We start from the raw sequence: 114,880 nt of genomic DNA, 5'->3' as shown, positions 1-114,880 counted from the left end.
TGGCCTGCGACACCTCGGTGAGATGGTCGTACATCCGGGTGACGTCGCGGGCGTCGTAACACGGCTGACGGCTGACGTCGTCGGTGTCCGCGGTGGTGAGGGGACCGTCGCCGGTGCGGTTGACGAGGAAGTACTCGATCTCCGCCCCGACGTTGACCGACAGGCCAAGTTCGGCCGCCTTCTTCAGGGTCTCCTTCAGGATCACCCGCGGCGCATACGGCCACGGCGTGCCCTCCACGTGGGGGTCGCAGTGCACGATCGCGAGTCCGGGCTTCACGAACGGGATCGGCGTGAACGACGAGACATCGGGCACAGCAACGAGATCGGAATCCTTGGGTTCCTGCCCCATGTGCCCGGCCGCGTAGCCGGCGAAGCCCACGCCGTCGTCCTGAAGTTGCTCGACGGCCTCGATCGGAACGAGTTTGGCGCACGGCTTCCCGGACAGGGTGACGAACAGGGCGAGAATGAAGGTGGTTCCGGTGGCCCGGGCCACCTCGGACAAGGTCTGCGGTGGGGATGTCACGATGTTCTGCGCGGTGAACGCGTCAGCAGTGTCGACAGCCATGGGGAGCTCCTGAACTGGTGGTCTACGGGTGAGGTGGTCTGTGGGTCAGCGCATCTCGCCGGCACCCTCGTAGGGGTGCAGGCTGAAGAGGAGGTCGCCCTCCTCGAAGCGCGAGTAGCGGAAGTCGGACGGCTCGACGTTCGGGAGGGAGGTCTTGCCGTCGTCGAGCAGCATGTCGGCGACCAGGCGCCCGACCGCGGGTGAGATCTTGAAACCGTGACCGGAGAACCCGGTGGCCAGGAACAGCCCGTCGACGGGCGCGGGCCCGATGATCGGATTGTAGTCGGGGGTGACGTCGTACGCCCCGACGTACGAGGACGTGATACGCGGGTCCGGCATGTCCGGCAGCCGGTTGCCGAGCTTCATGATGTTCTTCTCGATGGTGCTGTCGTCCGCGCGGTTGCTGTACTTGTCGGGGTCGATGTACTCGGGCGCGGCGTGGTCGCTGTTCCCGACGAGAAGTTCGCCGTTGGGTTCGCGGCAGATGTACTGCAGTCCGGCGAGGTCCGACAGCACCGGCACCTCCGGCGTCGGAACTCCCTGGTCGATCAGGACGAGTTGCGCGCGTTGGGCTTTCACCGGGATGTCGACGCCGACTCCGGCACCGAGTTCGGGCGCCCACGGGCCGGTCGCGAGGATCACGTGCTCGGCGTGCACCTCGTCGCCGTTACCCAGGGTCACGCCGTAGACGCGGCCGTCGGCATTCTGCAGCAGTGACGCCACCGGCGTGCTCTGGCGGATCGTGACGCCCAGCTTGCGGGCGGACGCGCCGAACGCCATGCCGGCCATGTACGCCTCGCCGCGGCCGCCGAGCGGCTCGTAGGCGAAGGCGGCGAAGTCGTCGAGGTGCAGCCCCGGCCACAGCTCGGCCATCTTGTCGTGGCCGATGTAGTCGACGTCGATGCCGAGGCCCTGCATCATCGCGACGTTCGCCTTGAGCGGGTCGATGTTGTTCTCGCCGACGCCGACGACGTACCCGCACTGACGGAACGCCATGTCGTCGCCGAAGATCTCGGTGGCCCGGGTGAAGATGTCGACGCCGTACCAGGACATCGCCGCCAGCGACGGCGTCCCGTAGTGGCACCGGACCACACCGGACGACTTGCCGGTCATGCCCGAGCACAAGGTGTCACGCTCGAGGACCAGGACGTCGGTCTCGCCGCGGTCCGCGAGCGACCACGCGATGGCGAGACCCTCGAGTCCTCCACCGACGATCACGAACTTTGCTGTCTCTGTCACGTTGCTTCCTTCATTCGGCCGGACGGTCGGGCTCTGGTGGCTTGAGTAGCGGTTCGTTTCACCTCATGAATCGCTGTTGTTCACTATGAAACAGTTCTACTATGTCCATCGCGTTACGGCAATGTTGTGGCCGAATCACCAAAATCTCCCGCCTAACTGAGGCTTCGGCAGGATAATGCGGTCCTGAACTGCACACTTTCCGGACCGCCGACGAGATTTACGCCGTGGAAATATGCGATGTGGTTTCCTGTTGCTACCCCGAGTTTCACGCAGGGGATTCGCTCTTCATCACCCTCATCGCCTCTCACAGGAGACTCCATGACCACGACCGACAAGCCCACCGCCGTCCCGTTCCGCGTCACCGCCGGATTCCACGAGAACCTGCCGCAGATGCCGGTCGCGGAGTACCCGGGCACCAAGGGATACATCGACGACGTCTTCGCCAACCCGGACGGCTCCGAGATGTCGGCCGGCTACTTCGAACTTCAGCGCACCGACGCCCCGCTCGACTACTACTACGCGTACGACGAGATGAAGGTCGTCCTCGAAGGCGAATTCACCCTGGAGAACCTCGACACCGGCCAGGTCGAGGTGGCGAAGGCGAAGGATGCGATCTTCTTCCCCAAGGGGTCGCGCATCCGCTTCACCACCCCCGACCGCGCGCTGGCCTACTTCGTCGGCCACCGTTCCTTCGCGCCCTGATCTGCGATGGCCGTCTCGATGAGGTCGACGAGCGTCCCACGGTGGCGGTCCGACTACTCGGCCGTCGACGACCTGGCGGCCGGCGCTCTCGTCACCTGCTACGTGCTCGTCTCGGACGGTTCGGTCGGCGATCGAGTGCCGCGCGAACTGTCCGAGCGGGTCGCCCCGGTACCGACTCGCATGCTGGCCGTCGAGAACGTCGACGGATCCGGGCTCGACGACCTGCTGTCCGAAGCGCGCATCGGGTGGCGATTCGTGGTGGCGGGTTCCGAGCGGACGGTGGGGGCGGTGCGCTCCCGCCTGATCTCCGCGGGCGCGTTGCCCGCGGAGATCGCCGCCGTGATCAGCGACGGGGACACCGGGGTGCGCGACGTGTACTGCGCGCACTGCCACACGACGTCGCCGAACGTTCCGGTGGCCGTGGGCGGGCAGACCCCGTGCACGGGGTGTTCCGAAGAGCTGACCGTCTACTACCACTTCTCCCGGCGCCACAGCGCGTACCTGGGTTACCGAGCCGATGCGGAGGAACTGCCATGACCATGGTGCTCGAAACGGCTGCGGGCGAGGGTGTTACCGGCGCGCTCACCCTGATGGTGCGCGAGGCCCGACTACTGTGCCCGGGTGTCCGGCACGTCGTCCTCGCGGACCCGGGCGGCCGCGCCCTGCCGACGTTCACCCCGGGCAGCCATATCGCGGTGAACTGGTCCGAGGGCAGGCACAACTCGTACTCGCTGACGGGGCCGTCGATCGAGCCGGACCACTACGCGATCTCGGTCCGGCTCGACGAGAACGGCCACGGCGGTTCACGCTGGGTCCACGACCTCCGGCCTGGGCAGCCCGTCCGGGTGAGCCGTCCGCGCAGCGCGTTCGCGCCGATCCTCAACGCGCGGCACCACATCCTGGTCGCGGGCGGGATCGGCGTCACCCCCATCCTGTCGCACGTGCGGGCCGCCCTCGAGTGGGGTCGTTCGTTCGAGGTGATCTACTCCTTCCGCGACCGTCAGGGGGCGCATGCCGACGAACTGGCGGCGCTGTGCGGCGACCGGCTCGTCACGGTGTCCACCCCCGGGGAACTCGCGGACCGCCTCGTCCCGACACTGGCCGATCAACCACTCGGCACCCATCTCTACACCTGTGGACCTGCGCCGATGATCGCCGCGGTCGCGGAGTGGGCCCGCGAATGCGGCTGGCCGCCGGGCCGGGTGCACTCGGAGGCGTTCGGCGCGGGCCCGCTGCCCGAAGGAAACCCGTTCGCCGCCAAGCTCGGACGCACCGGGATGATCGTCCCCGTCCCCTCGGGCACCAGCCTTCTCGAAGCCCTGCTGGACAAGGGAATCGCCGTCCCGAACCTGTGCCGCCAGGGGGTGTGCGGCGAATGCCGGCTGTCGGTCCGCGGCGGCGAGGTCGAGCACCGCGACCTGTACCTCACCGACGAGGAGAAGGCGTCCGGAGATTCGATCATGCCGTGCGTGTCACGGGCCGTAGGAGACCGATTGGAGCTGGAACTGTGACCTCGACCGACTCGCGTACCGCGCGTTTTCCCTTCCCCTTTCCCCGCGACCAGTACCGCTACAGCACCAACGTCGAGCCCGCCGGGAACCCCACCGACACCGTCGCCGGCAGCTGGGGTGACACCCGCATCGCCATCGACGACCACTACCACCGCGAACTCGCCGAGCGCGAACGCATCCTCACCGCGGACCCGTCGCGGCACCAGTGCCTGCCGCACATGGTCCCCGCCGCGTGGGACGCCATGCTCACCCTGATGCGTACCCTCGCCGCCGAATACCCCGACACCATGACCCTCGAACGTCGCGCTAACACCTGGTTCTGGCGGAACGACCTCCTCGGGATCGAGCACAGCTTCGTGTTCGGCGACCTCACCACGCTGCCGGCGCCGCCGCTGGTGTACATCTGCGGCCAGATCCAGGAAGACGTCGTGCTGCTCGATCAGCGCGAGGGCGCATTGTGGGGCGACGCCGGACTGGTGACGTTCGCGGCGGACTGGTCCTTCGGATTCGACGTCGGGATGAGCTTCCTCGAGATCCACGGCCCCGTCCCGCGTATCCACACCGAGAAGATCATCACCCGCGCCCACAACTTCCTGATGCGGCTCGAACCCCGCCAGAGCTACCGGCGCACCAACTGGACGCTGACCGTCGACGGCAAACTCGACACGTCCACCGAGACCTATCCGGAGTGGGGGAAGGACCGTCGCACCCTCGCCGACGGACCGCTCGCCGAGGTCGGCGACCGACTGTTCCTGAGAACCGAAGTGCAGCACCTGATCCGGCTCGCCCACTCCGGCGCCGTCATGTTCCTCATCCGCACCTACCTGCTTCCGCTCCGCGACGTCGCGTCCGTCCCGGAGTGGGGTGCACGGCTGTACAAGGTCCTCGAGGACCTGCCGGTGGACATGGCCGAATACAAGGGCATCAGCCGCACCCGCGAGCCCGGAATGAGATGGCTTGCCGCCCACGGGGATGTGGAACTGTGACGCTGGCTGACGGGCGGCGGCGGGCAGTCCCCTGCAGCGATCAGGTGGCTCTCGGCCTCGTCCTCGCGACAGTCGCCGTGATCGCCCGCGACGGTCTGCGCGGTCTGACGGTCCGGGCCGTCGCCGCGGAGGCGGGCATCACGGACGCGGAAGTCCGGCAGAGTTTCGCGTCGACGGATGCCCTCGTCGACGCCGCACTCCGGTACGCGCTGGACAAGAGCGCGAGCGTCTTCGCCGACATCGCCGACGGGTCGTCACTCGACCATTTCGTCGAGCACCTCACGGACCTCGTCGCCCGCGACCCCGACCTACAGGTCTTCCAGTACGAGCTGATGCTCGAATCCCGGCGAACGCCGCGCCTCGACCCACACGTGAAACTGCTGTACGCCACGTACATCGAGGCGACGTCCCAGGCACTGACCCGCCTGGGCATCACCGCCGACGAAGATCTGACCCTGCTGGTGTATTCGGCGATCGAGGGCTTCATCATGCACCAGCTGGTCGCGAAGGACCGCCCCGCCACCGAGCGCGCCATCGAGCGCCTGCGCCGGATTCTCTCGACCGCGAGGTGACCCCCAGGTGAGCGGCAAAGTGTGCCCCGGCACACTTTGCCGCTCACCTGTCGAGGATCTGGGCGAGAGCGACCGACGCCGGTCCGGACAGGTGGACGGACCCGTGTTCGACGAGCAGGCAGTCGCCGGGTTCGAGAGGCCCGAGGTCCGTCGTGAGGCCTCCGCTCAGGACCAGCAGGAGGACGGCCACCCGCCCGTCCGCGGCTGTCTCGTGCGCCGTCCCGATCTCGACGATCTCCACCGAGGCGGCAGTCGTGGACCGGTGGACCATCACGTTGAACGCCTCGGTCGCCCCGGCCGCCACGCAGACGGGGCCGTCCTCACCGGCGAAGGGGGTCGGGCCGAGACGGGCAATCATGGTCGGGCCACCGCCGAAGTCGAGGGACACCGGATGGTCGCCGATCACCGTGAAGATGCGGTCCACCTCGGGGAACGGCGAGAACGTCGAACTCCCGTCGAGCGTCGCGACGCTGAACCGCCACCGGGACGCGGCACCGGCGGCGATCTCCGCGGTGGTTCCTGCACCGTTGGCCCACCGCGTGACGCGACGATCCGCGCGACGGATGAGGCGTGCCTCGCGAGCTGTTGTCACCAATCCTCCTCACTCATCTAGTCCACTAACAAGATACATAGTTTCCTATGTCCATACTTAACGCATTCGTCACGCAACGCACCATACTCGCAATCTCAGCTTTGGTTCACTGACGCTAGACATTGATTCCCATAGGCGGACACTGCGAGTGTCCCGCCATCCTCGATCAAGGTGGACGACTATGAACGAAGCAGTCGCTGCGGCCGACACCGCCTGGATTCTGGCGGCCTTCACGGCGGTGAGCCTGATGGTGCCGGGCCTGGCCATGTTCTACGGCGGGATGGTCAGCGTGCGCAACACGCTCAACATGGCCATGATGACGTTCGGCGCGTTCGCCGTCGTCGGCGTGCTGTGGATCGTGTTCGGCTACTCGGCCGTGCTCGGCAATTCCCTCGGCGGCCTCGGCCTCCTGGGCGACCCCCTCGAGTTCTTCGGCTCCAGTGCGCTGCTGGACGCCCCCGCCGAACCCGGACTGCCACCCGCGCTGGTCTCCGGATTCCAGCTGTTGTTCGCCGGCATCACCGTGGCCCTCATCTCGGGCGCACTGGCCGACCGGATGAAGTTCGGCGCGTGGATGCTGTTCGCCGGACTGTGGGCCACGTTCGTCTACTTCCCCGTCGCCCACTGGGTCTTCGCGTTCGACTCGGCGGACGGATCGGTGATCGGTGGATGGATCGCCAACACCCTCGGCGCCATCGACTTCGCCGGAGGCACGGCGGTGCACATCAATGCCGGCGTTGCCGCCCTCGCCGTCGTCCTGGTTCTCGGGGCCCGCAAGACGTTCCCCGTCTCGCCGCGCCCGCACAGCCTTCCTCTGACGATGCTCGGCGCCGGCATCCTGCTGTTCGGCTGGTTCGGATTCAACGGCGGCTCGGCACTGTCCGCCGGCAACAGCGCGTCCGTCGTCATCCTCAACACCGTCGCCGCGGCATGCGCAGGCATTTGCGCGTGGCTGGCCGTCGAGAAGCTGCGAGAAGGCCGGGCCACGTCGCTCGGCGCGGCATCCGGACTGATCGCTGCCCTGGTCGCCATCACGCCCGCCTGCGGCGCCGTCTCGCCCCTCGGCGCACTGGTCGTCGGAGGCGCGGCCGGCGCGGTCTGCTGCTTCGCGGTCTCCTGGAAGTACCGGCTCGGCTACGACGACGCGCTCGACGTCGTCGGCGTGCACCTGGTCGGCGGCATCCTCGGCACCGTCCTGATCGGGTTCCTCGCGGATCCGGCCGCACCCAACGGCGCAGCGGGACTCCTCTACGGCGGCGGCTTCGACGTGCTGTGGCGCCAATGCGTCGCCGTGGCAGCCGTTCTCGCCTACTGCTTCGTCGTCACCCTGGTGATCGCCGCGGCACTGAAGAAGTTCATGGGCATCCGGGCCGACCAGGACAGCGAATACGACGGCCTCGACGTATCCGTCCACGGCGAGACGGCCTACGTGCTCGACGCCGTCGGCCTCACCGGCGCATCCAAGCACGGCGCAGACGCGGTGCTCGGCGCGGAAGCCATCACCGCGGAAGCGGTGGGAGACCCCGCGAAGGCCTGATCCAGCGCCACACAGACCAGGCCCTGTCCGCAGCATTCCGCGGGCAGGGCCCTGCCTTCGTCGCCGACTACGTCAGGCTCTGAGCCAGACTCCGAAGCCTGTCGCTGTAGTTGTTCGGCTGGGCGGACAGGAACTGGGTGAGCACGATTCGATCGAATTCCTCCATCGCGGCCGAATCGCCCGTGATCGCTGCATGATTCGCGACTTCGTGTTCGAGCAGTTCGACCGCCTCACGCCACCCGCGCACAGCGGGGCTTGCGAGTTCCATCTGCGGCTCGAATCGTAGGGGTTGATCGAGTGGACTCCCGAGAATTTCCTGCAGGTGCTCTTCGAGGGTGCCGCGCGACAGTCGGATGATCAGCTGAGACTGCCCCTCGTGCCACTCCATGCTTGCTGGGCGTCCCGGCGACAGAATCGACGCGACCGACATGCTCGAGTCGAACTCTTCTGCGCCACAGGTAATTCTGGCCGTTCCCGACAGCGGGATCTGAACGACGTAGAAGTCGCCGTGATCATCCGCGTTCATCCGCGCATCGGTGCCGTAATCGAAATAGTAGAGCCCGATCGCGCCCGCGGTGGCCAGGTAGACCGGCTCGGCAGGATCGAAGGGCAGCGCCGCTTTTCCACCGGACGCTATCTGAACTGTCGCCAACATTGCTACCACGACCTTTCGAACCACCCGCCACTCTACGCCCGGCACCCGGCGTGGAGGAAGGACGAAAACGCGGTCGGAGGAGTCACTCCTCGTGATGGTCCGGGTACGCGGTGACGGCGAGGAACCGGATGGGCAACCGCACGAGGTCGTTGGGACCGTGCAGGCCCTCGCCGTCGAGGAGCAGCGAGTCCCCCGGTCGCAGCGTGTACTCGGCCTCGCCGTGCCCGTAGACCATGACGCCCTCGAGCATGTAGAGCAGTTCGGTGCCCGCGTGCTGGAACAGCGGGAACGTCTCGCTGGCATCGGTGAGCGTGACCAGCACCGGTTCGAGTCGCTTGTGCTGCCCGCGCAGGGCGCCGAGGAGTTCGTAGTGGTGCCCCACCCGGGTGCCGCGTCCGACGATGACCGCGCCGTGGCCCGCCTCGACGTATACAGCGTCGCGGGCGGTGTCGGCACCCCGGAACAGGGAGGTCACCGGCACGTCGAGTCCGGCCGCGAGACGCGCCAGTGTCGACAGACTGCACGAGGTCTGCGAGTTCTCGATCTTCGACAGCATCGCCTTGGAGATCCCGACCTTGGCCGCCATGTCCCCGACGGACAGCCCGCTGGCCTTGCGGAGCGCCCGGACCTGCCTGGCGATCACCTTCTCGAGATCGGGCCCGGTCGGCGTGTCGGACGGCACCTCCCGCTCGACGGGCGCGGGGTCTCCCGTGTCGCGGTGAACCTCGGTCTCGGGTCGAGTCGTCACGTCCGCATCGTAACAGCGCTGTTTACTGTCAGGAAACTGCGACTCAGCGGCCCCGGACGCCGAATCGGTGCGCATACGAGCAACAAGCATGCGCGTGCGTGCAAGACGACGCCACCCCCTCGCCCGCATGCTTGTGACAGCCATCACAACACCACCGGGAGAGTTGACGCCATGACCGCAGTACACGAGAACGTCAGTGCCACAGGGCTTCCTGATGGAACCGCCACGCAGCTGTTCATCGGCGGGCAGTGGCGTCCGGCCTCGGACGGCGGAACGTTCACGGACCTGAACCCGGCCACCGGACGCCCCCTCGTCGACGTGTCCGCCGGAACCGGGCAGGACATCGACGACGCCGTCCGGGCCGCCCGCACCCAGCTGAACGGTGAATGGGGATCACTGCCCGGCGCCGCCCGCGGACGGATCCTGAACAAGGTCGCCGATCTCATCGAGCGCGACGGCGAGATCCTCGCCCGGCTCGAGGCCCTCGACGTCGGCAAGCCCGTCGGCCAGCCCACCATGCTCGACATCCCGATGGCCGCGGGCACGTTCCGGCACTTCGCCGGCTGGGCCGACAAGATCACCGGCCAGTCCATCCCGACCGCCGGCTACTTCGGTCAGCCCACCCACTCGTACACCGTCCGTGAACCGGTCGGCGTGATCGGCGCGATCGTCCCGTGGAACACCCCGCTGATGATCTCGGCGTGGAAGATCGCCCCGGCGCTGGCCGCCGGGAACACCCTGGTGGTGAAGCCGCCGGAGGACGCACCGCTGTCGATCCTGCACCTCGCGACGCTGCTCGAGGAGGCCGGACTGCCCGCGGGCACCGTCAACGTCGTGCCCGGCCTCGGCGAGATCGCCGGCGACGCGCTCGCCGCCCACCCCGGCGTCGACAAGATCAGCTTCACCGGCAGCCCCCGCGTCGGCCGGATCATCGCCAAGCGCGCCGCCGACACGTTCAAGCGCACCACCCTCGAACTGGGCGGCAAGTCCCCGCAGATCATCCTCCCGGACGCCGACCTCGAGGCCGCCATCAACGGCACCGCGATGGGACTGTTCTTCAACCAGGGCGAGGTCTGCGCCGCGGGCACCCGCATCCTGGTGCACCGGTCGCTGTACTCGCAGGTCGTCGACGGTCTCGCCGCCGCCGCGTCCGCCCAGGTCCTCGGCGACCCGTTCGACCCGGCCACCACGATGGGCGCCCTGGTCAACGCGAAGCAGCGCGACACCGTCCTCGACTACATCGCGGCCGGACGCAGCGAGGGCGCCCGCGTCGCCGCCGGCGGTGGCCGCCCGGACGGGGACGGGTTCTTCGTCCAGCCGACCATCTTCGCGGACGCGAACAACGACATGAAGATCGCGCGGGAGGAGATCTTCGGACCCGTCGGCACCGTCATCGCGTTCGACACCACCGACGAGGCGATCGCGATCGCCAACGCCACCGACTACGGGCTCGCCGCCTCGATCTGGACGCGCGACGTCTCCCACGCCCACACCCTCGCCGGCAAGGTCCGGGCCGGAGCGGTGGCGGTGAACGGCTGGGCACCCATCGATCCCGCCCTGCCCTGGGGCGGCATGAAGACCAGTGGCACCGGACGCGAACTCGGCTGGGCCGGAATCGAAGCCAACACCGAGGAGAAGGTCGTCACCATCATTCTCTGATCCCGTACACCATCGACGTCGTCGGACAGGAGCAGGAAACATGAAGACCCAGGCCGCTGTGTTGTGGGAGCCCGGTCAGCCGTGGCAGATCGAAGAACTGGAACTCGACCCGCCGAAGCACGGGGAGGTGCTGCTGCAGTTGGCGGCGTCGGGGATGTGCCATTCGGACGAACACGTCCGGGACGGCAGCCTGCCGCTCGAGTACTACCCGTTCATCGGTGGGCACGAGGGCGCCGGTGTCGTGCTCGAGGTCGGGCCGGGGGTCACCAGCGTCGAGAAGGGCGATCACGTCGCACTCGGATTCATCCCCGCGTGCGGGCGGTGCCGGCAGTGCGCGACCGGACAGTCCAGCATCTGCGACCTGGGTGCTCACCTGCTCGAAGGATGGCAGATCTCGGACGGCACGGCGCGGCACCACGTTCGCGGCAAGGACGCTGCCATCCAGTGCCTGATCGGGACGTTCTCGCCGTACACGGTGGTCAACGAGGCCTCGTGCGTCAAGATCACGAAGGACATCCCGCTCGACAAGGCGGCGCTGGTCGGCTGCGGCGTCACGACCGGCTGGGGGTCGTCGGTGTACGCCGCCGGCGTCCAGGCCGGTGAGACCGTCGTGGTGATCGGCATGGGCGGCGTCGGGTGCGGGGCGGTTCAGGGCGCGGCGCTCGCCGGTGCCCGGCACGTCGTGGTCGTCGACCCCTCGGAGTTCAAGCGGGAGCAGGCCAAGATCTTCGGCGCGACCCACACCGCGGCGAGCATCGACGAGGCGCTCCCCCTCCTCCAGGACCTGACGTGGGGCCAGTTGGCCGACAAGGTGCTCATCACCGTCGCGAATGCGAGTGGCCGCATCATCGCTCCGGCGATGAGCCTGGTGGCGAAGGGCGGCACGTGCGTCCACGTGTCGGTCGGCGACGTCACGCAGAACGACGTCGACCTGAACCTGTTCGATCTGACGGCGATGCGCAAGACACTCAAGGGGGCGTGGTTCGGCAACGCGAACATCCGGTTCGACATCCCTCATCTGCTCCGCCTGTACATGGAGGGTCAGCTGAAGCTCGACGAGATGATCACGAGGACATACACACTCGACCAGATCAACGACGGCTACGAGGCCATGCGGAAGGCCGAGAACGTCCGCGGCGTCATCATGTACTCGTAGACGGCACCGTCGGGAGCGGTGGGGCGCTGCACGCCTCACCGCTCCCGGCATGGTTCCCTGTCCCCATGCCGTACGTGTTCCTGCTCGCCGCGATCGCCGCCGAGGTGTTCGGCACGAGCCTGCTGAAGTCCACCGAGGGTTTCACCCGGCTGTGGCCGACGGTCGGGTGCCTGGCCGGGTACGTCGTCGCGTTCCTGTTCCTGTCGCAGGCGGTCAAGACGGTGCCGGTCGGGATCGCCTACGCCATGTGGTCGGGGCTCGGGACGGCGGCGATCGTCGCGATCGGGGCCGCATTCCTCGGTGAACCGCTGACCGCGACGAAGATCTTCGGACTGGGTCTCGTCGTCTCCGGAGTGGTCGTGCTCAATCTCGGCGGAGCTCATTGATACCGTGGTCGCATGATCGCTGGTGGAGCAGGTACACGTCGTGCCTAAGCTCGTGGATCACGACGAGCGTCGGCGAAGCATCACCGCCGCCGCCTGGCGGCTGATCGCCGCCCGCGGTATCGAGGCCGCGAACATGCGCGACATCGCCACCGAGGCCGGGTACACCAACGGCGCCCTGAGCCACTACTTCGCCGGCAAGGACGAGATCCTCCGGACATCGTACGAGCACATCTCCGAGGCCACCGATCGCCGGATCACCGAGGCGCTCGGCGACGCGACCGGCCTCGACGCCCTGCGCATCCTGTGCCGCGAGGTGATGCCGATCAACGAGGAGAAACTCCTCGAGGCCCGGATCGCCGCCTCCCTGTGGCCGCGGGCCATGTACGACGAGCAGATGGCCGCGACCAACCGGCGGACGATGGACCGCTGGCGCGCGCAGATGGCGATCTTCCTCGAGCAGGCCCGCGAGGAGGGCACCGTCGGCGACATCGACGTCACCATCGTGGTGGAGCAACTGCTCAACATGATGATGGGCATGCAGATTCTGGGTGTCCTCACGCCGGGCGAGACGTCGTCGGAGCGTCAGCTGGAGATGCTCGAGCGGTTCGTCACCACGCTCTGAGTTTTCGTACGCTCGTCCAATTCCGTTGCTGCGGAATCCGTTAGCGCACCTTTGACCGGACGCCCAGTATGTCCGGGTCGGAAACTCACTGTTTACACGAGGGCACCTCGGCTGTAACGTACGTCACTAAGCTTTTTATTCAACACCCGTAGAACCAAAGGATCGCGACATGCCCACCCTTTCCCCTGCGCGTATCGACCACCCGCTGTCGCTGCCGACCGTCGAAGAGATCGCATCGCTCCGCGAGATCCTCGAGGCCGCCGACGCGCTGACCGAGCAGACGAGATTCGTCTACGTCGGCCTCGAGGAACCGGACAAGTCGACCCTGTACCCGGCCGAGACCAACGAGACCGATCGCCGATTCCGCGTTCTGCTGCACGACATCTCGTCCCCGAACGCCGTGGACGTCGTGGTGTCCGTGACCCGGCGGTCGGTCATCAGCTCGGTCACCCTCGACGCCACCCGGGACGGTCAGATGCCGGTCCTGGACGAGGAATTCGAACTCGTCGAGCAGGTACTGTCCGCCGACGAACGCTGGCTCGCCGCACTCGCCGCCCGCGGACTCGACGTCGCCGACGTCCGGGTCGCTCCCCTCTCGGCCGGCGTCTTCGACTACCCCGGCGAGACCGGCAAGCGGATCCTCCGCGGGCTCGCGTTCCGCCAGGACCACCCGAAGGACCACGCCTGGGCTCACCCGATCGACGGGCTCGTCGGCTTCGTCGACGTCATGAACCGGACCGTCACCGACGTCCTCGACCTCGGCGCCGTCCCGATCCCCGAGGAGTCGGGCAACTTCGACGACCTCGCCGTCACCGGCCCGCTGCGCACCACCCAGAAGCCGATCGAGATCACCCAGCCCGAGGGCCCCAGCTTCGTCGTCGACGGCAACCGCGTCGACTGGGAGAAGTGGTCGTTCCGCGTCGGCTTCGACGCCCGCGAGGGACTTGTCCTCCATCAGCTCGGATTCGCCGACGGCGACCGGGTTCGCCCGATCATCCACCGCGCGTCCATCGCCGAGATGGTCGTGCCCTACGGCGACCCCTCGCCGGTCCGGTCGTGGCAGAACTACTTCGACACCGGCGAGTACATGGTCGGTCGCTACGCGAACGCCCTCGAACTCGGCTGCGACTGCGTCGGCGACATCACCTACTTCGACGCCGTCATCGCCGACGAGTTCGGCAGCCCCAAGACGCTGAAGAACGCGGTGTGCATGCACGAGGAAGACTTCGGCGTGCTGTGGAAGCACACCGACCTGTGGGCCGGCTCGGCCGAGACGCGCCGCCAGCGCCGCCTGGTCGTCTCCTTCTTCACCACGATCGGCAACTACGACTACGGCTTCTTCTGGTACCTCTACCTCGACGGCACCATCGAGTTCGAGGTCAAGGCCACCGGCGTCGTCTTCACGTCGGGTCACCCGGGCGGCGACTACCCGTACGCCTCGGAGATCGCCCCCGGCCTCGGCGCCCCGTACCACCAGCACCTGTTCAGCGCCCGCCTCGACATGATGATCGACGGCGACCGCAACTCCGTCGAGGAAGTGCAGACCAAGCGGGTGAAGATGGGCCCCGGGAACCTGCACGGCAATGCGTTCACCCTCGAGCGCACACCGCTGACGAAGGAATCCGAGGCTCAGCGCCTCGCGGACAACAGCGTCGGACGCGTGTGGCACATCAGCAACCCGAACAAGCTGAACCGTCTGGGCAAGCCGGTGGCGTATGCACTGCACCCGGAGGGACAGCCGATCCTGCTGGCCGACGACGACTCCTCGATCGCTGCGCGGGCGACGTTCGCCACCAAGCACCTGTGGGTCACCCAGTTCGACGAGAAGGAACGGTACGCGGCAGGCGATTTCGTGAACCAGCACGCCGGCGGCGCCGGACTGCCCAGCTTCGTGGCCGGCGACCGCGATCTGGAGAACGAGGACCTCGTCGTGTGGCACACGTTCGGCCTCACCCACTTCCCGCGCCCGGAGGACTGGCCGATCATGCCCGTCGACTACACCGGATTCACGTTGAAGCCCAACGGCTTCTTCGACCGCAACCCCTCTCTCGATGTGCCCCGCACGACGTCGAAGCACTGCTCGACCGGAGGCAGCAGCTGCCACTCGGACGGAGGCACTCATGTCTGACACCACCACAGGTTCCGGACCCGGCAAGCTGCGCGGATCCATCGGCGTCGTCGGGATCGTCTTCCTCGTCATCGCCGCCGCCGCTCCCCTCACGGCGATCGGCGGCGCCCTGCCCGTCATGATCGCGATCGGCAACGGCGCGGGCGCCCCGACCGCCTACCTCATCGCCGCGCTGGTCCTGCTCGTCTTCAGCGTCGGATACGCGGCGATGAGCAGCCACATGGTCGACACCGGTGCGTTCTACGCCTACGTCGCCAAGGGTCTCGGCGAATCCTGCGGACTCGGGGCCGCCGGTCTCGCGTTGCTGACCTACACCGCCATCCAGGCCGCCGTCTACGGCCTGGCCGCCGCGACCATTCAGGGCCTCGTCGTCCAGTACGGCGGACCCGACCTGCCCTGGTGGATGTGGGCGCTGGTCCTCATCGCTCTCGTGGCCGTGCTGGGGTACCGCAGCATCGATCTGGGCGCCAAGGTGCTCGGCGTTCTCCTCGTCCTCGAAATCGGCATCATCCTCGCGCTGTCGTTCGGCGTCCTGGTGCGGGGCGGGGCCGCGGGTATCGACTTCGCGTCGTTCACCCCGACGTCGTTCTTCAGCGGATCCCCCGGTGTCGCATTGATGTTCGCGATCGCGTCGTTCATCGGCTTCGAGGCGACCGCGATCTACGGCGAGGAAGCCCGCAACCCCCGGCGAACGATCCCGATCGCGACGTACGCCGCCGTCATCGTCATCGGACTGGTGTACGCCCTGGCCAGCTGGGCCGTGGTGCTCGCGTTCGGCAGCGACAACGTGTCCGACGCGGCCGCCGCCGACCCTGCCGGGCTGACGTTCGCCGCCGCCGCGCAGTTCCTGGGCGGACCCGCCGCCGACGTCATGGCGATCATGCTGGTCACGAGTCTGTTCGCCGCGCTGCTGGCGTTCCACAATGCCATCTCCCGGTACGTGTTCGCCCTGGCCCGCAAGGGTGCGGCCCCGCGGGCACTGGCCCGCACCCACCCCAAGCACGGTTCCCCGCACGTCGGCTCGATCGCCCAGACGATCTCCGCGACGGTGGTCGTCGGGGTGTTCGCACTCGCCGGCGCGGACCCGGTGCTGCAACTGTTCACCTGGATGGCGGGTCTGGCCACCGTGAGCATCCTGGTGCTGATGGTGCTCACCAGCGTCGCGATCATCGCGTTCTTCGCCCGCACCCGGCTGGACACCCGGCTCTGGCACACCCGGATCGCCCCCGTGCTCGGATGCGTGGGTCTGGTGGCCGTCACCTGGTTGGTGCTCGACAACTTCACCACCCTGATCGGCGGGTCGGAACTGCTCGCGGACATCCTGCTCGCCGTGATCGCACTGTTCTTCGTCGCCGGACTGGTCGTCGCCCGGGTCACCCGGCAGAGCCGGGCCGATGTCGGACAGAGCCGCGAACTCACTCCCACGATCTGAGTCCGACGATGTTCGAGATCCCTGCCGTGCATGCGGCGATGTTCATCGGAGCGGTCGGGGCCCTCGTCCCGATGTGGCGGGCACACGGAACGGACTGCCGGGTCCGGATTGCGCACGGTGCGATGGCGCTGTCCATGATCGCGATGATGATCCCCGCTGTGCCGGCAGGGATTCACCTGCTGGGGGGTGCCGTCCTCATCGCACTCGCCGTGTTCGTCACCGGCGAGACCATGCACCGCCGGACCGCGGTTCCCTGCGCGGTCGACCTCACGGCGATGGGGGTGCTGCTGCTCCTGGCGCCGATGTCCGCTCCCGCCGCGGCGGCGTCGGCGCCGGCACCCTCCGGCCACCATCACGGTGGCGCAGGAATCTCGACCGGCTGGCTTCCTCTCGTGGTGCTCGTGTGCTGGGCACTGCTGACGCTGTGTCTCTTCCGCTCCACCCCGCGCCGCGAGCGCCGTTCCGGCGTCAAGACCGCGGCGGCGGGTTCCGCACTGATGATCCTGGGCATGGCCCCGATGGCCGTCTGACCGCCCTCCCACCGACAGCACCCTGGAGGAACCGATGAGTTACGCCGATGCCGTCTACACCCGCGGCAAGGTCTTCACCGTCGACGAGGATTTCACGATCGCCACCGCCCTCGCGGTGCGTAACGGACTCGTCCACGCGGTGGGCATCGACGCCGAGATCGAAACCCTGATCGGACCGGACACGGTGGTCACGGATCTCGATGGGAGGACGATCCTCCCAGGAATCAACGATTCGCACCTGCACGCCATCGCCTACGGACTCGACACGCCGCCGCTGTCGCTCGACGTGTCGTTCCCGGCCGTCCGGTCGATCGCCGACGTCCGCGAACTCGTGCGGGAGGCCGCCTCGGCAGCCGAGGACGGCGCCTGGATCATTGGAACGGGCTGGGACGACGGCTATCTCGACGAATGCCTCACCGAGGACGGGCGGACACCGACCCGTTGGGACCTCGACGAGGTGTCCCCGGACAATCCCGTGTTCCTGCAGGACTTCTCCCGGCACACATCGTGGGTGAACAGCGCGGCGCTCGCCCTCGCCGCGGTGGACGAGACGACCCCGTTGCCGCCCGGCAGCCTCATGCCCACCGGCGAGGACGGCCTGCTGACCGGCATCGTCATGGAGGGAGCGCAGGCCCTCGTGCAGCGGGTTCTGCCGGCCCTCACCCGGGAGCGCCGGGAGGAAGCACTCCGCTCGGCGATCTCGATCCTGCAGAGCGAAGGGATCACCAGCTTCACCGACCCCGCGATCGGCCCCGGCGGCGAAGCCCTCGCCGGCGGTGCGATGGGCGCCGAGGGCCTGTCGGTGTACGCCGACCTCGCCCGCCGCGGAGAACTGGGCGCCCGCGTCAACCTGCTCCTCCTGCCCACCGGAATGTCCGGTTCCGCCGAGGATTTCGGGAAGAACCTCGCCGACATCGAGGTCCCGGACACGGTGGACCCGCGGATGTTCCGGGTTCTCGGGGTGAAGGTGTTCGCCGACGGCATCCCGCCGAGCAAGACTGCGTGGATGCACGAGGAGTATGTCGGCGGCGGCTGCGGCTCCCTGTGCGTCGGCGGCGACACCGACGAGCGGCAGGTGTACGAGGTGACCGAAATGGTCCGCATCGGTCACGAAGCCGGCTACCAGATCGGTGTGCACGTCACCGGCGACCGTGCCATCGACACCGTCGCCGAGGCGATCATCGCCGCATAGATCGCGCACCCCCGCGACGATGCCCGGCACTACCTGATCCACGGCGACTTCATCAGCGAAGCCACCCTGAAGCGATTGGCCGAGAACGATATCGGCGTCAACATGAACCCGACGATCAAGTGGACGATCGCCGACCTCGAGGTGGGGGTGGTCGGGACCGAACGCGCCGCCTACGAGTGGCCGTACCGCAGCGCCGTCGAATCCGGGGTGCACCTGATGAGCAGTTCCGACGCACCGGTCACACCACCCGATTGGCGCCAGGGCATCTCGACGATGATCCTGCGGGAAAGCAAGGCCAGTGGCGCGGTGAGCGGACCCGACCAGACCATCGGGCTCGCCGACGCCGTCCGGACCTATACGATCAATGCGGCCTGGCAGGATTTCGCCGAGGACTGGAAGGGATCACTCGAGGTCGGCAAGGTGGCCGACCTGTGCATCCTCGACGGCGACCTCGAGACCATCGATCCGCACGACATACCCGCGATGCAGGTCGTCACGACCGTGCTGGGTGGGAAGGTCGTGTTCGAGCGCGTCACGGAGAGTGTCGCGTAGGCCCGACACCGCTACATCCGAACGGCCGGTTCACCACTGCTGTGGGTGAACCGGCCGTTCAGCGTCCGGGCACGTCACTGCGCCCAGGCCGCCTCCGCGATCCAGTACTCGCTTCCGTCGGCGCTGATTCCGCGTTGCCAATCGGTGGTCCGCCGCAGGTTCGGCTCGACGCGCGCGGTGGCTACGTCGGCGCCGTCCGGTCCGTCCTCCCTCACCTGCCAGTGCACCCAGTTCACTTCGTTGCCGTGCTCGTCGTGCACGAACAGGTCGACGTGATGCCAGCCGTAGCGGTGGGTGTCGGCGTAACAGGTCAGGAATGTGCGGTGGTGATGCGAATAGTCCACGAGGTACCTCCGGGGCCGCGGTGGTTTTCCCATAACGCTAGAACCGGATCGTGCTCAACGGAATCCAAGAAACCTTTACCCTGTGAGTGTTGGTCGCTCAGCGGTTCGGGTCGACCGGCAGCGTGAACGTGAAGACCGCCCCGTGCGGATCGTTCTCGCGTGCGGTGATCGTCCCGCCCTGGCGGGTGATGATGCGGTGGCTCAGCGCAAGTCCGATTCCGTGGCCCGTGGACTTCGACGTGAACGCGCCGTCGAAGATTCGGCCGTCCGGGACGTGCGAGAGACCCTTGCCGTGGTCCTCGACGCTCACGACGCCCTCCGTCTCGGTGACGTCGGTGCGTACCCTCACGATGCGGTCGGCTGCCGGCCATTCCGCCATCTCGTCGATGGCGTTGAAACACAGGTTCAGGATGACCTGCCCGGTGAGCACACGTTCGCACACGACGGCGACCGTGTCGTGCGCGCGGAGGTACTCGACGTGAACTCCCTTCTGCCGCGCGCGGATGTCGACGAAATACGCACATTCGTCCACGATGTCGTTGAGGTCGACGATCTGCTGGGACTCCTCGAGTTGTGTCACGTATTCGCGCAGGCTTCGGACGATCTGATTGGCCCTGTCGATCTGCTTGCGCGCCTCCCCGAGGCCCCAGCTCACCTCGTCGTGACTGGTGTGCCCGTCACCGAGGCGGCTCTGCGTTCCGGCGATGAAGTTGGTGGCGGCCGCGAGCGGCTGGGCCAACTCGTGCGCGATGGCCATGGCCATGTCGCCCATCGCGTTGTAGCGGGCCAGGTAGTTGAGGTACTGCGAGTCCCGTTCGTGCTCCTGTTCGGTGCGGACGTGCTCGGTGACGTCGTGGAAGAGCAGCAGGTGCCCGCTCAGATCATTCTCGATCGCGATGTGCTGGCAGCTTCCCGCGTGCCAGCGGCGCTCCTCGGACGTCAGTTCCACCTCGTAGCGCAGGCTCTGGGAACCCCCGTCGGCGGTGGTCAGGTCCAGGGCCCGGCGCACGCTCTCCCGTGACTGCCCCGCCCGGCAGAACTCCGTGAAGCGTTCGCCGACAAGCGATGCCACCGGGACCTTCAGGAGTTCCGACGCCGCCTCGCTCGCATACGTGATGCGGCTGTCGTCGTCGAGGACCAGGATGCCCTCGGCCATGTTCCGCAGGAACGCGGCCAGGCGGGCCTCGGTGCGGCTGAGATCGGCCTCGGTGCGCGTGAGGTCGCGGCGCATCGACGTTTCCTGCTCGATGTCGCGGAACTGCACCATCACCACGGTCCGGGCGTTCAGCTCGACCCGGATCGCGATCGCCTCCGTCAGGACCTCTCGCCCGCTCTTCGCGCGATACGCCCATTCGGTGACCGCTGCCCCGTTGTCGACGGCCTCCTGCAGCCACCGCCGTCCCACCGACCGGCGGTAGCGCTTCGCCGGGGAACTCATGTCGGGGGCCTTGAGCGGTTTGAGCTCTTCGACCGTGAACTCGAGCAGTTCCGACGCAGCCCTGTTGGCCCAGAGGATGTCCTTGGTCGCCGCATCGTGGACCAGGACGCAGTAGCGGAGCGACTCGACGAGTTGTTCGTAGTCGGACGGCGCGAGTTCGGACAATGCGGCCTCCTTGGGCTCACGTCGAGTCTACTGAGCGTGCAGACCGCGGACACGATAGGGAATTCCTTTAGTCCGGGGCGACATCTCTGCACGTGTGCGGGAGGAAGCACCGATTGAGTGATGCCCGCCACCGCAATAGCGTGAAACTCGACACGAAACACGCCACACCCCTTCTACTTCGCGTCGATCGGAGTATTTGATGACCACCACCGCACCGACCCTCGACACGACGGGCACCGCCGCGAACGGGACGCTGTCGTTCGAGGACGTCCTCGAGCACGTCGCATTGCGGCGGGAAGAGTTCGCCACACAGAAGTTCGTGCCTCGCGACATGATCGACGAGTTCAAGCAGGTCGGCATCTACCGCGCGGCGACCCCCCGCCGGTTCGGCGGCGACGCACTGCCCCCGAGCGAGTTTCTGCGGATGATCGAACGAATCTCCGCGGTGGACGCGTCGGCGGGCTGGGTCGCGAGTTTCGGCTCCGCCCTCGTCTACCTTGCGGCGCTGCCCCTCGCGACGCAGGCCGAGTTGTACAAGGACAGCCCCGACCTCGTCTTCGCCGGCGGCCTGTTTCCGGTGCAGCCCGTCGAACAGGTGCCGGGAGGCCTGAAGATCACCGGGCAGTGGAAGTTCGCCAGCGGATGCAAGGGCGCCGACATCCTCGGTGTGGGCATCCGCGGCGGCGACTCCACCGCGGGGAAGCCGCGCACCGCCCTGCTGTGGCCGAAGGACGTCGAGATCGTCGAGAACTGGGACGTGGTCGGTCTGTCGGGAACCGGCAGCCACGAACTGAAGGTCGACGGCGTCGTCGTGCCCGAGGACTGGACGTTCATCCGGGGCGGAACCCCCACCGTCGACGAACCCCTCTACCGCTATCCCTCCATCGCGTACGCCGCCCAGGTGCTGGCCGTCGTCAATCTCGGAGTGGGCCGCGCGGCGCTCGACTACGCGATCAAGGTCGGCGCGGGACGCACCGGGATCACCGGAGCGCCCAAACTCGCCGACCGCGCCTACTACCGCATCGACCTGGCCAAGGCGGAGGCGACGCTGCGGTCCGCCCGCGCCTTCTTCTACGAGGTCACCGACGAGGCGTACGCCACGGTGGTCGCCGGCGATCCCGTCCCGGAAAAGCTTGCGGCACTTCTTCGCTTGTCCTCGACCCACGTCGCCAAGGCGGGTGCGTCCGCCGTGCACACCGCCTTCCAGTTGTCGGGCACCGGCGCCATCTACGACGGCAACGCCATGCAGCGGTACATGCGCGAGGCCCTGGTCCCGCCGCAGCACGCCTTCCTCGGCGACGGCATCTACGACAGCGCCGGTGCGGTGCTCATGGATATCCCGCCGTTCCCCGGCTTCATCTGAGCATCGTCCGCACCCCGACCACCGACCCTTCAGGAGTACAACCATGACCGCACCACTGAGAGTGCTGTTCTGCATCGGCATCAACCAGAACTTCTTCGACCTCCCGACCGGCCAGGGCGGCCTGGTGTGGAAGGCGTTCTCCGGGATGATGGACGCGCTGGCCGAGACGCCCGGCGTCCGGGTGATCGGGGACATCGACGACGACAGCCACATGGTCGGACCGTCGGACGGCTGGCCGTGGACGTGCTACATCCTCGCCGACGTCGACACCCAGCAGACCGTCAAGGACGTCTGCAACCTCTTCCGCACCACCACGGTCGGGGAGTACACGCTGTGGCGTTACGCGAAGATCGAAGCCCGCATCGGCCGTGCGCTCACCGTCCGCGAAGACGTCGACCTCGGCGTGTGAGCGACATGCACCGTGCGAGCGCGACCGAGCGCATCGAGAGGCGCGAGGCCGTTCACCGGGTGATCTGCCGCTACATGGAACTGTGTGACGTTCCGTCCGTGCAGTTCTCGGCCGAGGAACTCGGCTCCCTCTTCACACCCGAGGCGGTGTGGGAAGGCGTCGGCAGCGACTACGCGCACAAATTCGGCAGGCGGCAGGGCCGCCGGGAGATCGTCGGAATGCTCACCGCGTACCTCCCACCGAGCCCCCATTTCCGGGGAAATGCGCACCTGCTCGGCAACGAGCAGATCGACGTGGACGGACCCACAGCGCGGGGGCGGTGGGTCATGGAACAGCTGTCGCGGTACGAGGACGAATCGGCCGAACTGCTCGTCGCCCGCATCACCGCCGAGTGCGAAGTCCGGGACGGCACCGCCCGGATCAGCCACTTCACGACCGAGAAGCTGTTCGCCACCCGCCTCGACGAGGCACCGCGACTGCTCGAATCGAATGGAAAGAGAATGTGATGACCACTTCGCTGGATCCCACAGACACCGGCTTCACGGAAACCAACTTCGCGGACCTCGCCACCGACGACCGCGTGGACGGATCGCTGTACACCGACCCCGACATGTTCGAGGCCGAACTCGAGCGAATCTTCTACCGCACCTGGGTGTGGGTCGCCCACGAGAGCGAGATCCCCGAGGCCGGAAGCTACAAGATGGCGACCATCGGCAGGCAGCCGGTGATCGTCAACCGCGACCGCAAGGGCAACTTCAATGTCCTGCTCAACCGGTGCCGCCATCGCGGGGCCAGCGTCTGCGAGGTCCCCAAGGGCAAGGCGAACGGGTTCACCTGCCCCTATCACAGCTGGTCGTACGCCCTCGACGGGCGGCTGCGCGGGATCCCCTACCCCGATGGCTACGACGAGGATCTCGACAAGAAGGACCTCCCGCTGCAGAGCCTCCGGGTGGAGTCGTACGCGGGAATGATCTTCGCCAGCTTCAACCCCGACGTCGAGCCCCTCGACGACTTCCTCGGTGACGCGAAGGTGTGGATCGACCTGTTCATGAAGCAGGGCGCCGGCTACCCGATCAAGACCCAGGGCGAGCACTGCTTCCGCTTCCGCGGCAACTGGAAGATCCAGTTGGAGAACACCACCGACGGCTACCACTTCCCCATCGTGCACCGATCCTGGATGTCGTCCGTCGACGCCGAAACCGCCGACATGCTCTCCTTCATGACCGACGACAACGCCGTCACGCACGCGCTCGGCAACGGCCACAGCGTCGCCATCATGGTGCCCGAACACGTCGACCTCGACCACGACGACGGCACCGAGAAGATTCAGGCCCGCTTCGACCACATCGTCGAGGAGCTGTCGAAGACGATGCCCGCCGACCAGGTGCGCCGCATCGTCCGGTCCATGCACGGCGCCGGGTTCAACCTCAACATCTTCCCCAACGTCGCGATGTCGATGTCGTTCTTCCGGGTACTGCGCCCGATCGCGGTCGACGAGACCGAGATCCGGCACATCGCCCTCGGCATGGACGGTGGACCCGAGATCGTCAACCGCGAACGTCTCCGCATCCACGAACATTTCCAGGGCCCGTTCGGGTTCGGCAGCCCCGACGACTCCGAGGCCTGGGACCGGGTTCAGCGCGGCTCCCGCGGTGCACCCGGAATGCCGATCATGGTGAACCGCGGCCTGGGTCGTGAAGCGCTCGACAGCGACGGGCACCGCACCTCGCACGTCACCGACGAAACCGGAATGCGCGAAGCCTACGCAATGTGGAAGAGGATGATGACCGATGAGCACTGACCTCCTGACGATCGCACTGTCCGACGCCCGGGTACTGCAGGCCATCGAACTCGTCTGGCACGAAGCGGCCCTGCTCGACGCCAAGGACTACCAGACCTGGGACGCACTCTGGACCGACGAAGGCCGGTACGTCATACCCATCGACCTCGACACCGACGACTTCGACGGATCGCTGAACATGGTCAACGACGACACCCGGATGCGGCGCATGCGGATCGAACGCCTGACCTCCGGCTACTCGATGTCCGCGCTCGCCGCGGCCCGCACCGTCCGCACCGTCTCCCGCTTCACCGTCGAGGACCGCACCGACGACTCGATCACGCTGAGGTCCGCACAGATCCTCGTGGGCTTCAAACGCGACGACCAGCAGACCCTCGCGGCCGACGTCACGCACCGCATCCGCTACACCGAGGACGGCCCACGGCTGGACCTGAAGGTCATCCGGCTCGTCAACTCGCAGGGCGCGGTCAACGCCTCCGGCTACCTCCTCTGACCTTTCCCTCCAGAAATAGGAGTTCGACATGGATCACGTCGCAGTAGTCACCGGCGCCGGACGCGGACTCGGCGCCGCCATCGCCCGCCTGTTGCACGACCGCGGATATCGCGTACTGGTCGCGGACATCGACGAGGCCGCCGCGAAAGAGACTGCGGTGGCGCTGGATTCCTCCGGGAACACCGCCGTCGCCGCCGTCCTCGACGTTCGGAAGAAGTCCGACTTCGAGTCCCTGTGCGACCGGGTCGTCGACGTCTGGGGTGGGGCGGACGTTCTCGTCAACAATGCCGGCCGTTCCCAGACCGGCTCGTTGATGGACATTGCGCCGGAGGAATTCTCGGACATCGTCGAGATCAACCTCAACGGCGCGTTCCTCGGCTGCCAGGTGTTCGGAAGCCACTTCGCCGAACGCGGCTACGGCCGCATCGTCAACATCGCCTCGCTCGCCGGCCAGAACGGCGGCACGGCAACCGGGGCCCACTACGCGGCCGCGAAGGGCGGCGTCGGAACGCTGACCAAGGTCTTCGCCCGGGAACTCGCACCGTCGGGTGTCACCGTCAACGCGGTGTCGCCGGGACCGCTGGACCTGCCGGTGGTGCGCGAGACGGTGCCCGCGGACAAACTCGCGGCCATTCTCACCACCATTCCCGTGGGCACACTGGGGTCGCCCGAATTCATCGCCGAGACGGTCGCCCTCCTCGCGTCCCCGGCCGCCGCGTCGGTGACCGGAGCCTGCTGGGACGTCAACGGCGGCCTGTACATGCGCTGACCCCCGCTCGAGGGCGACGGGTCGCAGCACCGGAGGAAGAATCACCATGAGCATGTTCACTGTCACTGTCGCGGAAATCGTCGAGGAAACGCCGGACATCAAGTCGTTCCGGCTGGTCCGGACGGACGGTTCACGGTTCGACCCGTACCCTGCGGGCGCCCACATCGACATCCTCGGACCCACCGAGGTCCTCACCCAGTACTCGCTGTGCAGCCCGCCGCACGAGTCCGAATCGTATGTCGTCGCCGTCAAACGCGAGACCGGTCCGCGCGGCGCCTCGGCCGCGCTGCACGATCACGTGACGACTGGCAGCGAGTTGCGGATCAGCGGGCCGCGGACACTGCTCACGCTCGCCGAGGGTGCCGATCGGCACATCCTCGTCGCAGCGGGGATCGGGCTGACGCCGATGCTGAGTCTGGCGTTCGCCTTGCATCGGCAGGGACAGCGATTCGACCTGCACTATTTCGCGCGCACGAGGGCGCAGGCCGCGTTCGTCGACCTGCTGGAGAATGCGGATTTCCGGCAGGACGTGCACCAGCACTTCGGCCTCACGCGGGACGACCAGTTCTCGGCGCTCGAGAAGATCCTGGCGGACGCGTCCGCCGCCACCCACGTCTACACGTGCGGCCCCGAAGGTTTCATGGATCGGGTGCGCCAGTTGGCCGAACCTGCGGTCGGCGAGGACGCGGTCCACTTCGAACACTTCGAGGCGGCGACGCCTGCCGCGACCGAGTCGGATACGGCGTTCGAGGTGGAACTCGACACGGGCGAGGTGTTCGAAGTACCGGCCGGAAAATCCATCGCCGACGTACTCGAAGAGAACGACATCGAGATCGACACCTCGTGCCGGGAAGGGATCTGCGGCACGTGCGTCATGGACGTGCTCGAGGGCGAGCCCGACCACCGGGACAATTGCCTCACCAAGAGTGAGAGAAAGGCGGGAGACAGAATCGCCGCGTGTGTGTCGCGCGCGAGATCCGCGCGACTCGTCGTCGAGCTTCCCTGAACACTTTCAGGTCACGGAAAGTCCGGCCTGCAGAATGTCGCGCACGAGAACCGCAATGCTTTCTGCTCCGGTCTTTTCCTTGATACGCGTGCGATGCACGTCGACCGTCTTCACGCTGATACCCAGCTCTTTGGCGATGTTCTTGCTCGGCAACCCGTCGAGCACGAGTGCGAGAATTTCCCGTTCCCGCACCGTCAGCGCGTCTATCCGACCCTGCAATTCCGTTCGGTTGCGACGCTCGCCGAATCGTTGCCGCGCGACCCGGAGCGCATCCTGGATCACGTCGAGCATGTGCTGCGGATCGTAGGGCTTCTCGATGAACGTCAGCGCACCCCGCTGCAGTGCCCGCACCGACATCTTGATGTCGCCGTGCGCCGACACGAAGATGATCGGAATCGGGGATTCGTCGGCGAGGAGTGTCTCCTGGAGCTGGAATCCCCCGACTTCCGGCATCCGGACGTCCAGGACGAGGCAGGCCGGGATGTCGCGCCGGTACTCCTCGAGGAACGACTGCACCGAGAAGTAGTACTCCGACGTGATGTTGACCGAATCGAGTAGCCACGCAAGCGATGCGCACAACTCTTGATCGTCGTCGACGATGTAAACCCGTGTTTCTTGCTGCTCCATCGAATCCTGCCTCGCACAGATGGCTTGCTTCCCCGTCCAGTCAACACCGACCGTAACGGAAGCGATAGGCAACTGAAGAAATCCCCTACCCGGATACGCGACTTCCTGCGAGAAAGTAGCGTCGCCGCCAATGTTCCAGCGCACGAGCACGTCATATCCTTCTTTGCAGGATCGCCGGCGCCACGTGGTGACACGACTTCCCGTTCCGACTCACGGAGGCTGAAAATGCCCGAACTCACTCCCATGCAACTGAATTTCCGCACCGCCATGGCGAATCTGCCCGCCGCGGTCAACGTCGTGACGACCGACGGCCCCGCCGGGCGCTGCGGAATGACCGTCACCGCGGTCTGCTCGGTGACCGACTCCCCTCCTACGGCGCTCGTGTGCGTGAATCAGAACAGCGCGATGCACAACGTATTCCGGGAAAATGGCCGGGTCGGCATCAACGTGCTCGCCGGCGACGACGAAGAGCTGGCCATGCATTTCGCGGGCGCGACGAAAGTAGCGATGGCGGACCGCTTCCAGTGGGACATCTGGGAGGAGGACACCGGCGACGGTGTCCCGATCCTGCGCGCCGCCCATGTGGTGCTCGCGGGCCGGATCGCCGACATCAAGACAATGGGATCGCATTCGGTGATGTTCATCGAACTCGACCGCGTCCGCACACGCGAACAGGGCGACAGCCTCGTCTACTTCCAGCGCAAGTTCCACCGATTGTCGGTCCCGGTCGAGTCCCCCGACTGGCTGTTCTACGACGAATGGTCCGATCCGATCACCGTGACACCCGCCCTCGTCCCCACCGCAGCCGGAGGTAGATAGACATGGACACCTCGCCACCTCGAGAAGGGCTCCCGCAGGATTCCGACCTGCAGGAGCTCGCAGATACCCGTGCCGCCCTGACGTTTCGTCTCAGCGCCCTGGTCCTCGCACTGTTCCTGCCCCTGCCGATCCTCGGCGGGTTCACCTCACTGCTGGACGGCGTCGTGTTCAGCGGTGTCACCGTGGCGTGGCTCTACGCAGTCGCGCAATTCGCCGTCGCCATCGTCGTGGCCCGGTACTACATGGCGCGTGCCGCCGAACTCGACGCCCGAACCGCATCGCGGACGAAAGGATAACGCGCCGTGAACCTCGTCTCTGCGTCACTCTTCGCGGCGCTCGTCGCCGTCACCCTGATGATCACCGCGTGGGCGTCCAAGCGGAACAAGTCGGCGGCCGATCACTACGTCGCGGGCGGCAGCCTCACCGGTCGCCAGAACGGTGTCGCGATCGCCGGCGACTTCATCTCTGCCGCCTCGTTTCTCGGCGTCACCGGTGCGATCGCCCTGACCGGTTTCAACGGGTTCTATCTCGCGGTCTTCGTGCCCGTCGCGTTCGTTCTCGCGATGCTGCTGATCGCCGAACCGCTGCGCAACCTCGGCCGCTTCACGCTGGCGGATGTCCTCGCCACCCGCTTCCCCGGCAAGGACGTGCGCTCGATGATGGCGCTCAGCACCGTGGTGATCAGCGTGGTCTATCTCGTGTCGCAGTTGGTCGGCGCCGCACTGCTGGTGTCGCTGCTGTTCGACCTCGACTACGCGGTGGCCGTGCTGATCATCGGAACACTCACCACCGCATACACGCTCGTCGGCGGGATGCTCGCCACCAGCTGGATCCAGATCATCAAGACCGGTCTGCTCATGGTGTGCGCCGTCGTGCTGTTCGTTCTCGTGCTCGTGCGCTTCGACTTCAACCCCTTCGGCCCGTTCAGCACCGCGCTCGCCGAATTCGGTCAGTCGTTCGTCGCACCGCAGCGCACGTCGGGCGCGGCGTCGTTCGACCAGTTGTCGCAGACCGTCGGGCTCGTTCTCGGCGTGCTCGGCCTGCCGCACGTCATGATCCGATTCCTCACCGTCCCGGACGCGAGGCAGGCGAGAACGTCCGCCTACACGGCGATCTGGATCTTCTTCGCGTTCTACCTCCTCGTTCCCGTGCTCGGCTACGGCGCCGCCAAGCTGGTCGGGGTCGAGGTGATCAAGTCCGAGAACCGCGGCGGCAACCTCGCGGTCGCGCAGCTCGCGGAAACCGTCGGCGGCGGAGTGCTGCTGGCGTTCGTCGCGGCCGTGGCGTTCGTGACCATTCTGGCCGCGCTGTCCGGCCTGGTGATCGCGACATCGGGTGCGATCGCACACGACCTGTACGGGCAGGTGATCCGGAACGGTTCGGTATCGGCGAAGGCTCAGCACCGCGCGGCCCGGGTCGCGACCGTGGCGACCTGCGTCATCGGTGTCGCCATCGCGTTCGCGGCGCAGAAGCAGAACGTCGCGTTCCTCGCGTCGCTGGGAATGTCCATCGCCGCGTGCGCGAACCTGCCCGCGCTGCTGCTGACCATGTATTGGAAGCGCATGACGGCACGTGCCGTCATCTCCGGCATCGTCGTCGGGCTGGTGCTGTCGATCACCGTCATCCTGCTCAGCCCGGTCGTCCAGGGGCCGGACTCCATCCTCGGATTCTCGAACCCGGCACTCGCCGTGGCGCCCCTCTCGCTGGCGGTGTCCGTCGTCGTCGCACTGCTGTCGGCGCCGTCCGGGGAGACCAAGGCACGGGCCGACCGCCTCTTCTCGGTGATGCGCACCCGGGCGCTCACCGGACAGACCGAGACGAAGAACGACGACACGATGGCGGCGATGCAATGAAGACGGAGCTACGGTCACCACTTCGGGACCTGGTCGAACAGCTGTCGGCGGGTTCGACGACGCCGGTCGACGTGGCGGAGGCGGCACTCGCGCAGATCGCGGACCAGGACCCGGCAATCCGCGCCTGGGCCCACCTCGATCCCGACGCGGTGCGGTCGGCGGCCGCCCGGATCCAATCCAGCGACCCCGGCAGCGTGCTGTGGGGTGTTCCCGTCGGCGTCAAGGATCTGATCGACGTCGCCGGCATGCCGACGCGCTGCGGCAGTGAGCTCCGGAGCGCGGAACCGGCGGCGACGGACGCCGACTGTGTGGCGCGTGCGCGCGCACTCGGCGCGCTCCCGGTCGGCAAGACCGTGACCACCGAGTTCGGGTACTTCAAGCCCGGCCCCACCCGCAATCCGCGCGCCGTGGACCACACCCCCGGCGGGTCGTCGAGCGGCTCGGCGGCAGCGGTGGCCGCGGGCATGGTGCCGCTGGCGTTCGGCACGCAGACCGCGGGATCGCTGACCCGGCCGGCGTCGTTCTGCGGAGTCGCGGGTTTCGTCACCGCCCACGGCGAACTCTCGACCGCCGGCATCACCGGATTGAGTCCCCGTCTCGACACGGTGGGGCTGCTGGCACGCACGGTGTCCGATCTGCACTTCGCGTGGACGGCGCTGCGCGACGGCACCCGGGCGCCCGCTCTCGAGCCTTCCGCGCCGCGCCGGCTCCGCCTGTGGAGTGGGTTCGAACTCGGCGAGGTGTCCCCGGACATGACGGCGGCGCTCAGGACCACCGCGGGTGCCGCGCAGTCCGCGGGTGTTCGATGCCGTGAGGTCGACGCCGCCGCGGCCGTCGTGGCGCTGACGGAACACCACCACACGGTGATGGCGTACGACGCCGCCCGGGAACGCGCCGTCGAGGCGGCGCAGCCCGACAAGATCAGTGCACCCCTCGCCGAATTGTTCACCGCGGGAGCCCAGACCACCGAGGCTCAGTACCGCGCCGCCCTGGCCGGAATCACCGAAATCCGGCAGTTGCTGCTCGCGGCGCTGGACGAGGACGAGGCCGTCCTCGGACCCGCCGCACTCGGCGCCGCTCCCCGCGGCCACGACGCGACGGGGACGCCCGTGCTGAGCCGACCGTGGCAGGCGATGGGCCTGCCCGTGGTCACCATCCCCGGCAAGCGCGACAGCGCAGGCCTGCCCCTCGGATTGCAGCTGATCGGGCGCCCCGGCGCCGAGCAACGCCTGTTCGACACGGCCGCCTGGCTGGAATCCGTTCTCTGACAACGCCCACGGACGAGCGAGTCGCCCTCCGCACGTGAGTGGGAAAGTGTGTTCCGGCACGCTTTCCCACTCACGTGGGGGAGCCGGCGCCGACCTCACACGCTGATCGACAGGAGTTCCTGTTCGCGGAAGGCTCGCGGCGACACGCCGTACGTGTCCTTGAACAGCCGCGAGAAGTGCGAAGAGTTGACGAGACCGTACCGGGCACAGATGGTTCCGATGCTCTCGCCACGGAAGCGGACGTCCTTGAGATCGCGGCGGCACTTCTCGAGCCTGCGGTGACGGATCCACCCGGCCACTGTGTGCCCGTCCGCCTCGAACATCTTCTGCAGGTGCCGCGTCGACACGTGGTGGTGGGACGCCACCGTGGCGGTGTCGAGCGCGGGGTCGTGCAGGTGCGCGTCGACGAACGACTTCACACGGAGCAGCAGTGTCGCGCCGGGAGCGGTGGCGTCGGCCGGTGCCTCCGCCTGCACCGCGGCGCTGAGCAGGTCGACGACCGCGTCCTCGACGAGGGGGGTCGTCGGCATCGTGCCGGTCACGACGGAGTGGTGGAGGTTCGTCAGGAACGGCGAGACGAGCGCGCCCATCCCGGTGCTACCGCGGATGCGGCGCGCTGACACCGTGCCCAGTTCCCGCGAGGCTATGCGCAGCAGTTCGCGGGGAAACATCAGCACGAACATGCTGAAGTCGCCGGCGAAGTGCAGGTCGTACGGCTTGCTGGTGTCGTAGACGGCGAAATCGCCGGGCCCGAGCACGGCCTCACGGTCATCCTGGACGATGACGCCGCGGCCCGACAGTTGCAGGCCCACCTTCACCAGGCCGGGGTCGGACCGCTTGATGGACGTGCGGGTCCGCCGGACGTCCACCGCCCGTCCCCCGACCTCGCTGAGCTGCAGTCCGCCGAGCGCGGTGGTGCGCAGGGTCCCGGTGAACCTGGCCTCGCCGTCCTCGGCGGTGGACACCACGGCGAGTGGGACGAACGCCGTGGAGACGGCCTGCCGCCAGTGTTCGAACTGGCCGTCGTCGTGACGCGCGTGTTCACCACCGAGACGCACCTTCGATCACCTCACAGAGCGGAGCGGTTGTCGATCAGTCGCCGTGCCTTGCCGAGCGACCGCTCCAGTGCGCCGGGGGCGACCACATCCACCTTCACGCTCACTCCGATGCGGTTCTTGACCAGCTTCTGGAGTTCGGCGGCGGAACGGGGGTGATCGGTGGCGGACGCGTCAGGGCGGGCTTCGACTCGTACGGTCAGTTCGTCCATCCTACCGGGGCGGTCGAGGATGCACTGGAACTGCGGGGCCAGCGCGGAGATTGTGAGGATCAGTTCCTCGATCTGGGTGGGGAACAGATTCACCCCGCGCAGGATGATCATGTCGTCGGTGCGCCCGGTGACCTTCTGCATCCGCCGCACCGACCGCGCCGTGCCCGGCAGCAGGCGGGTGAGGTCGCGGGTGCGGTACCGGATGATCGGCATGGCCTCCTTGGTGAGCGAGGTGAAGACGAGTTCGCCCTCCTCGCCGTCGGGGAGGACGTCGCCGGTGACCGGGTCGATGATCTCCGGGTAGAAGTGGTCTTCCCAGATGTGCAGGCCGTCCTTGGTGTCGACGCATTCCATCGCCACACCGGGGCCCATCACCTCGGACAGTCCGTAGATGTCGACGGCGTCCATGTTCAGCTGCTTCTCGAGTTCGGTTCGCATCTCCTCGGTCCACGGCTCCGCGCCGAACACCCCGGTCCGCAGCGACGTCTTCGACGGGTCGATGCCCTTCTTGATCATCGCGTCGACGATCGTGAGCATGTACGACGGGGTCACCATGATCGCGTCGGGTTCGAAGTCCTCGATCAGCTGGATCTGGCGGTCGGTCATGCCCCCGGACATCGGGATCACCGTGCAGCCCAGCCGTTCCGCACCGTAGTGCGCGCCGAGGCCGCCGGTGAACAGTCCGTACCCGTACGCGACGTGCACCTTGTCGGACGGTTTCACGCCACCGGCCCGCAGGCTCCGGGCGATCAGGTCGGCCCAGTTGCTGATGTCGTTCGCGGTGTACCCGACCACCGTCGGCCTGCCCGTGGTGCCGGAGGAGGCGTGGATGCGGGAGACCTTCTCCTGCGGCACCGCGAACATCCCGAACGGGTAGTTCGCCCGCAGGTCCGCCTTCGCGGTGAACGGGAACTTCGCCAGATCGGACAGGTCCTTCAGGTCGCTCGGGTGCACACCGGCGTCGTCGAACGCCTTCCGGTAATGCGGAACGTTGGTGTACGCGTGGAGAAGTGACCACTGCAGACGTTCGAGTTGCAGCGTCGAGATCCGGTCGCGCGTGGCGAACTCGATGTCCTGCGAGGGGGTGGCGATACTGGTCATTCTAGTCTCCGGGGTGGGCGGGCTGGGTAAGGTCAGGCGTCGAAATCGACGGTCACGTTGTCGCTGACCGGGAAGGTCTGGCACGTCAGCACGAAGCCGGAGTCGACCTCGTAGTCCTCGAGCGCGTAGTTGCGGCGCATGTCCACGTCACCGCACGTGATCTTGGCGCGGCACGTTCCGCAGACGCCGCCCTTGCAGGCGAACGGGAGGTCGGAGCGGTATTTCTCGGCGGCGTCGAGGATCGACTCGTCCCGCGGCAACGTCGCGGTGGTCGAGCGGCCGTCCAGGACGAGGGTCACCTCGCTGCTCGGCCCGGTGACACCGGGTTCGCGGTGCTTCTCCATCGGCGGCGGGACGTCGTCGACGAAGAACAGTTCGTGGTGCACGCGGCTCTTGTCGATCTGCAGTTCCCCGAGCACCGTCTCGGCGTCGGTGACCATCCCGAACGGGCCGCAGAGCCAGAAGTGGTCGATGTCGGCGAGCGGCACGATGGACGTGAAGAGGGCACGCAACCGGTCGGCGTCGAGGCGCCCGGTGAACAGTTCCACCTCGCGGGGCTCGCGGGACAGGACGTGGATGATGTCGAAGCGGGACCCGTACGTGTCCTTGAGGTCGGCGATCTCCTCGGCGAACATCACCGAGCGGGTGCGCCGGTTTCCGTACAGGAGAACGACTTCGGCCTCGGGGTTGGCGAGCATCGACGCGGCGATCGACAGCATCGGGGTGATGCCCGATCCGGCGGCGATCAGCACGTGCCTGCCACCGGCCTCGGGGTCGGCGACGAACGATCCGCTCGGGCCCTGCACCTCGATCCGGTCGCCGGGCCGGACGTCGCGGACGAGCCACGTCGAGAACAGGCCGTCGGACACCTCGCGCACACCGACCCGCGGCGCCGAACCGGCAGGCGCGCAGATGGAGTACGAGCGGCGGTGCTCGACGCCGTCGATCGTGCGCCGCAGGGTGAGCGACTGGCCGGGGCCGAACGCGAACTCGTCGGCGAGGTCGGCGGGGACGTCGAACGTGACCGCGACCGCGTCGTCGCAGAGGGATTCGACGTCGGCGACGGTGAGCGTGTGGAACGCCCTGTTGCGCAACGCCGCGCCGGGCTTCGGGGACACCGCTGTGGTCATGATCAGATTTCCTTCACGTGATCGAAGGGTTCGAGGCAGTCGAGGCACCGGTACAGCGCCTTGCACAGCGTCGCCCCGAATTCCGAGTCGAGACGGGTGTTGGCGGAGTGGCAGACCGGGCACGTGACGGCCCGCGGCTTGACGGTGAGGGTCAGCGGGACGGGCCCGGACGTGCGCAGCGGCGCGGGACCCGGTGTCGAGTAGCCGTTCTCGCGCAGCTTGCGCCGGCCGTCGTCGCTGATCCAGTCGGTGCTCCACGGCGGCGACAGGACGGTCCGGACCTCGACGCTGCCGAAGCCGGCGTCCTGCAGGATGTGCTCGATGTCGTCGCGCATCGTGGCCATGGCGGGGCACCCGGAGTAGGTGGGGGTGATCGTGACGACCACCGATCCGTCGGCGTTCTCCTCGACGTCGCGGAGCACTCCCAGATCGGCGAGCGTGAGCATCGGCATCTCCGGGTCCAGGACGGACTCGGCGAGGCGGCGGGCGTCGCTGCGCACTGCGGTGGTCATGTCACCACACTCCTTCCGGATGGGCCCGGGCCACGCTCTGCATCTCGGCGAGCAGCAGTCCGAGGGCCTCGGTGTGCAGGCCCTGACGTCCGGCTCGGCCGCCGACGGTGCCGACGGTCCGGCCCGTGGGGGCGGTGAGTTCCGCGGCCTTGAGCACCTGGGCGAGGACGGTGTCGAATTCCTCGCGGAGGTCCCGCGGGTCGACGCCGACACCCACAGCGGCGAGGGCGAGTTCCTCGGTCGTCGGGGTGAAGAGTTCCTCGACGTACGGCCACACCCGGGCAACGGCGTCCTCCATGCGCGACTTCGACTCCGCCGTACCGCAACCGAGCGTCACCACCCACCGGGCGGCGTAGTCGCGGTGGTAGGTCAGTTCCTTGACGCCCTTCACCGCGACCGCCGCGAGAACGGGGTCGCGGGAGGTGCGCAGGCGGTCGAACAGGGCCAGTCGCCACGTGGCGAAGACCAGCAGTCGTGTAACGGTCTGCGCGAAGTCGCCGTTGTCGAGTTCGGCCAGACGGGTGTTGCGGAACCGGTTCTCGTCGCGGAAGAACGCGAGCGCGTCCTCGGCGGGAATCGGGCTCGTGTCCGAAATGAACGGCACCACCGACGCGTCCGCGGCGGCCGCCCGGGCGAGCAGCAGTCGCGCCTGACCGAGCAGGTCGAGGCCGACGTTCGCGAGCGCCACCTCCTCCTCGAGTTCCGGTGCGCGCGTGCTCCACTCGGCGAGCCGCTGCGAGCTGATCAGCGCGTCGTCGCCGAGCATCAGGCAGTATCCGGCCAGGGCGGCAAGGTCGACGTCACCCGGAACCGTGGTGTCGACGCCGGCCAGGGGGTCGTCGAAGCTGGTGCCGAAAGCCCACTGGCCGTGGCTGTCTTCGTCGACGAGGCCGTCGTAGGCGTTGTCGTGGTCGGTCATCGGTACATCCTCGGAATTCTCGTCGGCCTGCGAAACGGTCTGGGCCGGATCACATGTGGGGAACGTTGTCGGGGATCTCGTAGAACGTGGGGTGCCGGTACACCTTGTCGCCGCTGGGCGCGAAGTACGGGTCCTTCTCCGACGGGCTGGACGCCACGATCGAACTGGACCGCACCACCCAGATGCTCACACCCTCGTTGCGCCGGGTGTACACGTCCCGCGCGTGGCGGACGGCCATCTCGTCGTCGGCGGCGTGCAGGGATCCGACGTGGACGTGGTTGAGTCCGCGCTTGCCCCGCAGGAACACCTCGTACAGGGGCCAGTCCGCGCGCACCGCGGTGTCGTCCGTGCTCATCGTGCGTTCTCCTTGTTGCTCTCGCGGCGGGCGAAGGCCGTTGCGGCCTCCCGCACCCACGCCCCGTTCTCGTGTGCTGCCCGCCGGTTGGCGACGCGCTCGACGCTCGAGGCGCCGTTGCCCTTGATCACCTGCATGAATTCGCTCCAGTCGGGCTCCCCGAAGTCGTGGGCGCCGCGTTCGGCGTTCCACTTCAGGTCCGGATCCGGGAACGTCACGCCGAGGACCTCGGCCTGCGGGATGGACATGTCGACGAACCGCTGACGGAGTTCGTCGTTGGTGTGCCGCTTGATGCGCCACTTCATGGACTGCTCGGAGTTCGGCGACTGGTCGTCCGGCGGTCCGAACATCATCAGCGCCGGCCACCACCACCGGTTCACCGACTCCTGCACCATCTCCCGCTGGGCGTCGCTGCCGCGCATCATCGTCATCAGCAGTTCGAAGCCCTGCCGCTGGTGGAACGACTCCTCCTTGCAGACCCGGATCATCGCGCGGGCGTACGGCCCGAAGGAGCTGCGGCACAACGGCACCTGGTTGCAGATCGCGGCGCCGTCGACCAGCCAGCCGATGACTCCCACGTCGGCGTAGGTGAGCGTCGGGTAGTTGAAGATCGAGGAGTACTTCTGCTTGCCCTCGATCAGCTTCTGGGTGAGGTCGGCGCGGTCGGCTCCGAGCGTCTCGGCGGCCGAGTACAGGTACAGGCCGTGCCCGGCCTCGTCCTGGACCTTCGCCATGAGGATCGCCTTGCGACGCAGCGACGGCGCCCGGGTGAGCCAGTTGCCCTCCGGCTGCATGCCGATGATCTCCGAGTGCGCGTGCTGCGCGATCTGCCGGATCAGCGTCTTGCGGTAGCCGTCGGGCATCCAGTCCCGGGGCTCGACCCTCTGGTCGGCGGCGATGGTGTCATCGAAGAGCGTTTGCAGCTCGTCGGAAGCGTGTGACGTGGTCATATGTCCTACCTCTATTACCGAATGATCGGTTGGTATCAAGTATGCATGTCCGCTCCCGCCCACACAAGGGCGGGAGCCGAATTACGTCAGTGTCCTTCGAAGATCGGCGTGCGTTTCGCGAGGAACGCGTCGACCGCACTGCGGTGGTCCTTCGACTGCCCGAGCGCCTCCGCGGCCTCACGCTCCCGCTCGAGCGCCTCCGACAGCCCCGCGGACGCCGCCGAGACCAGCGACTTGACCTGCGCATACGCGGCGGTGGGACCGTCGGCGAGCTGCCGCGCCAGCGCGGCGGCCGCGTCCCCGAGTTCGGCGTCGGGCACCACCCGGTGCACCAGCCCCCAGTCCAGCGCCTGCGCGGCCGTGAACCGGTCGCCGAGCATCATCAGCCCCGTCGCGCGGCTCGCCCCGAGCGCCTCCACGAGCGTGTGACTGAGGCCGGAGTCCCCGGCCAGGGCGATCCCGGTGAACGCGGTGGCGAACTTGGCGCCCTCCCCCGCGATCCGGATGTCCCCGGCGAGGGCGATGCCGAGACCCGCCCCGACGCACGCCCCGTTGATCGCGACGACCACCGGCACCCGGACCCCGGCCAAGGCCCGGAGCAGCGGGTTGTAGTGCTCGGCGACGGTGTCCATCGCGTGTGCGGGATCGGCCTCGAGGCCGGCCACGTGCTCGGCCAGGTCCTGGCCGACGCAGAAGTTCTTCCCCTCCGCCGCCAGCAGCAGGGCGCGCACGCTGTCGTCGCCGGCCACCTTCTCGACCGCGGCGAGCAACTGTTCCTTCACCGCGCGGTCGAGCGCGTTGGACGCGCCCGCCCGGCGCAGGGTGATGGTGGCCAGCCCCGCGTCCACGGAAAGTCCGATCACGTCGTTACTGCTCATGAGAATGCGCCTCCTGCTGGTTGTGGTGGGGTGGCCTCTCAGGACCAGGTGTAGAAGCCTTGGCCGGTCTTGCGGCCGAGTTCGCCGCGCGCGACCTTCTCGCGGAGCAGAGCGGGCGGGGCGAACCGCTCACCGAGGGCCTTCGCGAGGTGCTCGGCGATCGCGAGCCGGACGTCGAGGCCGACCAGGTCGGTGGACCGCAGCGGCCCCATCGGATGCCGGTATCCCAGCTCCATGGCCCGGTCGATGGACTCGGCGTCGGCGACGCCCTCCTCGAGCATCCGGATGGCCTCGAGCCCGAGGCACACCCCGAGCCGGCTGGTCGCGAATCCCGGGGAATCGTTAACGAGCACCTCGGTCTTGCCGAGCAGGGACACCCACTCGCGCACCTTCTCGACCACACCGGCGTCGGTGGCGGGGGCCCGCACGATCTCCACGAGCGTCGACGCCGGGACCGGATTGAAGAAGTGCATCCCGATCAGGCGGGCCGGATCGTTCAGCGCGGCACCGAGTTCGGCGATGGAGATCGAGCTCGTATTGGTAGCGATCACGGTGGCCGGCGAGACGGTCTTCTCGAGCAGTGCGAGCACGCCGAGCTTGAGGTCGACCAGTTCCGGCACCGCCTCGACCACCAGATCAAGGGCGGGCGGGAGCGCGTCGGGCGCCTTCACCGTGGACACCCGTCCGAGGATCGTCGCGGGGTCGGCGTCGCCGAGCTTGCCGCGCTCGTGCGCTCGGTCGAGTCCGTCGGACACCCGCTGCAGGGCCGCCTGCCGGTCGCCGCTCTCGGCGATGGTGACGGTGGAGCCGAGGGTGGCGAAGACCTGCGCGATGCCCGCGCCCATCCGGCCGCCGCCGACCACTCCGACGTTCTTCGGTGCTGTGCTCGTCATCTCTTCTTCTCCAGAAAGGCAGTCATGCGGTCGTGTTTGTCGCGGCTCTCGAACAGCACCGCCTGGGCGATGTCGTCGGCGAACGGGTGCGAGCCCGGTGCGTCGACGATGATCTTGGTCAGCTTCAGGGCCAGCGGCGCCGAACGGGTGATGCGGTCGATGACCTTGTGCGCTGCGTCGATGTGCTCGCCGGGTGCGACGACGTCCATCACGAGTCCGTGCCGCAGCGCCGCATCGGCGTCGAGGTTCCGGCCGCCGAGCAGGACCTGCTTGGCGACGGACTTGCCGACCAGTTCGGGCAGCCGGTAACTCGCGCCTGCCGCGGCCATGATGCCCAGCCCCGGCTCCGGGTTCCCGAAGACCGCGGTCTCGGTGGCGATGCGGATGTCGCAGGCGTAGGACAGTTCGGCGCCGCCGCCGAGCGCGTATCCGCTGACCGCGGCGACGGTGGGCATCGGCAACTTCGCGATGCGGTCGAACAGCGTGCGGTTGATGCCGGCGAACGCCTCGTCGCGGCCGCGTTCGCGCAGTTCGGCGATGTCGGCACCACCGGCGAAGTGGTCGCCCTCACCGGTCAGCAGCAGCGGCTTCGGCGTCGCCTCCAGCACCGCGCACACCTGGTGCAGTTCGGCGATCATCTCCGCATTGATCGCGTTGCGCTGCGCCGGACGGTGCAGCGTGACGACCATGCGGTCGTCGCGGTCCTCGACCTTCAGCGTGTTCACGGCGCCTCGATCAGCATCGCGACGCCCTGGCCGACGCCCACGCACAGCGTGGCCAGCCCGCGGCGGGCGCCTTCGCGTTCCATCCGGCCGAGCAGCGTCAGCAGGATCCGCGCACCCGAGCAGCCCAGCGGGTGACCGAGCGCGATGGCGCCGCCGTCGGCGTTGACGATCGACTCATCCAGCTTCAGCTGCCGGATCACGCCGAGCGACTGCGCGGCGAAGGCCTCGTTGAGTTCGGCGGCGCCGAGGTCGGAGATCGACCAGTTGGCGCGGGCCAGCGCCTTGCGGGTAGCCGGTACCGGGCCGAGACCCATGACGTTGGGGGCGATGCCCGCGCTCGCGCTGGTGACGATGCGGCCGCGGACGGTCAGGCCGTACCGCTCGACGGCGGCCTCGCTCGCGACGACGAGCGCCGCGGCACCGTCCGAGAGGGAGGACGACGAGCCGGCGGTCACGATGCCGTCTGTGCGGAACACCGGTTTCAGCTTGCCCAGCTTCTCCAGCGTGGTGCCCCGGCGCGGGGTCTCGTCGGCGGTCAGTTCGCCGTCGCGCAGCGGCACCGGGACGATCTCGCGGTCGAACCGGCCGGCGTCGACGGCGGCGATCGCCCGCTCCTGGCTGCGCAGCGCGAACGCGTCGCTCTCGGCGCGGGTGATGCCCTCGAGCGCGGCGACCTCCTCGGCGGTCTCGCCCATCGACAGCGTCACCTTGCGGACGTCCGGTCCGGCGCCGGCAGGAACGTCGCGGTCGGCGGCGGTGAACCGCGGGTTGGTGAAACGCCAGCCGAGCGAGGTGTCGGCCACCTCCCCCGGACGTGCCCACGGGGTTCCGGGCTTGGCCATCACCCAGGGTGCGCGGGTCATCGACTCGACGCCGCCGGCGATCACGATGTCGGCCTCGCCGCTACGGATGGTGTGCGCAGCCGACGCGACGGCGGTCAGACCACTCGCGCACAGCCGGTTCACCGTGTAGCCGGGGACGCTGTCCGGCAGGCCCGCGAGCAGCACGGCCATGCGTGCGACGTCGCGGTTGTCCTCGCCGGCCTGGTTGGCGGCGCCGAGGATCACCTCGTCGACGGCCTCGCCCGGGATTCCGGCCCGGCGGGCTGCCTCGGCCACGACGAGACCAGCAAGGTCGTCGGGGCGCACTCCTGCGAGCGCTCCGCCGTACCGACCCTGCGGGGTACGGGCTCCGTCCACCAGAAACACTTCGGCCACAGTCTTCTCCTTCACGGGGGTGCCGTCTATTAATAACCGAATCTTCGGTCGGTACGCAAGGGCAGGTCGCGATGGGAAACTTCACATCCTCCCTTGACAACCAGCGGGTAGAGCGACGATTCTGTTAACCGACCGAACGTACGGTGAAATGGAGTTGTCGTGAGCAAGTTACTGGAAAGCTACGCCGCCGGACGCTGGTACACCGCGCCGGACGAGGGAACCCCGCTGCTGAGTGCGGTCGACGGCTCCGAGGTGGCGCGCATCTCCGCGACCGGTCTCGACCTCGGCGAGATGGTGACCTACGCCCGCGAGGTCGGCGGACCGGCCCTGGCGAAGCTGACCTTCCACGAGCGCGCCGCCGCCCTCAAGGCGCTCGCCCTGACCCTCATGGCGGGCAAGGACGAGTTCTACGCCCTGTCCACCTCGACCGGCGCCACCAAACGCGACTCCGGCGTCGACATCGACGGCGGCTTCGGCACCCTCCTCAGTTACGCGAGCAAGGCCCGCCGCGAACTCCCCAACGACACCGTCTACCTCGACGGAGCGTTCGAACAGCTCGGCAAGAAGGGCACGTTCCTCGGCCAGCACGTCTACACGTCCCGCCGCGGCGTCGCCGTCCAGATCAACGCGTTCAACTTCCCGGTGTGGGGTTTCCTCGAGAAGCTCGCCCCCGCGTTCATCGCCGGCGTCCCGTCGATCGTGAAGCCCGCGAGCCAGTCGGCGTACCTCACCGAACTGGTGTTCCGTCGCATCATCGAATCCGGGCTGCTGCCCGAGGGCTCGGTCCAGCTGCTGTCGGGGAGCGCCCGCGGGCTGCTCGACCACCTCGGCGGGCAGGACTCCGTCGCGTTCACCGGCTCCGCCGACACCGCGGCAACCCTGCGGGCGCACCCGAACGTCGTCGGTGAGGGCGTCCACTTCAACGCCGAGGCCGACTCGCTCAACGCCTCCATCCTCGGCTCCGACGTCGAACCGGGCAGCGAAGAATTCGACCTCTACGTCAAGCAACTCGTCACCGAGATGACGGTGAAGGCCGGCCAGAAGTGCACCGCCATCCGGCGCGCCCTCGTGCCGTCCGCGCTGATGGACGACGTCATTGCCGCCGCCCAGGCCCGGCTGTCCCGCGTGGTCGTCGGCGCCCCCGACGCCGAAGGCGTCACGATGGGTGCCCTCGCCAGCATCGAACAGCGCGACGAGGTCCTGAAGTCGCTTCGCGGACTCACCAAGTCGGCGCAGATCGTCGTCGGCGACCCGGACAACTTCGACGTCGTCGGCGCGGACAAGGCGACCGGCGCGTTCCTGCCGCCGATCCTGCTGCGCTCCGACGACAAGGACGCCACCGAACCCCACGACATCGAGGCGTTCGGTCCCGTCAGCACCGTCATCGGATACGACAGCACCGACGAGGTCATCGCACTCGCCGCCCGCGGCAAGGGCAGCCTCGTCGCCTCCCTCGTCACCCGCGACTCCGCACTCGCCCGCGACATCGTCCTGGGCCTCGCCCCGTTCCACGGCCGCGTCCTCGTCCTCAACCGCGACGACGCCAAGGAATCCACCGGCCACGGCTCACCGCTGCCCGTCCTCGTGCACGGCGGACCCGGACGCGCCGGCGGCGGCGAGGAACTCGGCGGCATCCGCGGCATCCTGCACCACATGCAACGCACCGCGGTCCAGGCCACCCCCGACATCCTCACCGCGGTCGGGAACAAATGGGTCACCGGCTCCCAGCGCAACGACGACGGCGTCCACCCGTTCCGGAAGAACCTCGCGCAGTTGCGGATCGGCGACACCATCGTCGGCGGCCCCCGCCAGGTCACCCTCGCCGACATCGACCACTTCGCCGAGTTCACCGGCGACACGTTCTACGCCCACACCGACCCCGAGGCCGCCGCCGCCAACCCGCTGTTCGGTGGCATCGTCGCCCACGGGTACCTGGTGGTCTCCCTCGCCGCCGGCCTGTTCGTCGAACCCAACCCCGGTCCCGTCCTCGCCAACTTCGGCGTCGACAACCTCCGGTTCCTCACCCCAGTCAAGGCCGACGACAGCCTCACCGTCACCCTCACCGCGAAGCTCATCACCCCGCGCAGCAGCGCCGACTACGGTGAAGTCCGTTGGGATGCAGTCGTCGTCAACCAGGACGGCGACCCCGTCGCAACGTACGACGTTCTCACCCTCGTCGCCAAAGGAGAAGATGCATGAGCTTCAAGGTCGCCGTCTGTTACGGCCAGCCCGATGACCCCGACGCGTTCGACGCCTACTACCGCGACACCCACATGCCGCTGGCACGCAAGGTCCCCGGCCTGTCCGACTTCACGTGGGGCAAGTGCAGCGCCCTCGACGGTGGGAAGCCGCCGTACTACGCCGTCGCGAGCCTCGTCTTCCCCGACGCCGAGACCATGAAGTCCGGGTTGCAGTCCGAGGAGATGAAGCAGGCGGGAAAGGACGTCCGCAACTTCGCCACCGGTGGCGTCACCATGTACGTCCAAGAAGAAGAATCCGTCTACAACCAGTAGGAGAACCATGACTGTCGACGCGTCCGCGGAATGCCGTATCGCGCGGGAGATGTTCGAGGCAGACAACGCGTCCCGCGCGCTCGGCATCCAGATCCTCGAGCTCAGCCCCGGTCACGCGGTCGCGTCGATGGTCGTGGGTGAGACCATGGTCAACGGTCACGGCATCACCCACGGCGGCTTCGTGTTCACCCTCGCCGACACCGCATTCGCGATGGCGTGCAACGGGTACGACACTGCCGCGGTCGCCGCCCGCGCCGACATCCGGTTCCTCACGGCCACCCGCCTCGGCGACACCCTCGTCGCCGAGGCGGTGGAACGGGCCCGCTTCGGGCGCAACGGCCTCTACGACGTCACCGTCCGGCGCGGCGACGACGTCATCGCCGAGTTCCGTGGCGACAGCCGTTGCCTCCGGCCCGTGAGTACTTGTTAACCGCGGGACGTTAACAAGTACTCACGGGCGCGAAGCGCCTATGGGCGCCGCATGCTTCCCTCGCTCGGTCGCGGCGGCCGCGTCGCGCGCCGCGCGTTCGGTGGCGGCGGCCTCGATGGCCATCGCGTGATCGACCGCGTGCGGGGCGATGCCCAGGTTGTCCAGCGTGTCCCACAGGCTCGACAGCGCGGCCTTCGGGTCGAGGTAGTACTCCGACTCCCGGACGCGCCAGAACGTCCAGCCGCACCGCTTGAGTTCCTGCTCGCGTTCGAGGTCCGCGATCCTCTGTTCCGGGGTGGTCGAGAAGGCGTCGCCGTCGCATTCGACAGCGAGCCTCCTGGTGCCGCCGGTGACGACGAGGTCGATGCGCCGATTGTTCACCTCGACTTGGGAATTGACGTGGTAACCGCGGTCGGCGATGTCGTTGAACACCCGCTGTTCGAGGAGGTTGTCGAACGGGGGGATCCGCACGTCGCGGTCGACGTCCTGCGGCATCGGGTCGGCCGGCGCCGGCGACGTCGACATCATGTAGCTGAGCAGGGAGTTGCGTAAGTCGGCCCGCTTCAGTTCGTCGACGGTCACGGAGTGGAACAACCACAGTTGGTCCTGCGCGCGTGTCGCCGCGACGTTGAACCGCCGCTTGTACTGGTTCGCCGTCAGCGGTGCGAAGTTCTGCTCCGGTCCCACGACCATCGACAGGAAGACGACGCTTCGTTCGTCGCCCTGGAAGTCGGGCGGCGTCCCGACGCGCAGTCGTCGCTGCTCCCACTGTTCGATGCCGATGCGTTTGACGAGTTCGGTTCGGATGGCGTCGACCTGGGACTGCCCCTGCAGCACGACGATTCCGAATGTCTTGCCGTCGTAGCGGGGGTCGACGAGGCATTCGATGAGCTGATCGACGAGGGCGGCGGCCTCGACGTGGTTGGTGAGGGTCGAGTCCTTGCCCGACACGGAAGCGTCGGATACGTACGTATGTTTCAGCGGCGGAAGCCGATCCGCGCCGAACTGACGCACCGGGACCAGCGGCAGTTCGCCGTAGAACTGGGTGCTCGACCAGTTGATGATCTCGGGCATGGAGCGGAAGTGCTCACGGAGCCGGACGACCTGCCCGAAGCTGGTGCGCAGAATCGAGAACAGACTCGACCGCGGGGTGAGCGTGGCCTGGACGTACTCGGGGAGGTCGGGCAGGTACGCGTCCAGGCGGGTGAACACGTCGTCGAGGGTGCCGCTGGTGGGGATGTCGGCGGGGGCGCACTGCTTGTCGTCGCCGACGACGATGACCCGCGGCGCCAGCCACAGCAGGAACAGGTTGGTGATGTCGGCCTGGCTCGCCTCGTCGACGATGACGACGTCGAAGCTGCCCGGCACGGGCGGGATGGACGCGAGGACCTGCTGCAGCGGCATCACCCACGCGGGCACCGCGCCCTGCGCCTCCCCCATCGCGGATCGTGCTGCGCTGCGGTACTTCTCGGCGTACTTTCCGGCGCCTGCACCGATGCTCGAGATGTGCTCGCGGTACGTCTGTAGTGCCCGCACCTGGTCGGCCGTCAGGTGTTCGAGGCAGTCGCGCCAGGCGGTGGCCGCCGCGAGCCGCGCGGTGAGATGCGCGAGATCCGCGTCGACGGCATTGAGTTCGGCTTCGAGTTCCTGCTCACGACCGGCCCGGTGCTGCTCGGTGACCCATTGCCGGGCGCGGCGCCACGCCCAGGCCTCCGACATCTGCCAGCTCATCTCGTCCCACTCGGTGAGCGCCGCCGTCCTGCGCACGAGGTCGTACAGTGCCGGCGCGACGGGTGAGAGCCGGTCGGACAACTCGTCGAACAGCCGCTGATCCTGTTGTTCGACGCGGGCGATCGCGTAGCGGGTGAGAGCCTCCGAGAGCGCGGTGTTGTCCGCCTGGTCGAGCGCCGCCACCAGGGCGGTGCCTTCGGGTGAGGGTCCCGCGTCGACCTCGGTGGAGACGGCCGAGACGATGGTGTCGAGTTCTGCACGCGCACTGTCCACGTCGGCGCGGGTGGTGATGGCCTCCGCGGCCCCGGCCACCGCGGTGGCGTCCGCGAGGTTGCGGATCCGCGGCGCGTTCGGGGACAGCGCGAACAGTTCACGGGCCAGCGCGTCGCGGGCGACGAGGAGGGCGCGCACGCGGGCCACCCGGCCGACGATCATGTTGAGGCTGTCGACCTGAACGGCACGAGACCCGTTCATGTCCACCGGAATCCGCAGATCGGCCAGCAGGGTCGCGGCGGTCTGCGCGGCGTCGTGGGCGCGCAGGTGCTCGGTCACCAGCCGCACCGTGGCGGCGGTCGTGGCGGGTACGCCGTCGACGGTGGCGTCGAGGCCGAGCTCCTCGACGGCCTTCTGCTCCTCGCTGCGACGGAACCGGGCCTTCCACTCGACGGTGCCGGTTTCCATCGCGACGGCGAGCGCACCCACCGCCTGCAGGGCGGGTCGGGTCATGACGGCGCACTGGACGTCCTGCGCACCGATGTACCGGTCGGCGGCCGCGGCCGCCTCGACGATCGCGGGCAGCGCGTCCAGGCGCCCCCACAGATGGGTGGCCCTGCCGGACAGGACGGTGTCGGCGAGGCTCTGGAACTGGCCGTCCAGGTCGAGGACGTCGTGCGCGCGGGCCTGCAGTTCCTTGCAGTGCCTGCGAATGGAGTATGCGGTCTCCGGATCGACGCCGCCGAGGACGTCGAGCAGATGCGCCGACTGCGGGGTGTCGATGGGGATGCTGGTCGACGCGCGCGAGCAGAGCCGTTCGAGTTCGGCCCGGTTCGGCAGCAGAAGGTCCAGCGCGGGAAGCGTCTGGCGTGCACGTTGCGCGCGCTCGGGGGACGCCGTCACGCACAGCCGGCGCAGGGTTTCGACCTCGGTGCCGGTGAGGGGCGGTTGCTCGCTGAGCAGCGGTCCGGGAAGCCACTCGAACGCATCCTGCAGGCCCATGACCTTGCGGACGATGGTGGCGGCGGTGCCCTCGTAGCCGTCGGCGACGGCGTCGTGCTGGTACGTCTCGGACTCGCGCAGCGCCTTCACCTGCTCGAGCACGACGGCCCGCTTCTGCACGGCCTCGTCCCGCTGGGCTCGGAGGTCGGCAATCTTCTGCCCCTCGCTGTGCGGGTTGAACGACGACTTCCGTTCGGCGATGGTCGCCACACTGCGGGTGAGCTCGTCCGAGCCGCCGCGGGACAGGTCCGTGATCGAGACGCACAGCTCCTGCATCTCGGGCGGGAGCTTGTCCCTCAGGACGCGGAGCGCCTGCGCCTTCTCGCTCGTGACGAGCACCCGCTGGCCGCGGGCGAGCAGCGCCGACACCAGGTTGGCGATCGTGTGGGTCTTGCCCGTCCCGGGCGGGCCTTCGACCACCACTCCGCTGTCGCCGCCGAGCCGCTCGATGATCTGCGACTGCTCGGCGTTGGCCGGAAGCGGGAAGAGCGGGTCCTCGGCGAGGGTGGAGGAGGTGGCCGCGCCGGTGCGCTCGAGCCACGACAGCCGGTCCGCCGGTTCGATCGCCTCGACGAGCTGGGCGAGCCCGAGCGGGACGGTCGCGCCGTCGCCGTCGAGGTGGGAGATCATCTGCTCGTAGTACTCGACCAGGGCGAACGCGCTGCGCTTGCGCAGCACCAGGGCGGGCGACAGCGTCACGGTGCCGTTCGCGTCGTCGGCCGGTTGCCGGACGTTGTCGCGCACATCGACGTACGCCGTCAGCGACTTCGGAGCCCACTCCGCGAGGAGTGTGCGGACGCCGTCGCCCAGCGGCGACGTGACGGTGTCCTGCAGTTGCTTCTGCAGCGGCATCGCGTGCGCGCTGTCGTAGACGTCCAGTCCGGTGAACAACTGGGAGTCTTCGAGCCGGGGTTGGGAGCCCGCGATCAGCCGCACCAGCAGGTCGCCGGTCCGCGGATCGCGGTGGATGCTCGCGGACTGGGTGACCAGGTGGGTCTGGACACCGCCGTCCGGTCCCGCACCGGCCAGGGTCAGCAGTCCGGACGCGAGCACGAGTTCGATCGACTCGGGGCGGGCGTTCAGCTCCTGCAGCATCCGCTGCAGCGACTGGTACAGATCGGCGTGCGGGCGACGCTCCCGATCCGCCTTCGCCCACGCCTGCCAGCGCGGCACGTACGCGTCGAACGCCTGCCGGACGTCGTACGCGCGGCGCACGTCGTATTCCTCGTCGGAGTCCTCGGCGTACGCGTCGGACGCGTTCAGCTCGAGGTCGGACCGCGAGCTGTCGGCCCGGGCCGACGCATCCACCCAGCCGGCCAGGACGGTCGGTAGTTCCGGCGGATCCTCGACGCCGATGAGGGGCACCCGCAGAACGATGTCGCCCTGCGCGGCGTCGGAATCGAGTTGGATGGTCCGGCCGTCCTGATGCAGCCATTCAACCTGTTCGTGCTGGTCGACGCGGAGAACCGGCTTCGTGCGAGCCCGGACGATCTCACGCAGGAACTGCAGCAGGCGCTGGACGCGGCCTGCGAGCTCGGCGTCGTTTTCGGGACTCGACAATGTAAACCTCTGCGAATTCTCGGTGATGACGTGCGCTTGCCCCCGCCGTGCACACTATCGGGTCGAGGGGGTGAAGTTCGAGGCGTCGTCCCCTGTCAGCGGGACTGGACGGTCGCTCGAGGGGCGAAACAAACCTCCATTCGTACCGACTGGTCCCTACTATCCATCCATGACGGTGACGCGCATCACGAAACTGGCCGCGGTGATCGCGACCGTCGCTCTGACGGCGCTGGGAGGGGGCTTCGTGTCGGCTGCCGCTCCCGCGCCGGGGGCCAGGGTCACCGCCTCGCCCGACGGGTTCGCGCTCGACGGGCAACCGTGGTGGCCGACCGGGTTCAACGCCTACCAATTGGCCACGAACTGGTCGGTCAATTGGGGTTGCGGCGCGATGGTCGACCTCGACTCCTACTTCTCCGCGCTGCCGCCGCACTCGCTGACCCGTTTCAACCTCTTCCAGGCGCTGGCGATCAACCGCTTCACCGGACAGCTCGACTTCGGGCCGATGGACGCCGTGTTCGCGGCGGCCGAGGCGCACGACCAGATGCTGATCCCGGTTCTCGCACCCCAGGACGGGGCGTGCGAGGACGGGGTGTTCAAGGGCAGGCAGTGGTACGTGGACGGCTGGACGACGATGACGCCGGGTGCGCCTCGCACGCTGATGAGCTTCCGCGACTGGACGCGGACCGCCGTCGACCGATTCCGGGGATCGCCGTCGCTGGCGGCGTGGGAACTCGTCGGGGAGCCGGAGACGAGCACGTGCACCGACGCCGACTGCTCGTGGTGGACCCGGTCGTGCGAGCCCGGTGCGGCACAGGTGCTGCGTGACTTCTTCGACGCCGCGGGCGCCGAGGTGCGGGCCCGTGATCCGCGCACGCTGATCACGGCGGGATTCACCGGCGGCGGCCAGTGCGGAACCCAGGGCGACGAGTACCAATTCGTCTCGGCGTCACCGTATGTCGACGTCGTGCAGTACCACGATTACGGCGCCGACGGGGTTCCGCTGCCCGGCGATCAGTGGAACGGGCTCGCGCGGCGCCTCGAACAGGCTGCGGCGCTCGGCAAACCGCTCCTGATGGGTGAGATCGGCGAACTCGCCGGATCGTGCGCCAGCCTGACGGACCGGGCGACGCACATCGGCGCCAAGATCCAGGGGCAGCGGGACGCGGGCGCGGCCGGGGCGCTGCTGTGGGCGTTCGTCCCGGACCCCCGGCCCGCCGAGTGCACGTACGACATCGGCCCCACCGACCCGCTGTGGGGCGTGGTGGAGCAGTTCGGAAGCTGGGGCTCGGGCACCGCCCCGGCCGACACGTAGACCGTGAATCGTCGAGCCCAGGAGACGGATTCCTCCGGTTCGAGACTGAGCAGCGAGGTCAGCGTCCGCCGCGGCGGAGGGTCACGCGGTAGGTGTAATGCTCGGGCAGGAAGTAGCTGACCGCCAATTCGACGGTCCGCCCGTCCGAGTCGGAGTAGAGGCGGTCCACCCGCAGCATCGAGTGGCCCTCGGAGCAGCCGAGTTCTCGGGCCACGTCCGCCGGCGCCGGCGCAACGGTGATCGATTGCGCAGCCTCGGTGATGGGGCTCCGCAGGTGCGGTTCGAGCAGGCCGATGATCGTGTGCGAGCTGACGGCGCCCTCGGACATCTCGGGTGCGTCGGCGACGAACCGGGCGATCTCGTCAGGCAGATAGACGGTGGTCAGCACGAACGGGGTGTCGTCGTGGCGTCGCCGGAACACGACCGTGTTGACGAGGTCGGTGTCGAGGCGGAGCCTGCTCGCCGCCTCGATGTCAACCCGCCGGCGCAGGGGCGTGACCACCTCCATGGTGGTGTCCGTGGACAGGTTCATCAGATCCTCGATCGACCCCAGCTGCCGCAGGTATCGGCCGTCGGACTCGGCGGCGAACGTGCCCCGGCCCGGGACCCGGTAGACGATGCCCTCGGCCACCAGGTCCTGGAATGCGCGACGAACGGTCTGCCGGCTGACGCCGTGCTGGTCCGCGAGCTCGAATTCGGTGGGCAGCTTGATCCCGCCGCTGTACTTGCCTGCAGCAATATGCTCGCGGAGCTGCCTCGACACCAGCTGGTACGCCGGCTCCGTGTCTCGTTCTCTACCGTTCATCGCGCACCGATCCTACGTGCAGGTTGCCGACTAGATGCCGCCTCGCGACACCAACTGCGAGACGATGACATTGCGCTGGATCTCGTTGGTGCCTTCGCCGACGATCATCAGCGGGGCGTCCCGGAAGTAGCGCTCCACGTCGTACTCGGTGGAATAGCCGTAACCACCGTGGATACGGACGGCGTTCAGGGCGATGTCCATCGCCACCTCGGACGCGTACAGCTTCGCCATGCCCGCCTCCATGTCGCACCGGTCGCCGCTGTCGTACTGCTCCGCCGCGTGCCAGGTCAGCTGCCGGGCCGCGGTCAGCTTGGTCGCCATGTCGGCGAGGTAGTTGCCGATCGACTGGTGCTTCCAGATCGGCTGACCGAAGCTCTCCCGCTGCTGCGCGTAGGCGAGGGAATCCTCGAGCGCCGCCGTGGCCACACCCAGCGCCCGGCACGCCACCTGGATACGTCCCGTCTCCAGGCCCTTCATCATCTGGCCGAACCCCTTGCCCGGGGTGCCACCGAGGATCGCGGACGCGGGGGCACGGTACCCGTCGAACGACAGCTCACACGTCTCGACGCCCTTGTAGCCGAGCTTCGGCAGATCCCGCGACACCGTCAGACCGGGGCCGTGCTCGACCAGGACGATGGAGATGCCCCTGTGCTTGGGGGTCGCCTGCGGGTCGGTCTTGCAGAGCAACGCGATCAGCCCCGACCGACGCGCGTTGGAGATCCAGGTCTTGGAACCGGTGATCACCAGGTCGTCACCGTCCGCCTTGGCGTTGGTGGACATGGCCTGCAGATCCGAGCCACCGCCGGGCTCGGTCAGTGCCATGGTGGCCCGGATCTCGCCGGTCGCCATCTTCGGCAGGTACTGCTGCTTCTGCTCCTCCGTGCCGTACAGCGACAGCAGTTTCGCGACGACGGTGTGCCCGCCCATCGCACCGGCGAGGCTCATCCATCCGCGGGCCAGTTCCTGCGTCACCTGCGCGTAGCAGGGCATCGACACCGGTGATCCGCCGTACTCCTCCGGGACCGCCAGACCGTAGATCCCGATCTGCTTCATCTGCTCGATCCACTTCTCGGGGTACTCGTTGGCGTGTTCCACCGCCTGCACCGTCGGCTTCACGTCGCGATCGATGAACGCGCGCACCGTCTCGACCAGGTACGCCTCTTCTTCGTTCAGCTTGGCCATGAATCCACCTCACACCTTCCACAACATTTGTACGGCCATAATCCGACAATGTCTGCCTAAAGTCAACGATCGGTCTTGACATGACCGCTGCGTCGCTGCCAGCATCAGCAGCGCAGCCGCATCAGGCTGGCCGTACATATCCAGCCCGACCCGGGCTCCCGGACCCTAGGAATGAAGCATCGTGCAGAACCTCACCCGCAGGCGCGCCGTTCTGGTGGCCCCCGGATCCGACGAGCGCAAGGCCCTCAAAGCGCTCCGGTCGACCGCCGACGAGGTGGTCCTCGACCTCGAAGACGCCGTCGCCTCCGCCAAGAAGGCCGAGGCCCGCGACCTCGTGCGCCGCCTCGTGCTCGAATCGGACGGCTCCCGGGCCGTCGCGGTCCGCATCAACGCGCTGACCACGCCGTGGGCGGAGGACGACCTCGCCCTGTGCGCCTCCCTCGGCGCCGCGCTCACGAGCATCGTGGTTCCCAAGGTGGAGACGGCGCAGGATCTGGTCCGCGCCGATCACGCTCTCGCCGGTACCGACATCGGGTTGCAGGCTCTCGTCGAAACCCCGGTCGGCGTGCAGAACATCGCCGACATCACCCGCGCCGTCGACCGACTCGAGTCCGTCATCATCGGCTACGCCGACCTCGGGGCGGCCCTCGGCCGATCCCGAACCGCCCTCCCCGAACACTGGCTCGCGATCCAGGACGGCATCCTCGTCGCCGCCCGCGCCGCCGGCATCCAGGCGATCGACGGCCCGTTCCTCGGCATCGCCGACGACGACGCCTTCCGCCACTCGGCCGCGTGGACGAGCGCGCTCGGATTCGACGGAAAATGGGTCATCCATCCCGCGCAGGTCGAGTCCGCCGCTGCGGCCTTCACCCCCACCGACACCGCGGTCGAGGACGCGCGACGCGTGATCGACGCACTCGCTGCCGCCGAGGCAGCGGGCGCCGGGGCGGCGCAACTCGACGGGCAGATGCTCGACGAGGCCGTCGCAGTCGCGGCACGACGCGTTCTCGCCCAGGTAGGTGCACAGTGACGATCACGCAGACGTATGTCGGTGGCCCGTACTTCGACGAACTCGAGGTCGGGCAGGAATTCGACACCGCCCCCGCCGTCACCCTCACCAGCGGCCTCGCCGCCGCCCATCAAGCCATCCTCGGCGACCGCCTGCGGCTGCCCCTCGACGCGCACCTGTCCCGGGCCGTCACCGGGTCCGCGGACGCCGTCGCAAACCCCGGCCTCGTCACCGACGTCGCCATCGGACAGTCCACGCTGGCCACTCACCACGTGAAGGCCAACCTGTTCTACCGCGGCCTCCGCTTCCATCACTTCCCGCATCTCGGCGATACGCTCTACACGCGCACCGAAGTGGTGGGACTGCGGGAGAACTCGGCGAAACCGGGACGCAAACCCACCGGTCTGGCGGCTCTGCGGATGACGTCCACCGACCAGGACGGCCGCACCGTCCTCGACTTCTACCGCTGCGCGATGCTCCCGTTGAGCGCGAACCCCGACGAGGACCGCGTCCGCAAGTCCGACGACCTGTCCGCGATCGGGCCGCAGTCGGAGCAGTCGTTCGCCGCCCCCGAGGGCTGGGACCTCGCCCGCTACCGCGACAAGGTTCCGGGGCAGCACTTCTCGGCCGACCTCGCCGGATCCGTGCTGCGGAGCAGCGGCGACGTGGTGTCGAGCGCCCCCGAACTGGCGCGCCTCACCCTCAACATCGCGGCAACCCACCACGACGAACGAGTCGGCGCCGACGGACGACTGGTCTACGGCGGGCACACCATCGGCATCGCGCTCGGGCAGGCCACGCGCGCCCTGCCGAACCTCGTCACGGTCCTGGGCTGGAAGTCCTGCGACCACACCGGTCCCGTCCACGAGGGCGACACCCTCACCAGCGAACTCGAAATCGAGAGCGCCGAGGAGTTGCCCGGCGGCGGCGGAATACTGCATCTGCGTTCACTGGTGTTCGCGCACAACGCCACAGCGTCCGACGTCCCCGTCCTCGACTGGCGCTTCACCGCCCTCATGGCCTGACCTCCACCCTCAAGGAGCATCTCTCGTGACCGCCCACACTCCCCTTGCCGGACTTCGGATCGTCGAGGTCTCCAGTTTCATCGCGTCCCCCCTGTGCGGACTGACCCTGTCCCAGCTGGGGGCCGAGGTCATCCGGATCGACCCCATCGGCGGCGCCGCCGACTACAACCGCTGGCCGATCACGGGCGACGGCGAGAGCATCTACTGGACCGGACTCAACCGCGGCAAGCGGTCCGTGGCCGTCGACATGCGCAACCCCGAGGGGCAGCGGCTCGTCCAGCAACTGGTCGCGGCCCCCGGCGCGGGTGGCGGAATTCTCGTCACCAACGCGGGAGGTCGTGACTGGCTCGCCCACGACACACTGCATGCTCTCCGCTCCGACGTCATCATCCTCGAAATCCTCGGTGGTCGTGACGGTTCCCCCGGCGTCGACTACACGGTCAACGCCGGGCTCGGCTTTCCGTCCATCACCGGCCCCGCCGATCATGCCGGCGTCGTCAACCACGTCCTCCCCGCCTGGGACGTGGCGTGCGGGTTGTACGCCGCGCTGGCCGTCGCCGCTGCGGCCCGTCACCGCGACGCCACCGGCGAGGGCACCCGCATCTCCCTGCCGCTCGAGGACGTCGCGCTCGCCACCGCCGGCACCCTCGGATACCTCACCGAGGTGCAGATCAACGGCTCCGGCAGGCAAGGGACCGGCAACTCCGTCTACGGCACGTACGGAACGGATTTCACCACCAGCGACGGCGCCCGGTTCATGATCGTGGCCCTCACCCCGCGGCACTTCCGCGACCTCGTTGCCGTCACCGGAACCACCGCCGCGGTGGAGGCACTCGCCACCGCACTCGACGCCGACTTCGCGCGCGAAGCCGATCGCTTCACCCACCGCGACGTCCTCACCGCACTGTTCACCCGCTGGTTCCGCGAACACACCGCGGCCGAAGTGGCCGAAGCACTCTCGAAGACGTCCGTCCTCGCCGAGCGCTACCGCACGTTCGAGGAACTCGTGAAGTCCGGCGAACTCGAAAGCAACCCGATGTTCACCCCCCTCGAACAGCCGCGGATCGGCACCTACCTCGCCTCCGGCCACCCGGCATCCTTCGACGGACACCACGCCACCGTGGCACCCGCCTCCGCCGTCGGCGACGACACCGGCAGCGTCCTCCGCGACCTCCTCGGCAGCTCCGACTCCGACGTCGCCAAACTCCTCGACAGCGGCATCGTCGGGGGGAAGTGACGAAGCGAATAGACAAGGCAGCTCGGCCGGCCTGACTGTCGCGAGCGCTACGGCTCGTCGACCAGGGTCAGCGATGTGGACGATCGCAGGGCCTCGACGGCCGAGCAGTACCGCGTCGGCCATTACGGTGCTGCCGACGTATACCACTCGGTCACGGTGGGTTTTCAAGTCGACTCCCTGGCACTGATATCGCCGAGGTGAATTGCGGTATCAGTGCCCCCGGTCTGCGATCCATGCCGCGACTTGCGCTCTGGATGTGAAGCCGAGCTTCGCGAGGACGTGTTCGACATGTCCTTGCGCGGTGCGTGGCGAAATAACCAGTCGCTCGGCGATTTTCCGATTGGTGAGGCCGTCGGCGATCAGTTCGGCGACTTGCAACTCTCGGTTCGTCAGTGTTGGTTGTGAATCTGACTGCGATGTAACAGGTTCCCTGTCGGACACCGGTTCGTTCAGTGCGTAGGAAACCGCGGCGTCGAGATCGAGTGCGCGTCCCTCGCGCCAAGCGTTGCCGAACTGGCGTTCGCCCAGTTTCCGACGGGCGGCGTGCACGCAATTGTCATGGTGGTGACGAAGGTCGGGGAACCAGACCGTGAAGCTGCCGATGGACTGCGCCAACTCCTGCGCGGCTGCCATCAGCACCGTGGCCCGTCGTGTGTCCTGCTTGCTGTCGGCGACCCAGGCCATTAGCTCCAGGCAGGAGGCAGTAGTACGTGGGTCGCCGGCATTGCGCGCCAGTCGAAGTGCCTGATCGAGCATCGTTTTCGCGCTGTCTGATTCACGCTGTCTCCACATCGCGATGGCTGCGGCGCGCAGTGCATATGATCGGTAGATCGTTTCGCCACGCGCCTCGGTGATCGTGAGCACCCGTTCGAAGCAGTCGATCGCGCGGTCGGTGTCCCCGAGTTGGTCGTGTGCCACACCGAGCAGCACTCGTGTACTGATTGCTTGAATGCCCTCTTCGGGGTCAATCAGTTGTAGGGCGTGCTCGAGGGATGCGGTGGCGCGAGGAAGATCCCCTGTGGTGAGGGCGAGGAAGCCGTCTGCACGCATGATCATTGCCTCGGCGGTGCGGTCGTTTGTTGTGGCCAGTGTGTGTGCCTCGTCGACCATGGCGGCCTCGGCTTCGAGGTCGCCTTGAATCTCGGCCAACGCGCTGGCTGCGTAGAGCGCCTTGAACCGTGTGACGGTGGGTGGTCCGGTCTGGCACGCCAGGAGCCGATCGAGCCAGTAGCGGCCCTCGCTGAAGAAACCTCGTGCACTCCAGTAGGGATAGAGGGCCGCGGCGATCTCCAGCCCGGTCGCGGGACGATCGGAAGCACAGAACTCCAGTGTTTCTCGTAAGTTTGGTTGTTCTCGCTCGATACGGCTGAGCCAGTCGAGTTGGTGGGAGCTGATCCATTCGGCTTCCGCGGCGAGCACCAGCTGCCTGTACCAATCGCGGTGCTTGCGGCGCACGAGAAGGTCTTCGTCGCTTTGCCGGAGTCTTTCGCGGCCGTATTCGCGTAGCGTGTCCAGTAGGCGGAAGCGTACTTCGGGACCTGATTCCTCTCGGCTCAGGATGGATTTGTCCACCAATGATGAGATGACATCGAGTAACTCTGCCGGGGAGAGGGTCGCACTGCAGACATTTTCCGCGGCGGCGAGATCGAAACTGCCGGCAAAGACCGACAATCCGCTCCAGACGGATTGTTCTTGTGCCGTGCATAATTCATGGCTCCAGTCGATGCACATCCGGAGGGTTTGCTGCCGGGAGGGCGCGCTTCGAGTTCCGCGGGTCAGGAGGGTGTAGCGGTCGGTGAGCCGCTGCAAGATCTGCTCCGGCGAAAGTGCCGGCAGCCGGGCGGCCGCCAACTCGATGGGGAGTGGTAGCCCATCGAGCCGGTGGCAGATCGCGGTAACTGCACTCTTGTTGTGATCGGTGAGGGCGAAGGTGGGTACGGCGCTGGCGGCCCGATCGACGAACAAGGTCACTGCGTCGTAACGAGGCATCGCCTGTATCGGTGGCTCCATGTCGGGATCTGGCGCGGTCAGAGGGGGCACTCGAAGAACCACCTCGCCGCGGACACCCAGCGGCTCGCGACTTGTCGCGAGGACCCGCAGCCGCGGGCACGCTTGTAGGAGCGACTCGGCCAACTGTGCGACCACACCGACGAGTTGTTCACAATTGTCCAGCACGAGCAGTATCTGCCGATCTGCCAGGTAGTCGAGCAGGACATCGGACAACGGTCGCGCGGACTGCTCCTGCAGACCAAGCGTGGCCGCGACCACGTTGGCGACCAGTGATCCGTCGGATATCTCCCCCAGCTCGACCAGCCATACACCGCCTGCGAATGCACGCTTGAGGCTGTCGGCCACCCGTAGCGCGAGGCGTGTTTTCCCGACACCCCCAAACCCGGTCAAGGTCAGCAGATGGGAGGCCGCCAAGAGTTTCTTTGCGTCGCCGAGTTCGGTGCGGCGACCGATGAAGCTGGTCAGCTCCACGGGAAGGTTTCCTCGTGATCCACGGACGACGCGCATGGGATGCGGCCGCTGTCCGGGTGCCGTCTGCGCTGGGCCACCGGAAGCTGAAGGAGCCGAATTTCGAGCCCCTGGTGGGCGGTGCAAAGTCATCTGGTCGACGGGGAGACCGTGTCCGAGCTGAGCGCGGCGGAGTTGGTCGCCGAGTTCGACCGAGGTCGGTGGACGGTCTTGGGGGCGAGCGGCCATCGCTTTCTCGACGATCGCAGATACATCGTCGGGGATGCCGTGCTGACGAAGGTCGGGAACCGATTCGGTGGTGATACGCACGAACTGGGCGACGATTTGCTCGCCGCTGCGGCGTTCGAAGGCCGCGTGGCCGGTCAGGGCACTGAATAGCGTCGCCCCGAGGCTGTAGATATCGGATGCCGGAGTCGGCGCGTGTCCGGTGAGTACCTCGGGCGCGGTGTACGCAGGTGAGCCCGTGATGATGCCGGCGGCGGTTTCGAAGCCGCCGGCGATATGCGCGATGCCGAAGTCCGTCACAACCGGCTCGTTGTACGCAGTGAACAGGATGTTGGCTGGTTTGATGTCCCGGTGCAGAATGCCGAGTTGGTGCGCGGCTTCGATCGCTCCGGCCAACTTCACCCCGAGCCGGAGCAGTTCGTCGAGTGGTAGGCGTCCGTGTTGCCGGACTCGCATGTCGAGGGTGCCCTGCGGGTAGTGGGGCATGACGATGTAGGGGAGGCCACTGGGCGTGGTGCCGACCTCCAGGACGGTGCCGACATTCGGGTGCTCGGTGAGTTGGGCCATCGCCTGTTGTTCTCGGTAGAACCGTTCCCGGTTCTCCTCGTCCAAGTCGGTAGCGAGAACCTTCACGGCCACTGTGCGATGCAGGTTCGGCTGATTGCAGCGGTAGACCACGCCGAAACCGCCACGCCCGATTTGTTCGGCCTTCTCGAAGCCGGCCGCTTCGAGCTCCGCGGCGACCGGGGGTAGTTCGGATCGCTGCGGGTCGTGTGGTTCACTTCGGTCCATCGACTGCACATCTCCATCACGCCACCGGCCGCGACGGACATACCGAACAGTTCACAGCCAGCGCGCACCCAGGATATCGCTGATTGCGAATAAGCCGTGGGCGATCGATGCCCGGTCTCGCCGTTGGATCGACAGCGCATCGCGCGTTCTGCTCTCGGCTCGAGGCGGAGAAAAGCCCCGGCCGGCTGGTGATGCGTGTTGGCTGTGGTGGTGTCTGGACCGTCCATCGGACCTGAACCCAGTGGAGAGCCCGACACCGCGGTCAGGCGATCACCCGCAACCGGGCTCATCGCCCAACCGCTCGCCGATCGGTGGCTCGACGCTCAGAGCAACTCGAGGACGGTGGCGTTTGCCATGCCGCCGCCCTCGCACATCGCCTGCAGGCCGTACCGAATGCCCCTGTCCCGCATCCGGTGCACCAGCGTGGTCATCAGGCGCGCACCGGACCCCCCGACGGGGTGGCCGATCGCCATCGCCCCGCCGTAGGGGTTGAGCAGTTCGTAGTCGGCGCCGGTCTCGCGCAGCCAGGACAGTGTCACCGAGGCGAACGCCTCGTTGATCTCGAAGCTCCCGATGTCGGACAGCGACAACCCCGACTTCGAGAGGGCCTTGGCGGTGGCCGGGATCGCGCCCTTGAGGTTGGTAACCGGATCGGTTCCCGTCACCACCGCGGTGTGGATGCGCGCCATCGGGACCCAGCCGTTCGCACGTGCGATCTCGCTGGTAGTGACCAGGATCGCCGCCGAGCCGTCCGAGATCTGCGAGGAGTTCGCCGCGGTGATGGTGCCGTTCGCGGCGAACGCCGGCCGCAGCCCGCTCAGCGACTCGAGCGTGCCGCCCCGCCGGACGCCCTCGTCCGTGTCGAACAACCGCTGCGCGCCGGACTCGTCCACGACCGGAACGGGCGTGATCTGGCCCTTGAAGCGGCCCTCGTCGATCGCATCAGCGGCGCGGGCGTGCGAGTCGAGCGCGTGCTGGTCCATCTCGGTCCGACTGATGCCGTACTCATCGGCGATAAGCTGCGGGCTGAGTCCCTTCGCGTAGTTGGTGCCGCGGTAGCGTTCCCTGGCCAGTGGTGCATAAGGATCACCGAAGTCGCCGACAGTCGCCGCGGTGCCGAGTGGAACGGCGCTCATCACCTCGACACCCCCGGCGACGGCGATGTCGTATTGACCGGCGATTACTCCCGCGGCCGCTTGGTGGACGGCCTGCTGGGACGAACCGCACTGTCGGTCGACCGTGACGCCGGGAACGTGCTCCGACCAGCCGGCCGACAGCACCGCTGAGCGGGCGACGCACTGCGACTGCATACCGAGCGTCTCCACGCAGCCCCAGATCACGTCGTCCACGACCACCGGGTCCAGGCCGGTTCTCTCGACGAGCGCATTGAGCACGTGCGCGGACAGCGACGCCGCGTGCGTCCGAGACAGGGCGCCGTTACGTTTGCCGACCGGTGCCCTGACCGCGTCGACGATGACAGCATCACGCATGGAATCTCCTTGATTGTAACGAGATCCGGACGGAACTCCGGATGGATATTGCGAGAGAATCTGCCGCCGACAGCTGCCCCCGATCGGGCTCACGGCGAGCATTGGCGACTGAGTAATGCTCGCCGTCGTCGTACTGACTATCAAATCCCCGGACTGCGGACTGTAGCCCGACCTGGGCCACGATAATAGTCACGACGAGATGAGGGTCGCGGCGCCGGAAATGATAACCAACGCTATGACCGCAGAGCGAAAAGTGTTCGCCGACATGCGTCGCGCCACTTTCAGCCCGATGGCATTGCCGAGCAGAGCGGCTACGGCGAACAGCGGCAGGACTGCCCACACAGTGTTCTGCGGAACAGCCCCCTTGACCGAGAGGAGTATCAGCGCGAAAGCATTGGTCACAACGAAGTATCCGGCGAGATCCGCGATGAAGGTGAGTTGCGGTACCCGTGCTCGCTGCATCAAGAGCACCGGCGGCGGTCCGCCGAGCGAGGTCGTGACCGTCATGAAGCCACCCACGATTCCGGTGACCGCCTGCGCTGCAGATGTCGGTTCGCGCGATTGCGCGCGAGGCGGAACCGCGAGCCAGATCCCGCACAGCATCACCGCTGCCCCGGCGATCGGTTTGAGCAGGCCCTCGGGTAGGTGGGTGATCGATGCGGCCCCCGCGCATGCTCCCGGGATGCTGCCCGCGCACAACCGGCGCACTCGACTCCGGTTCATGTTCTCCCGCATACGGATCGCCACGGCGATCCGTGTGATGAATCCCGCGGCGAGGTTGGTCACCACCACCACGGTGACGTCCATACCGATCAGCAGCATCAACGGTGTCGCAATCAGGGCGGTGCCGAATCCGGTCGCTCCACCGATCACCGAAGCCAGCGCGAGGCATCCCACTCCGGCGATGAGGATCAACAACAGGCGATCTCCTCTTCTCTTCCCGTGCCTTCTTCGCCGTCTACATGCGCACTCGCTCATTCCACGTCAGCGTGACCTCGCGCGTCCGACCGACGCGCGGCAGGGTGGAAGCCGTCAGCGGGTCCACGAGAGGGCGCCGCTGCGCGCGCGGATTGTTGCTCGGACCCCGTGGTCGATGGCCGACATCGCGCATGGCTTCTCCTTAGTACATAGCGATCTGGATCGGTGTCGCGAGGAGCGGGCCCGCCGACAGTGATTTCCGGTGGGCGCGCAACGCGCTCGACTGTCAGCCGCCCGATGCGGCAGCGACGCTCCGGCGGTTCGCGCCAAGACCCTCGATGTGGATTATGTACATGCGCCTGCCCTGAATGCAACTAGCCCTTGACACTTGACAAGTGGGGAAATGCGCTTAAAACTAAAAATCCATTCACACAATATTGAAGAGGAGTGTCGATGGGAGACAGAGTCCACGTTGTCGGCGTCGGGATGGTGCCGTTCACCAAACCGGGCAAGAGCGATGACTACGACGTCATGGGTGAGCGCGCGGCGCGCGCCGCCCTCGAAGACGCCGGGGTCGCATACGAACTCGTCCAACATGCCTATGTCGGGTTCGTGTACGGCGACTCGTGCAGCGGCCAGCGCGCGGTCTATCGCGTGGGGCTGACAGGCGTGCCGGTGGTCAACGTCAACAACAACTGCGCCACCGGGTCGACCGCGCTGTGGCTGGCTCGGCAAGCGGTCGCCTCGGGCGCGGCCGAGTGCGTGCTCGCGGTCGGGTTCGAGCAGATGCGTCCGGGTGCGTTGTCCTCGCAGTGGACTGATCGTCCCAGCCCGATGGGCCGCGTGACGGCGTTGCTCGACGAGCTGCACGGGCAGGACAGCACCGTGCCGATGACCGCCCGGCTGTTCGGCGGCGCCGGCATGGAATATCTCGACAGGTACTCCGCCGACCCGTCCGTGTTCGCCAAGGTCGCCGTGAAGTCCCGCTCGCACGCCGCGAACAACCCGTACTCGGTCTTCCGTGACCCGATCACCGAGCAGCAGGTGCTCGAGTCGCCGCACCTGTTCGGCCCGGTCACGCGTCTGCAGGCCTGCCCCCCGACCTGCGGAGCCGCCGCGGCCGTCGTGTGCAGCGAGGAATTCGCACGCAGGCACTCGCTGCGCGCGGACGTGGTAATCAGCGCTCAGGCAATGGTCACGGACAAGCCGTCTTCGTTCGAGAGCAGCATGATCCAGGCCGTCGGTGCGGACCTGACCTCGTCTGCCGCGCACCAGGTGTACGAGGCGGCGGGCGTCGACCCCCGCGACATCGCGGTGGTCGAGCTGCACGACTGCTTCACCGTCAACGAGGTGCTCTGCTACGAGGCGCTCGGGCTGACCGGCGATGGGGAATCGGAGAAGTTCGTCCTCGCCGGCGACAACACCTACGGCGGCCAGGTAGTGGTCAACCCGTCCGGCGGATTGATGTCGAAAGGCCACCCGCTCGGCGCCACCGGGCTCGCGCAGTGCGCTGAACTGGTCTGGCAGCTACGCGGCGAAGCCGGGCCCCGGCAGGTCGACGAGGCCACGCTCGCACTGCAACACAATCTCGGTCTCGGCGGCGCCGGCGTCGTCACCCTCTACGAGAAGGTGTCGTGAGATGAGGCTGGATCGATCGATCATCGGCATACGTTCGCCGGCGCACACCGTGTTCGTCGAACGCGGCCGGTTGCGGTTTTTCGCCAAGGCGACCGGCCAGAGCGACCCGGTGTATTCCGATGTCGCCGCCGCGACCGCGGCGGGCCACCGCAACCTGCCCGTGCCCCCGACGTTCCTGTTGTGCCTGAACGCCGAGGTACCGAACCCGTTCGCGTTCCTCGAGGACCTCGGCATCGACCCGGTGACCATCCTGCACGGCGAACAGTCCTTCGAGTACCACCAGCCGGTGTACGCGGGGGACTTGGTGACCTTCTCCACCGCGGTCACCGATGTCTACGACAAGAAGGGTGGCGCGCTCGAGTTCCTGGTGCGCACCACCGAGGTGACCCGCGACGGTGACCTCGTCGCAACCTTGAGCAGTACCGTTGTGATACGTGAGGTAGCAGGGAGCGTGTCGGCATGAACGTCGGAGATACCCGCACCCTCGAGCTGCCCCGTATCAGCCGCACCACCCTGGCGCTCTACGCAGGAGCCTCCGGTGACCACAACCCCGCCCACATCGACATCGACGCCTGCCGGGAGGTCGGCATCGATGACGTGTTCGCGCACGGCATGCTGTCGATGGCGTACCTTGGGCACCTGCTCACCGACTGGGTGCCCCAGAACAAGATCCGTTCGTATTCAGTGCGTTTCGCCGCGGTAACCCCGGTGAACGCCGAACCGACCTGCCGCGGCACCGTGGTCCGTGTCGAGGGCTCATTGGCCCACCTGGATCTGACGACAACCCTTCCCGACGGCACGGTCACCCTGCGGGGCACCGCCGTCGTCACCACCTAGCAAGAAGGAGAAACCCATGGGAACACTGGACGGTAGGTCCGCAATCGTGTCCGGATCCGGGCGCGGCATCGGGCGGGAGATCGCCCTGAAGCTGGGATCCGAGGGGGCGAGCGTTGTCGTCAACGACCTCGACCCGGCGCCGGCCGAGGAGACCGCCGCCGAGATCCGCGCCGCGGGCGGCACCGCGATCGTATGCGCCGGTTCCGTGGTCGAAGACGGCTTCGCCGACCGATTCGTCGGGACCGCGATCGACACCTTCGGCGGCCTCGACATCATCGTCAACAACGCCGGCTACACCTGGGACAGCGTCATCCAGAAGATGAGTAACGAACAGTGGGACGCCATCCTGGAAGTGCACCTCAAGGCGCCGTTCCAGATCCTGCGCGCGGCGCAGCCGTACCTGAAGACCAACCCGGTCGACCACCACCGCAAGGTCGTCAACGTCTCCTCCGTGTCCGGGACGAAGGGCGGAGCCGGCCAGGCCAACTACTCCTCGGCGAAGGCGGGTGTGATCGGTCTGACGAAATCTCTTGCGCGCGAGTGGGGCCGGTACAAGGTCAATGTGAACGCCGTCGCCTACGGCTGGATCCTCACCCGGATGACCGAGGCCGTGGCGGGCGACAACGCGTTCATCGAGGTCGAGGGGCGCAAGCTGCCCGTCGGCATCAACCAGAAGATCGCCGACAGCGCCTCGACGCGCATCCCGCTGGGCCGGCCGGGCACCCCCTCCGAGGCTGCCGGCGCCGCCTACCTGCTGTGCACCCAGGACGCGAACTATGTCAGCGGCCAGTGCCTGGTCGTCGACGCCGGCACCCACTGATCCCGGCACCCGCCGCGCCCGTGTCGCGGTGATCGCCGGGCGCGGCGGGAACCCCCACCCATCAATCGGGGCATCACCAGTACCGAAGCCCCTTTCACCTCAGGAGCACCTCGTGTACCTCACACTCCCCCTGCACCGCGCCCTCCAGCAACGCCCAGACGCGATCATGACCATCTGCGGCAACCGCGTCCGGACCACGACCGAGGTCGCCGACCGCGTCGCCCGCCTGGCGGGTGCCCTGCGCGGCATCGCTGTGCACGAGGGTGACCGCGTCGGCATGCTCGCACTCAACTCCGACCGATACCATGAATTCTTCCTCGGTTCCTGGTGGGCCGGAGCGGTCGCCCACCCGATCAACACCCGGTGGAGTGTCCCCGAAATCGACTATGCAATAAACGATTCCGGCACCAAGGTGCTGCTCGTCGACGACACCTACGCGCCGGTGGCGGCGCAGCTGCGTGAGCAGTGTCCCCAGCTCCGCACGGTGGTCTACTGCGGAGACGAGACCACCCCCGCCGGCATGCTCGGATACGAGGACCTGATCGCGGACGCGGCACCCGTGCCGGACGTTCGCCAGGGCGGCGACATCCTGGCGCTGCTGCTGTACACCGGCGGCACCACGGGCCGACCCAAGGGCGTCATGATCAGCCACCGAGGGTTGTTCATGTCGCTGCTGGGGACACACGCGGTCAACCTTGCCTCGCAGAACGGCGGGATCACCCTCCACACCGCACCGCTGTTCCACATCGCCGCGATCAGCAGTTGGCACACCCAGAACATCCTCGGCGGCACCCACGTGTTCCTGCCCTCCTTCACCGCCGGCGCCTTCCTCGAAGCCGTGCAGCGGTACAAGGTGACCACGTGCATCCTCATCCCGTCGATGATGCAGATGATCTGCGACGACCCGGATATCGACTCCCACGACGTCAGCAGCCTCCGTCGTATCACCTGCGGCGGGTCCGCCTTTTCCGACGGGCTGCGCCGACGAGCCATGAAGGCGTTCCCGACGGCCGGTTTCGGGCAGGGCTACGGCATGACCGAAACGGCGGTGCTGACCATCCTCGACCCCGGGGAGAGCCCCGAGCAACGGGCGACCGGCCGCACGGTCGCCCACGTCGAACTGGCGATCCACGACCCCGAGGGAAGCTCGGTGCCCCTCGGTGAGATCGGCGAGGTCGTCACCCGCGGCGATCACGTCATGATGGGCTACTGGAACAGACCCGAGGAGACAGCCGAGGCACTGCGCGGCGGATGGATGCACACAGGCGATCTCGGCTACCTCGACAAGGACGGCTACCTCTACATCGTCGACCGGATCAAGGACATGATCATCACCGGCGGCGAGAACGTCTACTCCGCCGAGGTCGAGAACACCATCGCCACGCACCCCGCAGTGTCGTCGTGCGCCGTCATCGGTCTGCCCGACCCTCAATGGGGTGAACGCGTTCACGCCGTGATCGTCCTCAAGCCAGGTTCGGTCGCCACCGTCGAGGACATCCAGGCGCACACCCGGAATTTCATCGCCGGGTACAAGACACCCCGCAGCATCGAATTCGTCAAGACCCTACCGATGTCGGCGGCGGGCAAGATCCTCAAGCGCGATCTGCGCACCACCCGCACGACGGCACCCACGCAGGTCTCCCAACCGGAATGAGAATCGCATGAAACGCACCATCTACAACGAGGACCACGAGGCCTTTCGGGCCACCATTCGCGACTTCATCGCAAAGGAGGTCACCCCGTACTTCGCGGACTGGGAGGAGGTGGGATATCCGCCGCGCGAGCTGTTCCGCAAGCTCGCCGACCTCGGCCTGACCGGTTTCGGGATCCCGGAGGAGTTCGGCGGTGCCGGCGACGTCAGCTTCAAATACCAGGCCATCATCGCCGAAGAGTCGGCGCTCTCCGCGGTGGCCATGTACAACTACGGCATCAGCCAGGGCGTCGTGCTCCCGTACCTGCTCAACCTCGCGAACGACGAACAGCGTGCGCGATGGTTCCCTGGCATCGCCGCCGGCGATCTCCTGCTGTGCATCGCCATGACCGAGCCCGGGACCGGATCGGATCTGGCCGGGATTCGCACCACGGCGACGCTATCCGAGGACGGTACACACTACGTCCTCAACGGCTCGAAGACCTTCATTTCCGGGGCCCGGAACTCCGAGTTGTGCGTTGTCGCGGCCCGCACCTCCCCCGCCACCGCCGAGGACCGCCGCGCCGGCCTGAGCCTGCTCGTCGTTCCCACGAACAGTGCGGGATTCGCGTTCGGGCGCAAGCTGGACAAGATCGGTCACTTGGCGAGCGACACGAACGAACTCACATTCACCGACGTCCGGGTCCCGGTGGAGAACTTGCTCGGACAGGAGGGGGCGGGATTTTCCTACCTCGGCCAGAACCTGCCCCGCGAGCGGCTCTCGATGGGTGTCGAGGCCGTCTCCCGAGCGACCGCCGCCATCGAGTTCGCCCTCGCGTACACCAAGGAACGCACGGTGTTCGGCAAGCCGGTCGCCTCATTCCAGAACACGAAGTTCGTTCTGGCCGAATGCAAGACCGAGGTGGCCGCCGCGCAGGCGATGGTGGACAAGGGACTCGAGCTCGAGGACACCGACGAACTCACCGCGGCGGATGCGGCCCGGATCAAGCTGTTCTGCACCGAGGTCGCCGGCCGGGTCATCGACAAATGCCTGCAGCTGCACGGCGGCTATGGCTACATCCGCGAGTACCCGATCGCCCGTCTGTATGCCGACACTCGCGTCAACCGCATCTACGGCGGGACCAGCGAGGTGCTCAAGACGATCATCGCCAAGGATATGGCGGTCTGATGAACAGTGGTCGGCTCCGGTGGGCAGGTCGTCACCCGAGCCGGCTACTTTCCGATCGTGAGCCGCCAAAGCGAGCACGCGCATGCGGACGAACTTTCCGAGCCGGTTCCGTCGGGGCCGAGATCTGGTACCGTCCGTATTTACTTAGTGCTGCATCTATCATGGTGAACGTATCTAACGGGTGACCGTGCGCAGCGTGGCGAGATTCCGGTTCGCAGTCGTCGACGGGATCTCGGGGGCTCGTTGAACGGCTTCGAAAGGACGTACCGTGGCAGTGACGCAGTCGGCGCCGACCACACCACGCGGTCGCAGGCCGCGCGACCGCAAGCAGACGATCGTACTCACCGCATCGCGACTCTTCCGCGATCGTGGCTACTACAACGTGTCGATGGCGGACGTCGCGGCGGAAGTGGGCATCACAGCGGGGGCGCTGTATCGGCACTTCCGCAGCAAGGCGGATCTGCTACTGCAAACGGTCCTCGACGGTCTCGAGGTGATGAACACGACGGTCCGCTCCAGCGAAGACATGGACTCGTACCTGAAGGCGACCGGGACCGTCGCGCTCGAGCGCCGGGGACTGCCCGCACTGTGGCAGCGTGAATCGCGCCACCTTCCCGACGAACAGCGCGCAGTGCTGCGGCAGCGCCTGACCGAGAACGCCGCCCTAGTTCACGTCATCGTCGCCGGCGAACGACCCGATCTGGGCGAGGCCGACACCGAGCTGCTCACCTGGGCACTCATCGCTGCCCTCGGCTCCTTCGGCCTGCACCGCATCACACTGCCGAAGGGCGAGTTCCTCCGGATCCGCTACGACCTGCTCTCGACCCTGGTGCACTGCGAGCTGTCCGCGGCCCCCGCCGCCGTCCGGTCGCCCACCACTGAGACCTATGTCGGCGTCGAGCTGCCTCGGCGTGAACAGCTGATCAAGCACGCCACCCGGCTGTTCGACGAGCGTGGCTTCCAATCGGTCCGGATGGATGACATCGGCGCCGCGGCGGGCATCACCGGATCCAGTGTGTACAAACACTTTCCCACCAAAGAGGAAATCCTCTCGACCGCTCTCATCCGCGGAGACGAGCGAATGCACTCGGGTATGGCGGCCGCCCTGCAGCAGGGCGGCACCGCCGAGGAGAAGTTGGATCTGCTGTTGCGTTCGCACATCGACTTCGCCCTCGAGCACAGTCGTCTGATCGGGATTCTGACCAGTGAACGCGATGAACTCCCAGAGAAGGAGCGCAAGCACTCCCAGCGCTCCCAGCGGGACTACGCCAACGTCTGGAAGCGCCTGCTGCGCGAGAGCCGACCGGAACTGGGGCCCGAAGCCGCGAAGATCGTCATCGACACGGTGTTCATCGTGGTGAACAGCCTCGTGCGGATGCGGGCGGCACGGGAGCGCCCCGACCTGGGCGACCGTCTGATCGAGCTCACCACATCACTGTTGCGGTACCCCGGGCACCTGTGAGCGAGGCGGGCGGCGCCTGACGGACCGCAGGCTCGACGGCGCCGCGACGCGTCACCCGGTTTCCGGCTACCGCACCTGCCAGTGGCCGTCGAAGACCGCGGGGCGCCGCTCGACGAAGGCACGGATCGCGTTGGGTGCGTCTGTGGCGAAGTTGATCGTGAACGCATGCGCCTCACGGTCGAGGGCCTCCCCCAGCGTCCCGCCCGAACCGCGGTCGAGCAGCGACTTCGACAGGGCGAGTGCTACCGGGGGACCATCCGCGAGACGCCTGGCCAGGTCGCCGAGGAAGGTATCGATCTCCTCGGGCTCCTTGACCCAGGTAACCAGGCCCAGCTCGCGTGCCTCCTCGGCCCCGATCGTCTCCGCGAGCATGACCAGACGCTTGGCCTGCTGAAGCCCGACCAGCCGTGGCAGGATCCAGGATCCGCCGAAGTCGACGGACACGCCGCGCTTGGCGAAGATCTGGCTGAACTTCGCTGTCGGAGTGGCGATCACCAGGTCGCAGAGAAGCGCAAGGTTGCAGCCTGCACCCACCGCGTAACCCTCGACGCAGGCGATGACCGGTTTGGGCATTTCGGCGAGCGTCCGGGCGGTCGAGTTGACCAGGCGCATCCCGTCCAGCGGGTGGCCGGGCCCGCCCGCCGACTCGAGGTCGGCCCCGCTGCAGAAATGGCCGTCCGCGCCGCGGAGCACGATCACCCGAACTTCGGGATCGCGTTCGGCGGTCCGCAGTGCGGCGCCCAGCGCGTCGAAGCCGGAGCGTGGCAGGGCGTTGCGCCGATGGGGTCGGTTGAGCGTGATCGTGAGCACGCCGTCGGCGCACGAGGTCAGCACCGGGGCACCCACGCCATCGCGCCCGAGGCCACGGTCTATCGAAATCGTCATATCGCATCCCTTCGGTGGGGTTTTCAGTGAAGTTGGGGCGAACTCTCATGCCGACAGCCATCGCCGCTGGCGCGTCACGCCCGGAGCGTTTGCGCGGCACATTCCTGGTGCTGGGCAATGGAATCCGATGTCCGGACCCGGCGGAACAGTGCGGCGCCCTCCCCCGGCTCCGCCGCGACCAGTCCACGCGCCACCAGGTGACGCAGATGCGCGGCCGCCTCCGACAGTGCGAGGTTCTTACCGGCCCATGGCAACTCGGCCCACGGTTTGTACCACCGCATCAGATTCGCGACCTGCCACAATGTGATCGGTTCGTCGCCGAAGGCCGCGTGCAGGTGATCGAGCTGCTCCTCGTGGTGCTCGACGAGCGCTCCCGCCCGGCCGGCGACATCGTCGATCACGGCGCCGTGTGCACCGAGACCGCGGGTTATCCGCATCGACCCGACCCGGTGCAGCGAGCCCATGAACTCGGCCAGTGCATCGCGTTCGGCCAACGGCACGGTCGAGGTGCCGACGTGCGGACTCGTCTTCTGCAGCACGTGGTCGCCGGTGAACATGACGTCCACGCCGTCGAGGTAGAAACACACGTGTCCGGGCGTGTGCCCCGGCGTGTGCACGACCCGGAGGCCACGTCCGGCGAGCGCGATGACTTCGTCGTCCACCAGCGTCCGGTCCGGCGCAGCGTGTGGGCGGGCCGGTGGCGTGCGGCGCACGTCGCGCTCGAAGTGCGCCAGATCTGCAGCCGATGCACCCGCGAGGCGCAGCGTCCGCTTCTGCGCGTCGGCCCACTCGGTGTCCCGGACCGCGACCATGTCGTCGAAATGCACCCGATCGGAGTCGTGCATGGCAATCCACGCCCCGGATGCCTCCCGCACTCGACCGCAGAGTCCGACGTGGTCGGGGTGAAAATGGGTAAGGACGACGCCCTCGACCTCCGCCACGCCATGGCCGATCTCGTCGAGTCCGGTGGATAGTGCGTCCCACGCGGCGTCATCGTCCCAGCCGGCGTCCACCAGCACGACACCGCGCGGGGACTCCACTACATACACCAGGGTGTGGCCGAGGGGGCTGCCCGTGATGGGGACCGCGATCCGGAAGATGCCATCACCGATGGCGGCGGAAATGTTCATGCGCGTTGCTCCTGACTGGAGGACCTTCTGCGGGCACCGCGGCGACCGGTTCGCACCGGGACGTCGTCACCGGATCCCGCAGTGACGGGGAGCGATCGCCGGCGCCGCACTGGAATATACAAATACATATAGGTGAAACCTCAGATGGGCTTTCAACAGTGACTATAACAACGTATGTAAATATTCAATTGCCACTGTGCGGATTATCACGCCTGCGCGTCTGGGCGTCAATGTGCACCCTCCGCTCACCGCGAAACGGGTGCCGGAGCACGTGGAAATGCGTGAGCTCTTACACAGCGGGTTGCCGGGTAGTCAGCGGTCCAACAGCGCAGCGACGCCGAGCCGGGTAAGCCAGTCGTCGAGTCCTGGCCAGGGCGGACTCCCCGCCCTGGAGTGGGCGACGAAATAGATCATCGAATGCACAGCGGCGACCCGCATGCGCGTTTCGGCGGGTTCCCGGTGGGAGGCGGCCGCGGTAATCGTTTGCAGCCAGACATCGAGGTAGTCCGTGTGGAACCGGCGCGTCTCGGTTCGTTCCTTGTCCGGGAGCTGGGCACGCTCGTTGGCGAGGATCCCGATCAGGTGCGGGTTCTGCAACGACACCACCACATGCGAGCGGACGAGCCGTTCGACCGCATCGCTCGGATCGACAGCGTCGGCCAGCGCGCGGTCCGCGCCGGCCCGCAACCGCTCACGGCCTCGGGTTGCCGCCGCGACGAGGAGGTCGGTCTTGGCGCCGAAGTGCCGGTAGACGGCGGAGGCCACGATGCCCGCCGCCTTGCCGATGTCGCTCATGGTGACCGACTGGAATCCGAACTGGTCGAACAATCGGGCGCCGATACCGATCAGTTGCTCTCGCCGCGAGATCTGCGCACCCATGTCGTCGGCGCCGTCGTCGCCGCCGTGCCTCTCCAGGGCGGGCGGTGTCCCGAGCATCGACGCGTCGGCGCCGCCGATCAGCTCCCCCAGCCGCGCCATGATCGCCTCATCGTCGCGGCGCGAGAGGCTGTAGCGCCGCCGGAACCCGCCGAGCGAACCGAACACCGCCCGGGCGGCCAGCTCACCCGCCTCCGGTGTCAGGTCGCCGCGCCCGGCGACGATCAGGGGCACCATGTGCGCGATGACCTGCGATTCACGCTCCCGGATCTGCTCGCGCTGCGTGCCCTCGAGGTGTCGGGCCTCACGCTCCCAGACCGTGGCCAGTCCGGTCGACCGCACGATCGTCGCGGACAGCGCCCCGATCGCCTCGTCGAGAGTCCCGCATTGCAGCAGCGCGGCGTCGACCTTCTCGAGCCCGCTCCAGACCACCTCGAACAGCAGGTCCTGCTTGTTGCGGAAGTGGTGGTAGAGCGCCGAGGGCGTGATGTCGAGTGCGTCGGCGACGTCGGTGACCGAGACGTTGTGGTAGCCACGAGCCAGGAACATCTCACCCGCGGCAGCAATGATCTGATCCTTGCGGTTGGGGGGCCTGCGTGCCACGACGTCCCATGCCCCCTCAGCCAACTCGGTACCCCGGTGAGTGTATCCGCGCGCCCCGGAAACACTGTGCCCGGGAACCCGCCGGGAAGATGTCGGCCACGTCAGGCGTCACCGAACGGCCAGTCGGCGCGCGAGCGCCTTCACCCGTTCGTCGAACGTCGATCGGCCGACTCCGAATCGCTCGAAGACCGTCTCCTCCGGAGGCCCGCCGTAGGGCCGCCAGATCACAGCCAATCGCAGCAATTGCTCTTCCTCACGCGTCATCTCACCCGTTCCCTCACTTCAGAATCGCCGTGGTCGCGAGGAACTCCCCGAGACCGCACACCTCACCCTGGCGACCGATCCCTGACTGCTCGCACTCGCCGAACGGTGCCGCGCAATCGCGGCTGGCGTGGCCGGATCGACGACCTCGATCCGGCCCGCGCCGCGGGCGGCGACCGGCTCGTCTCCATTGTGGATCTCGGCGCGATCGAGCACCTCACTCCTCGCACCACCGGGTACAACGGAACCGGTCGCCTACAGACCCATCGACTTGGCGATGATGGTTTTCATAACTTCGCTGGTGCCGCCGACGATTCGGGAGATCCGGGTGTCCGCGTAGAGCCGCGCGATCGGGTACTCGAGGACATAGCCGTATCCGCCGTGCAACTGTAGGCACTTGTCGATCACCCGACCCGCCATCTCGGTACAGAAGACCTTCGCCATCGCGGCATCGGCCGGGGTCAGTTCGCCCGCATCCTCGAGTTCGACCGCCTTGTCGACGAGTGCCTGGGCGGCGGCCTGCTCCGTCGCGCATTCCGCGAGCACGAACTTGGTGTTCTGGAAACTGGCGACGGACTTACCGAAGATCTCCCGGTGCCGCACATAGTCGCGGGCGAAGTCGATCGCGGCGGCCGCTTGGGCACAGGTCTGCACGGCGAGCCCGAGGCGCTCGCGCGGCAGGTTGCGGCCGAGGTACCCGAACGCCTGCCCCTCCTCGCCTAGCAGATTCTCGACCGGGATCTTCACCTCGGTGAACGAGATCTCGCAGGTGTCGCTCGTCTTGAGCCCGATCTTCTCCAGCCGGCGATGCACCTGAAAACCCTCGGAGGAGGTGTCCATGACCAACAGGGTCAGTCCCGTACGCCGATCCTCGGCACTCGGTGCGGAGGTACGGCACACCACGATCATCAGGGTGGCGACCGAGGAGTTGGAGATGAACGTCTTCGCACCGTTGAGCACGTAGTACTCACCCTCGCGCCGCGCCGACGTCGTGATGCCCGCCAGGTCCGATCCCGCCCCGGGCTCGGTCATCGCAATAGCGAGCTGATCACCGGCGGCGATGCCGGGCAACCAGCGCCGGCGCTGTTCCTCGTTCGCCAGGTCGAGCAGGTACGGCAAGATGATGCCGGTCGACATGTTCCAGTTGCCGAAATTCACACCGGCGGCGAACACTTCCTCGGTGATGATCGCGTTGTACCGGTAGCTGACCTCGCCGGCGCCGCCGTACTCCTCCGGAATGTCGAAACCCGAGATACCCAGTGCACCGAACTTGTGGTGGAACTCGCGCGGCACGCAGCCCTGCTTCTCCCATTCGGGGAAAACCGGGACGACCTCCCGGGCGATGAACTCCCGAATCGTCTTCCGGAAGGCCTCGTGGTCCTCGTTGTAGACCGTGCGCTTCATGATGTCTCCTCGTGGTTGATGTCGCAGGTCAGTTCCGGCCGGCGTCGCACGCCAGGCACTGACCGCTGATGTAATCGGATTCGGGGGTGCACAGCAGGTACACCGCACCGGCGGCTTCCTCGGCGGTGCCCGCCCGTCCGAGGGGGATCGTGTTCAGGAGCGCATCCGCCCTCCCCGCGCGCAGCCCGACCGACACGGTTCGCCCACCGACATCGATGACCGAACCGGAACCGACCGCGGCCGGCTCCGTCAACCGGGTCGAGATCCAGCCGAACGCAACCGAATTCACATTCACGCGGTAGCGGCCCCATTCGCGCGCGAGCGCCTTCGTCAGCCCGACGACGCCGGACTTGGCCGAGCTGTAGTTCACCTGCCGCTCATTTCCGACCAGACCCGCATTCGACGAGATGGTGACGACCTTGCGGTGATGTTCGACCCGGTTGTTCCGGAAGACTGGCTGCGCCGCGCGCAGAATCCGGAACGGTGCACGGAGATTGACGTCGAGGATGGCGTCCCACTGCTCGTCGCCCATGTCCTCGACGAGGTCGTTCCAGTAGTAGCCGGCGTTGTTGACGATGATGTCGAGGCCCCCGAAGGCATCGAGGGCGGTGTCCACGAAACGCTGGGCGAAATCGTCCTCGGTGACGCTGCCGACGCAGGTCACCGCCTCGCCGCCGATCGCCCGGACCGCGGCCGCAGTATCCTCAGCCGGGCCCGCGTCAAGGTCGTTCACCACCACTCGGGCGCCCTCTGCGGCCAGCTTCAGTGCGATCTCACGCCCGATGCCGCGCCCCGAACCGGAGACGATGGCGGTCCTGTTGTCCAGCTTTCCCATGTCGGGTTCTCCTTCTCGTCGCTGTGGCGACGGCATTCGTGGTCCGCGCGTCAGCGGGCCAGGAATCCACCGTCGACGTGGATCTCGGCACCCGTCACGAAGGAGGCGTCGTCGCTCGCGAGAAACGCCACGACAGAGGCGATCTCATCCGGATCGCCGAGACGGCCCATCGGGGTGGTCGCGACGAGCGCCGCGACGACGTCATCACCCTTGGCCAGAACACCAGGCGTGCCGATGTAACCCGGATGCACGGAGTTGACGCGCACCCCCTCCTGCGCCCAGCGGATCGCGGTGTTCTTCGTCATCTGACCGACCGCACCCTTGGCAGCGTGATAGCTGAACGACCGGCCCGTGGTGCCGGCCACGCCACAGATCGAGCTGATGTTGACCACCGACCCGTGACCCGACGCCTTCACGGCCGCAACCGCGAACTTCAGCCCGAGGAACACACTGGTCTGAGAGACGGCGATGACCTTCTCGTACTCCTCGATCGTGATGTCCTCGACCCCGGCGAAGTTGCCGATGCCGGCGTTGTTGACGAGGATCCCGAGACCGCCGTATTCCACTTCGGCCACGTCGATCACGTGCTGCCACGCATCCGCATCGGTGACGTCATGGGCGAGTGCGATGGCCTGCCCGCCGCTCGCGGTGATCTCGTCGGCGACGCGACGCGCCTCCGGTTCTCGCACATCGGTGACGATCACGCGTGCGCCCTCGCGGGCGAGACGCTGCGCGGTGGCACTGCCGATTCCGCCGGCGGCGCCGGTCACCAGGGCAACGCGACCTGTGAGCCTGTCCACCAGCTAGCCCACCTTCGCGGTCTTGCGCTCGAGGAAGGCTGCCACCGGACCGACGTGATCGCCGGCCGCGAAACACTCCTTCTCCATCATCAGGCTCGGGTCGAGCACCATGTTCGCGGTGTCGCGAAGAATGATGTTCAGCACCGACTTGGTGCCCCGGATAGCTCGCTGCGGACCCTCCGCCAGCCGGGTGGCGAACGCATGCGCGGTGCCGAGCAGTTCGTCGGCGGCAACGACCTCGTTGACCAGCCCGATTCGCTCCGCCACCGCAGCCGACATCGCATCACCGGTCATCAGATACTGCTTGGCCCTGTTGATCCCGACCAACCATGGCCAGATCACGATGCCCCCGTCACCGGCACCGACACCCACCCGGACATGCGGATCGGCGAACTTCGCCTGATCCGACGCGAACACCACGTCACACAGCAACGCCAACGTGGCGCCCAATCCCATCGCCGGACCGTTGACCGCCGCGACGATCGGCTGCGGCAGCTCGAGCAGGTCCATCACGATCTTGCGGGCCTCGGTGAAGGTGTTGTCCAGCCTCTCGCCGGCACCCGTGGCGACGTTTTTCAAATCACCACCACCCGAGAACGCCGCGCCCTCACCGGTGATGACCACCGCACGGGTCTCCCGGTCGGTGCGGATGTCGGCGAACACACGGGAGAGCTCGGTGTGCAGATGACGGTTGACCGCGTTGTAGGCCTCCGGACGGTTCAACCGCACGGTGAGCACCCCACCGGTGCGCTCGAACAGCAGGTACTCGTAGTTCTTGTAGACCTCGGACGTACTCATGATTCTCCCAACAGATCGGTGGCGTGAGGACAAGGCACACATCTGTGCCGCCTGGATGCAGGACCGTTGCCGTTCGCCTGCTCGAATGGCCGCGCGGACACCAACTACCATCGGACACGCTCGTCAGCGGAGGTGTCACTGTGGCTAGTCGATATTTATTTACTACTCCATATCTCAAGCGTATGTCAATGAAACTTGTTCCGACGATGCGTTCAGGTATTCGCTTTGTGGACGTATCCGAGCGGGGCGACCCGACGGATCTCACGCGGCGCCCACCGGGGTCACGGAGCCGCCGCCAGACCCGAGCCACGCCCGCGTCCATTCGACATCGAGCCGGATAACATCCGTCGGCCACTGCCACTGACGCCTCCACGTCGGTCACGACCAGGGCTGCAGCACCCCCAGACACCACAGGAATCACCCGGAATCGATGCCTGGGGTGTACCGAATTTACTTATTTCCTAGACTTCCCCGACCCCGGTCCCACCGCGCTCCACGTCGACCGACCGATCTCAGTGCAGATCGATGCCGGATTCAGCGGTGCAGCCTCTGCCGCCGAAACCGCATGTCAAACCCATATACCCACGCACAGTCGCGGGCCCGGTCCCGCAAAGGCCCTCAAGTCGGTCCCGCACAACCGGTCGTCGCATCCAGTATCGCTGCGCTTCCGGCACTGTGAAAATCTTCTGTGAATGGGTCTTCAGTTTTACGGAATCAGGGCGTATCTTTGGCGCTACCGCCAGCACACCCGCTGGCACGCGTCGAACATTGCCGGTCGAACCGCATCCGCAGAATCCGCGTCGCGTCATTCCCTGGCACGTACACGAGGAGAAGTCATGCCACTTCCGGGTCGATCGGAAATGGAGCTGCCACAGCAATTGGATTTCCCGAAGATCGCCTTTGACGCCGTGCTTGCCCACGCAGCACGCGCCTACCCCGAACGAATCGCACTGCGGGACGGCCAGCTCACGCTTACCTTCTCCGAACTACACGACCACGCCTTGCGCGTCGCCGCCGGATTACGCGCACAGGGAGTGCGCCGCGGTGACCTCATCGCCCTCCACCTGCCCAACACACTGTGGTTCCCAGTCGCGTACTTCGCGATCCTGGGTGCAGGCGCCACCGCGTGCCCCGTCAACCCGGCGCAACCCGCCGAGGTCGTGCGGCGCCAACTCGAGCACTTCGGCGCCGTCGGGGTGATCACGCATCCGTCGTGCGCCGCGAACGTGATCTCCGATCTGCCACCGCAGATTCGCCTCTGCATCACCGTTCCGGCCACGGCTGCCGCACCCGCCCCAGACTCCGGCGGACCAGCCGAAACCACCACACCCTGGCACGAGCTGCTCGCAGCAGACCCACTCGACGACGGACCGGTAGACCCCGATTCCGTTGCACACCTGCAACTCACCGGGGGTACCACCGGCCAATCCAAGGGCGTGCGGGTACTGCACCGCAATCTGGTGAGCAACATACTGCAGGCCGCCCGCCGACGCTCGAGTGTCGAGCCGGACCTCGACGACAACGGACTCTTCTCACTCCGGCCGATCGAGGGAGCACGCCACCAGCACACCGAAGAACTCGGACGTGGCGTGGTCGCCCAGGTGTCCCCTTACTTCCACGGCATGGGCCTGATCAACCAGTGCACCAACACCATGCTCGGTATCAGCGTTGTCGTCGAGGGCCGGTTCGACCCGGATCGCTACCTCGCCGATATCGAAACGTACGGCGTCACCAAACTTTCCGGCTCCACTGCCTTCTATCATGCGCTGTTGGCAAGCGAGGAGGTGACTCTGAGGAATCTATCCTCCGTCATCTCGATCTCGTGCGGCGGCGCCCCGGTCGACACCAGCACGCTGGCCCGGCTCCGAACCGTCTTCACCAACGCCGAGGTCATGCAGGTCTACGGATTGAGCGAGGCGACGTGCACGGTCGTCATGCAACCTCCGGTGACCCTGGCCGACTCACCCGCCGGCAGCGCCGGCCTGCCGGTCGTGGGCACCGAGGTGGAGCTTCGCGACGACAGCGGCGTCCCCATCGCCGCCGTCGGGGGCACCGGCGAGATCTGGGTGCGCGGCCCACAGGTCACCGACGGCTACCACCAGGACCCAGAACTGACCGCCCAGCAGTTCCGCGACGGCTGGCTGCGCACCGGTGACCTCGGGCGGTTCGACGAGCAAGGACACCTCTTCATCATCGGCCGCGTCAAGGACATGATCATCTACAAGGGATACAACGTCTACCCCGCCCACCTCGAGGAGATACTCGGCACCCACCCCGCAGTGGCCCGCAGTGCAGTCGTCGGAATCGCACGCGCCGACGTCGACGAGATCCCGGTCGCGTTCGTCGTACCGCACCCGTCGGAACAACCCGGCCCCGTGCTTGCGGACGATCTCATGCACCACGTCGGCGATCGGGTCGCGCCATACCAACGCCTCCGCGAGGTGCACTTCGTCGAGGACCTACCGCTCTCACCCACAGGAAAGGTCCTCAAATCCGCACTGCGAGAATTTCTCTCGACCTGACGCGAACCGAGGCACCCGGGCGAGAGCCGACCACACGATCGCCGTTGATCCCCACCGCCGCCGATCGGCCACACCGCACCCCCGGCTCCCCATCGCCCCAGCCCCACACCGCACAGCCGCCACCCCTCCGAATCGACAGGAAGACCAACACATGCCCGTCTCAACGCAGGTGACCGCCACGCGCTCACCGTTTTCCACACTTGGCCCATCCAGGGCCTGGCTCGTCGTCGGCCTTCTCTTCCTCTTCACCCTCATGAATTTCGCCGACAAGGCCATCGTCGGCCTGGCCGGTGTCGAGATGATCAAAGATCTCGGAATCACCAAACAACAGTTCGGCCTCGTCCAAAGCAGCTTCTTCTGGCTGTATGCGGTCGGCGCGATCGTCGGCGGCATGCTCGTCGGCAAAGTGCCGGCGCGCTGGCTACTCGCCGGCACCGCATCGCTATGGGTAATCGCACTACTGCCGATGGTGTGGAGCACAAGCTTCACCACACTCATCGCCACACGCATCCTCCTCGGATTCGCCGAAGGCCCCACCGCAGCAATGGCTCTCACGGTAGCGCACAGTTGGTTCACGGCCGAGAAGCGGGCACTGCCGAGCTCAATCGTCGTCGCAGGCACGAGCTTCGGACCCATCCTCGCCGCACCAGTGATCACCGCCCTGGTCATCCATCACTCGTGGCACGCAGCCTTCCTGGTCACCGCCCTCGCCGGACTCGGCTGGATCGCGCTCTGGGTGATGTTCGGCAGGTCCGGTCACGAAGCGGTCGCCGACGCCGATCACACGGAGTCGGACAGCCTCACCACCACCGCCCCCGAACACATTCCCTACCGTCTACTGCTCACCTCTGGCACCGTAATCGGGCTGTGCGTACTGTTCTTCGTCTCCTACAGCAGCACCGCCCTCAAGGTCAGCTGGTTGCCGCTGTACCTGCGAGACGGGCTCGGCTACGACGCAACGACCGCCGGTAACCTGATTACACTGCCATACCTGACGGCCGCAATCTTTATCGTTGCGGCAGGATTTACCTCCCGGATGCTCACCAAGCGCGGAGTGAGCAACCGCTGGGCGCGAGGCGGTCTCGCCTCCGGGCTCATCATCGCCGGCGGACTCAGCACAATCGCATTCTCGATGCTCGACCGCGGTCCACTCCAGATCGCGCTGATCTCGATAGGCGCCTCGCTGGTCGCCGCCTCGAACGGGGTCGCGTGGACAGCGGTATCGGACGTCACACCTCCCAAGCAGCGCGGAACCATCATCGCGGTCGTCATCGCGGTATACAGCGTGGGCGGCATCCTAGCCCCGCTCGTCCTGGGGAAGTTGGTCAACGACGCCGGCACCTCACCACTCGAGGGCTACTCCCGCGGATTCATGGGCCTCGGAATCATGCTGATCATTGGAGCGATCATTTCGTTCTTCCTGATCAACCCCGAACGGGACGTACGTAGGCTCACCGGCCGGACCACCCCTGATTCTGATCCCGATCCGACCGACAGCTGACCCAAACCTCCACCACCGACGTCTCGGCACGACCGTGAGGCAGCACACCAGGCCACCGCGCTCGGAGGCCCACTCGTGACGCGCCCGCGTCGCCCTGGCTCGAGCCCGGGCGACGCGGGCGGACGGGGAATCGGACAGGGCTGATTGACTTGCTGCCCCAATCAGCACACGGCAGATCGCTCGCGGTGAATTCTGCGGTCCCCACGTGTCACCGGCGTGTGCCATGCTGAGACCTCGAATTTCAATGGATGTCTCGGGGGTGACATGACTGTTCACGCATCGGCGCGTTCTGCGAGCACCCACGGATCGACGATGCGGTGCGAATTGTCCGAGAGGTTCGCATCTCGAACCGGCGGATTACCGCGCCAGCGCGGAGGCCAGATCGGCCGGAATCGGCATGGGTGTCATGAGCCCGGCGGAGGCGCGGCCGGTGTTGCCCTCCGGGTAGCGGCCGGCGAGCGAACCCGGCGTGGCGACGATGATCCGCACCACCTGCCCGAGCGCCTCCCGTCGACAACGTTGCCGCAGAGCCGATGCGAACATCGCCACGTGGGTGCAGGTGTGCAGCCACGGGTCGGGCTGGGACGCGATGTGCGCGCGTTCGAGGTGGTGCCACCACACCTCCGGATACACGGCAGCCTTTGCCGCGACCATCTCCTGGCGGTACACGGTGCGCGCGGTGTCGGCAATCCTGGCCATCGCATGATCCTTTCAGTCGTCGCAGCAGTCGCAGGCAGGACCGGCGCCGGCACCGGAGGTGGTGACCGGCGCCGGGCAACAGGTGTCGCCCTGCCACGCGTTGATCCCCTCCTTGACGGCGATCGCGGCGATGACCAGGGCGGCGATCGGGTCGGCCCAGGACCACCCGAACAGGGAGTTGAGCAGCAGGCCGACCAGCAGGACGGCGGACAGGTAGGTGCACAGCAGGGTCTGTTTGGAATCGGCGACCGCCGAGAGGGAACCGAGTTCGCGCCCCGCGCGCCGCTGTGCCCACGACAGCACCGGCATGATCGCGAGACTGACTGCCGCCAGCGTGATCCCGACGACCGAGTGCTCCGCCTCGCCGATGCCGAAGAGGGATCGGGTGGCGTCGACCGTGACGTACGCGGCCAACGCGAAGAACGAGAACGCGATGATCCGCAGCGTCACCCGCTCCCGCGATTCCGGGTCCTTGCCTGCGAATTGCCAGGCGACGGCCGCCGCGGAGGACACCTCGATGACCGAGTCGAGACCGAACCCGATCAGCGCGGTCGACGACACCCGCGCGCCCTCGCTCAGCGCGATGATCGCCTCGAGCACGTTGTAGCTGATCGTCGCGGCCACGAACCACCGGATCCGCCGCCCCAGGACCTGCCGCCGCCCCGCGGTGAGAGCCGGACGCGTGGCGGGCATTCCGAGTTCCGACGCCATCAGCAGCATCCGTCCGTCTCGGGGTCCGGGCAGCAGGACGGATCGACGGCCAGCACCAGGCCGATCAGGTCGTCGAGCGCGCGCCCGATCCGCGGATCCGCCAGTTCGTACCGCGTGCGCCGCCCCTCCGGCGCCGCGACGACGAGGCCGCAACCACGCAGGCAGGCCAGGTGATTCGACAGGATCTGGCGCGACACCCCGATCTGTTCGGCCAGTTCGGACGGATACCCGGGCCCCGACCGCAGGCTCAGCAGGATCTGCGTGCGCGTCGTGTCCGACAGCGCGTAGCCGAACCGGGCCAGCGCGTCGCGATGGATCAACATCTCCATGCCCCGACGATACAGCGATTCCTGTATTCAGGAAACTCTGAACTCTTGATCTTGTCGTTGCGGCGGCTGGGTGGGCCGGGCTCGGCGCCCCATCGTCATCCGGCCGAGAATCCGGTCACGCAGGACGAACGTGTGGAACAGGACGGCGCACAGGTGCGCGGTGAACGCGGCGAACAGCAGGTACCCGAGCACGGTGTGGGATTGCCGGAGCACTGTGTACAGATCCGGATCGCGGGGAGCGATCGCGGGCAGACTCAGCTGCGCGGTGAGCCCGATCGGGAACCCGCCCGCCGACAGCATCGCCCACCCGGTGACCGGTTGCAGCACCAGGAGTCCGTAGAGCAGGTATTCCGACCCGGTCGCGACCATCCGCTCGGCGGGCCGCATCCCGGCGGACGGCGGCGGCCGGTGGAGGATCCGGTTGCCGATGCGCACGATCGCGAGGACGAGGATCGCGAACCCCAGCGGCTGATGCACCGTCCGCAACAGGTGGTAGGCGTCCAACGACGCCACCATCGCGACGCCGAGGAAGAGTTGGGCGATCACCAGGATCGCCATCGTCCAGTGCAGCAACCGCGACGTGAACGCATACCGGGTCGGCCGCTCGGTCCGGCTATCGCTCATCGGGCACCTCCGAAACGTTGACTCGACTCGGCGATTTCGGCTCACCGGACCGTCGGTTGAACGATTCCGCGTAGACCGCGGACCGTGCACTGAGCAATGGATCATCCGACGGTGCAATGCCGTTCGGCAGTACCAGCGGATCGAAGTTGACGTCCCGCGCGTTGCCCGGTGCTTCGGTGTCGATCGCGTCGACGGTCAGCGTGCCGACGTCGAGGGACTTCCTGTCTGCCGGCCACGGTCTGGTGGCATCGTCCGTCGGGTCCCCCGCTTCCCCGAGCGTGAGGATCATCCGCCAACGCAGGGGTCCTCGCGTGACCTCGCGGAGGAGGGCGTCGAACAGGTAGTCGCGGCCGGCGCCCTCCTCGGTGCCGGGATGCCGGACGGGCTGCTCCGGCACCAGCCTCCAGCGCACCGGAACCGTGGCCCCGGATCGGTCGGTGCACCGGAACGCATTGAGCCCGTGAAATGTGCTGTCCCCGAATCCGGAAGTGCGAGGCTGTCGCCGGATGATGTCCATCGCCGCCGCTGTCTCGGGATGGCGTGCCAGGAACGAGGCCATCGCGGCCGGATCGGGTTTGCCGGTGTCCGGGACCTTCTTCGAGGCGAGCAGCCGATCACGGAAACCGTCCGGCGTGTGGTCGGGGAACACCGGGCTGTCGATCATCGCGGTCCGCCACTGCTCTCCCCCGGGCAACCGGAACAGCAACCCCAGACCGCGCACGGTGTCGACGGCGTCGGCAGCGGTAGGCAACCCACCCGATAACGAGAACCGTCCGGTGACCGGGTAGCGGCCGCCGGCCCGGAAGACGCTCGCCGTGGACACCGCGGACCCCGCACCGGTCGCCGTGAACCACCCGGTGGCACTCACCCCCTTCGCGTGGTTGCGCCGGAACCCCTCGTGCCGGCCGAAGACCTGCTCGAATCGATCGACGAACCGCGACGGGGTGACGGTGTGCGGGGTCAGCCGGCCGCCGGCGAACAGGAACCCGCCGACGTCCACGGCGGCGATCGCACCGACCGCCGCCAGACCGATCAGGGCGCTGCGCCGGGTGACGGTGGTGTCCGAACGACCACCGACGGAGGGTTCGTGGCCGTCACCCGTGCGCGGCATCGACCGTCACCACGTGCCACGTGCCCTTGACCCCGTCGCCGCTCGTCAGCCCCGGGGCGGAGTCCTTCGCGAACCGGTAGAGAGGATGACCGTCATAAGTGGCCTGCTCGACGCCGTCCGGGCGCGTCGTGGTGCCCACCGTGCCCGGCAGGACGGCGTCCGGGCGTGGCGACGGCGTGCCGGGCGTCGGCGGCCAGATCTCGGCACACGGGCCCACGCACCGCACCAGGTCGGCTGTGTCCTCGTCGAAGCGGTAGAGCGTGAAGCCGTCACCGTCGGTCAGCACGGTGCCGAGCGCGGTCTCTCGCGTGCCGAGCGTCGTCGCCGCATCCGATGCGCCGGTCGCCGGCGCTGTGTCCGGGGCAGCGCTCGTCGGCGCATCCGCCGCAGCGGCCGGGGCCTCGGTCGCCTGGCTGCAGCCCGACATCAGGGCAACCGCAGCGCCCGCGCAGGCCACCGCGATAATCGTGTGCTTCGCGATCATCAGATCTCCGTTCTCCTCTGTTTCCGCCCGCCGATCGCGGACGACGCCGGGGAGTACGGACCGCCGGCCGGCCGCGTTCACGACGGCCGCGAACTTTCACGAAGACGCTGGTGTGAGAATCGACGGTGAACGCCGCGGCACTCACGTCCGTACACCCTGGTGGACGTCGGACGGGCCGACGACATTTCCGGTGTTGCAGGAGGTGAGGTCGTGCGGCTACGCATGTCGCGCAAGCGGGCGGAGGAGTCGGTCGGGAATTTGGCCGACAACGCGGTGTTGCGGACCGTCTACGACGATCACGCTGGCGAACTGTTCGCCCTCGCCTACCGCTCACTCGGGGACCGGGGACGCGCGGAGGAAGTGGTCCAGGAGACGTTCCTCCGCGCCTGGCGCGGCGCGGACCGGTTCGACCCGCAGCGTTCCACCGTCCGGACCTGGCTGTATGCCATCTGCCGCAACGTGGTGATCGACGCGAGCCGGGCGCGGGCCTCCCGGCCCCAGCTCGCCGACACCGAGCCGCCCGACGTTCCCGTGCCCGAGCGCCCGCTGGAACAGTTGCTGGTGGGACTGCAGGTCGAGGAGGCACTGCGGCGACTGTCCGAACAGCACCGCGTCGTACTCGTCGAGATTCATTTGCGCGACCGGCCCACCAGCGAGGTCGCAGCGGAACTCGGCATCCCCGTGGGCACCGTGCGCAGTCGGGTGTACTACGGGCTGAAGGCGCTCAAACTCGTACTGGAAGAAATGGGGTGGCACGGTGACCAGTGATCGCTGCCGACAGATGCACACCTTGCTGGGCATGTACGCGCTCGGGCGCCTCGACGACCACGAAGCCGTGGCGCTACGCGCCCACCTGGACGGATGCCCGGATTGCCGGGCCGAGTTGATCCAGCTGACCCCGGTGGCCTCGGTCCTGGGGCAGGCGGACCCCGACCGGCTCCTCGAGCCGCCGCCGGCGCCGTCCCCCGCACTGCCCGGCACGATCCTCGCGACGCTCGACCGCGAACGCAGCCGGCGACGTCACCGCCGGATCGCGGTCGTCGCCGCGGCCGCCGTCACCGCTCTCGGCCTGCTCACCGGTGGATTCTTCCTCCGCACCCTCGTCCCGAGCGCCCCGCCCGGACAGCCGGTGGCCTTCACCGCGCCCGCCGCGGGTGTGGAGGCGTCCGCTCGGGTGGAGAACCGCGCCTGGGGAACCGGGATCAGCCTCGACGTCACCGGACTCCCCCAGGGCAGCACCTACAACGTCTGGCTGCAACGACCCGACGGAAGTCGCATGAACGCAGGCAGTTTCATCGCCGGCGGCGACCGGAAGATGTCGATGAACCTCGCCGTGGCGCTTCCGATGTCCGACGCCACCATGCTCGGCGTCAGCGCACCCGGCGACGACACCGCCATCCTGCAGGCACCGCTGCACCCGTGACAGCGCGGAGATCGTGCGTCAGAAACTGGTGAGAGCGGCGATCTTCCGCTTCGCGGACCGTTCGACCAGCAGCGGAACGAAATCGCGCACCACCCCCACGCCGAAGGCCGCATGCACGTCGTGCACAATCTGCTCGACCGTGTGTCGTGGGACGCCGGCGTGCTCCACGGCAAGCCGGTCGACGACCAACTCGACCTGACGTCGCTCTTCGTCAACGGACATGATCGCCCTCTCCCCTGGGAATTCCGGGGCCACTCCATCTCGCGACCTCCGTGTCACTCGATCTTCACACGACTAAAGTTGAAAATTAAACTTGCGTGAGTGTGAGATAGACGACGCCCGCCCCGCGCGAGGTGCGCTCGGCGGATCAGCTCGCCGCGTTCCAGGCGGCCGCCGCGGCGAGCAGTGCCCGGACCCCGGTCTCGAGGGTCGGGTCGATCACCGGGGCAAACTGCGGCGAGTGGTTGGTCGGCACTCCCTCGGGCAGTGCCAGGGACGCCGTGGCGGTGAGGTCCAGATGGGCGAACGCCGCGGGGTCGGCGCCGCCGAAATGCCAGAAGACGGAGGGACATCCGGCGGCGGTGGCGAACACACCGAAGTCCTCGCTGCCGGCGAGTGGACGTGGCATCGGCAGCATCCGGTCCGAACCGAAGGCGCCGGCGAGTGCCGTGACGACCCGCTCGGTGGCGGCCTCGTCGTTGACCGTCAGCGGGAAGTCGTTGAGCGGGCTGAACTCCGGCTCCTTCGGCGCCCCGGAAGCGGTGGCCTCGGCGTCGACGACGCGGCGGATCGCGGGCAGCACCCGGTCACGCACCTGCGGATCGAAGGTGCGGACGTTGACCTTCAGTTCCGCTTCGTCGGGGATGATGTTCTCCTTGTGGCCGCTGTGGAACGAACCCACGGTGACCACCGCCGAATCGCCGGCGGCCACCTCACGCGACACGACCGCCTGGAGTCTCCCCACCACGGCCGAGCCCATGACGATGGGATCGACCGTGTGCTCCGGCGCCGAACCGTGCCCGCCGCGGCCGAAGAGCCGGATCCGGAAACTGTCGGCGGCCGCCATCAATGTTCCGGGGCGGGTGACGATCACCCCGGCGGGGAACGGCCCGACGTGCTGGCCCAGGCACACGTCCGGACGGGGGAAGCGCTCGACGAAACCGTCGTCGACCATTGCCCGGGCGCCCTGCGCGGTCTCCTCGCCGGGCTGGAAGACCACCACGAGGGTGCCGCGCCACAGGGAGCGGTCCGCGGCGTACAGCGCGGCGGCGCCGAGCAGGCAGGTGACGTGCACGTCGTGACCGCACGCGTGCATGACTGGCACCGTCGCCCCGTCGGGATCGATCCCGGTGTCGGTGGAGGCGTAGTCGAGGCCGGTGTCCTCGCGGACCGGCAGTCCGTCCATGTCGGCGCGCAGCAGCACCACGGGCCCGTCGCCGTTGTGGAGCACACCGACGACGCCGGTCCGGCCGACGCCCTCGGTGACGTCCCAGCCCTGTGCGCGCAGCACCGCCGCGACGATGTCCGCGGTCCTGGTCTCCTGCATGGACAATTCGGGGTGGGCGTGCAGATCGCGGTAAAGGTCGGCGAGTGCGGGCAGCAGTACCGCCAGGCCGGCCTGGGCGGGAGTACCGGGAGGCAGAACGACGGTCTGGGAGAACTCGGTCACGGTGGTGTCCTTACGTTGTCGTGGCTGGGCGGTTTCGCTCGGAGCGGACGTCACCTGATCTCGGAGCCGGCCGTCGTGGTCGGTGTCGGCCGGCGTTGTGGCTCGCGGGGCGAAACGGCTGCACTGAAAGCGTGGGGACGCTGCGGTGTTCCCAGCGCGAACGCGCCCGCGAGGACGGCGCCGACGACGAGGAAGGCGAACGCGGCGGTGTAGGAATAGCGATCGACCAACGCGCCCATCACCATCGGGGTGACGAATCCGGCGGCCTGACCGCCGAAGTTGATCATTCCCGACCCGGTGCCGACCAGCCCGGCAGGCAGGGTGCGCATGGGTATCGCGAAGATCGGCATGTAGCACAGCGTGGCGGAAGCGGTGGCCAGCGACAGGAGCGCGACGAATTCGGTCAGCGACGTCACCCGGTTCAGGAAGAGGATGCACACCGCGCAGACCGTCATCGCGGGGAAGACGATCAGTCGATGCCGGCCGCCGAGACGGTCGATGAGCTTGCCGCCGAAGATGATCGCGACGCCACCGACCAGGGCGGGGATCGCGGACAGCAACCCGGAACCCGTGAGCGAGATGCCGCGCTCGGTCTGGAGATAGGACGGGATCCAGGAATTCAGGCCCCACACGATGATGCCGTAGCCGAAGAACATCAGGGTGAACCGCCACATGACGCCCGAGGCAAGCACGGCCCGCAATCCGCCCTGCTGGTCCGGTCGGACCTCGGTGTCGTCGGACTGCGGCAACGTGGCGGGCAGCCACAGTTGGATCGCCGCCCACACCAGAACTCCCAGACCGGCGATCGCGAAGAACGACATCCGCCAGCCCCACAGGGCGATGATCGGCGCCGCGATGAGCGGGGCGAGCACCGCGCCGAAGGCGTTGGAACTCTGCGCCCACCCGGTCGCCGTCATTCGCTGTCCCGGCGCGGTGCGTTCGGCGACCGCCTTCATGGCCGCCGCGGGATACACCCCCTGCCCCACCCCGAACACGAACCGAATCGCCAGCAGCACGGCGAACGCCCAGGCAGTGCCGGTCAAGGCGGTGAACAGGGACCAGATCAGCAGCGACCAGGAGACCACCCGTCGGGAACCGAACCTGTCGGCGAGCAGACCGCCGGGAATCTGGCACAGCGCATAGGAAAGGAAGAACGCGGAGATGACCATGCCCTGCTGGGTGTGGCCGAGACCGAACTCGGCACCGATCGAGGGCAGTGCGAGGTTGATCGCGAGGCGATCGATGTAATCGACGACCCACGCGGCGAACAGAAGGATCACCGTGATCCGCGCGGCCCGGTCCAGTGGGGTCCGATCGGCGTTGGCGCGGTGCACTTCTGGTGGATGTTTCACAGTTTCTCCCGGATGACAGGGTCGGCGAATCACCGACACACCAAGTCGACGCCTCGGCACCTCCGACACGGCCGCCGCGCACTGGGTGAAGACTAGGAACCATGAGGGTCGCGAGAACGAGAACGCAGGATTCCGTCACCACACCGTCGGACACGCCGGAATCCGACAGCCGACGCGGCGAGGACGCATCCTCGACGGGTGGGCGTCCACCGTTCGACGAGCTGGACCTGGCCCTGATCGACGCCCTCCAGACCAGTCCACGTGCCCCCTGGTCACAGGTCGGCACCGCACTGGGCATCGGGGCGACCACCGCGGCACGCCGCTGGCACCGCCTGACGGAACTCGGGCTGTCCTGGGTCACCGCGTATCCGGCGCCGTCGGACGATCACTGCGTCGCATACGTGGAAGTCCGCTGCAGTCCCGGCGCGATCGAGCCGCTGACCGACCAGCTCGTCTCCGATCCGCGAGTGTTCAGTCTCGAGCAGGTGGCGGGAGACTTCGATCTGTTCCTCAGCGTCGTGACGCGCGGACCCGCCGCGCTCGCGCATTTCCTGAGTCACACCCTCGGCGCACACGACGGGGCGCTGTCGGTGAACACCCGGGTGTCGCTGCGCGGGTACCGGGAGGGCAGCAGTTGGCGCGTGCGCGCATTGGACCGGGACCAGCGCGCACAGCTCGGCCCGCGTCCGGCGTGGACGCACCCGGATGCGTCCTCGAGCCCGGACCTCGTCCTGCTCCGGGCACTGGGCGGAGACGGCCGCCGCAGTTACGCCGAACTCGCCGCCGTCACCGGCATCGCCGAGCCGACCGCGCGACGCCGGTTGCAGCGGATGATCCGCCAGGGCGAGATCCTCTTCCGCTGCGACTTCGCCCAGCAGCTCGCGGGCTGGCGGCTGCTCGCCACCTACCGGATGAACGTGCCGGCCGATCGTCTCGACGACGCCGCGCGCGAGCTCTCCGCCCTCCCCGACGTGCGCCTGTGCGCCGCGGTGACCGGAAACTGCAACCTCCTCGTGTCGGTGTGGTCACGCTCGGCGGAGGAGACCGCCCGGCTCGAGGGGCACTTCGGTGAGCGGATCCCGGGCCTGACCATCACCGCGCGCACCGTGACCCTGCGCACCGTCAAACGCATGGGTCAGCTGCTCAACGCGGACGGCACCGCCGCCGAGCACATCCCGCTGGAGATGTAGGGACCACGATGGATTCGGCCGCACCGCCGAGCCCACGACCCGGCAGAGAGAACCCCGCGTAACCGCTGCCAACGCCATCCACCGGCCAGCACATCGCAGTTCATACGAGCTTGTGAAAGTGCCATAATGAGCACTCGACATCATCATCGGAGGATTTCGGGAAGGGATCGATTGTGGCTACTCGTCGGCCTGGCGACCGCAAGCAACAGATCCTCGCTGCCGCGAGTGAACTGTTCCGCGAGCAGGGTTACCACAATGTATCGGTCGCCGATGTCACCACCAAGGTCGACATCGCGGCGTCCGCCCTGTACCGCCATTACCGGAACAAGCACGACCTGCTCTACTACGCCGTTCTCGCCGGCCTGGACTCCCTCCAGGAATCGGTGGACGGTTCGAAGGACCTGGATTCGCTGTTGTCGACGCTGTCGGTGACCTCGACAGGACGCCGGGGCCTGCCCGTGCTGTGGCAGCGTGAAGCGCGCTATCTGGAGGACGAGCCGCGGGCGGAGTTGCGCACCCGACTGCGAGCGGTGACCTCGCGGGTGTCAGGGTTGGTTGCCGGCGATCGGGCGGACCTGTCCGCCGCCGACTGCGAGTTGCTCGGGGTTTCGGTCCTCGCGGTGTTCGGCAGCGTCTCCGGCCACCGCTTCACGTTGCCGCGACGCCGCATGGAAGCGGTACTGCTGGGGCTGTCCGAACGTGTCGCACGGTGTCCCCTGGGCACCGGTGCACCGGACGCGGCCCGACCGGACGCGGGAATAGCGATTCCCTTGTCGCGGCGAGAACAACTGGTGACCGAAGCGACCCGGCTCTTCGACGAACGCGGCTATCACACCGTGAACAACGAGGACATCGGTGAGGCGTGCGGGATGAGCGGGCCCAACGTGTACAACCACTTCGACGCGAAGATCGATCTCCTCGTCACGGCGATCACCCGAGGTTTCGATCGACGCGCCCTGGCCGCCCGCCAAGCCCTGACGCGCGCCGGCGACCCCCGGCAGGCGCTCACGTACCTACTGGGCGCACACATCGCGTTCGTGCTCGAGGACAGTCATCTGATCGGTGTGATGGCCACCGAACTCAGCCACCTCCCGGACAACGTCCGCAGGGCGTGCGTGCAGGAGCAGCGTGACTACCTCGATCTGTGGGCACGGGTCCTCGACGCGGTCCGTCCGGGACTGGACGAGGCGCAGGCGCTGATCACGATCAGTGCGGTCATGACCGTCGTGGCCAACGCCGCACGAACCGGACGCTTCCGTAGCCGCGTCGATCTGGCGGATCGACTCGCCGAGATCGGCATGGCCATGTTGCTCGACACCTCGGCACCGGACGACCTCGCCGCCGTTACGGGACGAGCACAGGTGCCGGTGACGCAGCCGGCCGACGCGAACGTAGAAGAACCTCCTGGTTGACGGTGGCAACCAGGGCGCCGTCGCGTGTCCACACCTGAGCGGTGGTCAGTCCCCGGCCGTCACCCGAGGTCGGACTGTGGTGGACGAACAGGAGCCAGGCGTCGGCGCGGCAGGGTCGGTGAAACCAGATCGCATGATCGAGTGAGGCGAGGTACAGGGTCTGCGCCGGGGTGCCTGCCGTCCCGGTGGCGCGGAGGTGCCCGAGCGCGGCCGTGCGGGCCACCGTCAGATCGGAGCAGTACGTCAACGCCGCGGCATGCAGGGCGGGATCGTCCGGCATGTCCGGGCGGATCCGGAACCACATACGCCGGCGTTGCCCGCCGTGTTCGACGGCGTCGATGCCGTCGTCGGTGTCTCCCAGTACGGGGCGTACGTCCACCACCCGCCGGATCGGCGAGGAGGGGTCGATGCCGGACCACAACCGGTCCGCGGCCGCGCTGTGCGGGGGCAGCGTCGCCGGATCGGGCGCCGGTGGCATTTGCACGTGCCGGTCCGTGTCCGTCTCCGCCGTCTTGAAGGATGCTGTGAGCGTGAATATTTCGTTTCCGTGTTGGCGTGCGCTCACCTGCCGCAACGCGTAGGTGCCGCCTTCACGCACGGGGTGCACGTCGTACTGCACCGGCTCGCCGGGGCGCCCCATGCTGAGGAAGTAGCCGTGCAGTGAGTGCACGGCCCGCTCGGCTGCCACCGTCCGGTGCGCGGCGAGCAACGCCTGCGCCGCGATGTGCCCGCCGTAGGCCCGGCCGCGGCCGCCGGCGGAACAGATGCCGAGAAAAGTGTTCGGGTGTGGATTGTCGAGGTGCAGGACGTCGTGCATGACGTGGTCGTCTCCTACAGTCCGAGGGACTTGGCGATGATCGTTTTCATCACTTCGCGTGTGCCGCCGTAGATCCGCGACACCCGGGTGTCGGCGTAGAGGCGAGCGATCGGGTATTCGAGGATGTATCCGTAGCCACCGTGCAGTTGCAGGCATTTGTCGATGACGCGACCGGCCATCTCGGTGCTGAACAGTTTGCAGTGGGCGGCGTCGACGGCGGACAGTTGGTGCGCGTCGTCGAGTTCGATCGCCTTGTCGACCATGGACTGCGCTGCCTCGAGTTCGGCCGCGCATTCGGCGAGCACGAACTTCGTGTTCTGAAACGCAGCGACGGGTTTGCCGAACACCTGCCGGTCGCGGGTGTAGGCGAGGGTGTGCTCGATCGCAGCGCGGGCGGTGGCACACCCGCCTGCCGCGATGGCGAGACGCTCGCGGGGCAGGTTGTTACCGAGGTAGGAGAACGCGGCGCCTTCCTCGCCGAGCAGATCGGACGCGGGGACCCGGACGTCGCTGAACGACACCTCACAGGTGTCGCTGAATTTCAGGCCGATCTTGTCGAGTCGGCGGCCGACCTCGAATCCGTCCGAAGTGGTGTCGACGACGAACAGGGACAGACCACCCCGCCGATCGTCCGCGTCCACGGGAGCGGTGCGCGCCACCGTCACCATGAGGTCGGACTGGGATCCGTTGGTGATGAACGTTTTTGCACCGTTCAGGACGTAGTGGTCGCCGTCGCGCCGGGCGGTGGTGCGGATGGCGGCGAGGTCGGATCCGGTGCCGGGCTCGGTCATCGCCACCGCCATCACCGTTTCGCCGGCTGCGCAGCCGGGCAGCCAGCGCCGCTTCTGCTCGTCGTCGGCGAGTGCCAGCAGGTACGGCAGGACGATTCCGGTTGTGACGCCGTAGTTTCCGAGGGAGACACCGGCGAGGGCGGCTTCTTCGGTCATGATGGTGATGAACTTATAGCTGGTGGGGCCGGCTCCGCCGTACTCGACCGGGATGTCGAAGCCCATCACGCCCAATGCCCCGAGCTTGCGGTAGAACTCGTGCGGTGCGTAACCCTGCTGCTCCCACTTGGGGAACTCGGGCACCACCTCCCTGTCCAGAAAATTCCTGAACATTCTTCGGAAGTCGTGATGCTCGTCGTTGAAAATTGTGCGCTTCATGGGAAAGCTCCTCGGCCGACGACGTCGGCTCCTCAGGTGTGGTGGTGACGGAGTGCGCGCTTGTCGACCTTGCCGGTGGCGGTGGTGGCCAGTGCGTCGACGAGTTCGATGGTGCGCGGCGCTTTGAAGCCGGAGAGGCTGGTCTTGACGTGTGCGCGGATGCCGTCGATCGTGATGCTCTGCCCGGGTTTCGGGACGATGATCGCGTGGACACGCTCCCCTCATTGCTCGTCCGGAACGCCGATCACGGCGCAGCGCAGGACCGCGGGGTGGTGACAGATCACGTTCTCGACCTCCGTCGAGTAGACGTTCTCTCCGCCCGTGATGATCATGTCTTTCGCACGGTCGACGATGACGAGGTAACCCTCGTCGTCCATGTAGGCGAGGTCGCCGGTGTGCAGCCATCCACCGCGCAATGCCGCCGCGGTTTCCTCGGGCCGATTCCAATATCCGAGCATGATGTTGTCGCCGCGGGTGAGGATCTCCCCGACGGTTCCGCGGGGAACCTCGTGTCCCGCTTCGTCGCCGATGATGATTTCTGCGTGCAGGGTGGCGCGCCCAGCCGACTTCAGGCGGGGTCCCCCGAGTCGGTGGTCGGTACCGAGCAGTGAGGCGATGACGGCGGTTTCCGTCATCCCGTAGCCCTGCACGAACTGGGCGTTCGGGAAGGCCGCCATGGCCCGGGCGAGGACGGCCTCGGGCATCGGGGCCGCCCCGTAGACGATCGTGGAGATCGAACTCGTGTCTGCGGTGGGAAAGCCGGGGTGGGTGTGGAGCAGTTGCAGCATGCCCGGTGTCGAGGTCATGGTCGTGACACGGTGCCTGCCGAGCAGACGCAGCACTTCGCCGGGTTCGAACCGATTCGCGAACACCAGGGTGCCGCCGACGAGAGCCTGCGCCATCGTGCCGAGCAGCGCCGCGATGTGGAACAGCGGGGCCATCACCAAGGTGGAGCCGTCAGGTTCGCTGGAACGGGCGTAACCCATGCTGCCGAGGATGGCGGTGGACAGCGAACGGTGCGAATGCATGGCGGCTTTCGCTGTGCCGGTGGTGCCGCCGGTGTAGATGAGGGCGGCGAGGGTGTCGCCGTGGGCCCGCACGTCGTCCACCGCTGGACCGGCCGCGATGAGATCCTCGTAACCCACCGTGCCCGCGGGTGCTTCGCCGTCACCGACGTGGACGATCACGGGACCTGTTGCCAGGCCTGCGATCAGCGGCATGCAGTCCTCGTCGACGAGGATGCAACTGCTGCCCGCATCGGTGACGGCATCGGCGACCTCCCGCGGGGACCAGCGGCAGTTGAGGAGGGTGACCACCCCACCGAGCCACCAGGTAGCCATCAGTGCCTCGAAGTAGCGGTCCGAGTTGAATGCGAGAATGCACACCCGGTCTCCCGGTCGCACCCCCTGCTCCCGCAACGCACCGGCCAGGTGCGCCACGCGCTCGGCGACCTGACCGGCGGTGCGTTCGCGTGCACCGTACACGGTCAGCGGTTGACGGGGTTGTTGCTGAACCGCCTTGTGCAACAGGTGTGTCAGGTGCATGGCTCACGTTCTCCTCGGCAGTTGTGTCGGTGGGGGGTCGGGGCGCAGCGGGCGTGCGCATCTCCCGCCGTGGTCAGTCGAGCAGGAACTCCGCGTCGCCGACCAGTGCGTTCACCCCGGTCTGACGTGCGCAGGTCATCTCGATCCTCGCCCGGCGACCGTCCTCGGCATCGAAGACGTCGACGATTCTCGCCGAGCACGTCAGTTCGTCACCGGGCCAAACCTTCTCGGCGAACCGCACCTTGAAGCGGCGCAGGTTCTCGACCCCCAGCCAGTCGGTGACGTAGCTGGCGAGCATGCCCGCTTGCAGCATGCCGACCGAGAACACCGACGGGAAGCCGGTCTCCAGTGCATACGACTCGTCGTGGTGAAGCGGGTGGAAGTCGCCGGATGCACCCTGATACTTGACGAAGTCGGTGCGGGTCAGCGGCGGGTACGTCAGCGGCGGGGCCTGGTGGCCGATCACCGGTGTGGTCGATACGGTCGTCATCACTTGCTCCCTTCCGAATTGCCCGTGGTCGCGGTCTGGATGATGGTGCTGTTCTGGATGGCCACCAGCCGGCCGCTGTCGTCCCGGAACTCGGTGATCATCTTCGCGAACGTCATCACCCCGCCGCGCTTGCCGGGCTTTTCGAAGCTCTCGCCGATGCGGGTGTCGGCCGTGAGGGTCTGTCCCGCGCGGGGCAGCGGTCCGTGGAAGACGTACTCCTCCTCGCCGTGGAGGATCCGGCGGCGGTCGAATCCGAGTTTGACGAAGCCCGACTGCTCGGCCGGTTCCCAGATCATCCGGCCGCTGGTCAGCATCGTCGGCGGGATCACCGGTGCGGTGCCGGTGTGGGCGGCGTCGTCGGTCTTGACCGCCCGCGCGAACTCACGGACCTTGCTGTAGTCGAGCGGGAATTCGTAGCTCATTTGGTTGCTCCTTGCACCGGAGGGATTCCCGCGCGACGGGTTTCGACGGACCGGGGGAACGTGTCCGAACCCATGACCGTCGCGAATTCGTCGACATCCCACTGCCGGTCCGCGCGGACTTCGTGCGCGATCGAGTAGCCGGCGTACAGCCCGACGTATCCGCCGTAGACGCCGAAGGTCTGACCGGTGAAGTCACAGGACTCGGTGGCCAGGTAGGCGACCAGCGGGGAGATGTTCTTCGGGTTGTAGCGGTCGAACACGTCCTCGTCGACCGGTTCACCGACGAGTTCGCTGATGCCGGGAGTGGCGGCGACCGGAGCGGTACGGGCCACCGGTGCGATCGCATTGGCACGAACCCCGAACTTGCCCAGCTCGCGGGAAGCGTTCACGACCTGGATGGCAAGGCCGGCCTTGCACGCCGAATAGTTCCACTGCCCGAAGTTGCCGTGCAGGCCGGAGCCGGAACTGGTATTGACGATCGAGCGGTCCGCCGTGACGCCTTCCTTTGACCGGGCGCGCCAATAGCGTGCGGCCGCCTGGGTGGCCGAGAACGTGCCCTTCAAGTGAACGTTGACGACTGCATCGAAGTCGCGTTCGGTCATGTTCCAGATCATCGCGTCGCGAATGATGCCGGCGTTGTTGACCAGTACGTGCAGATCGCCGAAGGAGTCGACCGCGGCGTCGGTGAGCGCCGCGCCGACGGCCATGTCGCCGATGTTGCCTTCGACCGCCACCGCCTGACCGCCGTTCGCGATGATTTCGGCGACCGTGCTGTGGGCGTCGGCGAGGTCGTTGCAGACCACCTTCGCTCCTTCGGCCGCCATCAGCAGGGCGTGCTCGCGGCCGATGCCGGCGCCGGCGCCGGTGACGATCGCCACGCGTCCGTCCAATTGTCCCATTGTCTTGCCTTTCAAAATAGGGTGCGGAACTGACCGGGGCTGGTCAGGAAACCTTTTCGTAGAGGGTGACGACCCCGGCCCCACCGAGCCCGAGGTTGTGCTGCAAGGCGACGGTCACGTCGTCGACCTGCCGGGCGTCGGCCGTACCGCGCAGCTGCCAGACCAGTTCGGCGCACTGCGCGAGCCCGGTCGCACCGAGTGGATGGCCCTTCGACAGCAGCCCGCCGCTGGGGTTGACCACCACGCGGCCGCCGTAGGTGTTGTCGCCGTCGAGGATGAACTTCTCCGAGCCGCCCTCCTCGACCAGACCCAGCGCCTCGTAGCAGAGCACCTCGTTGATCGAGAAGCAGTCGTGCAGTTCCACGACCTTGATGTCGCGGGGATCGACGCCCGCGGTTTCGTACACCTGGGCGGCTGCCGCCTTGGTGATGTCGGCACCGACGACCTTGAGCATGTCGTCGGCGGTGAACAGGTCGGGGAAGTCCGTCGACAGGGCCTGCGCGGCGATCGCGACGGTCGGCGTGATGCCGTGCTTACGGGCGAACTCGTCACTGCACACGATCGCCGCGCCGGCCCCGCACGTGGGAGGGCACGCCTGCAGGCGGGTGAGCCCGCCGTACAGTGCAGGCGAGTCGAGGACCTCCTGCTCGGTGACCGGGTCCCGGAACACCGCGTACGGGTTGTTGGCGGCGTGCTTGCGGGACTTGACCGAGATCTTCGCGAACAGGTCCGGGGACACTCCGTAGCGCTTGCAGTACTCCTGCGTCGCACCGCCGAAGAATTGCATGGCGTTGGAGGCATTGTCCCGGTCGACACCGTACGTGCGGTCGAGCACCTCGAGGTGCCTGCCCATCGGAACTGGCCGATCACCCCACGCGTTGAGCAGCGGTCCGGGCCGCATCTGTTCGAATCCGACAGCGAGGACGCACTCGGCGGCACCGGACTCGACGACCTGCCGCGCCAGCCACAGCGCCGAAGATCCACTCGCACAGTTGTTGTTGACGTTGACGATCGGGATACCGGTCATTCCGACGTTGTAGATCGCACGCTGCCCGCTCGTCGAATCGCCGTAGACGTACCCGGCGAAGGCCTGTTCGACCGTCTCGTACCCGAGACCGGCGTCGGACAGGGCGGCGCGGATCGCCTTCGCGCCCATGTCGAAGTAGTCCTCACTCTTTCCCGGTTTGGCGAACGGCACCATGCCGACGCCTGCGACCAAGACTCTGCGACTCATTTCTGTACTCCAGTTCGTTGGGGAGGTAGGGGTTGTGCGCGTATGCCTGCGCGTGTCAGAGCAGTTCGAGGATGGTGGCGTTGGCCATGCCCCCGCCTTCGCACATCGACTGCAGTCCGTAGCGGAGGCCTTCGGCGCGCATGTGGTGGACCATCGTCGTCATCAGCCGGGCACCGGATCCGCCGACCGGGTGCCCGATGGCCATGGCCCCGCCGTTGGGGTTCATGCGGGCGTAGTCCGCGCCGGTCTCACGCAGCCACGCCAGCGACACCGACGCGAACGCTTCGTTGATCTCGAAGGTGCCGATCTCGTCGAGCGTCAACCCGGATTTCTTCAGTGCGAGGGCCGTCGCCGGGATGGGGCCTTTGAGGATGGTCACCGGATCAGTGCCGGTGACCACCGCGGTATGGATACGGGCCATCGGACGCCAGCCGTGCCTGCGGGCGATCTCGCTGGTGGTGACGAGCAGTGCGGCCGAGCCGTCGGACACCTGCGACGCGTTGCCCGCGGTGATGTCACTGTCCTCGGCGAACGGGGACGGCAGCGTCGCGAGCTTCTCCAGGGTGCCCCCGCGGCGGATCCCTTCGTCGGTGTCGAAGATCCGAGTGCTGCCACCGGGGTCGACGACCTCGATCGGAGCGATCTGGCCGGCGAACCGGCCCGCGTCGGTCGCGGCGGCCGCCCGGGCATGCGAGTCCAAACCGTGCCGGTCCATCTCGGTGCGGGTGATGCCGTACTCGTCGGCGATCATCTGGGCGCCACGGCCCTGGTCGTAGCGGTCGATGTTGTAGCGGCCGAGGACCTGCGGTCCGTAGATGGGTCCGTAGTCACCGGCGCGAGCGGCGGCGCCGAGGGGAACGACGCTCATCATCTCGACCCCGCCCGCGACAGCGATGTCGTACTGGCCCGAGATCACCCCCGCGGCCGCCTGGTGTACTGCCTGCTGCGAGGAACCGCACTGCCGGTCGACGGTGACTCCGGGGACGTGCTCGGGCCATCCTGCCGCCAGCACGGCCGAGCGGGCGATGCATCCGGCCTGCATGCCGAGTGTTCCCACACAGCCCCAGATGACGTCGTCGACGAGACCCGGTTCCAGTCCGGTGCGTTCGGTGAGGGCGCCGAGCACGTGCGCGGACACCGCCACCGCGTGCATCCGGGACAGGGCCCCGTCGCGCTTGCCGACCGGTGTGCGCACCGCGTCGACGATCACTGCATCACGCATGAATCCTCCTGCGGGGAGCGTGGTTCGGGGTCCTAGAGACCCAGGTCCTTGGCGATGATGGTCTTCATGACTTCGCTGGTGCCGCCGAAGATGCGGTTGACCCGGGCGTCGGCGTACAGGCGCGCGATCGGGTACTCGAGCATGTAGCCGTAGCCACCGTGCAGTTGCAGGCACTTGTCGATCACACGCCCACCCATTTCGGTGCAGAACAGCTTGATGCGGGCAGCGTCCGCCGGGGTGAGTGCACCGGCTTCGTCGAGATCGAGCCCCCGGTCCACCAGGGCCTGCCCGGCAGCGACCTCGGCGGCGCACTCGGCGAGCACGAACTTGGTGTTCTGAAAATGCGCGACCGGCTTGCCGAACACTTGCCGTTCCCGGACGTACTCGCGGGCGAAGTCGATCGCCGCGGTCGCGGTGGAGACGGCGCCGACTCCGATCGACAGCCGCTCGCGGGGCAAATTCTGTCCCAGATAGGAGAAACCCTGATCCTGCTCGCCGAGAAGGTTTTCCACGGGCACCATCACGTCGGTGAAGGAGATCTCGTTGGTGTCGCTGGCCTTCATGCCGATCTTGTCGAGCTTGCGTCCGAATTCGAAGCCGGGGCTGTCCGTCGGTACGACGAGCAGGCTCAGGCCGAACCGGCGGTCGTCGTTGGGTGCGGCGGTGCGGGCCGCGACGACGCAGAGTTCGGAGTTGCGGATACCGGTGATGAACGTCTTCGCGCCGTTCAGGACGTAATGGGTACCGTCCTCGGACAGCCGGGCGGTGGTGCGGATGCCTGCCAGGTCCGAACCGGTACCCGGTTCGGTCATCGCGATGCACAGCACCGTCTCGCCGGTGGCGACACCGGGAAGCCAGCGCGTCTTCTGTTCCTCGTTCGCCAGGCGCAGCAGGTAGGGCAACACGATGCCGGTGGTCACGGTGAAATGCCCGAGAGTGACTGCGGCGCGAGCGGTCTCCTCCTGAATGACGGCCTGGAATTTGAAGCTCGTGGGCCCGGGCCCGCCGTACTCCTCGGGAATGTCGAAGCTCATGGCGCCCAACGCTCCGAGTTTGTGGAACAGTTCACGCGGAGCCTGGTTCGCCTTCTCCCAGTCGGCGTAGTACGGCGACACCTCCTTGGCGATGAAGGTGCGGATGGTGTCGCGGAATGCTTCGTGCTCTTCGGTGTAAACGGTGCGCTTCATCGTCTCTCCTGACGGGTTGGACTGTTGGTACGGTGCGGGGTCAGACGCGGCCGGCGTCGACCACGAGGCACTGGCTGTTGACGTAGTCGGATTCGGGGGTGCACAGCAGGTACACCGCCCCGGCGGCCTCGGTCGGGGTGCCGCCGCGCCCGAACGGAATCATCTTCGATGACATCGCCATTCGATCGGCGTTGATACCGACGCGAATATCGCGGCCGTCGATGTTCAGGGTGGTATCGGTGTCGGCGGCGATCTCGGTCATCCGGGTGAGGATGAGACCGAAGGCCACTGCGTTCACGTTGACCCTGTAGCGGCCCCACTCCTTGGCGAGTGTCTTGGTGAGCCCGAGCAGGCCGGCCTTGGCCGCGCCGTAGTTCGCCTGGCCCGCATTGCCGTAGAACCCGGACACCGAGGAGATGTTGACGACTTTGCGGTGATAGTCGGTGGGCGCGGACTTGATGAACGGCTGCGCCGCCCGCAGGATCCGGAACGGCGCCTTCAGGTTGACGTCCAGGATGGTGTCCCATTGTTCGTCGGTCATCTTCTGGATCACCGAGTCCCACGTGTAGCCGGCGTTGTTCACGATGATGTCGAGACCGCCGAACGTGTCGACCGCGGTCTCGACGAATCGCTCGGCGAACCCGTCCTCCGCCACCGATCCGGTGCAGGCAACGGCACGGCCACCGGCCGCGGCGATCTCGTCCACCGTCTGCGCGGCCGGTTCCGGATCGAGGTCGTTGACCACCACCGCCGCACCCTCGCGGGCCAGCTTCAGGGCGATCTCACGCCCGATGCCGCGTCCCGAACCCGATACGAGAGCCGTCTTGCCGCTGAGTGTTCCCATCGCATTGCCTTCCAAGAAGTCTGTCTTACTATTCCGAATCACGTTCGATCTGCTTGGCCATAAACCGGCGTCTTACTGGTGTTATGTCCGAAATATAGATGCGCATTGATTCAATGTTGTCGGTTACTGAGTATTCACATTGCCTCGGCGGTGCGCCCTTGTCAACCCCCTCATCGACGGAGGACCGTGGCGGCACGGAAGGCCCGGGTCCGCACCTACCGACTGGAGGCGTCCGCGCGCACGGCGCGCTTGTCCCGTTCCGGATTCGCGAAGACGAGAGCGCCGAGGGCGACGACCATCGCGACCACCCCGAAGGCCTGGAACGCGGTCGCGTATCCCGCTGCCGGGTTGTCCGCCGCGTCGACGATCAGTCCGGTGATGTACGGCCCAACCAACCCGCCGATCCCCATCATCGCCATGAACACCCCGAGGGTGCCTGCCGTCTGGCGTGGCGGGCACAACTCCGTGATGGTGGCGATGATCAGCGGGTAACCCGACGCGAGGAAGCCGTAGCCGACCGACACGATGAGAACGGCGAGTGCGGGCACGCCGACGTAGGGCAGTGTCACCAGGATCGCCGAGCTGATCACCACGCCGGCCACGGGAATGATGATCCGCACCGTCCGGGACGTCGCGCCGCGAGAAGTTAGCCGGTCACCGGTTGCGCCCAACAGCAGCATGAGGGTCAGACCCGCGATGCTGGGGAAGGCGAACATCGACCCGGCCTGCAATCTGGTATAGCCCAGCGCTACCTCGAAATACGACGGGAGCCACGTCAGAACTATCGCGACCAACGCGTAGATTGCCATGATCAGCAGCATGCAACTGAGAAAGGTCGGGGTCCGGAAGATACGAATCCACGGCACCGCGGGCTCGTCTGCAGCGGTCCCGGATTCGGTGCCGGCATGCCCCTTCCCGCTTCGGATGTGGGGTCCCTCGGACCACGTCGACAACCACAGCACACACCACAGCACGCCGAGGACCGCGAGGCAGACCAACGCGGCCCGCCAGCCCCAGGACACGGTGACGAAAGCCAACGCCGGGGCGACGACGATCTTTGCCAGCGAGGCAGACCCGGCAAGCAAGGCGCCCGGCAAGGCCCGCTTCGCGGGTGGATGCCATGAGAAGGTCGCAGTGTGCGTCAGCGGGCCGCTCGGTCCTTCCGACAGTCCCAGTAGAAGTCGACTGGCCAGCAGCACCGTGAAACTGGCAGTGAACACCATCGGCAGCATCGCAGCCGACCAGGCCAACGCCAGCACGGCAAGCGCCCACCGCAGGGACAGCAGCGTGTTCACCGCCCCGGAGAAGAAGCCGCCGATGATGAAGGTGAAGAAGAACAGGCTGCCGACCAGACCGATCTGCGCCGCCGTCAGGTCCAACTCCTTGGCCAGCGGCTGCGCGATGATCCCGAGAACAGCCTTGTCGCTCCAATTGACCACCGTCAGCAGCACGAGCAGGGAGGTGAAACCCCAAGCCCGCATCGGCCGATCGGACGTGCTCGAATGTGTCGGCAGTGGGTGCCGAGAAGTGTTCTCGCGTGTTGTCACCGTTAATCCCTTTCGGGTCATTGACGAGCATGCTGAGGGGTTGAGCCCGGAATCGAGCCGAGCGAGAAAATTGGACCGCTCCGATCGATCCACATTTTGGTTATTTGCAAGTCTGAAATCTGCGATGGTTCTGCGGGGGTCGAGCCGGGAAGATCTCCTAGCTAACGTGTCCCGGCAGAAATGCCGGCGCGGAGATGTAATCCGATGTGCTTACTTCAGATTCACATTCGACCATTTCCCGTGATGTGTCAAGGGTCACTTTCACCCGGCTGTCAGGCGATGGGGCGGCTGGTCGAAGTTCATCTCCTCTGGGTGAATCGTCCGAGCGTGGTCGTCCGTAGCGTCGTGATTGTTCGCCTGTAGTCGATTCGCGGGACGGAGCGATGTATGCCGGGGATGGATGAGTTCAGCCGTTCGAAGGTGACTGCCGATTACGCCCGGTCGGTCGGCAGAGCCGCGTATCTGTGGGGTTGGCCGTTGGTGAACCTCCACAACCGGCGAACCCTGATGGCGCAACTGCCGGAGCCGGGTCTGCTGGCCGGCATCGTTCCGGCCGGCCCGCCGGGGACGATCGGGATGCTGCGGGACTACATCCGGCCGGAGGAGCGGGTTGTTGCGTGCCCCAACCAGGACGTCGCGTACGGATTCGGTGTTCTCGATTCCGCTCGCGGGCCGTCGGTGGTTCAGGTTCCCGATTTCGGTGACCGCTTCTGGGTGTATCAGGTCGTCGACCAGCGCACCGACTCGTTTGTTCGGCTCGGCCAGATGTATGGAACGGCACCCGGCTTCTACCTGCTCGCGCCCGCCTCGTGGGACGGTGACGTGCCCGACGGCATCACCGACGTGTTCCGGTACGACACCCGCGTCGGCGTCGTGATCCCGCGAGTGTTCATGGACGACACCCCGGAGGATCGGGATGCGATCGCACCGCTCGTCGATCGCATCAGCGTGTATCCGCTGTCGGAGTTCGACGGCACGGTCAAGGTGAAGGACTGGGCGGAGGTCCCGTCGTTCGGCGGTGGTGATGCCACCGGCGATCAGGGCGAAACCCAGTGGGTCGACCCCGGAACGTACTTCGAGGTGTTCGGCGAGGTGCTCGACGAGGTGCCTGCATTGCCCGGTGAGGAGGCGCTGTACGGGTGGTTCCGTTCGGTGCTCGCCGCCGCCGAGAACGACCCGAGTATCGCCGGTGCGCTGCGACAGTCGGCGGTGGACACCGACGCCGTCGTCGGGGAGCTGTTCGAGTTCCGCAATATCGGCATTCCGGTCGCGCACAACTGGACCACGCAACGCAACGGTGCCGCGTTCGGCACCTACTATCTGTCGCGCACCGCGATCGGCAAGTCGAACATCTTCGTCAACACACCGAACGAAACCGTCTACTACTACCAGGATCTCGACGACGCGGGCGACCGCCTCCACGGTTCGCACACCTACACCGTGGCGTTCCCCACCGGCCAGCTGCCACCGGTGCGCGGGTTCTGGTCATTGACGGTCTACAACAAGCACCACTTCTTCCACCCGAACGACCTCGACCGTTTCTCCCTCGGCACCAAGAACCAGAACCTCACCTACGGAGACGACGGTTCGCTGACGCTGACTGTGGGCGGCGCAGCACCCACGGACCCGGCACGGCTGGCGAACTGGCTGCCGGCACCGGACGACGAGTTCACCGTCTACCTGCGCGCGTACTGGCCGGATCAGGCAATCCTCGACGGGACGTGGGAGCCCCCAACCGTCACACGGGCAGCCGCGCAGGACTGAAACGCCAATACGTAGACGGTCAGACCTCTCGATTGTCCCTTCGGGCGTGGATTTCGTCGTCGGCGAGCAGCGCGGCCTCGAGTAGCGAGGCGCCGGATTCTTGATGCTCGGCGATGAGCCTGTCCCACTGCGCCAGGTCTGCGTGACTCTGTATCACGAAGCTCTTCGCCGCCGGATTCAGCGCTCCGGGCCGGTGAACGATCCCGAACGGCGTGCGGATCGCCGGCCGTGTCTCCGATACGTGGGCGCCCAGCCGGTGTGCTGCCGTGGCCATCCTCAAGGGAAGGAATGCGCTGGCCGAACCGTTGAGGACAAGCGTCAGCTGGGCGTGCCGGTTCGGCACCCGGGCACTGATCCGGGGAACCACCGATTCGCGGCGCAATATCGTTGCGACGATGTCGTTTTCCCGCAGCGCCGAGCTGCTCGTCACGAGTGGGACCTGCTCGAGACGCGTGAGATCGAACGGCGTTGTCTCGCCGTCCGGAGGTGTGCCCGGCGGCCTCACCAGGAGCAGCCGCTGGACACCGAGTTGAACCTTTTCGAGATTGTCGGTCGGCACGGGGAATGTCGTGAATCCCAATTCACACTGACCGGTGAGCACCTCGTCGCACAGGTCCGCGGCACTCGCGTACTCCGACAGATCGATGCGGATGTCGGGGTGGAGCCGGGTGAAGGTTCCGCTCCACGCAGCCACCGCCTCGCTCGACATCTCGGGCATCGTTCCGATGGTGATCGACCCGACGTGGAGTTCGCGAGCACCCCGCATGATGTCCTGGGCGGCAAGAAGGTCGTCGAGCACCTTGCGTGCGGGTTCGACCAGCAGCTGCCCGGCCGGGTTGAGGACGAGATTGCGGCCCGTACGGTGGAACAAGGTCAGCTTCAGCTCCCGTTCGAGCTGACGAATGCCTTGCGACAGCGACGCCTGCGCCACATGGAGGTGTCCGGCCGCCCGGTTGACTCCGCCGTGCTCGACGACGGCGAGGAAATACTCGAGTTGGCGGATGTCCATGTCCCCATCATTCCCCCGGCGGGCGGCCGGTACGAGTGCCTCCGTCCTCGAGTCACACTCGGTACGAGTTCGGCAGTGTGCCGTCGGCCGCCACCTGACGGATCATTGCCTTGGCCAGGTTTCGCTGGTGCACCGGCGACGAGCCCTCGTAGATGCGCAGGGCTCGCACGTCACGCCACATGCGCGGGACAGGGTGTGGGCCGACGATTCCCTCGCCGCCGAGCAACTGGACGCAGCGGTCGGCGACTCTGCTCGCCATCTCGGAGTTGTACAGCTTGGCGGCGGCGATCCGGTGGCGCGGGATCTCACCGCTGTCGAAGGACCGTGCGCTGTCGACGGCGAGGGCGCGCCCCGCCTCGAGTTCCGCGAAGCTTTCACCCAGCGTGGCCTGCACCGCACCGAGTTCTGCGAGGGGAGCACCGAACTGCCTGCGGCCGTTGACATGCGCCACCGTGTCCTCGAGCATCCGGGTCGTCTGCCCGACACAAGTCGCGGCGACGTGCAGGCGCGCATGGTTGATGCCGCGCAGTGCCATCGTCAGGCCCTGGCCCTCGACCCCGCCGAGCAGATTCTCCGCGGGTACCTCCACCCCGTCGAAGTAGATCTCCCCCACTGGCGCCTCCGCGTGCCCGTTCATGATGGTCGGCAAGGCCGTTCGCAGACCCGGCGAAGCGGCGTCCACGATGAGCGCCGAGACTCCGCCCGCACCGGGGTCGGATGTATCGGTGCGCGCGAAGACGATGAACGCGTCGGCCCATGCCGCATTCGTGATGTACCGCTTGCTCCCGTTGAGGACGTAGACGTCACCACGCCGCTCGGCCGTGGTCCGCAGGTGCGCGGCGTCCGACCCGGCCTGGTCCTCGGTGAGCGCGAATGCAGTGACGAGTTCGCCCGCCGCCATAGCCGGCAGCATCCGCCGGCGCTGCTCCTCGGTGCCGTGGTCCAGGATTGCCTGCGAGCACAGGCCGATCACCGTCGAGAAGCGTGACCGGTAGACGCAGGATGCGCGGGTGAACTCGAATGTGAGTTGCACCTGCTGCTCCATCGTCCACTCCAGGCCGCCGTATGCGCGCGGGATCGAGATGCCGAACAGTCCGAGGGATGCCATTCGTTGGAGGAGTCGAGCGGGGACCTCGCCGGCCTCGACCATCTCGTTCTCGGCGGGGACGAGTTCGTTCTCGGTGAACTCGGCGATCGTCTTCAGGTAGGCCGGGAAGTCGTAGCCGAGGATGTCCGGGTCGATCATGAGGAAGCCCTTTCCGGGGTGAGAGTGGTGTGGGAGGCGGTGACAACGCCGCTGTCGATCAGCGCGGTGATGTCGTCTTCCGGGAAGTCGAGGTCGCGAAGCACCGAGATGGTGTCCCTCCCGACTGCGGGCGCGGACGTGGACACGGTGCGGCGGTGGCCGTCGAGGGTGAAGGCCAGGCCGGGACTGGTGAACGAAACCCCGCCGGGGCCGGCGACGTCGACGAGGATCTCGGAGGCGAGGACGTCCTTGTCCTCGGCGATCTCGTCGAAAGAGCGGATCGCGCCGCACACGATGTGCGCGGACTGCAAGAGGGCGACCGCCTCGTCGCGGGTCATACCCCCCAGCGCCTCGACGAGGGCGGCCAGCATCTCGGCCCGGTGCGATACCCGCGCAGGATTGTCGACGAACCGCGGGTCATCGATCATGTCGGGTCTGCCGACGAGATTGCAGAGCGCGGACCACTTTTCGGCGGTGTACGCGGAAAGCACCATCATTCCATCGGTTACCCGGATGACATCGGCCGCAGGGGCGGCGTGCGCCTGGCCGTTTCCCTTGCGCCGGGGCGCACGACCGGTGAGCGTGTACTCGCCCCAGGACGCGGCCTGCATCGACAGCACCGCTTCCATCAGCGAGGTCTCCACGTGCGCGCCCCGACCGGTCGACTCCCGCTCGTAGAGCGCCGCGAGAATCCCGGTCGCGAGGGCATTGGCCGCGGCGACGTCCGCGGCGGCAAGCCCGAGACGCTGCGGCTCGCCGTCGATCTCGCCGGTGGCGTGCATCAACCCGAACTCCGCTTGGGCCGCGATGTCGAGGCCGGGGCGGTGCCGGGACGGTCCGCGGGACCCGAATCCCGTCACGTTGGCGTAGATCAGGCGCGGATACCGGCTGCGTAAGTCGTCGGGTCCGAGGCCGAGCCGGTCGGCGGAGCCGGTCCGGAAGTTCTGCACCACAACGTCGGTCTGCGCCAGCAACCGATGCAGAATCGTCTTCGCCTCGGGCCGGGCGAGATCGATTCCGAGGCTTCGCTTGTCGCGGTTGTAGGCGCGGATCATCGCCGCGCCGAACGTTCCGATACCGCGGGCCTGATCGCCGCGCAGGCTCTCGACCTTGATCACGTCCGCACCGAGATCCGCGAGCGTCTGGGCCGCGCTGGGACCGGCGATGTACTGGCCGAAGTCGAGGACCCTGATACCCGAAAGCGGTCCACCCATCACGCTCACCGCGCTTCCCTGCTCGCGTACTCGGCCGTCATGCGCTCGAGTTGGGTGCGGGCCTTCTCCGGGTTCAGCATCACGCCACCGACGATGCCGAGGACGCACACCACGGCGCCGACGAACATGAAGCCGGTCGAATATCCGGCCGCCGCGGTGGCCGCGCGTTCCACGATGAGCCCGAGTGCATAGGGTGCGACGATCCCCGCGACGCTGTACGCAGCGATGATGCAACCGAAGAACGCCACCCGCTGATGTGCGGGGAGAAAGTCCGACGCGCCGGCGAAGGCCACCGAGAAGGCCACACTGTTCACCGCGAATGCGCAGACCACGAACACCAACTGCACCGGTCCGGGCTCGAGTTGACTGAAGATGATCATCGAGACGCCGCCGAACAGCAGGAACGCGCCCGTGAGGTAGCCGCGGGCCACCCGGGACGAGCGGCCTGCCCGCAGCAACCGGCCCGACAGCATGCCCGCGCTCAGCAGGAAGACGACCGCGACGACGTACGGAATCGTCACCAGCGTTCCCACCGTGCTCGCCGAGTATCCGAGCCCTTCGTTCATGTAGGCGGGCAACCAGGACACCTTCAGCGAGGAGATCAGGTACCCGGCGAACGACAGCAACACCAGTCCCCAGAAGCTTCGCAACATCAGCAATCGGTGGAACGGCACCACGATGTCAGCGTTGGGGTCATCGACCTTCGTGCCGTCGCCGGTCTTCGGCTCGGGCTTGCGGAACGGCAACCGGTCCGAATACCAGAGCCAGCCGATGAGCCACAACACACCGGTCACCACGAGGACGGCGAAGGCGGCGTGCCACGACCACGTCAGGATCACCCATGTCAACGTGGGCGCGGCGATCAGCGGGCCGACCGAGGAACCGGCGTTGACGACGGCGCCGGCCGTCGCGCGCTTGTCCGGCGCGAATCGATCGGCGACGATCGACTGACACAGTGCATGCGCGGGTCCTTCGAAGAACCCCAGCGCAATTCGGCAGGCGATGAGAACTCCGAACGAGGTCGGAATCGTCAGCGGGGCCATACTCACGATCCACGTCACCATCAACAGGGCTGCGCCCCAGGTGTACGAGATCTTCCGCAGAACGGCAGACAGCGTGACCGCGCCGATCGCGAAGAGCCAGAAGAAGGCGCTGCTGAGCAACCCGTACTGACCGGCCGTGAGACCGAGATCGTCACGAATCGGCTTGCTGGCCAGACCCACTGCCGCCTTGTCGGCGAAATTCAGGGTGAAGAAGAGGAACAGGAAGAGGACGATGCCCCAGGCGCGCCGATCGACGGCCCCCTTGGGACGCTGACCGATGTCGCGTTCTCGGGACTGCATAGTCACCATGACGACCTCCGGGAATGTCTCGGCTGATTGAGGGGCACCACCGGTAGTGACTGGAACCACAGGGTGCATGCCCTCATCAGATCGGTTCGCCCGGTGCCGATCAACCAGCAGAACGCGGTCGGACCGTGCGGATTTGCCTATATCCGCAGGTCACGGTTGCGACCCTTCGGGTGGCGGTGCGTCCGGCGATTGTGATTCTTCGGTGTCGAGGAGTTCCGCCAGCGCCGCGAGAGCAGGCAACGCGGCGCCGATCGCAGTACGGTGGTCGGCGCCGAGGCGCTCGAACGCAGAAGAGATGCGCCGCTCGTTGGCCCGCATCCACGCGTCGAGGCGTTCGCGGCCGGCGCCGGTCAGTTCCACTTGCACGGCCCGGCGATCCCGCGGATCGGGTGAGCGAACAACGAGACCGGTCTCGACCATCTGCTGCACGAGGGCGCTGACGGTGTTGGTAGCCATTCGGTGCTTCCGCGCCAATTCGACGATCCGCAAACCTGATTCGGAGGAGAGTCGCTGGAGGAACTCGACCTGCGCCATCGGCAGCGACTCCCAGGCGAATTCCTCCCGGACGCTCGACCGCAAGGCCCTTCGCAAGCGGGTGATGACCTCGGTGAGGGCCCACCCCTCCCCGCTCCCGGCCGCTCCGGCAGAGAGAGGAATCGCTCGACTGTCGTCCATCCGTTAACCTACTTCTGTTACAGAACTATCTGGTGTCTGATCATTATTTCATCGACACCGACTCCAACCTGCAGGGAACACTCATGAACAGTGACGTAGACCTTCCCCAACGCCGTCCGGTCGCCGTCTACTCCGTGGGCGAGGAACCGGATGTCCGCTTCTCGCTGGCCAACGAACGCACCGCACTGGCCTGGGTTCGCACTGCCCTGGCACTGGTTGCCGGCGGCGTCACCCTCACCACCCTGGCCAGCGTGACCGGCGCCGACCTGGTCGTCCATCTGGTCGCGATCGTCGCGTGCGGCACCGGCGGGGTTCTCGCGGCCGTCGCCTTGTGGTCGTGGAAGCGCAACGAGCGAGCCCTGCGACTGCAGCAGCCCCTCCCCGCACCGATCCCTCTCGCGTGGCTGGCAGGGGGACTGATCGTCCTGTCGATCGGATTGGCGGTGTTCGCCGTCGTCACCACCGTCAACTCGCGATGACACCCGACCCGGGTCTCCAACCACAGCGCACCGCGCTGGCGTGGCAGCGCACCGGCTTGTCGGTGCTCGCGACGTCCGCGGCAATCGGGTTCGCGGCGTACCGCCTGGGCGCACCGATGCTCGTGCTCGGCGCCGTCGTCAACAGCACGATCGTCGGCTATCTCGGCATCCGCCATTTCCCGAAGGGCACCGCACGGACGACCTCGAAAAACGACATCTGGCCCACGCTGCTGCGCACCGCGTCCGTCGTGGCGTTCACAGCCCTCCTCGCGGTCGGGGTCTCCGTCGCCGGGATGCTGCACGCATAGCAACATGTCGGCTTCCAACCCAGGTCCGACCTCCTCGTCCGCGGCAGGCCGCTAGCTTTGCTTCATGGACCTGCGTCAGATGGAGTATTTCCTCGCCGTGGTCGATCACGGCGGCGTCAACCGCGCAGCGGCGGCTCTGCGGGTTGCGCAGCCGTCGCTGTCTCAGGCGGTGCGCAAACTCGAGAAGGATCTGGGCACCGAACTGTTCCACCGAGTGGGTCGCGGCCTCGTCCTCGCTCCCGCCGGGGAGGCGCTGATCGGACCGGCTCGCATGATCCTGCGGGAGACGGAGGCCGCGGAGAACGCCGTACGAAGCGTCGGGCAGGTGCGTGGCGGACGGGTCGACATCGCCACCCTGTCGGACATGTCGATGGACCCGCTGTCGGTGTGGGTGGCCCGGTTTCGCACACGTTTCCCGGACGTTCGGTTCCACATCGAGGAGCGCGACGACGCTTCGGACGTGGTCACCCTCGTCCGATCCGGCTCCTGCGAGATCGGGTTCCTCGCATCGCCACCACCGGGCGAGGATCTGATCAGCGAGCATCTGGTCGAGCAGAAGTTCGTCCTGGTCTGCCCACCCGGAACGGAGGCGTACTGGCCGGACCTCGTTCCGATCGAGACCCTGTCCCAGGTTCCATTCGTGATGGGTGAACACGGCACCGCGACCCGCGATTACATCGAGAAGTCACTGCGCGCGCACGGGGTCGAACCGCGCATCGTGGTGGAAGTACCCCAGCGCGGGGCCGTCCTGCCGATCGTGCTGGCCGGGGGCGGAGCGGCCATCGTCCCACTGCGGATCAGCCTCGACGCGCGACACCGCGGCGGAGTCGTGCGCGAACTGGTGCCGGGGCTCGCCCGCCCCCTCGAAGTGGTGTATCGGGAGGGCCGAATCACCCCTGCGACCACCGAGTTCTTGAATTACTCCAAGCGGTCCCTACGGGCCTGGGTCCGTGCCATTGCCGGCCATCGGAGTGAGGGTCACCCGTTGGTGGAAGCGGCCGCGATGGCGGCGCTGTCCGCGGATCACCGCGTTCGCGATCGCAGCCGCGTCGACACCGAGGTCCGCCCGAACCTATAGGCGATCACACTCAATTCGGGTGATTTCTGGACTTTGACGTAGTCATTCCTCGCACCTTCAATGGAAGTGCGCCACCTCACAGGCGCCACCCATTCCAGGAGGACTTCATGACCGGTCGTGTCCATGTCACCGTCGACAACGCCGTCGCACATGTGGTGATCGACAACCCCGGTCGGCGCAACGCTGTGTCCCACACCGTCTTCGACGAACTCGGCTCCGCGATCACCGACCTGTCCTGCGCGCCCGACGTCCGCGTGGTGATCCTGGCGGGGCAAGACACTGACTTCAGTGTCGGCGCCGACCTGGCCGCGCCCGCCGGTTCCCGCACCTTGCGCGGCGACTCGATCGCTGCCGACACCGCGCGACTGCGGCAGGTCAGCTCCACCCTGCACCGGTTCCACCATCTGCCGCAGGTGACCATCGCGGCGATCGACGGTGCCTGCGCCGGAGCAGGGTTGTCGCTTGCGGCCGCCGCCGACTTCCGGATCGCCTCCGATCGTGCCGTTTTCAACACGGCGTTCGTGAACGCCGCCCTCTCCGGCGATCTCGGGGGTGTCTGGCTGATCACCAAGCTGCTCGGCGGCGCCAAGGCACGCGAATTATTCTTGACACCAAACAAACTCACGGCACAGGCCGCGCTGGATCTAGGGTTGGTCACCACGGTGACCGGCACCGAGTCGCTGCACGCGGAAACCCTGGGCCTGGCCCACCGGCTCGCGTCGTCGGCTCCCCTCGCCCTGCGTGCGATGAAGCAGAACCTGCTCCAGACGTCCACCACATCGCTGAGCGATTATCTGCTCGCCGAGGTGGACCGAATGGTGCAGTGCTTCCACTCCGGCGACGCGCGCGAGGCCGCCGACGCGTTCCTGAACAAACGCGCGCCGTCGTTCACCGGCCGCTGACCCGACGCCACCCCGCCCTGTCCACCTCGCCCGTTCGGAGCCCGCCCATGTCTGAAACACTCACGCGGAACACCGCGGCCGTCGCACCGCCGTCACGGTCGCGCGCCTGGATCGTCGCCGCCCTGCTGTTTGCGTTCCTGGTACTCAACTTCGCCGACAAGGCCGCCCTCGGCTTCGCGGGCCTCCACATCCAGAAGGATCTGGGCATCACCCCGCAGCAGTTCGGACTCGTCCAGAGCGCCTTCTTCTGGCTGTTCGCCGTCGGCGCGATCGTGCTCGGCGCCCTCTCCTCACGTATCGGGGTGCGCTGGCTGCTGGCAGTGCTGATGCTGATCTGGATCGTGACGATGGTGCCCCTACTCGGCCCGGTCAGCTTCGGCGTCCTGCTCGCGTGCCGGATCGTCCTCGGCTTCGCCGAGGGCCCCGCGTACGCGCTGGCCACGCACTCGGTACACTCCTGGTTCGCACCGGAGAAGCGGGCCCTGCCGGGCGGGATCGTGACCGCGGGCGCCTCGGTAGGGCCGCTCCTCGCGGCGCCGGTCCTCACCTGGGTGATCGTCACCTGGTCGTGGCACGCCGCGTTCGGCGTTCTCATCGTCCTGGGCGGCGTCTGGGCCGTGGTCTGGTTGATCTTCGGCAAGAATGCGCCCTCGCACACCGCCGCAGCCGACGGCACCGTGGAACTGGCCGAAGCGTCGTATCGAACATTGCTGACTACTGGAACCGTCGTCGGCATTGCTCTCCTGACCTTTTTCTCGTACTGGTCGACGACGTTGAAGGTGGCCTGGCTCCCCGTCTACCTTTCCGACGGATTGGGATACGACACGATCACGGCAGGACGGCTGATCATGCTGCCGTACGCCTTTGCCGCTGCAGGCGCGATCGGCGCCGGATTTCTGTCGAACTGGCTCACCGTTCGGGGCGTGTCCCGGAGGGTCTCCCGGGGATTTCTGGCGGGCGGGTTGATCGTCGCGGCCGGCGTCTCGATGGTCGCATTCACCCTGTTGTCCGCGGGTTTGCCGCAGATGGTGTTCATCACGCTGGCGTTCTCCCTCAACACCGCCGCCTACGCCGTTGCGTTCACCGCGATCGCCGACATCGTGCACCCGAGCAAGCGCGGACCGATCCTCGGATTCCTGGTGGCGTTCTACAGCATGGCCGGGGTGCTAGCGCCCCTGTTACTCGGCTATTTCGTCGGCAACGCCACCGACAAGATCACCGGCTACGGCCACGGCTTCGCACTGACCGGAATCCTCATGACGCTCGGCGGCGCCGCCGCCACCTTCCTGGTGCGTCCCGAACACGACGCCGCGAAGCTCAGCGCTCGTACAAAGGAGAATGCAGCATGACCGGACCGTTGGCCGGAGTTCGCGTCGTCGATTTCGGACAGTTCATCGCCGCCCCGGCCGCCACCCAGATTCTGGTGGACCTCGGCGCCGACGTGATCAAAGTCGAACCGGTGCACGGCGAATCGTCGCGACTGATCGGCACCTACGGCGAAGCGATCCTGCGGAACTACAACCGCAACAAACGCTGCATCGCACTCGACCTGAAAGACGATCGCGGACAGCAGATCGCCCGGGATCTGATCGCGTCGGCCGACATCGTCGTGCAGAACCTGCGCCCCGGAGTGATGGAATCGTTCGGACTGGGAGCCGAGGACGTCCGCACCGCGCATCCGAGCATCATCTACGCCACCGTGAGCGGATTCGGCTTGCAGGGACCGTCGAAGTACCGTCCAGGACTGGACATCGCCGCGCAGGCCGAGAGCGGCATCATGTGGGTCACCGGCGAGGCGGACGGAGAACCGCAGCGAGTCGGCTTCCCCGCGGTCGACGCGGCTGCCGGACACGTGTTCGCCCAGGCCATCCTCGGCGCGTACATCCGACGCCTCCGCACGGGTGACGGCGACACCGTAGAGACCTCACTCCTCGAGGTCGCCGTGCACCTGCAGGGACCGAACTGGGGCGAGTACCTGCTCACCGGCAACGAACCGATGCGCAAGGGCAACGGACAGCCCACCGTCGCGCCCGCCGCGGATGTGATGCCCACCCGGGACGGCGCAATCGTCGTATCCGCCTATTCGGTGGTACATTTCGCCCGGCTCTGCGCCCTGCTCGGCCGACCCGAACTCGCCTCCGACCCTCGATTCGCCACCAACGAAAGCCGGGTTCGGCACCGCCCGGCGCTCCTGCCCGAATTGCGCGCCGAGTTCGCCGAGATGACCAGCGACGACGCGATGGCACTGCTGACCCCGAACGGGGTGGTCGCGGGCAGGATCAGCTCCTACGGCGAGGT

General features: G+C 67.3%; 109 protein-coding genes and 2 pseudogenes (2 of these 111 cut by a window edge). 52 read left to right on the top strand and 59 right to left on the bottom strand.

The annotated features are described in order from the left end of the window. Together glnT and BLV94_RS32435 are read right to left on the bottom strand one after the other, a co-directional pair. Positions 1-565, bottom strand: partial view of a type III glutamate--ammonia ligase gene (glnT, locus tag BLV94_RS32440; RefSeq protein ID WP_072937023.1) — the beginning only. The gene continues 797 nt to the left of window position 1, outside the view; 565 of the gene's 1,362 nt are visible here — the first part of the coding sequence; its start codon is at positions 563-565; its stop codon lies beyond the left edge, outside the window. Between the two features lie 45 nt (positions 566-610). Next, positions 611-1,804, bottom strand: coding sequence for an NAD(P)/FAD-dependent oxidoreductase (locus BLV94_RS32435; protein WP_072937022.1), 1,194 nt, complete (start codon positions 1,802-1,804; stop codon positions 611-613). A 318-nt stretch (positions 1,805-2,122) separates the two neighbouring features. Here BLV94_RS32435 and BLV94_RS32430 point away from each other — a divergent pair, with 318 nt between their 5' ends. The 5 genes from BLV94_RS32430 to BLV94_RS32410 are packed head-to-tail and all read left to right on the top strand — an operon-like array spanning position 2,123 to position 5,575. Beyond that, complete coding sequence (locus BLV94_RS32430; protein ID WP_072937021.1) at positions 2,123-2,506, top strand: cupin domain-containing protein; 384 nt, start codon at positions 2,123-2,125, stop codon at positions 2,504-2,506. Positions 2,507-2,524: 18 nt separating this feature from the next. Further along, positions 2,525-3,043, top strand: coding sequence for a dimethylamine monooxygenase subunit DmmA family protein (locus BLV94_RS32425; RefSeq protein WP_241031344.1), 519 nt, complete (start codon positions 2,525-2,527; stop codon positions 3,041-3,043). Next, entirely contained in the window at positions 3,040-4,017 is a 978-nt protein-coding gene (locus BLV94_RS32420) for a PDR/VanB family oxidoreductase (RefSeq protein WP_072937019.1), read from the top strand. Before BLV94_RS32425 ends, BLV94_RS32420 begins: the two co-directional genes overlap by 4 nt. After that, positions 4,014-5,003 carry a heme-dependent oxidative N-demethylase family protein gene (locus BLV94_RS32415; RefSeq protein WP_072937018.1) on the top strand — a complete coding sequence of 330 codons (990 nt, stop codon included), beginning with the start codon at positions 4,014-4,016 and terminating at the stop codon, positions 5,001-5,003. Before BLV94_RS32420 ends, BLV94_RS32415 begins: the two co-directional genes overlap by 4 nt. Then, positions 5,000-5,575: a TetR/AcrR family transcriptional regulator gene (locus BLV94_RS32410; protein WP_072937017.1), complete on the top strand. Its 576-nt coding sequence runs from the start codon at positions 5,000-5,002 to the stop codon at positions 5,573-5,575. The genes BLV94_RS32415 and BLV94_RS32410 overlap by 4 nt, the downstream gene beginning before the upstream one ends. 43 nt (positions 5,576-5,618) lie before the next feature. On the opposite strand, the gene BLV94_RS32405 is transcribed toward BLV94_RS32410, so the two are convergent. Further along, on the bottom strand, positions 5,619-6,167 hold the full coding sequence (locus BLV94_RS32405) for a HutD/Ves family protein (RefSeq protein WP_072937016.1): 549 nt from the start codon (positions 6,165-6,167) through the stop codon (positions 5,619-5,621). A 181-nt stretch (positions 6,168-6,348) separates the two neighbouring features. Between BLV94_RS32405 and BLV94_RS32400 the strand changes: the two genes are divergently transcribed. Beyond that, positions 6,349-7,704 carry an ammonium transporter gene (locus BLV94_RS32400; RefSeq protein WP_072937015.1) on the top strand — a complete coding sequence of 452 codons (1,356 nt, stop codon included), beginning with the start codon at positions 6,349-6,351 and terminating at the stop codon, positions 7,702-7,704. Positions 7,705-7,771: 67 nt separating this feature from the next. Here the strand turns inward: BLV94_RS32400 and BLV94_RS32395 are convergent, their stop codons facing one another. Further along, on the bottom strand, positions 7,772-8,359 hold the full coding sequence (locus BLV94_RS32395) for a cupin domain-containing protein (RefSeq protein ID WP_072937014.1): 588 nt from the start codon (positions 8,357-8,359) through the stop codon (positions 7,772-7,774). 82 nt (positions 8,360-8,441) lie between these two features. Further along, the gene (locus BLV94_RS32390) at positions 8,442-9,107 is read right to left on the bottom strand and encodes a helix-turn-helix domain-containing protein (RefSeq protein ID WP_012689757.1); all 666 of its coding nucleotides are present in this window, start codon (positions 9,105-9,107) and stop codon (positions 8,442-8,444) included. A gap of 171 nt (positions 9,108-9,278) precedes the next feature. On the opposite strand from BLV94_RS32390, the gene styD reads away from it, so the two are divergent. The 8 genes and pseudogenes from styD (at position 9,279) to BLV94_RS32350 (ending at position 18,764) form a co-directional block, all read left to right on the top strand. Then, on the top strand, positions 9,279-10,766 hold the full coding sequence (gene styD, locus BLV94_RS32385) for a phenylacetaldehyde dehydrogenase StyD (RefSeq protein ID WP_072937013.1): 1,488 nt from the start codon (positions 9,279-9,281) through the stop codon (positions 10,764-10,766). Between the two features lie 40 nt (positions 10,767-10,806). Next, positions 10,807-11,922, top strand: coding sequence for an NDMA-dependent alcohol dehydrogenase (locus tag BLV94_RS32380; RefSeq protein WP_009475608.1), 1,116 nt, complete (start codon positions 10,807-10,809; stop codon positions 11,920-11,922). A 65-nt stretch (positions 11,923-11,987) separates the two neighbouring features. Next, positions 11,988-12,308: a DMT family transporter gene (locus BLV94_RS32375; RefSeq protein WP_072937012.1), complete on the top strand. Its 321-nt coding sequence runs from the start codon at positions 11,988-11,990 to the stop codon at positions 12,306-12,308. A gap of 52 nt (positions 12,309-12,360) precedes the next feature. Further along, positions 12,361-12,930: a TetR/AcrR family transcriptional regulator gene (locus BLV94_RS32370; protein WP_072937011.1), complete on the top strand. Its 570-nt coding sequence runs from the start codon at positions 12,361-12,363 to the stop codon at positions 12,928-12,930. 169 nt (positions 12,931-13,099) lie between these two features. Beyond that, positions 13,100-15,058, top strand: a complete 1,959-nt coding sequence (locus BLV94_RS32365; protein WP_072937010.1) for a primary-amine oxidase — start codon at positions 13,100-13,102, stop codon at positions 15,056-15,058. Next, positions 15,051-16,490, top strand: coding sequence for an APC family permease (locus BLV94_RS32360; RefSeq protein WP_072937009.1), 1,440 nt, complete (start codon positions 15,051-15,053; stop codon positions 16,488-16,490). The genes BLV94_RS32365 and BLV94_RS32360 overlap by 8 nt, the downstream gene beginning before the upstream one ends. A gap of 8 nt (positions 16,491-16,498) precedes the next feature. Beyond that, complete coding sequence (locus BLV94_RS32355; RefSeq protein ID WP_072937008.1) at positions 16,499-17,020, top strand: DUF5134 domain-containing protein; 522 nt, start codon at positions 16,499-16,501, stop codon at positions 17,018-17,020. 34 nt (positions 17,021-17,054) lie between these two features. Then, positions 17,055-18,764 (top strand): annotated as a pseudogene (locus BLV94_RS32350) (amidohydrolase). Positions 18,765-18,838: 74 nt separating this feature from the next. Here the strand turns inward: BLV94_RS32350 and BLV94_RS32345 are convergent. Then, positions 18,839-19,108, bottom strand: a complete 270-nt coding sequence (locus BLV94_RS32345; protein ID WP_083395744.1) for a hypothetical protein — start codon at positions 19,106-19,108, stop codon at positions 18,839-18,841. A 97-nt stretch (positions 19,109-19,205) separates the two neighbouring features. Beyond that, the gene (locus BLV94_RS32340) at positions 19,206-20,711 is read right to left on the bottom strand and encodes a PAS domain-containing sensor histidine kinase (RefSeq protein ID WP_072937006.1); all 1,506 of its coding nucleotides are present in this window, start codon (positions 20,709-20,711) and stop codon (positions 19,206-19,208) included. Positions 20,712-20,910: 199 nt separating this feature from the next. On the opposite strand from BLV94_RS32340, the gene BLV94_RS32335 reads away from it, so the two are divergent. From BLV94_RS32335 to BLV94_RS32305, 7 genes are read left to right on the top strand one after another with little or no spacing between them, the layout of a single operon-like run. Continuing rightward, complete coding sequence (locus tag BLV94_RS32335) at positions 20,911-22,074, top strand: acyl-CoA dehydrogenase family protein (RefSeq protein WP_072937005.1); 1,164 nt, start codon at positions 20,911-20,913, stop codon at positions 22,072-22,074. 43 nt (positions 22,075-22,117) lie between these two features. Continuing rightward, positions 22,118-22,483 carry a hypothetical protein gene (locus tag BLV94_RS32330; protein ID WP_072937004.1) on the top strand — a complete coding sequence of 122 codons (366 nt, stop codon included), beginning with the start codon at positions 22,118-22,120 and terminating at the stop codon, positions 22,481-22,483. 5 nt (positions 22,484-22,488) lie between these two features. Further along, positions 22,489-22,989, top strand: coding sequence for a nuclear transport factor 2 family protein (locus BLV94_RS32325; protein WP_072937058.1), 501 nt, complete (start codon positions 22,489-22,491; stop codon positions 22,987-22,989). Further along, positions 22,989-24,284: an aromatic ring-hydroxylating oxygenase subunit alpha gene (locus tag BLV94_RS32320; RefSeq protein ID WP_072937003.1), complete on the top strand. Its 1,296-nt coding sequence runs from the start codon at positions 22,989-22,991 to the stop codon at positions 24,282-24,284. The genes BLV94_RS32325 and BLV94_RS32320 overlap by 1 nt, the downstream gene beginning before the upstream one ends. Further along, positions 24,274-24,777, top strand: a complete 504-nt coding sequence (locus BLV94_RS32315) for an aromatic-ring-hydroxylating dioxygenase subunit beta (RefSeq protein ID WP_072937002.1) — start codon at positions 24,274-24,276, stop codon at positions 24,775-24,777. Before BLV94_RS32320 ends, BLV94_RS32315 begins: the two co-directional genes overlap by 11 nt. A 28-nt stretch (positions 24,778-24,805) precedes the next feature. Further along, the gene (locus tag BLV94_RS32310) at positions 24,806-25,546 is read left to right on the top strand and encodes an SDR family NAD(P)-dependent oxidoreductase (RefSeq protein ID WP_072937001.1); all 741 of its coding nucleotides are present in this window, start codon (positions 24,806-24,808) and stop codon (positions 25,544-25,546) included. A 46-nt stretch (positions 25,547-25,592) separates the two neighbouring features. Then, positions 25,593-26,552 (top strand): PDR/VanB family oxidoreductase, encoded by a 960-nt coding sequence (locus tag BLV94_RS32305; protein WP_072937000.1) that lies wholly within the window; start codon positions 25,593-25,595, stop codon positions 26,550-26,552. A 6-nt stretch (positions 26,553-26,558) separates the two neighbouring features. Here BLV94_RS32305 and BLV94_RS32300 read toward each other — a convergent pair whose 3' ends face one another. Then, entirely contained in the window at positions 26,559-27,179 is a 621-nt protein-coding gene (locus BLV94_RS32300) for a response regulator transcription factor (RefSeq protein WP_072936999.1), read from the bottom strand. A gap of 225 nt (positions 27,180-27,404) precedes the next feature. Here BLV94_RS32300 and BLV94_RS32295 point away from each other — a divergent pair, with 225 nt between their 5' ends. From BLV94_RS32295 to BLV94_RS32280, 4 genes are read left to right on the top strand one after another with little or no spacing between them, the layout of a single operon-like run. After that, positions 27,405-27,998, top strand: a complete 594-nt coding sequence (locus BLV94_RS32295; RefSeq protein WP_072936998.1) for a flavin reductase — start codon at positions 27,405-27,407, stop codon at positions 27,996-27,998. Between the two features lie 2 nt (positions 27,999-28,000). Next, positions 28,001-28,294, top strand: a complete 294-nt coding sequence (locus BLV94_RS32290) for a DUF485 domain-containing protein (protein WP_072936997.1) — start codon at positions 28,001-28,003, stop codon at positions 28,292-28,294. Positions 28,295-28,300: 6 nt separating this feature from the next. After that, complete coding sequence (locus BLV94_RS32285; protein ID WP_072936996.1) at positions 28,301-29,851, top strand: solute symporter family protein; 1,551 nt, start codon at positions 28,301-28,303, stop codon at positions 29,849-29,851. Then, entirely contained in the window at positions 29,848-31,119 is a 1,272-nt protein-coding gene (locus BLV94_RS32280) for an amidase (RefSeq protein ID WP_072936995.1), read from the top strand. The genes BLV94_RS32285 and BLV94_RS32280 overlap by 4 nt, the downstream gene beginning before the upstream one ends. Before the next feature lie 95 nt (positions 31,120-31,214). On the opposite strand, the gene BLV94_RS32275 is transcribed toward BLV94_RS32280, so the two are convergent. The 11 genes from BLV94_RS32275 to BLV94_RS32225 form a co-directional block, all read right to left on the bottom strand. Then, complete coding sequence (locus BLV94_RS32275; protein WP_072936994.1) at positions 31,215-32,177, bottom strand: AraC-like ligand-binding domain-containing protein; 963 nt, start codon at positions 32,175-32,177, stop codon at positions 31,215-31,217. Positions 32,178-32,188: 11 nt separating this feature from the next. Then, a complete protein-coding gene (gene paaK / locus BLV94_RS32270; protein WP_072936993.1) occupies positions 32,189-33,487 on the bottom strand; it encodes a phenylacetate--CoA ligase PaaK in 1,299 nt (432 codons plus the stop codon). Positions 33,488-33,519: 32 nt separating this feature from the next. After that, positions 33,520-34,617 carry a 1,2-phenylacetyl-CoA epoxidase subunit PaaE gene (gene paaE, locus BLV94_RS32265; protein ID WP_072936992.1) on the bottom strand — a complete coding sequence of 366 codons (1,098 nt, stop codon included), beginning with the start codon at positions 34,615-34,617 and terminating at the stop codon, positions 33,520-33,522. 2 nt (positions 34,618-34,619) lie between these two features. Further along, the gene (gene paaD / locus BLV94_RS32260; protein WP_072936991.1) at positions 34,620-35,129 is read right to left on the bottom strand and encodes a 1,2-phenylacetyl-CoA epoxidase subunit PaaD; all 510 of its coding nucleotides are present in this window, start codon (positions 35,127-35,129) and stop codon (positions 34,620-34,622) included. A gap of 1 nt (position 35,130) precedes the next feature. Further along, the gene (gene paaC, locus BLV94_RS32255) at positions 35,131-36,048 is read right to left on the bottom strand and encodes a 1,2-phenylacetyl-CoA epoxidase subunit PaaC (RefSeq protein WP_072936990.1); all 918 of its coding nucleotides are present in this window, start codon (positions 36,046-36,048) and stop codon (positions 35,131-35,133) included. Between the two features lie 49 nt (positions 36,049-36,097). Next, entirely contained in the window at positions 36,098-36,403 is a 306-nt protein-coding gene (gene paaB, locus BLV94_RS32250; RefSeq protein ID WP_072936989.1) for a 1,2-phenylacetyl-CoA epoxidase subunit PaaB, read from the bottom strand. Further along, positions 36,400-37,353, bottom strand: coding sequence for a 1,2-phenylacetyl-CoA epoxidase subunit PaaA (gene paaA, locus BLV94_RS32245; protein ID WP_072936988.1), 954 nt, complete (start codon positions 37,351-37,353; stop codon positions 36,400-36,402). The genes paaB and paaA overlap by 4 nt, the downstream gene beginning before the upstream one ends. 86 nt (positions 37,354-37,439) lie before the next feature. Beyond that, positions 37,440-38,231, bottom strand: a complete 792-nt coding sequence (locus tag BLV94_RS32240) for an enoyl-CoA hydratase-related protein (RefSeq protein WP_072936987.1) — start codon at positions 38,229-38,231, stop codon at positions 37,440-37,442. Positions 38,232-38,269: 38 nt separating this feature from the next. Beyond that, complete coding sequence (locus tag BLV94_RS32235; protein WP_072936986.1) at positions 38,270-39,124, bottom strand: 3-hydroxyacyl-CoA dehydrogenase family protein; 855 nt, start codon at positions 39,122-39,124, stop codon at positions 38,270-38,272. Beyond that, complete coding sequence (locus BLV94_RS32230; protein ID WP_072936985.1) at positions 39,121-39,849, bottom strand: enoyl-CoA hydratase/isomerase family protein; 729 nt, start codon at positions 39,847-39,849, stop codon at positions 39,121-39,123. The genes BLV94_RS32235 and BLV94_RS32230 overlap by 4 nt, the downstream gene beginning before the upstream one ends. Next, positions 39,846-41,066, bottom strand: coding sequence for a thiolase family protein (locus BLV94_RS32225; protein WP_072937057.1), 1,221 nt, complete (start codon positions 41,064-41,066; stop codon positions 39,846-39,848). The genes BLV94_RS32230 and BLV94_RS32225 overlap by 4 nt, the downstream gene beginning before the upstream one ends. A gap of 159 nt (positions 41,067-41,225) precedes the next feature. Between BLV94_RS32225 and paaZ the strand changes: the two genes are divergently transcribed. From paaZ to paaI, 3 genes are read left to right on the top strand one after another with little or no spacing between them, the layout of a single operon-like run. After that, positions 41,226-43,265, top strand: a complete 2,040-nt coding sequence (gene paaZ, locus BLV94_RS32220; RefSeq protein WP_072936984.1) for a phenylacetic acid degradation bifunctional protein PaaZ — start codon at positions 41,226-41,228, stop codon at positions 43,263-43,265. Further along, complete coding sequence (locus BLV94_RS32215) at positions 43,262-43,579, top strand: EthD family reductase (protein ID WP_072936983.1); 318 nt, start codon at positions 43,262-43,264, stop codon at positions 43,577-43,579. Before paaZ ends, BLV94_RS32215 begins: the two co-directional genes overlap by 4 nt. A 7-nt stretch (positions 43,580-43,586) precedes the next feature. Next, complete coding sequence (gene paaI / locus BLV94_RS32210; RefSeq protein ID WP_072936982.1) at positions 43,587-44,009, top strand: hydroxyphenylacetyl-CoA thioesterase PaaI; 423 nt, start codon at positions 43,587-43,589, stop codon at positions 44,007-44,009. A 21-nt stretch (positions 44,010-44,030) separates the two neighbouring features. Here paaI and BLV94_RS32205 read toward each other — a convergent pair whose 3' ends face one another. Then, positions 44,031-48,515: an AAA domain-containing protein gene (locus BLV94_RS32205; protein ID WP_072936981.1), complete on the bottom strand. Its 4,485-nt coding sequence runs from the start codon at positions 48,513-48,515 to the stop codon at positions 44,031-44,033. A 169-nt stretch (positions 48,516-48,684) separates the two neighbouring features. Between BLV94_RS32205 and BLV94_RS32200 the strand changes: the two genes are divergently transcribed. After that, entirely contained in the window at positions 48,685-49,827 is a 1,143-nt protein-coding gene (locus BLV94_RS32200) for a beta-mannosidase (RefSeq protein WP_072936980.1), read from the top strand. Between the two features lie 58 nt (positions 49,828-49,885). Here the strand turns inward: BLV94_RS32200 and BLV94_RS32195 are convergent, their stop codons facing one another. Together BLV94_RS32195 and BLV94_RS32190 are read right to left on the bottom strand one after the other, a co-directional pair. After that, complete coding sequence (locus tag BLV94_RS32195; RefSeq protein WP_072936979.1) at positions 49,886-50,632, bottom strand: GntR family transcriptional regulator; 747 nt, start codon at positions 50,630-50,632, stop codon at positions 49,886-49,888. A gap of 30 nt (positions 50,633-50,662) precedes the next feature. Further along, positions 50,663-51,814: an acyl-CoA dehydrogenase family protein gene (locus tag BLV94_RS32190; protein WP_072936978.1), complete on the bottom strand. Its 1,152-nt coding sequence runs from the start codon at positions 51,812-51,814 to the stop codon at positions 50,663-50,665. 181 nt (positions 51,815-51,995) lie between these two features. Here BLV94_RS32190 and BLV94_RS32185 point away from each other — a divergent pair, with 181 nt between their 5' ends. Genes BLV94_RS32185 through BLV94_RS32175 form a run of 3 tightly spaced genes read left to right on the top strand, consistent with a single transcriptional unit; the run spans position 51,996 to position 55,085 of the window. Beyond that, positions 51,996-52,844, top strand: a complete 849-nt coding sequence (locus BLV94_RS32185; protein ID WP_072936977.1) for an HpcH/HpaI aldolase/citrate lyase family protein — start codon at positions 51,996-51,998, stop codon at positions 52,842-52,844. Further along, complete coding sequence (locus BLV94_RS32180; protein ID WP_072936976.1) at positions 52,841-53,848, top strand: MaoC family dehydratase; 1,008 nt, start codon at positions 52,841-52,843, stop codon at positions 53,846-53,848. The genes BLV94_RS32185 and BLV94_RS32180 overlap by 4 nt, the downstream gene beginning before the upstream one ends. 25 nt (positions 53,849-53,873) lie before the next feature. Next, positions 53,874-55,085, top strand: coding sequence for a CoA transferase (locus tag BLV94_RS32175; RefSeq protein ID WP_072936975.1), 1,212 nt, complete (start codon positions 53,874-53,876; stop codon positions 55,083-55,085). Positions 55,086-55,295: 210 nt separating this feature from the next. Here BLV94_RS32175 and BLV94_RS32170 read toward each other — a convergent pair whose 3' ends face one another. From BLV94_RS32170 to BLV94_RS32160, 3 genes are all read right to left on the bottom strand, one after another. After that, entirely contained in the window at positions 55,296-58,580 is a 3,285-nt protein-coding gene (locus tag BLV94_RS32170; protein ID WP_072937056.1) for a protein kinase domain-containing protein, read from the bottom strand. A gap of 323 nt (positions 58,581-58,903) precedes the next feature. After that, positions 58,904-60,070, bottom strand: a complete 1,167-nt coding sequence (locus BLV94_RS32165) for a thiolase family protein (protein WP_072936974.1) — start codon at positions 60,068-60,070, stop codon at positions 58,904-58,906. A 189-nt stretch (positions 60,071-60,259) separates the two neighbouring features. Continuing rightward, on the bottom strand, positions 60,260-60,988 hold the full coding sequence (locus BLV94_RS32160; protein ID WP_072936973.1) for a sulfite exporter TauE/SafE family protein: 729 nt from the start codon (positions 60,986-60,988) through the stop codon (positions 60,260-60,262). Positions 60,989-61,441: 453 nt separating this feature from the next. On the opposite strand from BLV94_RS32160, the gene BLV94_RS32155 reads away from it, so the two are divergent. The 7 genes from BLV94_RS32155 to BLV94_RS32125 all read left to right on the top strand — a co-directional run bounded on the left by BLV94_RS32155 (position 61,442) and on the right by BLV94_RS32125 (position 68,564). After that, complete coding sequence (locus tag BLV94_RS32155) at positions 61,442-62,626, top strand: lipid-transfer protein (RefSeq protein ID WP_072936972.1); 1,185 nt, start codon at positions 61,442-61,444, stop codon at positions 62,624-62,626. A gap of 1 nt (position 62,627) precedes the next feature. Then, complete coding sequence (locus tag BLV94_RS32150; protein WP_072936971.1) at positions 62,628-63,089, top strand: MaoC family dehydratase N-terminal domain-containing protein; 462 nt, start codon at positions 62,628-62,630, stop codon at positions 63,087-63,089. After that, positions 63,086-63,463, top strand: coding sequence for a MaoC/PaaZ C-terminal domain-containing protein (locus BLV94_RS32145; protein WP_072936970.1), 378 nt, complete (start codon positions 63,086-63,088; stop codon positions 63,461-63,463). Before BLV94_RS32150 ends, BLV94_RS32145 begins: the two co-directional genes overlap by 4 nt. Before the next feature lie 16 nt (positions 63,464-63,479). Then, positions 63,480-64,283, top strand: a complete 804-nt coding sequence (locus BLV94_RS32140) for an SDR family NAD(P)-dependent oxidoreductase (protein WP_072936969.1) — start codon at positions 63,480-63,482, stop codon at positions 64,281-64,283. Between the two features lie 112 nt (positions 64,284-64,395). After that, a complete protein-coding gene (locus BLV94_RS32135; protein ID WP_072936968.1) occupies positions 64,396-65,937 on the top strand; it encodes a long-chain-fatty-acid--CoA ligase in 1,542 nt (513 codons plus the stop codon). Between the two features lie 7 nt (positions 65,938-65,944). After that, positions 65,945-67,102: an acyl-CoA dehydrogenase family protein gene (locus BLV94_RS32130; protein ID WP_072936967.1), complete on the top strand. Its 1,158-nt coding sequence runs from the start codon at positions 65,945-65,947 to the stop codon at positions 67,100-67,102. A 268-nt stretch (positions 67,103-67,370) separates the two neighbouring features. Next, positions 67,371-68,564, top strand: a complete 1,194-nt coding sequence (locus tag BLV94_RS32125) for a TetR/AcrR family transcriptional regulator (protein WP_083395743.1) — start codon at positions 67,371-67,373, stop codon at positions 68,562-68,564. Positions 68,565-68,630: 66 nt separating this feature from the next. Here BLV94_RS32125 and BLV94_RS32120 read toward each other — a convergent pair whose 3' ends face one another. The 8 genes from BLV94_RS32120 to BLV94_RS32090 all read right to left on the bottom strand — a co-directional run bounded on the left by BLV94_RS32120 (position 68,631) and on the right by BLV94_RS32090 (position 76,156). Beyond that, a complete protein-coding gene (locus BLV94_RS32120) occupies positions 68,631-69,449 on the bottom strand; it encodes an enoyl-CoA hydratase/isomerase family protein (protein WP_072936966.1) in 819 nt (272 codons plus the stop codon). Between the two features lie 74 nt (positions 69,450-69,523). After that, positions 69,524-70,579 (bottom strand): MBL fold metallo-hydrolase, encoded by a 1,056-nt coding sequence (locus BLV94_RS32115; RefSeq protein ID WP_072936965.1) that lies wholly within the window; start codon positions 70,577-70,579, stop codon positions 69,524-69,526. Between the two features lie 312 nt (positions 70,580-70,891). Continuing rightward, complete coding sequence (locus BLV94_RS32110) at positions 70,892-72,082, bottom strand: TetR/AcrR family transcriptional regulator (protein WP_143051443.1); 1,191 nt, start codon at positions 72,080-72,082, stop codon at positions 70,892-70,894. A gap of 84 nt (positions 72,083-72,166) precedes the next feature. Beyond that, the gene (locus BLV94_RS49700; RefSeq protein ID WP_167372199.1) at positions 72,167-72,322 is read right to left on the bottom strand and encodes a hypothetical protein; all 156 of its coding nucleotides are present in this window, start codon (positions 72,320-72,322) and stop codon (positions 72,167-72,169) included. 252 nt (positions 72,323-72,574) lie between these two features. After that, a complete protein-coding gene (locus BLV94_RS32105) occupies positions 72,575-73,723 on the bottom strand; it encodes an acyl-CoA dehydrogenase family protein (RefSeq protein ID WP_072936963.1) in 1,149 nt (382 codons plus the stop codon). A 28-nt stretch (positions 73,724-73,751) separates the two neighbouring features. Beyond that, a complete protein-coding gene (locus BLV94_RS32100; RefSeq protein ID WP_072936962.1) occupies positions 73,752-74,558 on the bottom strand; it encodes an SDR family NAD(P)-dependent oxidoreductase in 807 nt (268 codons plus the stop codon). Between the two features lie 50 nt (positions 74,559-74,608). Further along, positions 74,609-75,358 carry an SDR family NAD(P)-dependent oxidoreductase gene (locus tag BLV94_RS32095; RefSeq protein ID WP_208613722.1) on the bottom strand — a complete coding sequence of 250 codons (750 nt, stop codon included), beginning with the start codon at positions 75,356-75,358 and terminating at the stop codon, positions 74,609-74,611. A 3-nt stretch (positions 75,359-75,361) separates the two neighbouring features. Further along, complete coding sequence (locus tag BLV94_RS32090) at positions 75,362-76,156, bottom strand: enoyl-CoA hydratase/isomerase family protein (RefSeq protein WP_072936960.1); 795 nt, start codon at positions 76,154-76,156, stop codon at positions 75,362-75,364. 836 nt (positions 76,157-76,992) lie between these two features. Between BLV94_RS32090 and BLV94_RS32085 the strand changes: the two genes are divergently transcribed. Next, on the top strand, positions 76,993-78,678 hold the full coding sequence (locus BLV94_RS32085; protein WP_072936959.1) for a class I adenylate-forming enzyme family protein: 1,686 nt from the start codon (positions 76,993-76,995) through the stop codon (positions 78,676-78,678). Positions 78,679-78,829: 151 nt separating this feature from the next. Next, on the top strand, positions 78,830-80,179 hold the full coding sequence (locus tag BLV94_RS32080) for an MFS transporter (protein ID WP_072936958.1): 1,350 nt from the start codon (positions 78,830-78,832) through the stop codon (positions 80,177-80,179). A gap of 357 nt (positions 80,180-80,536) precedes the next feature. On the opposite strand, the gene BLV94_RS32075 is transcribed toward BLV94_RS32080, so the two are convergent. The 6 genes from BLV94_RS32075 to BLV94_RS32050 are packed head-to-tail and all read right to left on the bottom strand — an operon-like array spanning position 80,537 to position 84,137. Then, complete coding sequence (locus BLV94_RS32075) at positions 80,537-80,878, bottom strand: DUF3703 domain-containing protein (protein WP_072936957.1); 342 nt, start codon at positions 80,876-80,878, stop codon at positions 80,537-80,539. Positions 80,879-80,890: 12 nt separating this feature from the next. Then, positions 80,891-81,589 carry a cation efflux transmembrane domain-containing protein gene (locus BLV94_RS32070; RefSeq protein ID WP_072937054.1) on the bottom strand — a complete coding sequence of 233 codons (699 nt, stop codon included), beginning with the start codon at positions 81,587-81,589 and terminating at the stop codon, positions 80,891-80,893. Continuing rightward, on the bottom strand, positions 81,589-81,918 hold the full coding sequence (locus tag BLV94_RS32065) for an ArsR/SmtB family transcription factor (protein ID WP_072936956.1): 330 nt from the start codon (positions 81,916-81,918) through the stop codon (positions 81,589-81,591). The genes BLV94_RS32070 and BLV94_RS32065 overlap by 1 nt, the downstream gene beginning before the upstream one ends. Positions 81,919-81,945: 27 nt before the next feature. Beyond that, positions 81,946-82,542 (bottom strand): cytochrome b, encoded by a 597-nt coding sequence (locus BLV94_RS32060; RefSeq protein ID WP_072936955.1) that lies wholly within the window; start codon positions 82,540-82,542, stop codon positions 81,946-81,948. Next, the gene (locus tag BLV94_RS32055) at positions 82,532-83,653 is read right to left on the bottom strand and encodes a catalase family peroxidase (RefSeq protein ID WP_072936954.1); all 1,122 of its coding nucleotides are present in this window, start codon (positions 83,651-83,653) and stop codon (positions 82,532-82,534) included. The genes BLV94_RS32060 and BLV94_RS32055 overlap by 11 nt, the downstream gene beginning before the upstream one ends. Further along, a complete protein-coding gene (locus BLV94_RS32050; RefSeq protein ID WP_371851527.1) occupies positions 83,637-84,137 on the bottom strand; it encodes a COG4315 family predicted lipoprotein in 501 nt (166 codons plus the stop codon). The genes BLV94_RS32055 and BLV94_RS32050 overlap by 17 nt, the downstream gene beginning before the upstream one ends. 210 nt (positions 84,138-84,347) lie before the next feature. On the opposite strand from BLV94_RS32050, the gene BLV94_RS32045 reads away from it, so the two are divergent. Next, on the top strand, positions 84,348-84,905 hold the full coding sequence (locus tag BLV94_RS32045; RefSeq protein WP_072937052.1) for a sigma-70 family RNA polymerase sigma factor: 558 nt from the start codon (positions 84,348-84,350) through the stop codon (positions 84,903-84,905). Then, entirely contained in the window at positions 84,895-85,560 is a 666-nt protein-coding gene (locus tag BLV94_RS32040) for a zf-HC2 domain-containing protein (protein ID WP_244163720.1), read from the top strand. Before BLV94_RS32045 ends, BLV94_RS32040 begins: the two co-directional genes overlap by 11 nt. An 18-nt stretch (positions 85,561-85,578) precedes the next feature. Here BLV94_RS32040 and BLV94_RS32035 read toward each other — a convergent pair whose 3' ends face one another. From BLV94_RS32035 to BLV94_RS32025, 3 genes are all read right to left on the bottom strand, one after another. Then, positions 85,579-85,782 (bottom strand): three-helix bundle dimerization domain-containing protein, encoded by a 204-nt coding sequence (locus BLV94_RS32035; protein ID WP_072936952.1) that lies wholly within the window; start codon positions 85,780-85,782, stop codon positions 85,579-85,581. Positions 85,783-85,927: 145 nt separating this feature from the next. Next, complete coding sequence (locus tag BLV94_RS32030) at positions 85,928-87,229, bottom strand: amidohydrolase (RefSeq protein ID WP_244163719.1); 1,302 nt, start codon at positions 87,227-87,229, stop codon at positions 85,928-85,930. 50 nt (positions 87,230-87,279) lie between these two features. Beyond that, positions 87,280-88,581 carry an MFS transporter gene (locus tag BLV94_RS32025; protein WP_072936951.1) on the bottom strand — a complete coding sequence of 434 codons (1,302 nt, stop codon included), beginning with the start codon at positions 88,579-88,581 and terminating at the stop codon, positions 87,280-87,282. Between the two features lie 101 nt (positions 88,582-88,682). On the opposite strand from BLV94_RS32025, the gene BLV94_RS32020 reads away from it, so the two are divergent. After that, positions 88,683-89,771, top strand: a complete 1,089-nt coding sequence (locus BLV94_RS32020) for an Lrp/AsnC family transcriptional regulator (protein ID WP_083395742.1) — start codon at positions 88,683-88,685, stop codon at positions 89,769-89,771. Positions 89,772-89,944: 173 nt separating this feature from the next. Then, positions 89,945-91,183 (top strand): TetR/AcrR family transcriptional regulator, encoded by a 1,239-nt coding sequence (locus BLV94_RS32015; protein ID WP_244163718.1) that lies wholly within the window; start codon positions 89,945-89,947, stop codon positions 91,181-91,183. Here the strand turns inward: BLV94_RS32015 and BLV94_RS32010 are convergent. The 12 genes and pseudogenes from BLV94_RS32010 to BLV94_RS31960 all read right to left on the bottom strand — a co-directional run bounded on the left by BLV94_RS32010 (position 91,116) and on the right by BLV94_RS31960 (position 102,489). Beyond that, positions 91,116-92,000: an acyl-CoA thioesterase gene (locus BLV94_RS32010; RefSeq protein WP_072936950.1), complete on the bottom strand. Its 885-nt coding sequence runs from the start codon at positions 91,998-92,000 to the stop codon at positions 91,116-91,118. The two genes, BLV94_RS32015 and BLV94_RS32010, sit on opposite strands and share 68 nt — an antisense overlap. 14 nt (positions 92,001-92,014) lie before the next feature. Next, positions 92,015-93,166, bottom strand: a complete 1,152-nt coding sequence (locus BLV94_RS32005) for an acyl-CoA dehydrogenase family protein (protein ID WP_072936949.1) — start codon at positions 93,164-93,166, stop codon at positions 92,015-92,017. 32 nt (positions 93,167-93,198) lie between these two features. Next, positions 93,199-93,375, bottom strand: a pseudogene (locus BLV94_RS52215) (AMP-binding enzyme); the annotation flags it as partial. 12 nt (positions 93,376-93,387) lie between these two features. Continuing rightward, the gene (locus BLV94_RS32000) at positions 93,388-94,710 is read right to left on the bottom strand and encodes an AMP-binding protein (protein ID WP_371851526.1); all 1,323 of its coding nucleotides are present in this window, start codon (positions 94,708-94,710) and stop codon (positions 93,388-93,390) included. A 73-nt stretch (positions 94,711-94,783) separates the two neighbouring features. After that, complete coding sequence (locus BLV94_RS31995) at positions 94,784-95,200, bottom strand: MaoC/PaaZ C-terminal domain-containing protein (RefSeq protein ID WP_072936948.1); 417 nt, start codon at positions 95,198-95,200, stop codon at positions 94,784-94,786. Continuing rightward, positions 95,200-95,622 carry an FAS1-like dehydratase domain-containing protein gene (locus BLV94_RS31990; RefSeq protein WP_072936947.1) on the bottom strand — a complete coding sequence of 141 codons (423 nt, stop codon included), beginning with the start codon at positions 95,620-95,622 and terminating at the stop codon, positions 95,200-95,202. The genes BLV94_RS31995 and BLV94_RS31990 overlap by 1 nt, the downstream gene beginning before the upstream one ends. After that, entirely contained in the window at positions 95,619-96,521 is a 903-nt protein-coding gene (locus BLV94_RS31985; RefSeq protein ID WP_072936946.1) for an SDR family NAD(P)-dependent oxidoreductase, read from the bottom strand. Before BLV94_RS31985 ends, BLV94_RS31990 begins: the two co-directional genes overlap by 4 nt. Before the next feature lie 43 nt (positions 96,522-96,564). Further along, the gene (locus BLV94_RS31980; RefSeq protein ID WP_072936945.1) at positions 96,565-97,755 is read right to left on the bottom strand and encodes a lipid-transfer protein; all 1,191 of its coding nucleotides are present in this window, start codon (positions 97,753-97,755) and stop codon (positions 96,565-96,567) included. A 55-nt stretch (positions 97,756-97,810) separates the two neighbouring features. Further along, entirely contained in the window at positions 97,811-98,977 is a 1,167-nt protein-coding gene (locus BLV94_RS31975; protein WP_072936944.1) for a thiolase family protein, read from the bottom strand. Between the two features lie 32 nt (positions 98,978-99,009). Continuing rightward, positions 99,010-100,164, bottom strand: coding sequence for an acyl-CoA dehydrogenase family protein (locus BLV94_RS31970; protein ID WP_072936943.1), 1,155 nt, complete (start codon positions 100,162-100,164; stop codon positions 99,010-99,012). 40 nt (positions 100,165-100,204) lie between these two features. Beyond that, entirely contained in the window at positions 100,205-101,008 is an 804-nt protein-coding gene (locus BLV94_RS31965) for an SDR family NAD(P)-dependent oxidoreductase (protein ID WP_072936942.1), read from the bottom strand. Positions 101,009-101,223: 215 nt separating this feature from the next. Further along, complete coding sequence (locus tag BLV94_RS31960; RefSeq protein ID WP_072936941.1) at positions 101,224-102,489, bottom strand: MFS transporter; 1,266 nt, start codon at positions 102,487-102,489, stop codon at positions 101,224-101,226. A gap of 453 nt (positions 102,490-102,942) precedes the next feature. Between BLV94_RS31960 and BLV94_RS31955 the strand changes: the two genes are divergently transcribed. After that, complete coding sequence (locus BLV94_RS31955; RefSeq protein WP_072936940.1) at positions 102,943-104,319, top strand: DUF1214 domain-containing protein; 1,377 nt, start codon at positions 102,943-102,945, stop codon at positions 104,317-104,319. 19 nt (positions 104,320-104,338) lie between these two features. On the opposite strand, the gene BLV94_RS31950 is transcribed toward BLV94_RS31955, so the two are convergent. The 5 genes from BLV94_RS31950 to BLV94_RS31930 form a co-directional block, all read right to left on the bottom strand. Beyond that, positions 104,339-105,328 (bottom strand): LysR family transcriptional regulator, encoded by a 990-nt coding sequence (locus BLV94_RS31950; RefSeq protein WP_072936939.1) that lies wholly within the window; start codon positions 105,326-105,328, stop codon positions 104,339-104,341. Positions 105,329-105,380: 52 nt separating this feature from the next. Further along, positions 105,381-106,574, bottom strand: coding sequence for an acyl-CoA dehydrogenase family protein (locus tag BLV94_RS31945; protein ID WP_072936938.1), 1,194 nt, complete (start codon positions 106,572-106,574; stop codon positions 105,381-105,383). After that, the gene (locus BLV94_RS31940; RefSeq protein ID WP_244163717.1) at positions 106,571-107,788 is read right to left on the bottom strand and encodes a CaiB/BaiF CoA transferase family protein; all 1,218 of its coding nucleotides are present in this window, start codon (positions 107,786-107,788) and stop codon (positions 106,571-106,573) included. The genes BLV94_RS31945 and BLV94_RS31940 overlap by 4 nt, the downstream gene beginning before the upstream one ends. A 5-nt stretch (positions 107,789-107,793) precedes the next feature. Continuing rightward, positions 107,794-109,140, bottom strand: a complete 1,347-nt coding sequence (locus BLV94_RS31935) for an MFS transporter (protein ID WP_074933872.1) — start codon at positions 109,138-109,140, stop codon at positions 107,794-107,796. 150 nt (positions 109,141-109,290) lie between these two features. Further along, complete coding sequence (locus tag BLV94_RS31930) at positions 109,291-109,815, bottom strand: MarR family winged helix-turn-helix transcriptional regulator (protein ID WP_244163716.1); 525 nt, start codon at positions 109,813-109,815, stop codon at positions 109,291-109,293. 83 nt (positions 109,816-109,898) lie between these two features. Between BLV94_RS31930 and BLV94_RS31925 the strand changes: the two genes are divergently transcribed. The 6 genes from BLV94_RS31925 to BLV94_RS31900 all read left to right on the top strand — a co-directional run. Further along, the gene (locus tag BLV94_RS31925) at positions 109,899-110,294 is read left to right on the top strand and encodes a YidH family protein (RefSeq protein WP_072936936.1); all 396 of its coding nucleotides are present in this window, start codon (positions 109,899-109,901) and stop codon (positions 110,292-110,294) included. Then, positions 110,291-110,602: a DUF202 domain-containing protein gene (locus tag BLV94_RS31920; protein WP_072936929.1), complete on the top strand. Its 312-nt coding sequence runs from the start codon at positions 110,291-110,293 to the stop codon at positions 110,600-110,602. Before BLV94_RS31925 ends, BLV94_RS31920 begins: the two co-directional genes overlap by 4 nt. A 64-nt stretch (positions 110,603-110,666) precedes the next feature. After that, positions 110,667-111,680, top strand: coding sequence for a LysR family transcriptional regulator (locus tag BLV94_RS31915; RefSeq protein WP_244163715.1), 1,014 nt, complete (start codon positions 110,667-110,669; stop codon positions 111,678-111,680). Between the two features lie 107 nt (positions 111,681-111,787). Beyond that, positions 111,788-112,582: an enoyl-CoA hydratase/isomerase family protein gene (locus tag BLV94_RS31910; RefSeq protein WP_072936928.1), complete on the top strand. Its 795-nt coding sequence runs from the start codon at positions 111,788-111,790 to the stop codon at positions 112,580-112,582. Between the two features lie 47 nt (positions 112,583-112,629). Continuing rightward, complete coding sequence (locus tag BLV94_RS31905) at positions 112,630-113,931, top strand: MFS transporter (RefSeq protein ID WP_072936927.1); 1,302 nt, start codon at positions 112,630-112,632, stop codon at positions 113,929-113,931. Then, positions 113,928-114,880, top strand: the 5' portion of a protein-coding gene (locus BLV94_RS31900) for a CaiB/BaiF CoA transferase family protein (protein ID WP_072936926.1). It continues 232 nt past the right edge of the window; 953 of the gene's 1,185 nt are visible here — the first part of the coding sequence; it begins with the start codon at positions 113,928-113,930; the stop codon falls past the right edge of the window. The genes BLV94_RS31905 and BLV94_RS31900 overlap by 4 nt, the downstream gene beginning before the upstream one ends.

The organism is Rhodococcus koreensis, from assembly GCF_900105905.1.
In the GTDB taxonomy this organism is placed as follows: Bacteria; Actinomycetota; Actinomycetes; order Mycobacteriales; family Mycobacteriaceae; genus Rhodococcus_F; species Rhodococcus_F koreensis.
The sequence above is the reverse complement of the archived record's forward strand: the minus strand, read 5'-3'. Positions and strand labels throughout refer to the sequence as shown.

Bases quoted from the DNA above. Each gene is read 5' to 3' on its own strand.
- BLV94_RS32430 (WP_072937021.1), top strand. From the start codon at position 2,123: ATGACCACGACCGACAAGCCCACCGCCGTCCCGTTCCGCGTCACCGCC.
- BLV94_RS32425 (WP_241031344.1), top strand. From the start codon at position 2,525: ATGAGGTCGACGAGCGTCCCACGGTGGCGGTCCGACTACTCGGCCGTC.
- BLV94_RS32420 (WP_072937019.1), top strand. From the start codon at position 3,040: ATGACCATGGTGCTCGAAACGGCTGCGGGCGAGGGTGTTACCGGCGCG.
- BLV94_RS32400 (WP_072937015.1), top strand. From the start codon at position 6,349: ATGAACGAAGCAGTCGCTGCGGCCGACACCGCCTGGATTCTGGCGGCC.
- BLV94_RS32395 (WP_072937014.1), bottom strand. From the start codon at position 8,359: ATGTTGGCGACAGTTCAGATAGCGTCCGGTGGAAAAGCGGCGCTGCCC.
- styD (WP_072937013.1), top strand. From the start codon at position 9,279: ATGACCGCAGTACACGAGAACGTCAGTGCCACAGGGCTTCCTGATGGA.
- BLV94_RS32380 (WP_009475608.1), top strand. From the start codon at position 10,807: ATGAAGACCCAGGCCGCTGTGTTGTGGGAGCCCGGTCAGCCGTGGCAG.
- BLV94_RS32375 (WP_072937012.1), top strand. From the start codon at position 11,988: ATGCCGTACGTGTTCCTGCTCGCCGCGATCGCCGCCGAGGTGTTCGGC.
- BLV94_RS32365 (WP_072937010.1), top strand. From the start codon at position 13,100: ATGCCCACCCTTTCCCCTGCGCGTATCGACCACCCGCTGTCGCTGCCG.
- BLV94_RS32360 (WP_072937009.1), top strand. From the start codon at position 15,051: ATGTCTGACACCACCACAGGTTCCGGACCCGGCAAGCTGCGCGGATCC.
- BLV94_RS32355 (WP_072937008.1), top strand. From the start codon at position 16,499: ATGTTCGAGATCCCTGCCGTGCATGCGGCGATGTTCATCGGAGCGGTC.
- BLV94_RS32335 (WP_072937005.1), top strand. From the start codon at position 20,911: ATGACCACCACCGCACCGACCCTCGACACGACGGGCACCGCCGCGAAC.
- BLV94_RS32330 (WP_072937004.1), top strand. From the start codon at position 22,118: ATGACCGCACCACTGAGAGTGCTGTTCTGCATCGGCATCAACCAGAAC.
- BLV94_RS32325 (WP_072937058.1), top strand. From the start codon at position 22,489: ATGCACCGTGCGAGCGCGACCGAGCGCATCGAGAGGCGCGAGGCCGTT.
- BLV94_RS32320 (WP_072937003.1), top strand. From the start codon at position 22,989: ATGACCACTTCGCTGGATCCCACAGACACCGGCTTCACGGAAACCAAC.
- BLV94_RS32315 (WP_072937002.1), top strand. From the start codon at position 24,274: ATGAGCACTGACCTCCTGACGATCGCACTGTCCGACGCCCGGGTACTG.
- BLV94_RS32310 (WP_072937001.1), top strand. From the start codon at position 24,806: ATGGATCACGTCGCAGTAGTCACCGGCGCCGGACGCGGACTCGGCGCC.
- BLV94_RS32305 (WP_072937000.1), top strand. From the start codon at position 25,593: ATGAGCATGTTCACTGTCACTGTCGCGGAAATCGTCGAGGAAACGCCG.
- BLV94_RS32300 (WP_072936999.1), bottom strand. From the start codon at position 27,179: ATGGAGCAGCAAGAAACACGGGTTTACATCGTCGACGACGATCAAGAG.
- BLV94_RS32295 (WP_072936998.1), top strand. From the start codon at position 27,405: ATGCCCGAACTCACTCCCATGCAACTGAATTTCCGCACCGCCATGGCG.
- BLV94_RS32290 (WP_072936997.1), top strand. From the start codon at position 28,001: ATGGACACCTCGCCACCTCGAGAAGGGCTCCCGCAGGATTCCGACCTG.
- BLV94_RS32280 (WP_072936995.1), top strand. From the start codon at position 29,848: ATGAAGACGGAGCTACGGTCACCACTTCGGGACCTGGTCGAACAGCTG.
- paaK (WP_072936993.1), bottom strand. From the start codon at position 33,487: ATGACCAGTATCGCCACCCCCTCGCAGGACATCGAGTTCGCCACGCGC.
- paaE (WP_072936992.1), bottom strand. From the start codon at position 34,617: ATGACCACAGCGGTGTCCCCGAAGCCCGGCGCGGCGTTGCGCAACAGG.
- paaD (WP_072936991.1), bottom strand. From the start codon at position 35,129: ATGACCACCGCAGTGCGCAGCGACGCCCGCCGCCTCGCCGAGTCCGTC.
- paaC (WP_072936990.1), bottom strand. From the start codon at position 36,048: ATGACCGACCACGACAACGCCTACGACGGCCTCGTCGACGAAGACAGC.
- paaB (WP_072936989.1), bottom strand. From the start codon at position 36,403: ATGAGCACGGACGACACCGCGGTGCGCGCGGACTGGCCCCTGTACGAG.
- paaA (WP_072936988.1), bottom strand. From the start codon at position 37,353: ATGACCACGTCACACGCTTCCGACGAGCTGCAAACGCTCTTCGATGAC.
- BLV94_RS32240 (WP_072936987.1), bottom strand. From the start codon at position 38,231: ATGAGCAGTAACGACGTGATCGGACTTTCCGTGGACGCGGGGCTGGCC.
- BLV94_RS32235 (WP_072936986.1), bottom strand. From the start codon at position 39,124: ATGACGAGCACAGCACCGAAGAACGTCGGAGTGGTCGGCGGCGGCCGG.
- BLV94_RS32215 (WP_072936983.1), top strand. From the start codon at position 43,262: ATGAGCTTCAAGGTCGCCGTCTGTTACGGCCAGCCCGATGACCCCGAC.
- paaI (WP_072936982.1), top strand. From the start codon at position 43,587: ATGACTGTCGACGCGTCCGCGGAATGCCGTATCGCGCGGGAGATGTTC.
- BLV94_RS32200 (WP_072936980.1), top strand. From the start codon at position 48,685: ATGACGGTGACGCGCATCACGAAACTGGCCGCGGTGATCGCGACCGTC.
- BLV94_RS32195 (WP_072936979.1), bottom strand. From the start codon at position 50,632: ATGAACGGTAGAGAACGAGACACGGAGCCGGCGTACCAGCTGGTGTCG.
- BLV94_RS32190 (WP_072936978.1), bottom strand. From the start codon at position 51,814: ATGGCCAAGCTGAACGAAGAAGAGGCGTACCTGGTCGAGACGGTGCGC.
- BLV94_RS32170 (WP_072937056.1), bottom strand. From the start codon at position 58,580: ATGGACCGAAGTGAACCACACGACCCGCAGCGATCCGAACTACCCCCG.
- BLV94_RS32165 (WP_072936974.1), bottom strand. From the start codon at position 60,070: ATGCGTGATGCTGTCATCGTCGACGCGGTCAGGGCACCGGTCGGCAAA.
- BLV94_RS32155 (WP_072936972.1), top strand. From the start codon at position 61,442: ATGGGAGACAGAGTCCACGTTGTCGGCGTCGGGATGGTGCCGTTCACC.
- BLV94_RS32150 (WP_072936971.1), top strand. From the start codon at position 62,628: ATGAGGCTGGATCGATCGATCATCGGCATACGTTCGCCGGCGCACACC.
- BLV94_RS32145 (WP_072936970.1), top strand. From the start codon at position 63,086: ATGAACGTCGGAGATACCCGCACCCTCGAGCTGCCCCGTATCAGCCGC.
- BLV94_RS32140 (WP_072936969.1), top strand. From the start codon at position 63,480: ATGGGAACACTGGACGGTAGGTCCGCAATCGTGTCCGGATCCGGGCGC.
- BLV94_RS32130 (WP_072936967.1), top strand. From the start codon at position 65,945: ATGAAACGCACCATCTACAACGAGGACCACGAGGCCTTTCGGGCCACC.
- BLV94_RS32120 (WP_072936966.1), bottom strand. From the start codon at position 69,449: ATGACGATTTCGATAGACCGTGGCCTCGGGCGCGATGGCGTGGGTGCC.
- BLV94_RS32115 (WP_072936965.1), bottom strand. From the start codon at position 70,579: ATGAACATTTCCGCCGCCATCGGTGATGGCATCTTCCGGATCGCGGTC.
- BLV94_RS49700 (WP_167372199.1), bottom strand. From the start codon at position 72,322: ATGACGCGTGAGGAAGAGCAATTGCTGCGATTGGCTGTGATCTGGCGG.
- BLV94_RS32105 (WP_072936963.1), bottom strand. From the start codon at position 73,723: ATGAAGCGCACGGTCTACAACGAGGACCACGAGGCCTTCCGGAAGACG.
- BLV94_RS32100 (WP_072936962.1), bottom strand. From the start codon at position 74,558: ATGGGAAAGCTGGACAACAGGACCGCCATCGTCTCCGGTTCGGGGCGC.
- BLV94_RS32090 (WP_072936960.1), bottom strand. From the start codon at position 76,156: ATGAGTACGTCCGAGGTCTACAAGAACTACGAGTACCTGCTGTTCGAG.
- BLV94_RS32085 (WP_072936959.1), top strand. From the start codon at position 76,993: ATGCCACTTCCGGGTCGATCGGAAATGGAGCTGCCACAGCAATTGGAT.
- BLV94_RS32080 (WP_072936958.1), top strand. From the start codon at position 78,830: ATGCCCGTCTCAACGCAGGTGACCGCCACGCGCTCACCGTTTTCCACA.
- BLV94_RS32075 (WP_072936957.1), bottom strand. From the start codon at position 80,878: ATGGCCAGGATTGCCGACACCGCGCGCACCGTGTACCGCCAGGAGATG.
- BLV94_RS32070 (WP_072937054.1), bottom strand. From the start codon at position 81,589: ATGGCGTCGGAACTCGGAATGCCCGCCACGCGTCCGGCTCTCACCGCG.
- BLV94_RS32065 (WP_072936956.1), bottom strand. From the start codon at position 81,918: ATGGAGATGTTGATCCATCGCGACGCGCTGGCCCGGTTCGGCTACGCG.
- BLV94_RS32060 (WP_072936955.1), bottom strand. From the start codon at position 82,542: ATGAGCGATAGCCGGACCGAGCGGCCGACCCGGTATGCGTTCACGTCG.
- BLV94_RS32055 (WP_072936954.1), bottom strand. From the start codon at position 83,653: ATGCCGCGCACGGGTGACGGCCACGAACCCTCCGTCGGTGGTCGTTCG.
- BLV94_RS32050 (WP_371851527.1), bottom strand. From the start codon at position 84,137: ATGATCGCGAAGCACACGATTATCGCGGTGGCCTGCGCGGGCGCTGCG.
- BLV94_RS32035 (WP_072936952.1), bottom strand. From the start codon at position 85,782: ATGTCCGTTGACGAAGAGCGACGTCAGGTCGAGTTGGTCGTCGACCGG.
- BLV94_RS32020 (WP_083395742.1), top strand. From the start codon at position 88,683: ATGAGGGTCGCGAGAACGAGAACGCAGGATTCCGTCACCACACCGTCG.
- BLV94_RS32010 (WP_072936950.1), bottom strand. From the start codon at position 92,000: ATGCACGACGTCCTGCACCTCGACAATCCACACCCGAACACTTTTCTC.
- BLV94_RS32005 (WP_072936949.1), bottom strand. From the start codon at position 93,166: ATGAAGCGCACAATTTTCAACGACGAGCATCACGACTTCCGAAGAATG.
- BLV94_RS32000 (WP_371851526.1), bottom strand. From the start codon at position 94,710: ATGCACCTGACACACCTGTTGCACAAGGCGGTTCAGCAACAACCCCGT.
- BLV94_RS31995 (WP_072936948.1), bottom strand. From the start codon at position 95,200: ATGACGACCGTATCGACCACACCGGTGATCGGCCACCAGGCCCCGCCG.
- BLV94_RS31990 (WP_072936947.1), bottom strand. From the start codon at position 95,622: ATGAGCTACGAATTCCCGCTCGACTACAGCAAGGTCCGTGAGTTCGCG.
- BLV94_RS31985 (WP_072936946.1), bottom strand. From the start codon at position 96,521: ATGGGACAATTGGACGGACGCGTGGCGATCGTCACCGGCGCCGGCGCC.
- BLV94_RS31980 (WP_072936945.1), bottom strand. From the start codon at position 97,755: ATGAGTCGCAGAGTCTTGGTCGCAGGCGTCGGCATGGTGCCGTTCGCC.
- BLV94_RS31975 (WP_072936944.1), bottom strand. From the start codon at position 98,977: ATGCGTGATGCAGTGATCGTCGACGCGGTGCGCACACCGGTCGGCAAG.
- BLV94_RS31970 (WP_072936943.1), bottom strand. From the start codon at position 100,164: ATGAAGCGCACCGTTTACACCGAAGAGCACGAAGCATTCCGCGACACC.
- BLV94_RS31965 (WP_072936942.1), bottom strand. From the start codon at position 101,008: ATGGGAACACTCAGCGGCAAGACGGCTCTCGTATCGGGTTCGGGACGC.
- BLV94_RS31960 (WP_072936941.1), bottom strand. From the start codon at position 102,489: ATGCGGGCTTGGGGTTTCACCTCCCTGCTCGTGCTGCTGACGGTGGTC.
- BLV94_RS31955 (WP_072936940.1), top strand. From the start codon at position 102,943: ATGCCGGGGATGGATGAGTTCAGCCGTTCGAAGGTGACTGCCGATTAC.
- BLV94_RS31950 (WP_072936939.1), bottom strand. From the start codon at position 105,328: ATGGACATCCGCCAACTCGAGTATTTCCTCGCCGTCGTCGAGCACGGC.
- BLV94_RS31945 (WP_072936938.1), bottom strand. From the start codon at position 106,574: ATGATCGACCCGGACATCCTCGGCTACGACTTCCCGGCCTACCTGAAG.
- BLV94_RS31940 (WP_244163717.1), bottom strand. From the start codon at position 107,788: ATGGGTGGACCGCTTTCGGGTATCAGGGTCCTCGACTTCGGCCAGTAC.
- BLV94_RS31935 (WP_074933872.1), bottom strand. From the start codon at position 109,140: ATGGTGACTATGCAGTCCCGAGAACGCGACATCGGTCAGCGTCCCAAG.
- BLV94_RS31930 (WP_244163716.1), bottom strand. From the start codon at position 109,815: ATGGACGACAGTCGAGCGATTCCTCTCTCTGCCGGAGCGGCCGGGAGC.
- BLV94_RS31925 (WP_072936936.1), top strand. From the start codon at position 109,899: ATGAACAGTGACGTAGACCTTCCCCAACGCCGTCCGGTCGCCGTCTAC.
- BLV94_RS31920 (WP_072936929.1), top strand. From the start codon at position 110,291: ATGACACCCGACCCGGGTCTCCAACCACAGCGCACCGCGCTGGCGTGG.
- BLV94_RS31915 (WP_244163715.1), top strand. From the start codon at position 110,667: ATGGACCTGCGTCAGATGGAGTATTTCCTCGCCGTGGTCGATCACGGC.
- BLV94_RS31910 (WP_072936928.1), top strand. From the start codon at position 111,788: ATGACCGGTCGTGTCCATGTCACCGTCGACAACGCCGTCGCACATGTG.
- BLV94_RS31905 (WP_072936927.1), top strand. From the start codon at position 112,630: ATGTCTGAAACACTCACGCGGAACACCGCGGCCGTCGCACCGCCGTCA.